The organism is Thermoanaerobacter kivui (assembly GCF_000763575.1).
Lineage (GTDB): Bacteria > Bacillota > Thermoanaerobacteria > Thermoanaerobacterales > Thermoanaerobacteraceae > Thermoanaerobacter > Thermoanaerobacter kivui.
On record NZ_CP009170.1, the window covers coordinates 1,425,172 to 1,540,514 of the forward strand.

At 34.8% G+C, this 115,343-nt stretch carries 117 protein-coding genes, 7 tRNA genes, 5 pseudogenes and 5 other annotated features (2 of these 134 only partly in view); of the genes and pseudogenes, 4 read left to right on the top strand and 125 right to left on the bottom strand.

Annotated elements, in window-relative coordinates; all coding sequences use genetic code 11:
- From trpC to TKV_RS07570, 70 genes and pseudogenes are all read right to left on the bottom strand, one after another.
- Window positions 1–57 carry the start of an indole-3-glycerol phosphate synthase TrpC gene (gene trpC, locus TKV_RS07240; RefSeq protein WP_049685376.1) on the bottom strand. 726 nt of this gene lie to the left of the window's left edge, so only the first 57 of its 783 coding nucleotides appear in the window; it begins with the start codon at window positions 55–57; its stop codon lies beyond the left edge, outside the window.
- A complete protein-coding gene (gene trpD, locus TKV_RS07245) occupies window positions 57–1,073 on the bottom strand; it encodes an anthranilate phosphoribosyltransferase (RefSeq protein ID WP_049685377.1) in 1,017 nt (338 codons plus the stop codon). Before trpD ends, trpC begins: the two co-directional genes overlap by 1 nt.
- Window positions 1,054–1,641 (bottom strand): anthranilate synthase component II, encoded by a 588-nt coding sequence (locus TKV_RS07250; RefSeq protein WP_003867685.1) that lies wholly within the window; start codon window positions 1,639–1,641, stop codon window positions 1,054–1,056. Before TKV_RS07250 ends, trpD begins: the two co-directional genes overlap by 20 nt.
- Window positions 1,641–3,068 carry an anthranilate synthase component I gene (gene trpE, locus TKV_RS07255; protein ID WP_049685378.1) on the bottom strand — a complete coding sequence of 476 codons (1,428 nt, stop codon included), beginning with the start codon at window positions 3,066–3,068 and terminating at the stop codon, window positions 1,641–1,643. The genes TKV_RS07250 and trpE overlap by 1 nt, the downstream gene beginning before the upstream one ends.
- Before the next feature lie 37 nt (window positions 3,069–3,105).
- Window positions 3,106–3,404: a binding site (T-box leader), on the bottom strand.
- Between the two features lie 111 nt (window positions 3,405–3,515).
- Window positions 3,516–3,635: pseudogene (locus tag TKV_RS13965) on the bottom strand (thiamine-binding protein); the annotation flags it as partial.
- A 39-nt stretch (window positions 3,636–3,674) separates the two neighbouring features.
- A complete protein-coding gene (locus tag TKV_RS07265) occupies window positions 3,675–4,370 on the bottom strand; it encodes a 5'-methylthioadenosine/adenosylhomocysteine nucleosidase (protein WP_049685379.1) in 696 nt (231 codons plus the stop codon).
- Window positions 4,371–4,419: 49 nt separating this feature from the next.
- Window positions 4,420–7,218 (bottom strand): isoleucine--tRNA ligase, encoded by a 2,799-nt coding sequence (gene ileS, locus TKV_RS07270; protein ID WP_049685380.1) that lies wholly within the window; start codon window positions 7,216–7,218, stop codon window positions 4,420–4,422.
- A 59-nt stretch (window positions 7,219–7,277) separates the two neighbouring features.
- Window positions 7,278–7,501: a binding site (T-box leader), on the bottom strand.
- Window positions 7,502–7,558: 57 nt separating this feature from the next.
- Window positions 7,559–7,804, bottom strand: a complete 246-nt coding sequence (locus TKV_RS07275) for a TM1266 family iron-only hydrogenase system putative regulator (protein WP_029689229.1) — start codon at window positions 7,802–7,804, stop codon at window positions 7,559–7,561.
- The gene (locus TKV_RS07280; protein WP_029689228.1) at window positions 7,794–8,279 is read right to left on the bottom strand and encodes a DivIVA domain-containing protein; all 486 of its coding nucleotides are present in this window, start codon (window positions 8,277–8,279) and stop codon (window positions 7,794–7,796) included. Before TKV_RS07280 ends, TKV_RS07275 begins: the two co-directional genes overlap by 11 nt.
- Window positions 8,280–8,307: 28 nt before the next feature.
- Window positions 8,308–9,054: a YlmH family RNA-binding protein gene (locus tag TKV_RS07285; protein ID WP_049685381.1), complete on the bottom strand. Its 747-nt coding sequence runs from the start codon at window positions 9,052–9,054 to the stop codon at window positions 8,308–8,310.
- A 1-nt stretch (window position 9,055) separates the two neighbouring features.
- A complete protein-coding gene (locus tag TKV_RS07290; protein WP_084574214.1) occupies window positions 9,056–9,355 on the bottom strand; it encodes a YggT family protein in 300 nt (99 codons plus the stop codon).
- A 23-nt stretch (window positions 9,356–9,378) separates the two neighbouring features.
- Complete coding sequence (locus tag TKV_RS07295) at window positions 9,379–9,789, bottom strand: cell division protein SepF (protein WP_049685383.1); 411 nt, start codon at window positions 9,787–9,789, stop codon at window positions 9,379–9,381.
- Window positions 9,790–9,792: 3 nt separating this feature from the next.
- The gene (locus TKV_RS07300; protein ID WP_173402351.1) at window positions 9,793–10,497 is read right to left on the bottom strand and encodes a YggS family pyridoxal phosphate-dependent enzyme; all 705 of its coding nucleotides are present in this window, start codon (window positions 10,495–10,497) and stop codon (window positions 9,793–9,795) included.
- A 6-nt stretch (window positions 10,498–10,503) separates the two neighbouring features.
- A complete protein-coding gene (locus TKV_RS07305) occupies window positions 10,504–11,691 on the bottom strand; it encodes an HlyD family efflux transporter periplasmic adaptor subunit (protein WP_049686245.1) in 1,188 nt (395 codons plus the stop codon).
- Between the two features lie 187 nt (window positions 11,692–11,878).
- Window positions 11,879–12,106 carry a beta-eliminating lyase-related protein gene (locus TKV_RS12430; protein ID WP_322785820.1) on the bottom strand — a complete coding sequence of 76 codons (228 nt, stop codon included), beginning with the start codon at window positions 12,104–12,106 and terminating at the stop codon, window positions 11,879–11,881.
- A gap of 120 nt (window positions 12,107–12,226) precedes the next feature.
- Window positions 12,227–12,604: a RidA family protein gene (locus TKV_RS07310; RefSeq protein ID WP_049685385.1), complete on the bottom strand. Its 378-nt coding sequence runs from the start codon at window positions 12,602–12,604 to the stop codon at window positions 12,227–12,229.
- Window positions 12,605–12,926: 322 nt separating this feature from the next.
- On the bottom strand, window positions 12,927–14,390 hold the full coding sequence (locus TKV_RS07315; RefSeq protein WP_049685386.1) for a pneumococcal-type histidine triad protein: 1,464 nt from the start codon (window positions 14,388–14,390) through the stop codon (window positions 12,927–12,929).
- Window positions 14,391–14,717: 327 nt separating this feature from the next.
- Window positions 14,718–15,938: a vWA domain-containing protein gene (locus tag TKV_RS07320; protein ID WP_049685387.1), complete on the bottom strand. Its 1,221-nt coding sequence runs from the start codon at window positions 15,936–15,938 to the stop codon at window positions 14,718–14,720.
- Window positions 15,939–16,253: 315 nt separating this feature from the next.
- A complete protein-coding gene (locus TKV_RS07325) occupies window positions 16,254–17,345 on the bottom strand; it encodes an AAA family ATPase (protein WP_029689223.1) in 1,092 nt (363 codons plus the stop codon).
- A gap of 108 nt (window positions 17,346–17,453) precedes the next feature.
- Window positions 17,454–18,290 (bottom strand): carboxylating nicotinate-nucleotide diphosphorylase, encoded by an 837-nt coding sequence (nadC, locus tag TKV_RS07330; protein ID WP_029689222.1) that lies wholly within the window; start codon window positions 18,288–18,290, stop codon window positions 17,454–17,456.
- The gene (nadB, locus tag TKV_RS07335; RefSeq protein ID WP_236617213.1) at window positions 18,283–19,917 is read right to left on the bottom strand and encodes an L-aspartate oxidase; all 1,635 of its coding nucleotides are present in this window, start codon (window positions 19,915–19,917) and stop codon (window positions 18,283–18,285) included. The genes nadC and nadB overlap by 8 nt, the downstream gene beginning before the upstream one ends.
- Before the next feature lie 4 nt (window positions 19,918–19,921).
- Window positions 19,922–20,827, bottom strand: coding sequence for a quinolinate synthase NadA (gene nadA, locus TKV_RS07340; protein WP_322785800.1), 906 nt, complete (start codon window positions 20,825–20,827; stop codon window positions 19,922–19,924).
- A 100-nt stretch (window positions 20,828–20,927) separates the two neighbouring features.
- Complete coding sequence (ruvX, locus tag TKV_RS12435; protein WP_322785801.1) at window positions 20,928–21,080, bottom strand: Holliday junction resolvase RuvX; 153 nt, start codon at window positions 21,078–21,080, stop codon at window positions 20,928–20,930.
- Window positions 21,081–21,161: 81 nt separating this feature from the next.
- Window positions 21,162–22,784 (bottom strand): acyl-CoA dehydratase activase, encoded by a 1,623-nt coding sequence (locus tag TKV_RS07345; RefSeq protein ID WP_049685388.1) that lies wholly within the window; start codon window positions 22,782–22,784, stop codon window positions 21,162–21,164.
- 22 nt (window positions 22,785–22,806) lie between these two features.
- The gene (locus tag TKV_RS07350) at window positions 22,807–24,057 is read right to left on the bottom strand and encodes a 2-hydroxyacyl-CoA dehydratase subunit D (protein WP_049685389.1); all 1,251 of its coding nucleotides are present in this window, start codon (window positions 24,055–24,057) and stop codon (window positions 22,807–22,809) included.
- 80 nt (window positions 24,058–24,137) lie between these two features.
- Complete coding sequence (locus TKV_RS13830; RefSeq protein ID WP_268870079.1) at window positions 24,138–24,263, bottom strand: hypothetical protein; 126 nt, start codon at window positions 24,261–24,263, stop codon at window positions 24,138–24,140.
- A gap of 234 nt (window positions 24,264–24,497) precedes the next feature.
- Window positions 24,498–24,573, bottom strand: a tRNA-Pro gene (locus tag TKV_RS07355).
- Window positions 24,574–24,624: 51 nt separating this feature from the next.
- On the bottom strand, window positions 24,625–26,103 hold the full coding sequence (gene spoIVA, locus TKV_RS07360) for a stage IV sporulation protein A (RefSeq protein ID WP_049685390.1): 1,479 nt from the start codon (window positions 26,101–26,103) through the stop codon (window positions 24,625–24,627).
- 122 nt (window positions 26,104–26,225) lie between these two features.
- Window positions 26,226–27,218 carry an NAD(P)H-dependent glycerol-3-phosphate dehydrogenase gene (locus tag TKV_RS07365; protein WP_049685391.1) on the bottom strand — a complete coding sequence of 331 codons (993 nt, stop codon included), beginning with the start codon at window positions 27,216–27,218 and terminating at the stop codon, window positions 26,226–26,228.
- 15 nt (window positions 27,219–27,233) lie between these two features.
- Window positions 27,234–27,830 (bottom strand): glycerol-3-phosphate 1-O-acyltransferase PlsY, encoded by a 597-nt coding sequence (gene plsY, locus TKV_RS07370; RefSeq protein WP_049685392.1) that lies wholly within the window; start codon window positions 27,828–27,830, stop codon window positions 27,234–27,236.
- Between the two features lie 19 nt (window positions 27,831–27,849).
- Window positions 27,850–29,169, bottom strand: coding sequence for a ribosome biogenesis GTPase Der (der, locus tag TKV_RS07375; RefSeq protein ID WP_049686247.1), 1,320 nt, complete (start codon window positions 29,167–29,169; stop codon window positions 27,850–27,852).
- 4 nt (window positions 29,170–29,173) lie between these two features.
- Window positions 29,174–30,481: a DUF512 domain-containing protein gene (locus TKV_RS07380; RefSeq protein WP_049685393.1), complete on the bottom strand. Its 1,308-nt coding sequence runs from the start codon at window positions 30,479–30,481 to the stop codon at window positions 29,174–29,176.
- Between the two features lie 58 nt (window positions 30,482–30,539).
- Complete coding sequence (locus TKV_RS07385; protein ID WP_049685394.1) at window positions 30,540–31,004, bottom strand: DUF3189 family protein; 465 nt, start codon at window positions 31,002–31,004, stop codon at window positions 30,540–30,542.
- Between the two features lie 11 nt (window positions 31,005–31,015).
- Window positions 31,016–31,447, bottom strand: coding sequence for a DUF3189 family protein (locus tag TKV_RS07390; protein WP_049685395.1), 432 nt, complete (start codon window positions 31,445–31,447; stop codon window positions 31,016–31,018).
- Window positions 31,448–31,456: 9 nt separating this feature from the next.
- Window positions 31,457–31,660: a capping complex subunit for YIEGIA gene (locus TKV_RS07395; protein WP_049685396.1), complete on the bottom strand. Its 204-nt coding sequence runs from the start codon at window positions 31,658–31,660 to the stop codon at window positions 31,457–31,459.
- A 9-nt stretch (window positions 31,661–31,669) separates the two neighbouring features.
- Window positions 31,670–32,575: a YIEGIA family protein gene (locus TKV_RS07400; RefSeq protein WP_049685397.1), complete on the bottom strand. Its 906-nt coding sequence runs from the start codon at window positions 32,573–32,575 to the stop codon at window positions 31,670–31,672.
- Window positions 32,572–33,717, bottom strand: coding sequence for a stage II sporulation protein P (gene spoIIP, locus TKV_RS07405; protein WP_049685398.1), 1,146 nt, complete (start codon window positions 33,715–33,717; stop codon window positions 32,572–32,574). Before spoIIP ends, TKV_RS07400 begins: the two co-directional genes overlap by 4 nt.
- Window positions 33,695–34,399: a DUF1614 domain-containing protein gene (locus TKV_RS07410; protein WP_049685399.1), complete on the bottom strand. Its 705-nt coding sequence runs from the start codon at window positions 34,397–34,399 to the stop codon at window positions 33,695–33,697. The genes spoIIP and TKV_RS07410 overlap by 23 nt, the downstream gene beginning before the upstream one ends.
- Window positions 34,400–34,505: 106 nt before the next feature.
- Window positions 34,506–35,159 carry a phosphate signaling complex protein PhoU gene (gene phoU, locus TKV_RS07415; protein WP_049685400.1) on the bottom strand — a complete coding sequence of 218 codons (654 nt, stop codon included), beginning with the start codon at window positions 35,157–35,159 and terminating at the stop codon, window positions 34,506–34,508.
- Between the two features lie 13 nt (window positions 35,160–35,172).
- On the bottom strand, window positions 35,173–35,922 hold the full coding sequence (pstB, locus tag TKV_RS07420; protein ID WP_049685401.1) for a phosphate ABC transporter ATP-binding protein PstB: 750 nt from the start codon (window positions 35,920–35,922) through the stop codon (window positions 35,173–35,175).
- A 41-nt stretch (window positions 35,923–35,963) separates the two neighbouring features.
- Complete coding sequence (gene pstA / locus TKV_RS07425) at window positions 35,964–36,851, bottom strand: phosphate ABC transporter permease PstA (RefSeq protein ID WP_049685402.1); 888 nt, start codon at window positions 36,849–36,851, stop codon at window positions 35,964–35,966.
- The gene (pstC, locus tag TKV_RS07430) at window positions 36,848–37,747 is read right to left on the bottom strand and encodes a phosphate ABC transporter permease subunit PstC (protein WP_049685403.1); all 900 of its coding nucleotides are present in this window, start codon (window positions 37,745–37,747) and stop codon (window positions 36,848–36,850) included. The genes pstA and pstC overlap by 4 nt, the downstream gene beginning before the upstream one ends.
- A gap of 212 nt (window positions 37,748–37,959) precedes the next feature.
- Window positions 37,960–39,657, bottom strand: a complete 1,698-nt coding sequence (locus TKV_RS07435) for an IS1634 family transposase (RefSeq protein WP_049685404.1) — start codon at window positions 39,655–39,657, stop codon at window positions 37,960–37,962.
- A gap of 305 nt (window positions 39,658–39,962) precedes the next feature.
- Window positions 39,963–40,844, bottom strand: a complete 882-nt coding sequence (locus tag TKV_RS07440) for a phosphate ABC transporter substrate-binding protein (RefSeq protein WP_049685405.1) — start codon at window positions 40,842–40,844, stop codon at window positions 39,963–39,965.
- 86 nt (window positions 40,845–40,930) lie between these two features.
- Window positions 40,931–42,301 (bottom strand): two-component system histidine kinase PnpS, encoded by a 1,371-nt coding sequence (gene pnpS, locus TKV_RS07445; protein WP_049685406.1) that lies wholly within the window; start codon window positions 42,299–42,301, stop codon window positions 40,931–40,933.
- 12 nt (window positions 42,302–42,313) lie between these two features.
- On the bottom strand, window positions 42,314–43,006 hold the full coding sequence (locus TKV_RS07450; RefSeq protein WP_049685407.1) for a response regulator transcription factor: 693 nt from the start codon (window positions 43,004–43,006) through the stop codon (window positions 42,314–42,316).
- 52 nt (window positions 43,007–43,058) lie between these two features.
- On the bottom strand, window positions 43,059–43,535 hold the full coding sequence (gene nrdR / locus TKV_RS07455) for a transcriptional regulator NrdR (RefSeq protein ID WP_049685408.1): 477 nt from the start codon (window positions 43,533–43,535) through the stop codon (window positions 43,059–43,061).
- Window positions 43,536–43,602: 67 nt separating this feature from the next.
- Window positions 43,603–43,848 (bottom strand): YlmC/YmxH family sporulation protein, encoded by a 246-nt coding sequence (locus tag TKV_RS07460; RefSeq protein WP_049685409.1) that lies wholly within the window; start codon window positions 43,846–43,848, stop codon window positions 43,603–43,605.
- 68 nt (window positions 43,849–43,916) lie between these two features.
- Window positions 43,917–44,687 carry an RNA polymerase sporulation sigma factor SigG gene (gene sigG, locus TKV_RS07465; protein ID WP_049685410.1) on the bottom strand — a complete coding sequence of 257 codons (771 nt, stop codon included), beginning with the start codon at window positions 44,685–44,687 and terminating at the stop codon, window positions 43,917–43,919.
- An 82-nt stretch (window positions 44,688–44,769) separates the two neighbouring features.
- Complete coding sequence (gene sigE, locus TKV_RS07470; RefSeq protein ID WP_049685411.1) at window positions 44,770–45,495, bottom strand: RNA polymerase sporulation sigma factor SigE; 726 nt, start codon at window positions 45,493–45,495, stop codon at window positions 44,770–44,772.
- Window positions 45,496–45,508: 13 nt separating this feature from the next.
- Window positions 45,509–46,345, bottom strand: a complete 837-nt coding sequence (spoIIGA, locus tag TKV_RS07475; protein WP_049685412.1) for a sigma-E processing peptidase SpoIIGA — start codon at window positions 46,343–46,345, stop codon at window positions 45,509–45,511.
- 174 nt (window positions 46,346–46,519) lie between these two features.
- Entirely contained in the window at window positions 46,520–47,593 is a 1,074-nt protein-coding gene (gene ftsZ / locus TKV_RS07480) for a cell division protein FtsZ (protein WP_049685413.1), read from the bottom strand.
- A gap of 15 nt (window positions 47,594–47,608) precedes the next feature.
- A complete protein-coding gene (gene ftsA / locus TKV_RS07485; protein ID WP_049685414.1) occupies window positions 47,609–48,835 on the bottom strand; it encodes a cell division protein FtsA in 1,227 nt (408 codons plus the stop codon).
- A 25-nt stretch (window positions 48,836–48,860) separates the two neighbouring features.
- A complete protein-coding gene (locus tag TKV_RS07490; protein ID WP_049685415.1) occupies window positions 48,861–49,205 on the bottom strand; it encodes a small basic family protein in 345 nt (114 codons plus the stop codon).
- Window positions 49,205–49,927 (bottom strand): DUF881 domain-containing protein, encoded by a 723-nt coding sequence (locus tag TKV_RS07495; RefSeq protein WP_049685416.1) that lies wholly within the window; start codon window positions 49,925–49,927, stop codon window positions 49,205–49,207. Before TKV_RS07495 ends, TKV_RS07490 begins: the two co-directional genes overlap by 1 nt.
- A 16-nt stretch (window positions 49,928–49,943) precedes the next feature.
- Window positions 49,944–50,663, bottom strand: a complete 720-nt coding sequence (locus TKV_RS07500) for a cell division protein FtsQ/DivIB (protein ID WP_049685417.1) — start codon at window positions 50,661–50,663, stop codon at window positions 49,944–49,946.
- Between the two features lie 57 nt (window positions 50,664–50,720).
- Window positions 50,721–51,974 carry a UDP-N-acetylglucosamine 1-carboxyvinyltransferase gene (gene murA, locus TKV_RS07505; RefSeq protein ID WP_049685418.1) on the bottom strand — a complete coding sequence of 418 codons (1,254 nt, stop codon included), beginning with the start codon at window positions 51,972–51,974 and terminating at the stop codon, window positions 50,721–50,723.
- 73 nt (window positions 51,975–52,047) lie between these two features.
- Window positions 52,048–53,142 carry an undecaprenyldiphospho-muramoylpentapeptide beta-N-acetylglucosaminyltransferase gene (murG, locus tag TKV_RS07510; protein WP_049685419.1) on the bottom strand — a complete coding sequence of 365 codons (1,095 nt, stop codon included), beginning with the start codon at window positions 53,140–53,142 and terminating at the stop codon, window positions 52,048–52,050.
- A 6-nt stretch (window positions 53,143–53,148) separates the two neighbouring features.
- Window positions 53,149–54,255 carry a stage V sporulation protein E gene (gene spoVE / locus TKV_RS07515; RefSeq protein ID WP_049685420.1) on the bottom strand — a complete coding sequence of 369 codons (1,107 nt, stop codon included), beginning with the start codon at window positions 54,253–54,255 and terminating at the stop codon, window positions 53,149–53,151.
- A gap of 4 nt (window positions 54,256–54,259) precedes the next feature.
- Window positions 54,260–55,624 carry a UDP-N-acetylmuramoyl-L-alanine--D-glutamate ligase gene (gene murD, locus TKV_RS07520; protein ID WP_049685421.1) on the bottom strand — a complete coding sequence of 455 codons (1,365 nt, stop codon included), beginning with the start codon at window positions 55,622–55,624 and terminating at the stop codon, window positions 54,260–54,262.
- A gap of 11 nt (window positions 55,625–55,635) precedes the next feature.
- Window positions 55,636–56,586, bottom strand: coding sequence for a phospho-N-acetylmuramoyl-pentapeptide-transferase (gene mraY, locus TKV_RS07525; RefSeq protein WP_049685422.1), 951 nt, complete (start codon window positions 56,584–56,586; stop codon window positions 55,636–55,638).
- A 1-nt stretch (window position 56,587) separates the two neighbouring features.
- Entirely contained in the window at window positions 56,588–57,973 is a 1,386-nt protein-coding gene (locus tag TKV_RS07530) for a UDP-N-acetylmuramoyl-tripeptide--D-alanyl-D-alanine ligase (protein WP_049685423.1), read from the bottom strand.
- Entirely contained in the window at window positions 57,970–59,421 is a 1,452-nt protein-coding gene (locus TKV_RS07535) for a UDP-N-acetylmuramoyl-L-alanyl-D-glutamate--2,6-diaminopimelate ligase (protein WP_049685424.1), read from the bottom strand. Before TKV_RS07535 ends, TKV_RS07530 begins: the two co-directional genes overlap by 4 nt.
- A gap of 70 nt (window positions 59,422–59,491) precedes the next feature.
- The gene (locus TKV_RS07540) at window positions 59,492–61,567 is read right to left on the bottom strand and encodes a stage V sporulation protein D (protein ID WP_084574219.1); all 2,076 of its coding nucleotides are present in this window, start codon (window positions 61,565–61,567) and stop codon (window positions 59,492–59,494) included.
- Window positions 61,568–61,578: 11 nt separating this feature from the next.
- Entirely contained in the window at window positions 61,579–62,022 is a 444-nt protein-coding gene (gene ftsL / locus TKV_RS07545) for a cell division protein FtsL (RefSeq protein WP_049685426.1), read from the bottom strand.
- Between the two features lie 28 nt (window positions 62,023–62,050).
- Window positions 62,051–62,977 carry a 16S rRNA (cytosine(1402)-N(4))-methyltransferase RsmH gene (rsmH, locus tag TKV_RS07550; RefSeq protein ID WP_049685427.1) on the bottom strand — a complete coding sequence of 309 codons (927 nt, stop codon included), beginning with the start codon at window positions 62,975–62,977 and terminating at the stop codon, window positions 62,051–62,053.
- A gap of 9 nt (window positions 62,978–62,986) precedes the next feature.
- Window positions 62,987–63,418, bottom strand: a complete 432-nt coding sequence (mraZ, locus tag TKV_RS07555; RefSeq protein ID WP_049685428.1) for a division/cell wall cluster transcriptional repressor MraZ — start codon at window positions 63,416–63,418, stop codon at window positions 62,987–62,989.
- A 134-nt stretch (window positions 63,419–63,552) separates the two neighbouring features.
- Window positions 63,553–64,836: an EF-P 5-aminopentanol modification-associated protein YfmH gene (yfmH, locus tag TKV_RS07560; protein WP_049685429.1), complete on the bottom strand. Its 1,284-nt coding sequence runs from the start codon at window positions 64,834–64,836 to the stop codon at window positions 63,553–63,555.
- 2 nt (window positions 64,837–64,838) lie between these two features.
- Window positions 64,839–66,104 carry an EF-P 5-aminopentanol modification-associated protein YfmF gene (gene yfmF / locus TKV_RS07565; protein WP_049685430.1) on the bottom strand — a complete coding sequence of 422 codons (1,266 nt, stop codon included), beginning with the start codon at window positions 66,102–66,104 and terminating at the stop codon, window positions 64,839–64,841.
- A gap of 104 nt (window positions 66,105–66,208) precedes the next feature.
- A complete protein-coding gene (locus TKV_RS07570) occupies window positions 66,209–66,763 on the bottom strand; it encodes a YhcN/YlaJ family sporulation lipoprotein (protein WP_049685431.1) in 555 nt (184 codons plus the stop codon).
- 142 nt (window positions 66,764–66,905) lie between these two features.
- On the opposite strand from TKV_RS07570, the gene ychF reads away from it, so the two are divergent.
- The gene (ychF, locus tag TKV_RS07575; RefSeq protein ID WP_049685432.1) at window positions 66,906–67,997 is read left to right on the top strand and encodes a redox-regulated ATPase YchF; all 1,092 of its coding nucleotides are present in this window, start codon (window positions 66,906–66,908) and stop codon (window positions 67,995–67,997) included.
- Window positions 67,998–68,112: 115 nt separating this feature from the next.
- On the opposite strand, the gene TKV_RS13545 is transcribed toward ychF, so the two are convergent.
- The 15 genes and pseudogenes from TKV_RS13545 to lpdA all read right to left on the bottom strand — a co-directional run bounded on the left by TKV_RS13545 (window position 68,113) and on the right by lpdA (window position 77,955).
- Window positions 68,113–68,301, bottom strand: coding sequence for a hypothetical protein (locus TKV_RS13545; protein ID WP_236617215.1), 189 nt, complete (start codon window positions 68,299–68,301; stop codon window positions 68,113–68,115).
- A 48-nt stretch (window positions 68,302–68,349) separates the two neighbouring features.
- Window positions 68,350–68,421, bottom strand: coding sequence for an SHOCT-like domain-containing protein (locus TKV_RS14160; RefSeq protein ID WP_394214494.1), 72 nt, complete (start codon window positions 68,419–68,421; stop codon window positions 68,350–68,352).
- A 49-nt stretch (window positions 68,422–68,470) separates the two neighbouring features.
- The gene (locus tag TKV_RS07585) at window positions 68,471–68,830 is read right to left on the bottom strand and encodes a DUF2089 domain-containing protein (protein WP_049685433.1); all 360 of its coding nucleotides are present in this window, start codon (window positions 68,828–68,830) and stop codon (window positions 68,471–68,473) included.
- 221 nt (window positions 68,831–69,051) lie between these two features.
- A complete protein-coding gene (gene thiI, locus TKV_RS07590; RefSeq protein ID WP_049685434.1) occupies window positions 69,052–70,194 on the bottom strand; it encodes a tRNA uracil 4-sulfurtransferase ThiI in 1,143 nt (380 codons plus the stop codon).
- A 3-nt stretch (window positions 70,195–70,197) separates the two neighbouring features.
- On the bottom strand, window positions 70,198–71,349 hold the full coding sequence (locus TKV_RS07595) for a cysteine desulfurase family protein (protein WP_049685435.1): 1,152 nt from the start codon (window positions 71,347–71,349) through the stop codon (window positions 70,198–70,200).
- A 113-nt stretch (window positions 71,350–71,462) separates the two neighbouring features.
- Window positions 71,463–71,729 (bottom strand): metal-sensitive transcriptional regulator, encoded by a 267-nt coding sequence (locus TKV_RS07600; RefSeq protein ID WP_029688530.1) that lies wholly within the window; start codon window positions 71,727–71,729, stop codon window positions 71,463–71,465.
- A gap of 111 nt (window positions 71,730–71,840) precedes the next feature.
- A complete protein-coding gene (locus TKV_RS07605; RefSeq protein ID WP_049685436.1) occupies window positions 71,841–72,512 on the bottom strand; it encodes a hypothetical protein in 672 nt (223 codons plus the stop codon).
- Window positions 72,513–72,672: 160 nt separating this feature from the next.
- Window positions 72,673–73,050, bottom strand: a complete 378-nt coding sequence (locus TKV_RS07610; RefSeq protein ID WP_029688528.1) for a class II SORL domain-containing protein — start codon at window positions 73,048–73,050, stop codon at window positions 72,673–72,675.
- Window positions 73,051–73,135: 85 nt separating this feature from the next.
- Window positions 73,136–73,438: a ferritin family protein gene (locus TKV_RS07615; protein WP_049685437.1), complete on the bottom strand. Its 303-nt coding sequence runs from the start codon at window positions 73,436–73,438 to the stop codon at window positions 73,136–73,138.
- Window positions 73,439–73,600: 162 nt separating this feature from the next.
- Window positions 73,601–73,726: a 2-oxo acid dehydrogenase subunit E2 gene (locus tag TKV_RS14165; protein ID WP_148307283.1), complete on the bottom strand. Its 126-nt coding sequence runs from the start codon at window positions 73,724–73,726 to the stop codon at window positions 73,601–73,603.
- Complete coding sequence (gene cobT / locus TKV_RS07620) at window positions 73,687–74,751, bottom strand: nicotinate-nucleotide--dimethylbenzimidazole phosphoribosyltransferase (RefSeq protein ID WP_049685438.1); 1,065 nt, start codon at window positions 74,749–74,751, stop codon at window positions 73,687–73,689. The genes TKV_RS14165 and cobT overlap by 40 nt, the downstream gene beginning before the upstream one ends.
- A gap of 117 nt (window positions 74,752–74,868) precedes the next feature.
- Window positions 74,869–75,171 (bottom strand): ferritin family protein, encoded by a 303-nt coding sequence (locus TKV_RS07625; protein WP_049685439.1) that lies wholly within the window; start codon window positions 75,169–75,171, stop codon window positions 74,869–74,871.
- Between the two features lie 97 nt (window positions 75,172–75,268).
- Window positions 75,269–76,117 (bottom strand): lipoyl synthase, encoded by an 849-nt coding sequence (gene lipA / locus TKV_RS07630; RefSeq protein ID WP_049685440.1) that lies wholly within the window; start codon window positions 76,115–76,117, stop codon window positions 75,269–75,271.
- Window positions 76,104–76,584 (bottom strand): annotated as a pseudogene (gene lipB, locus TKV_RS07635) (lipoyl(octanoyl) transferase LipB). Before lipB ends, lipA begins: the two are co-directional and overlap by 14 nt.
- A gap of 18 nt (window positions 76,585–76,602) precedes the next feature.
- Window positions 76,603–77,955 carry a dihydrolipoyl dehydrogenase gene (gene lpdA / locus TKV_RS07640; RefSeq protein ID WP_049685441.1) on the bottom strand — a complete coding sequence of 451 codons (1,353 nt, stop codon included), beginning with the start codon at window positions 77,953–77,955 and terminating at the stop codon, window positions 76,603–76,605.
- A 183-nt stretch (window positions 77,956–78,138) separates the two neighbouring features.
- Here lpdA and TKV_RS07645 point away from each other — a divergent pair, with 183 nt between their 5' ends.
- Window positions 78,139–79,524, top strand: a complete 1,386-nt coding sequence (locus tag TKV_RS07645) for a hypothetical protein (RefSeq protein WP_049685442.1) — start codon at window positions 78,139–78,141, stop codon at window positions 79,522–79,524.
- Here the strand turns inward: TKV_RS07645 and TKV_RS07650 are convergent.
- Window positions 79,521–79,778, bottom strand: a complete 258-nt coding sequence (locus tag TKV_RS07650) for a DUF3343 domain-containing protein (protein WP_049686248.1) — start codon at window positions 79,776–79,778, stop codon at window positions 79,521–79,523. The genes TKV_RS07645 and TKV_RS07650 overlap by 4 nt on opposite strands.
- Before the next feature lie 129 nt (window positions 79,779–79,907).
- On the opposite strand from TKV_RS07650, the gene TKV_RS07655 reads away from it, so the two are divergent.
- Window positions 79,908–80,609, top strand: a complete 702-nt coding sequence (locus TKV_RS07655) for a CAP domain-containing protein (protein WP_049685443.1) — start codon at window positions 79,908–79,910, stop codon at window positions 80,607–80,609.
- Window positions 80,610–80,637: 28 nt separating this feature from the next.
- Here the strand turns inward: TKV_RS07655 and TKV_RS07660 are convergent, their stop codons facing one another.
- The 25 genes and pseudogenes from TKV_RS07660 to TKV_RS07780 all read right to left on the bottom strand — a co-directional run bounded on the left by TKV_RS07660 (window position 80,638) and on the right by TKV_RS07780 (window position 107,048).
- Entirely contained in the window at window positions 80,638–82,041 is a 1,404-nt protein-coding gene (locus TKV_RS07660) for an aminopeptidase (protein ID WP_049685444.1), read from the bottom strand.
- 270 nt (window positions 82,042–82,311) lie between these two features.
- Window positions 82,312–82,938: a response regulator gene (locus tag TKV_RS07665; RefSeq protein WP_049685445.1), complete on the bottom strand. Its 627-nt coding sequence runs from the start codon at window positions 82,936–82,938 to the stop codon at window positions 82,312–82,314.
- Window positions 82,916–84,082: a sensor histidine kinase gene (locus TKV_RS07670; protein ID WP_049685446.1), complete on the bottom strand. Its 1,167-nt coding sequence runs from the start codon at window positions 84,080–84,082 to the stop codon at window positions 82,916–82,918. The genes TKV_RS07665 and TKV_RS07670 overlap by 23 nt, the downstream gene beginning before the upstream one ends.
- 140 nt (window positions 84,083–84,222) lie before the next feature.
- Window positions 84,223–84,298: transfer RNA gene (locus TKV_RS07675), tRNA-Ala, on the bottom strand.
- 49 nt (window positions 84,299–84,347) lie between these two features.
- A complete protein-coding gene (gene yunB, locus TKV_RS07680) occupies window positions 84,348–85,043 on the bottom strand; it encodes a sporulation protein YunB (RefSeq protein ID WP_049685447.1) in 696 nt (231 codons plus the stop codon).
- A 44-nt stretch (window positions 85,044–85,087) separates the two neighbouring features.
- Window positions 85,088–85,522, bottom strand: a complete 435-nt coding sequence (locus tag TKV_RS07685; protein WP_049685448.1) for a DUF523 domain-containing protein — start codon at window positions 85,520–85,522, stop codon at window positions 85,088–85,090.
- Between the two features lie 9 nt (window positions 85,523–85,531).
- On the bottom strand, window positions 85,532–87,904 hold the full coding sequence (locus TKV_RS07690) for an endonuclease MutS2 (protein WP_049685449.1): 2,373 nt from the start codon (window positions 87,902–87,904) through the stop codon (window positions 85,532–85,534).
- Window positions 87,904–90,264: a DUF3656 domain-containing U32 family peptidase gene (locus tag TKV_RS07695; RefSeq protein ID WP_049685450.1), complete on the bottom strand. Its 2,361-nt coding sequence runs from the start codon at window positions 90,262–90,264 to the stop codon at window positions 87,904–87,906. The genes TKV_RS07690 and TKV_RS07695 overlap by 1 nt, the downstream gene beginning before the upstream one ends.
- A gap of 11 nt (window positions 90,265–90,275) precedes the next feature.
- The gene (locus TKV_RS07700) at window positions 90,276–90,650 is read right to left on the bottom strand and encodes a cell division protein ZapA (RefSeq protein ID WP_049685451.1); all 375 of its coding nucleotides are present in this window, start codon (window positions 90,648–90,650) and stop codon (window positions 90,276–90,278) included.
- 198 nt (window positions 90,651–90,848) lie between these two features.
- A pseudogene (locus TKV_RS07705) lies at window positions 90,849–92,284 on the bottom strand (IS200/IS605 family accessory protein TnpB-related protein).
- Window positions 92,265–92,663, bottom strand: a pseudogene (locus TKV_RS12440) (MerR family DNA-binding transcriptional regulator). Before TKV_RS12440 ends, TKV_RS07705 begins: the two co-directional pseudogenes overlap by 20 nt.
- 98 nt (window positions 92,664–92,761) lie before the next feature.
- Complete coding sequence (gene pheT, locus TKV_RS07715; RefSeq protein ID WP_049685452.1) at window positions 92,762–95,146, bottom strand: phenylalanine--tRNA ligase subunit beta; 2,385 nt, start codon at window positions 95,144–95,146, stop codon at window positions 92,762–92,764.
- A gap of 12 nt (window positions 95,147–95,158) precedes the next feature.
- Window positions 95,159–96,178: a phenylalanine--tRNA ligase subunit alpha gene (gene pheS, locus TKV_RS07720; RefSeq protein WP_049685453.1), complete on the bottom strand. Its 1,020-nt coding sequence runs from the start codon at window positions 96,176–96,178 to the stop codon at window positions 95,159–95,161.
- Between the two features lie 52 nt (window positions 96,179–96,230).
- Window positions 96,231–96,446 (bottom strand) — a binding site (T-box leader).
- A 32-nt stretch (window positions 96,447–96,478) separates the two neighbouring features.
- Entirely contained in the window at window positions 96,479–97,243 is a 765-nt protein-coding gene (locus TKV_RS07725) for a TrmH family RNA methyltransferase (protein ID WP_049685454.1), read from the bottom strand.
- Window positions 97,244–97,305: 62 nt separating this feature from the next.
- Window positions 97,306–97,665, bottom strand: a complete 360-nt coding sequence (gene rplT, locus TKV_RS07730) for a 50S ribosomal protein L20 (RefSeq protein WP_049685455.1) — start codon at window positions 97,663–97,665, stop codon at window positions 97,306–97,308.
- A gap of 20 nt (window positions 97,666–97,685) precedes the next feature.
- Window positions 97,686–97,883: a 50S ribosomal protein L35 gene (gene rpmI / locus TKV_RS07735; RefSeq protein WP_049685456.1), complete on the bottom strand. Its 198-nt coding sequence runs from the start codon at window positions 97,881–97,883 to the stop codon at window positions 97,686–97,688.
- Window positions 97,884–97,910: 27 nt separating this feature from the next.
- Window positions 97,911–98,462 (bottom strand): translation initiation factor IF-3, encoded by a 552-nt coding sequence (gene infC, locus TKV_RS07740; RefSeq protein ID WP_084574221.1) that lies wholly within the window; start codon window positions 98,460–98,462, stop codon window positions 97,911–97,913.
- Window positions 98,443–98,563: a sequence feature (ribosomal protein L20 leader region), on the bottom strand. Its footprint overlaps the gene before it by 20 nt.
- Window positions 98,564–98,656: 93 nt before the next feature.
- Window positions 98,657–99,709 (bottom strand): chorismate synthase, encoded by a 1,053-nt coding sequence (locus TKV_RS07745; RefSeq protein WP_049685458.1) that lies wholly within the window; start codon window positions 99,707–99,709, stop codon window positions 98,657–98,659.
- On the bottom strand, window positions 99,706–100,962 hold the full coding sequence (locus TKV_RS07750) for an MFS transporter (RefSeq protein ID WP_049685459.1): 1,257 nt from the start codon (window positions 100,960–100,962) through the stop codon (window positions 99,706–99,708). Before TKV_RS07750 ends, TKV_RS07745 begins: the two co-directional genes overlap by 4 nt.
- A gap of 96 nt (window positions 100,963–101,058) precedes the next feature.
- Window positions 101,059–102,963 carry a threonine--tRNA ligase gene (thrS, locus tag TKV_RS07755; RefSeq protein ID WP_049685460.1) on the bottom strand — a complete coding sequence of 635 codons (1,905 nt, stop codon included), beginning with the start codon at window positions 102,961–102,963 and terminating at the stop codon, window positions 101,059–101,061.
- A 56-nt stretch (window positions 102,964–103,019) separates the two neighbouring features.
- Window positions 103,020–103,211, bottom strand: a binding site (T-box leader).
- Window positions 103,212–103,262: 51 nt separating this feature from the next.
- The gene (locus TKV_RS07760; protein WP_049685461.1) at window positions 103,263–103,862 is read right to left on the bottom strand and encodes a DUF445 domain-containing protein; all 600 of its coding nucleotides are present in this window, start codon (window positions 103,860–103,862) and stop codon (window positions 103,263–103,265) included.
- Window positions 103,863–103,944: 82 nt separating this feature from the next.
- Window positions 103,945–104,823, bottom strand: a complete 879-nt coding sequence (gene ytxC, locus TKV_RS07765; protein WP_049685462.1) for a putative sporulation protein YtxC — start codon at window positions 104,821–104,823, stop codon at window positions 103,945–103,947.
- 56 nt (window positions 104,824–104,879) lie between these two features.
- On the bottom strand, window positions 104,880–105,614 hold the full coding sequence (locus TKV_RS07770) for a DUF6873 family GME fold protein (protein ID WP_049686249.1): 735 nt from the start codon (window positions 105,612–105,614) through the stop codon (window positions 104,880–104,882).
- 43 nt (window positions 105,615–105,657) lie between these two features.
- Complete coding sequence (locus tag TKV_RS07775) at window positions 105,658–106,590, bottom strand: GGDEF domain-containing response regulator (RefSeq protein WP_084574337.1); 933 nt, start codon at window positions 106,588–106,590, stop codon at window positions 105,658–105,660.
- 122 nt (window positions 106,591–106,712) lie between these two features.
- On the bottom strand, window positions 106,713–107,048 hold the full coding sequence (locus tag TKV_RS07780) for a thioredoxin family protein (RefSeq protein ID WP_049685464.1): 336 nt from the start codon (window positions 107,046–107,048) through the stop codon (window positions 106,713–106,715).
- A gap of 171 nt (window positions 107,049–107,219) precedes the next feature.
- Between TKV_RS07780 and TKV_RS07785 the strand changes: the two genes are divergently transcribed.
- Window positions 107,220–108,401, top strand: a complete 1,182-nt coding sequence (locus TKV_RS07785) for an ISL3 family transposase (protein ID WP_049685465.1) — start codon at window positions 107,220–107,222, stop codon at window positions 108,399–108,401.
- Between the two features lie 265 nt (window positions 108,402–108,666).
- On the opposite strand, the gene TKV_RS07790 is transcribed toward TKV_RS07785, so the two are convergent.
- From TKV_RS07790 to TKV_RS07855, 14 genes and pseudogenes are all read right to left on the bottom strand, one after another.
- Window positions 108,667–108,741, bottom strand: a tRNA-Cys gene (locus TKV_RS07790).
- A 4-nt stretch (window positions 108,742–108,745) separates the two neighbouring features.
- Window positions 108,746–108,821 (bottom strand) — tRNA-Gly (locus TKV_RS07795).
- A 4-nt stretch (window positions 108,822–108,825) separates the two neighbouring features.
- Window positions 108,826–108,901 (bottom strand) — tRNA-Phe (locus TKV_RS07800).
- Window positions 108,902–108,906: 5 nt separating this feature from the next.
- A tRNA-Asp gene (locus TKV_RS07805) sits at window positions 108,907–108,983 on the bottom strand.
- A 1-nt stretch (window position 108,984) separates the two neighbouring features.
- Window positions 108,985–109,060: transfer RNA gene (locus TKV_RS07810), tRNA-Val, on the bottom strand.
- A gap of 125 nt (window positions 109,061–109,185) precedes the next feature.
- Window positions 109,186–110,070, bottom strand: coding sequence for an Hsp33 family molecular chaperone HslO (hslO, locus tag TKV_RS07815; RefSeq protein WP_006569986.1), 885 nt, complete (start codon window positions 110,068–110,070; stop codon window positions 109,186–109,188).
- A gap of 60 nt (window positions 110,071–110,130) precedes the next feature.
- Window positions 110,131–110,334: a cold-shock protein gene (locus TKV_RS07820; protein ID WP_003867228.1), complete on the bottom strand. Its 204-nt coding sequence runs from the start codon at window positions 110,332–110,334 to the stop codon at window positions 110,131–110,133.
- A 74-nt stretch (window positions 110,335–110,408) separates the two neighbouring features.
- Complete coding sequence (locus TKV_RS07825) at window positions 110,409–111,155, bottom strand: NAD-dependent protein deacylase (RefSeq protein WP_004401923.1); 747 nt, start codon at window positions 111,153–111,155, stop codon at window positions 110,409–110,411.
- A gap of 25 nt (window positions 111,156–111,180) precedes the next feature.
- Entirely contained in the window at window positions 111,181–111,351 is a 171-nt protein-coding gene (locus TKV_RS07830) for a small, acid-soluble spore protein, alpha/beta type (protein ID WP_003870178.1), read from the bottom strand.
- Window positions 111,352–111,354: 3 nt separating this feature from the next.
- A complete protein-coding gene (locus tag TKV_RS07835; protein WP_049685466.1) occupies window positions 111,355–112,836 on the bottom strand; it encodes a hypothetical protein in 1,482 nt (493 codons plus the stop codon).
- 98 nt (window positions 112,837–112,934) lie between these two features.
- Window positions 112,935–113,156, bottom strand: a complete 222-nt coding sequence (locus TKV_RS07840) for a NifU family protein (protein WP_049685467.1) — start codon at window positions 113,154–113,156, stop codon at window positions 112,935–112,937.
- Between the two features lie 53 nt (window positions 113,157–113,209).
- Window positions 113,210–113,675: pseudogene (locus tag TKV_RS13970) on the bottom strand (GAF domain-containing protein).
- 84 nt (window positions 113,676–113,759) lie between these two features.
- Window positions 113,760–114,332: a Uma2 family endonuclease gene (locus tag TKV_RS07850; RefSeq protein WP_049685468.1), complete on the bottom strand. Its 573-nt coding sequence runs from the start codon at window positions 114,330–114,332 to the stop codon at window positions 113,760–113,762.
- A gap of 301 nt (window positions 114,333–114,633) precedes the next feature.
- Window positions 114,634–115,343 carry the 3' portion of a prolipoprotein diacylglyceryl transferase gene (locus tag TKV_RS07855; RefSeq protein ID WP_049685469.1) on the bottom strand. Its footprint extends 64 nt past the window's final position, so 710 of the gene's 774 nt are visible here — the last part of the coding sequence; its start codon lies beyond the right edge, outside the window; it ends in the stop codon at window positions 114,634–114,636.

Here is a 115,343-nt window from a genome sequence, read left to right on the forward strand (position 1 = left end):
TCTTTTTTTCTCTTCCACCTCCTTTTTTTTGTGTCTCACAATCTCATCTAATACCATCAATTAAGCCTCCTTTGGTACTCCAAAATCTCTGTAAGCTTATCAAAAGCTAAACCCGTATCTATTAGATAATTTGCGACTTTTATTCCCTCTTTTAAATCTTCCACAACTTTTCCTATATATAAGGCCGCTGCTGCGTTTAAAACGACTATATCTCTTTTAGGCCCTTTTTCACCTTTTAAGATGTTTAAGATTATTTGAGCATTCTCTTTTGCATCTTTGCCTTCTAAATCTTCAAGTTTTGCATAAGGGATACCGTAATCCTCTGGGTCTATCACATAATCAATGACTTTGCCTTCTTTTACTTCACTGACAAAAGTAGGAGAAGTAGTAGTTATTTCATCAAGGCCATCAAAGCCGTGGACCACCATAGCCTTTTCAGTTCCCAATCTTAAAAGTACTTCAGCGAGAGGATGAGTCAATTCTTTATCGTAAACTCCTAATACCTGTCCTTTTACAAATGCGGGATTTGTCAATGGTCCTAAAACATTAAATACCGTTCTTGTGCCTAACTCTTTTCTTATGCCTGCTACGTTTTTCATTGCGACGTGATATTTGGGCGCAAACAAAAATCCCATACCCTTTTCTTCAATTAATCTTTTTGTTTTTTCTGGCACCATTTCAATGTCAAATCCCAATTCCATCAAAACATCTGCACTTCCGCTTTTGCTGGAAACAGCTCTGTTGCCGTGTTTTGCAACTTTTACTCCTGCAGCAGAGGCAATTATCGCCACTGCCGTTGAAATATTGAATGTCTTCCCACCATCGCCACCTGTACCACAAGTATCTATTACATAATCCGAAGCAAGTTCTAATTTTATGGCGTTATCTCTCATTGCCTTTGCAAAACCTGTTATTTCTTCTACACTTTCCCCTTTTAATCGGAGTCCTATTAATATACCCCCTATTAAAGAAGGAGTTGCATTACCACTCATAATTTCATTCATAACAGCATAAGCTTCTCTCTCTTCAAGGTTCTCTTTTGAAACAATTTTTTTAATAGCTTCTTGTAACATGGTATCCCACCTCCAAAAAATTTCTCAAAATTTCTTTACCCTGCTCTGTCAAGATAGACTCTGGATGAAACTGTAAACCATATACAGGGTATTTATTATGCCTTACTCCCATAATCACTCCTTCCTCTGTATAGGCTGTAATTTCTAAATTTCTTGGAAGAGTTTGTCTATCTATAACAAGAGAGTGATATCTCATTGCCTCTATAGGATTCTTAATATCTTTAAATATTTTTTCACCTTCGTGAAATACGAGAGAAGTTTTGCCATGCATTATCTTATCTGCTTTTACAATTTTTGCACCATATGCATATCCAATCGCTTGATGGCCAAGACATATTCCTAATATTGGAATTTTATGCCCTAGATTTTTAATGACATCAACACATATACCAGCATTTTCAGGTCTTCCTGGTCCAGGGGATAATATAATTTTCTCAGGATTCAGTTTTTCAATCTCTTCAATATCCATTTCATCATTTCTTATTACAAATATTTCTTTGTTCATTTCTCCCACATATTGATAAAGATTATAGGTAAAGGAATCGTAATTATCTATAATCAGAATCATCAAAGAACCTCCTTAAGAGCCATTGCCTTATTTAAAGTTTCACAGTATTCCATCTCAGGAATTGAATCATATACAATGCCTGCTCCCGCTTGAACGTAAGCATAACCTTCTTTGAAGAGAATAGTCCTTATTGCTATGCACATGTCCATATTGCCATTGTAGGAAAAATATCCAACAGCTCCTGCGTAAAAAGACCTTCTCACATTTTCAAGTTCGTCTATTATTTCCATCGCCCTTATTTTTGGTGCCCCAGAAACTGTACCTGCAGGAAGACAAGCTATAAGAGCATCAAAAGCCGTAAGTCCTCTTTTTAGCTTTCCTGAAACAGTCGATACAATGTGCATTACATGAGAGTAAAAATCTACTTCCATAAAACGCTCTATTTTTACACTTCCAAATTCACTAACTTTTCCTATGTCGTTTCTTCCAAGGTCAACTAACATCACATGCTCTGCCCTTTCCTTTTCATCTTTTAAAAGTTCCTCTTTAAGTCTTAAATCCTCTTCTTCATCTTTTCCTCTTCGTCTTGTACCCGCTATCGGATTTGTGGTTACTTTACCTTTAAAAACACTTACAAGGCTTTCAGGTGAAGAACCAAGAAGCTGAAAATCACCAAAATCGATGTAAAAAAGATATGGAGATGGATTTTTTGACCTTAATCTTCTGTATATCTCGAAAGGGTGGGAACTTACTGCTGCTTTTAACCTTTGAGACAACACTACTTGGAATATGTCTCCTTTTTCGATGTATTCTTTTGCTTTTTCAACAATTTTACAAAACTCTTCTTTTGTAAAATTGTAATAAACTTCTTGATTTTGTTGTGGTGGAAGGTCATGGAATTGCGGAGTGGCTAATTTTATTTCTTGATAAAGTGTATTAATCTTTTGTAAAACTTTCTCATATTCCACATCTTCATTGGGATATACGTTATAAACAATGTAAATTCTGTGTTTAAAATGGTCATAGCAGACGAAGCTTTTGTAAAACATAAAGTAAGCTTCCGGTATATTTATTTCATCAGGGTTTTTATCCGGCAGTCTTTCATAAAGCCTTATCGTATCGTAAGATACATAACCCACAGCACCTCCAACAAAAGGAATATCAAGTCCTAGAGAATTGTATTTGGCTTTCATAACTTTTCTTATTTCCTCAAGTACTAGCCCTTCCTTAGCTTCTTCTTTCTCGCCTATAATTTTTATTCTTTTGCCATAACTTAAAATTGATAAATATGGGTCTTTTCCTATAAATGAATATCTCCCCCAGTTAATACCTCCATTTGCACTTTCCAGTAAAAATTTGTTTTTGCCTTCAAGACTATAAAAAATGTTTATTGGCGTCAATTCATCTCCGTTTATTTCTGCATAGACTGGGAAAACATATCCTCTTTTTTTGTGTTCGCAAAAATCTTCTTTAGAAATGTTTACCACTGTACCACCTCCTGAAAATTAAAAAAGTCACTCCGCCCATTGGGGCGAAGTGACTCGCGGTGCCACCCAATTTGTCCTGTATTACTAAAAAAAGCATTTCACCAAAAGGGCGAAATGCTCGCTTGTGCCACCTTTTTCACACAGGACCACTCTTTCGGGTACGGAGATTTCTCGATACCCTGTCTTTTTAACGGTAGACCACCGGATACTGCTACTTAAAAGTTCGCATCTCACCTCGCGGGCCCATTCAATATCAGCTACAGTACTCGGCTTTCACCCTCCCGAGCTCGCTTTGACTAAACGCTGATATCTACTCTTCCCGGTCATTGGTTTTCACACCTATTTAAGTTGTGTTATTTTAATTCTATAACGCATTAAATTATTTGTCAATATATCTTTATGCATTTCAAAATTAATTATACGTATTTTTTTTCTTGAATTGTAACAAAGTTCTCCTTCCATGGTAGTTTCCATTGGACCTACCACATATTTTACACCTGTACTCTTTATATATTCTATGACTTTATCTACAATTGGATATATGTCTTCTTCTGAAACTACTGGCAATACTTAGAGGCTTACATTTGATAAAGGCATTCTATCACCTCATAAAAGCTTTATCATCTCTTTAACAATCTTGCTAGAAATATTAGCAGCATGTTCTACAAATGCACTAAAATCAACAGAAGCTTCATCGTTAGCGTTATCCGAAATACTCCTTATTATGACAAAAGGTATATTATTTAAATACGCTACATGGCCAATAGCTGCTCCTTCCATTTCCACTGCATAGGCATTAAACATTTCTCCCAATCTTTTTGCTTCCTCTTTTGAGGAAACAAATTTGTCTCCTGAAATGATTCTCCCTACGTATACATCGCTCTCTGCAATATTTTCTGCCGTTTTTTTGGCTAATTCTACTAATTTTCCGTCGGCTCTAAAAATACTTTCCTCCATCCTCGGTATAATTCCCAATTCATAGCCAAAAGCCGTTACATCAATATCATATTCCATAGCATCTGAAGATATAACTATGTCTCCCACCTTTACGCCCGGTTTTATTCCACCAGCTACACCAGTATTTATGAGTATATCTATATTAAAATTAGAAATCAAAATTTGAGCTGCCATGGCTGCATTTACCTTGCCAATCCCGGATTGCACTACAACAATATCGCTACCATTTAAACTGCCTATATAAAAATCTAATTTGCCTTTTGTCACAATTTCCTTTAAAGACATTTCATTTTTTAAAATATTGACTTCTTCCTCCATAGCACCTATTAGTCCAATCTTTTTCACATCACAACCCCCTAATGTTTTAATTTAAAAAGGGGAAAAAATCCCCTTTTTAAACTTGTGTTTGCTGCTCGATATGAGAAGCACATCTTGCACAAATAGTGGGATGCTCCTTTATAGTTCCTACTGTTTCACTGTACATCCAACAACGCTCACACTTTTCTCCTGGCGCATGAGTCACTACAATTTTTAAGTCATAATCTTCGCTAGCATAAGAATTTTGCGGAGCCAATTCTCCAGGTTGATGGAGGACAACCTTTGAGACTATGAACACATAATCAAGGTCATTAAATCCTTTGAAGAAATCGTAAAGCTCTTTGGAAGGATATATGTCTACCTGCGCCTCTAGAGAATGACCTATTTTTTTGTCATTTCTTGCTATCTCAAGAGCTTTTGAAATGTCTTTTCTTACATCAAAGAGTTTTTCCCATTTCTCTATGATGTATGGATTATTATACTTTTCTTGTACTTTAGGCCAATCAGCTAACTGTATACTTTCAACATTGTTTTTGCTGTCATGTTTCATGTATGACCATATTTCTTCAGAAGTAAAAGTAAGCACCGGTGCTATCAATCTTACAAGAGTGTCTAAAATGATATACAGTGTCGTCTGAGCAGCCCTTCTCTCTTTAGAAGAAGCAGGATAAGTATACAACCTGTCTTTCAAGATGTCAAGGTAGAAGCTGCTCATATCTACAACACAGAAGGTGTGAACTTCATGGAGAAAATCATAGTACCTGTACTCATCAAAAGACTCCGTAAGGTCTTTTACCAGCCTGTCAAGCCTGTACAAAGCCCATTTATCTATTTCAAGCAATTCTTCGTATGGCAACATATCCTTGTCAGGGTCAAAATCGTAAAGATTGCTTAACAAAAACTTGCTGGTATTGCGTATTTTTCTGTAAGCTTCTGTCATCTGTTTTAAAATCTCTTGCGAAATTCTCATATCAGAAGTAAAGTCTGCAGAAACAGTCCACAGTCTCAAAATATCTGCCCCGTATTCTTTTATCACATCTGCCGGATCAATGCCATTTCCTAAGGATTTTGACATTTTTCTTCCTTCACCATCTACCACAAACCCATGCGTCAACACGTTTTTATAAGGTGCTTTGCCACGGGTTGCCACAGATGTCAAAAGAGAAGATTGGAACCAACCTCTGTGCTGGTCTGAACCTTCAAGGTAAAGCTCTGCTGGCCATTTTAAGTCCGGATGAGTCTCTAACACAGCTGCATGGCTGGAGCCTGAATCAAACCACACATCCATTATGTCTGTCTCTTTCCTAAACTTTGTAGAACCACATTCACAGACAGTTCCTTTTGGCAATATCTCCTCAGCTGACATTTCAAACCAAGCATCTGAACCTCTTTGCCTAAAAATTTCTTTAACTGCATTTATTGTATCGTCATTTATCAATTCTTTCCCGCACTTTTCACAGTAAAATATAGGAATTGGAACACCCCATACCCTTTGCCTTGAGATACACCAGTCGCGTCTATCTCTTACCATATTGGTTATACGTTCTTCTCCCCATGCAGGATACCACTTGACCTCTTTAATTGCTTTTAAAGCCTCTTGTCTAAAACCTTCAACTGACGCAAACCACTGTTCTGTTGCCCTGAATATTATAGGACTTTTACACCTCCAGCAGTGAGGGTATGAGTGAGTTATATGTTTTGAAGCAAGAAGTGCATTAACCTTTTTTAAGTCTTCCTTTATGACCTTATTAGCATCTTCATAATACAGACCAGCATAGCCCGGCGCTTTATCTGTAAAATACCCTTTATCATCTATTGGGTTTAAAGCCTCAAGGCCATATTCCTGCCCTACCAAAAAGTCCTCTTCACCATGACCCGGCGCAGTGTGAACACATCCAGTACCTGCTTCTAAAGTTACATGCTCTCCTAAGATTATTAAAGAATCTCTGTCATATAAAGGATGGGTAGCCTTCATGCCCTCCAAATCTTTTCCTTTAAATACAGCAATTATTTCATAATCTGAAAGGTTAGCTTCTTTCTTTACAGTATCTAACATATTTTTTGCCATTATATATACTTCGTCTCCAAACTTTGCAAGCGCATAATCAAACACTGGATTTAAAGCAATTGCAAGGTTAGCCGGAATAGTCCATGTAGTAGTTGTCCATATTACAAAATACACATTATTAAGATTCTCAACAATTCCCTTGAATTTCCCCAAATCATCTCTAACTCTAAATTTTACATAAATAGAATCAGAGGTTTCATCAAAGTATTCAATTTCCGCCTCTGCTAAAGCAGTCTCACAGCTGGGGCACCAATATACAGGCTTTAATCCTTTGTAAATATAGCCTTTTTTAGCCATTTCTCCAAATACTTCTATCTGCTTAGCTTCATATTCAGGATTCAACGTAAGATACGGATTATCCCAATCTCCCCTTACTCCTAATCTCTTAAATTGAGCCTTCTGTTTTTCAATTTGAGAATACGCGAAGTCTTTGCACACTTTTCTAAATTCAATAGGACTTACCTCATGCCTTTTTATGCCTAAAGTCTTTATAGCTTGTTGCTCAATGGGAAGGCCGTGTGTGTCCCATCCTGGCACGTAAGGAGCATCATAACCCCGCATTGTTTTGTACTTTACTATAATGTCTTTTAATACTTTATTCATAGCAGTTCCAAGGTGTATATCGCCATTGGCATATGGAGGACCATCGTGTAAAATGTACTTTTCTTTACCTTTATTTTTTTCCAAAGTTTTATGATAAATATCCATTTCTTCCCATTTTTTTAATATCTCTGGCTCTCTTGTTGGTAAATTCGCCTTCATAGGAAAATCCGTTCTCGGCAAATTAAGTGTCTTATTATAATCCATCGTCCACTACCTCCTCACATTTTTTAGAATCTAAAGTTACTTAAAAAAGAAAACTTCCCGTCAGGGACGAGAAGTTCGCGGTACCACCCTATTTATTAAGACAACGAGTGCCACTCACTGTCTTAATCACTCATTTTAGATAACGGGAAACCCGGCACAGCTTACTGCAATTTCAGCCTGCAGCTCAGAGGTGATTTTCAGTAGAAACGAACTTATTGGCTCGCACCTACCGCCAACTCTCTGGAAGTTGCTTCTACTTACTCGTCCTCATCATAGCTTTTAACAATATTTTTTACACAATTATATAATACCACAAGTTTTTCGTCAATAGTATACATATCTATGCAGTCAGAGCAGATTTCACTTTTACCCCATGAAGACTTCCAAGTTTACCAGTAAGAGCCCCTATTTCATCCGTTGTACCATCAACTATTAAAGCGATAACCGATACTCCCCTATCTTTATAGGGTATACCCATTCTTCCTACAATAATGTGGCCGTACTCACTCAATATGTGATTTACCCTATCCGCCACATTTTCTCTATTTTGAATCAATATTCCAACAACCCCTAATCTATTCTGCATCCTTCTCCTCTTCCTCATCTGGAATCAATTCTTTCTCATCTATGGAAAGGATCGCTTCTAATTGTGCTTCTAACAGAGCTTTAAACTTAGCTTTAAAAACATTGAGCTGTTTGCGATACCTTTCTAATTCCATTCTTATCCTTACAACTTCTTGGTTTGCTTTTTCCAATATTTTTTCTGCATTTTGTTGAGCATTTTGTATTATAAGCTGTGCTTCTTTTTCTGCATTTCTCTTTAACTCTTCGGCAGTATTTTGAGCGACAATTAGAGTATTATTTAAAGTAGTTTCCATGTTGATATAACTTTGGAGCTTTTCATTCATTATGTTAATTCTATCTTTTAACTCTGCATTCTCTTTGTATAATAACTCATAATCTTCCATAATTTTATCCAAAAACTCATCAACTTCTTCTTCATTATAACCCCTAAAAGACCGCCTAAATTCTTTGTTGTGTATATCCATAGGTGTCAGCATATAAAATTACCTCCTATCTTTTGTAAAACTACATAAACCTCAAAATATGTACAGAAAAACGCCCTTTCTTCGTCACACCTTTTACTTCTTCCAATTTAATCCTTCCAAAACCCCTCAAAGAAACAACATCCCCTTCCTTAACTTCTGAAGAAGGGTCTTCTATGTATTCCCAATTTATTTGAGCCATACCAGATTTTATAAATTCAGAAGCTTTGGTACGCGATATTCCAAAACCTACAGCCACAACACTATCAACTCGCAGTGATGCCACTGTAGAAAAAACATCTTTGCATTTTATTTCAGGCTCCATAACATCTTTTAATTCAATTGAAGTAACATTCACTTTTTCTTTCCCAATTTTTAAAAGACTCATAAGCACATAGGCTTGTACATCTCTGTGCAGCAATACATCACATTTGTCTTCTTTTACAATTATGTCTCCAATCTTTTGTCTTTTTATCCCCAACCCTAACAGTGAACCTAATACGTCCCTATGAGACAGTTTAGACAAGTTTCCGACAGCTCTTATAGCACAAATAGGAGTCTCCTCAGGTTTTAAGAAATCCGGATAAATAATTGCTATTTTTCTTTCTGCAGAAGGATAACCTCCCTCAAAATAGTATTGGATTCCTTGATATTGTTCCTTTAATGTTGCCTTTTCAAAGAGCTTTTGTTCAGATAAACTCAAAAAATCCGTATATCGCACCTGTTTATTTTTTAAAACACTTTTGACTATGTCTTTAAACCTTGCTATGTCAAATCCTTTATCCATCATATCAATACCTCATAAGCATTAAAACTAATTTAAAAACTAAGGGACGTACTAAATACTGAATAAGCAAAATTGCCAGCACAGGTGAAAAATCTATCATTAAATTTCTCCCAATGGGAGACTTAAACTGCAAAGCCCTAAAAGGCTCCAATATGGGATCTGTCACAGCTATCACAAAACGAGAAAGTGGATTTGACATATTTTCCATTCTGAGCAAAGACAGTATAACCCTTATCAATATAAGCCAATTAATCACTTCAAAAAAGTAATTTAATGCTGTCAAAATTGCAAAATTTACAGGCAAAATTATTTCCTCCTTATCTCTACTTAATTTAGGTTATATAAAGAATTTACTTCATCTTTTATGTCACCAGTAATGTCAAAATTCTCTGGAGCTACTAAAAATACATATCCAGCCACTTTTTTTATTTCACCATTCAGAGCATAAGCCGCTCCACTTAAAAAGTCAACTACTCTTTGAGCCTCACTTTTATCCATCTTTTGTAAATCAACAATCACTGGTTTTTTGTTTTTTAATTCATTGCATATATTCATGACTTGTTCAAACTTTTCAGGTTTTAAAATCAAAACTTTTACTTGTGGCTGTGTGTGAATATTTACAATTTTAGGTTTTCTGTCATAAGGAACAACAGTTTGAGGAGAATATTCGGCTTCTTCTTCCTCGGTGTCATCAATCCCAAAGAAACTCATTAATTTATCAATTACCTTTGAAGACATCAATTATCCCTCCATGTTATATAGTCTTGCGCCAAAAATAGAAGTGCCAATGCGGACGATATTCGCCCCTTCTTCTACTGCTACACAATAATCGTTTGACATACCCATTGATAAAAATTGCGCTTCTACATTGTGTTGTTTGATTTCTTTTAACCTGTCAAACAACTCTTTCATCTTTTTGAAATAAGGTCTCACTTCTTCCGAAGGAAGGTAAGGAGCTATAGTCATAAGACCTTTAATCTTAATATTATCATATTTTTCTATTTCTTTAATAAAATTATTCATTTCTTCGGGAGGAATTCCGTATTTACTCTCCTCTCCCCCTATATTTATTTCCACTAAGCAATCCATTATGAGACCTTTTTGTTTAGCTCTTTTGTTTATTTCTTCTGCTAGTTTAACTCTGTCTAAAGAATGTATTAATTTAACTTTATCAATAACATATTTCACTTTATTAGTTTGCAAATGCCCAATAAAGTGGAAATTGACCTCGTCTTTTAAATGGGGATACTTCTCATTCAACTCTTGAACCTTGTTCTCACCTATGTCTGTTATGCCACAGGCAATAGCCTCTTTTATAGTCTCCACTCCAAAAGTCTTGGTAGCCGCTACAATCAATATCTCGTTAGGATTTCGATTTACTTTTAATGCATGCTCTCTTATATTTTCTTTTATTTTTTTTATATTTTCACATATGCTCGTAGTTATCCCCCCTTATTTACTTAAGTAGTCTTCGCCATTGGTAGCTATTTCGTCATACAATCTCAATCCAGATATTTTATCTACGCTTTCAACAATAGCATATTTATCATCTGCAGCTTTTACCACAACTTCTTTGAAAACAGGGTATTTGTTATTTTTTATTACAAAAACGCCTGTTTTACCTTCTTTTTTGACAATGGCAGAGAGAGGTACTTTAAGCCCTCTGTAATCATTAAGTATAATTTTCACCCTTACTTTTGTCTCCTTATAAAAGTCTTGATAAGAGTCTATCATATCTATTATCCCTATATATAATTTATCGTCACCTTTGTATGTTTTTATAACCTTTCCTCGCAATTCATAGTCATAATTCTCAATTAAAATTTTTACATTGCTATTTTCTTTCAGCAGCTTTTCTTCCCTTTCGTTTAAAATCACTGCTAAATGCCATTCCAAATTACCTATCACTTTTATAAAAGGATAGTCTTTCTTTATTTCTGTCTCTACCTCTTTAGGTTGTGAATCTACATTTTTCAGTTTTCTTACATTTAAATTGAACATATTTTTTTCATTAAAAATATGTTCAAAACCATCGAAATAATAACTTACAATTCCCGCTTCAGGTGAATTGATGGTAATCATATTTTTTTCTACATACTTTTCTAAATAGTCCTTTTGCTCTTTTAAGTTTTCAATTTTTTGAAGTACCAATGGTCCTTTACTCAAGATTTGCTCTTTTTTAGCTTTTAATGCTTCAATTCTTTTTTTAATTTTATCTGCCCCAGAGTTATTTTCTTTTAACATATTTTGGCAATTTTCTTCTTCCTTTTTTATCATGTCATCTAATTTTTGAATATCTGAATAGAAAGGTATATTAGTATCCTGAGTTTTTAATTCCTTTGTCACATCTTCCAACTCCTGTAGTTTCTTTTCATCAAAATCGGCAGAATAAATTTGTGCTATAGGAGTGCCTTTAGCAACCCTTACTCCACTTGACACAAGTTTTTTTATTTTCCCATCAAAAGGAGAATTTATTACCATTTCATTTCTTATAATATACCCTTGAGTATTGAACTCCTCTACCAGATTTCCATATGTTACTACTGTAACTTTATCTTTGTTTGCAAAAGTCGTTACCGCTAATTTACTTATGTAAACTATCGCCAATAGTATCACTATAATTTTAACTATTCGTTTCACATCACTCACCTATGAATATATTCTATGTAAATCCCGATTTTCCTCCTACAAATTTATGTATATATTCATTTTATCACAGTTTTCAATATTTTAATAGATAAAACAAAGGAGATGGTATCTTACCACCCCCTTATTTTTATTCTACCGGTTCCCACCTCGCAGTAAAATGCCTTAATATTAGTGGTTCTTAAGTAAACCTAAAGCCTTTTATTTTATCTCTTCTTGCATAAACTCTTTTTACAGCCTCTACTATAACATCCATATGGCTGTTAGTGTAAACTCTCCTTGGAATTGTAAGGCGCACAAAATCTAATTTAGGAAGTCTTTCTTTTTTGGTAACAGGGTCACGACCAGCAAGCAAGGCACCTACTTCTACAGCTCTAATCCCTGCTTCTATGTAAAGTTCTACGCAAATCGCATGGGAAGGAAATTGCTCTTTTCTCTTTCAGCAAGGCCACCGTATGTAACAAACCCTTCCATTTTTTACTTCCTCAGCTTGTAATCGTTTAATTGTCTTTTAAAAAAAGAAAAAAATTTATTTATGAGCAATAACTTCTATTTCTATAAGAGCACCCTTAGGAAGACTTTTTACTTCAACTAAGGAACGGGCAGGTGGATTGTCTTTAAAATACCTTCCATAAATTTCATTAATTTTTGCAAAATTTCCCATGTTAGTGACAAATAGAGTAGCTTTTATGACATTACTGAGATCCATCCCCGCAGCTTTTAAAATCGCTTTTATGTTTTCTAAAACCCTTTCCGTCTGCGCTTCAATACCTCCTTCTACAAATTCTCCTGTAGCAGGATCAATTGCTATTTGCCCTGACGTGTACAAAAAGCCGTCTACCATTATAGCTTGAGAATATGGCCCAATAGCTTTTGGAGCAGCATCGGTGTTTATTATGGTTTTCATTTATCCCATCCTTTCAGTAAAAGTGTTATACAATATTTTAAAAATCAGGTACGTAAATATTATATCATTAATATTTGCGGCTTTTCAATATTTTTTAATAATCATAATTTTTTTGCACTCTTTTGTTCTCAAAAATTTTAATACTAAACCCACTGAAAAATAACGTAATATTGAAATAAAAAGAGAAAAATCTCATTTTCCTTGTGTTTTTTAATGTTTTAGACGGAAAATTGCAGACAAATTTGATTATTTAATCCTAAGATTGTTTCTGAAAGATTAGGACATACATATTCCACGGTAATTCACCTTCTTTTTTATATTTTTATTTTTTGTCTTTATTTCCATTTATTAGTATTTCAATAATTTTTTCGTTTCGTATTTCTTCTACTGACACTCCATCATTATTAGTCAGTTCCAAGATCTCTTTGTCTCCTTCAACATCAAATATATATCCTCTACTTGCTTGTATGTGAGCTACACTTTGCCCATTTTTGTCTTTTAACATTAATATTTCTCTTTCTTTCACAGGATCAAAATAATATCCGACTGATACTTGCTCATGTGCTACTGTCCAGGCATCATTATTTGTTAACATGAATATTTCTTTGTAGTGATTTGGTACAATTTCTTTAATTTTGATTCTTCTCTTTCTTATAAGCATGTGTGCTATCGTGTCTCCTGTTTTTGTATTCGCAGTGTGTTTTAATACGTTTACTATTTCTTCTTCTTTTAACTCTCTTAATTCTTCCGTTCTCATGTTCCTTATCTGCTGCCATGCAACTGTTTCACCTGTGGAATCACTGATTTTCAAAATATCTTTATCGCGTACCAAATCGAAAAAGTATCCCTGCAGTACCTGCTCGTGTGCTACTGTGTATCCATCATTATTTGCCAATATTAAAATTTCTTTATCCCTTACTGGGTCAAATTTGTATCCATTTTTTGCTTGGAAATGGGCAACTGTTAATCCACTTTTGTTTGCTTGCATTAATACTTTTTTGTCGCGAACAGGATCAAATGCGTATTTCCCCCGTAATACTTGTATATGGGCTGTTGTCCAACCGTTGTTATCTGCCAACATGAGTATTTCTTTGTCTTTAACAGGATCAAATATATAACCATAAAAAGCTTGGACATGTGCTACTGTCCAGTTGTTTTTATCTTTCAATGTGAGTATCTCTTTGTCATTGACAGGATCAAATATATAGCCTTTTCGTGCCTGTATATGAGCTACGGTTCTTCCATATTTATCAGCAAGTTTTAATATATCTTTGTCTTTTTTAGGGCTAAAAAAATATCCTTCTTCTGCTTGCTGATGGGCTACTGCCCAGCCATCATAAGTGGACAGCATTAATATTCCTTTGTCTCTTAGGGTGTCAAAAATGTATCCCCTCTTCGCCTGTTCATGAGCTACTCTCCAACCTTCCTTATCTGCCAGCATTAATATTCCTTTATCGCAAACAGGATCAAAAAAGTGACCCTTTTTTGCTTGTATATGTGCTACCGTTTGCCTTTTTTTATCTGTTATCATTAATATTTCTTTGTCACGTATCGGGTCAAATCTATATCCGCATGACGCCTGCACATGTGCCACAGTTTCTCCGTTGATGCTCTTTAACATTAATATGTCTTTATCACGAACAGGATCAAATCGGTATCCGTTTTTTGCCTGCTCATGGGCTATTGTCCAGCCTCTTTCATTTTTTAGATTTAATATTTTTTTCTCTTTTTGCGGATCGAAGCGATATCCGTCACTTAATAATTTATAAGCCTCTTGGTATTTCACTGTATTCACCTCTTTTTCCCTCTTTACTATTATTTTTAATCTGTAGAGTTTAAAATGTCAATTTTTTTTGCTGGTTTTTTAATTTTACGGTCAAACCCAAATTTTTCTATAAAAATCCCTTGAACTAGAATCAGATGTTTTTATCACCACTACTAGACATGTTTCATCAATATTGGTTAGTATAATAGAGTTACATTCATTGTATAAAGTTTCTAATAATGATATTGTGCTCTAATCTAAAAAGCAAAGACAGATATCCAGAAAATACCCACCCCAACTCTTGACAACGAACCTATAAAAAAATAAGAGCAGTATCCAAAAAAGATACTACTCTTTTATCACAACCTTTTTGGCCCACCTTGGTACTTCTACATCTTCGTTGTTTATAAGCCCAATTATTATTTTCATCTTTGGTGGTGGATTATCAGGCCATGATGTATAGCCATCTGTTAAAACCACACAGATATTTGGACGTGGTTTTAACTTTGCTGCTGCTTCAATTCCTTTTTCCATATTTGTCCCACCTCCACCCTTTAAATTAATTTGTTTTATGTTTGTTATTTTGTCGACAACATGTACGTTGTAGTCGCAGGCAATGTATTTTATTCCTTCTCTTAATCCCATAGATTTTAATATACCGTCAATTTCTGCAAGTGCCTGCGACAACATGTTGTCTGACATACTGCCTGACGTGTCGACAACAACTGCAACACTTGGTGTAGGCTGTCTTAGGAAAGGCAGGACAACATTTTGTATTGTACTTTGTCTCCTTGATGGACGACTGTATGAATAATCCACCATGCCTGATATTGTTGCAGCTGCATTCCTTACAACAGAAGCAAGTTCTTTTCTCCAATTAATTTTGGGTTTTAATTTTTCTTCTGCCCAGCGTGTTAGATGTGCTGGAACAGCGCCTATATCTTTTGATGCTTCTGCTTTTATTGCAGTTGCTACTTCTTTTCTAATAATTTCTTGCTCTGCACTTGAAATACCCGGGGTTTCTTTATCTGTATCTGGGAGTTCCCACGGTTCGGGCTGTCCTGTTGCAATTGAACCGCACCTCCCTGCTGCAGGCTGTGGTATGTTTCCCTCTTTTTGATCATTGGCAGTAGGGGAATTCCAAGCTGAGGATGTGTTTTGTTTTTCCATAATTTTTTCTGCGTATTCTTCGGCAAGGAGTTTTGGGGGCAGCCCTAACTTTTCAGGAGTTATCGTTTCTTCTGGAAGTTTTATTTTTTCTGCTAAGATGTCGTCGTTTATTTCTGCATCGGCTGCAATGTTTGCAATGTCTGGCGGAAAGTTTACAAGTCTGTTTGCATGATCCCTCAGCATGTGGAGAGTTTGGTGATACAAAATACCCATGATCTCTTCTATGCTCCATATATTTTCTACTGCAGGATCATAATATAACCGCCATCTTCTGTCTACTGCCATCGTTCCTAGCCCTGGCTTTTCAACAGTCTGCAGAGCCCACAGAGCTGAGGCAAGGTACGGCCTTTCTTGAATAAGCCTGAACCTTGCAGCCTGCATTTTTGGAGGTAACAGCATAAAAACCCTCTCCTTTTGTAAAAAGAGGAATTCAAAATTATAAAAAAATTACTGAATTCCCCTTAATTTCACTTTAAAAAGTTTTAAAACAGCAAAAATATTTCTGCTGTTTCTCTCGTCTTTCATTTATTAAATTTCTTAAACAAGTAATTTTAAAATAATTAACATGCTTTATGCTTTCTGCATGTTCCAAAAAAACATTTTAAGGATTTTACAGACTACCTCTTTATAGAAAAGAGAAATTATGTCGGCAATCTTTTTAATTATATTCTTATTATACCATGTTTTTTAAAAAACAATAAAAAAGAGAGCATGTCAGATCAGTCCTGCAGTTTTTAGGAGCGTGACGAATTCCTGTATCTGCTTCGTTGGCAGCGGGAAGTCTTTCTGTCTTGCAGTGATGAGGATCCTGATCGCCCCTGCTGCTATGTCCCGTCCTCCCTGCTTGGCTGCCTCTCCTAATATCTCCCAAGCTGCAAGCCATCTTTCTTTTGTCGGCTTTTCTACAACAGCCTGGGCTACACCAGCCAATACTGCATAGGCCTTATCGCCGCGAGTCGGAAGCTTAAAGCTCGCGGGATTTTTTAAAAGGTCTTCTGGGTTGGGCAGATCTAAATCCTTTACCCAAGCTAGAAATTCTATCGCTGTTCCTTCCCCTATACAGCCTGCAGTAAGGATGATTTTTACATCTTCATCTGCTCCAGCAGCATCACTTGCTGTCATCAAGTAGGCGGTCATTTCCCATGAACGTCGTGACGCCCATGCACGGCCAGCATAGCTCTCCTCCTTTGGTAGCTGATGAAGCAGCTGTGGGCGAGCATGTATGAATGCTGCAATAAGGTTCTTTGTCTTTGCTAACCCCTTCTTCCAATCTTTTGGAAGAAGGGGTATATTTTCTTTTTCTTTCTTAAAGTCTATTACGAAGTCTTCTACCCACTCACTAGCGTTGGGTTTCCAATCTATGTGACAGAACCTGTTAGCCAGCGCTGGTGTCAAGTCCCATCCGTATGCTGCCTGCTGAGGTGGATTAGCAGCTGCCACTACTGCTATGCCGTCAGGCAGTTTCAAATCGCCCACTACTCTATCTAGGACGACTCTTAACAAAGCTGCCTGAACAGCCGGCGGAGCAGTGGAAATCTCGTCTAGAAATAAAAGTCCTTCTCCTGCCTCCGCCAACCTTTTTGCCCATGCAGGCGGCGCCATTTTTGCTTCCCCGTTGACTATGATGGGAAGCCCTGAGAAGTCGCTCGGTTCCCGTATAGAGGCTATTACTGTTTCCACTGGGATGCCGAGCTGTTCTCCCAGCGAAATAATAAAAGATGTTTTGCCTGTTCCAGGATCTCCCCATAAAATAACAGGCACTTTTGCCTGTACTGCCAATGCCACTGCAATTTTTTCCTTACCCATTTAAAATTCCTCCTTTCTAAACTTGAATTCGGCAGGTAAGATATCGAAAGTTGCAATCATCCAATGGACAACATACCTTTTTAAGCATCTCTTCCCCCCCCCACAATTTTAATCAACAAAATCAAGGCTTATATCAAGACTTTCAACCGAATGAGTAATTGCTCCAACAGAAATTATATCCACACCTGTTTTTGCAATCTCTTCAATATTCTCAAGAGTAACATTTCCAGAGGCTTCAATCAAAACCCTGCCTTCCGCCAGTAAAACAGCTTCTTTCAATTGATCAATAGTAAAGTGGTCAAGCATGATAATATCTGCTCCTGCCTCTAACGCTTCCTTGAACTCATCAATGTTTCTTACTTCAACCTCAACTTTCATAGTATGTGGAATGCTCTTTTTTGCGCTTGCAATAGCCTCTTTTATACTTCCAACAGCTTTTATATGATTATCCTTTATCAATACTGCATCAGATAAAGAATACCTATGATTCTTACCACCACCTATAAATACCGCATATTTATCAAGCATTCGTAAAAGTGGCATTGTCTTTCTTGTTTCTGTCACAACCGCTTTATAGTTCTTTATTTTCTCTGCATATTTGTTTGTCATTGTAGCAATTCCACTCATCCTTTGAATAAGATTTAAAGCCAATCTCTCTCCTTTTAGAATTGCTCTAGAATTTCCTTGAATCTTGGCAATAATCTCTCCCTTTTTTATCCTATCTCCATCTTTTTTCAACTTCTCAAATCTTATATTCTCATCCAACAAAAAAAATACTCTCTTTGCTACATCTATTCCACATAAAATCCCATCTTCTTTAACCTTTAAAATGGCATCTGAAACGCTTTCGTCAGGTATTAGCAAATCGGTTGTTATATCTCCATATGGCATGTCCTCTAAAAGTGCCTCTTTTATCAATCTATCAATGGCAATAAAGTTAAGCATTTACATCAATTACCTCCCAACCATTTAAGCAAAATGTAAGATGCTTTTTCCAATTAGTATCATCCTGTTGTGGAAAGTCGTATCTATAATGAGAACCTCTGCTTTCTTCTCTCGTCAATGCTGCTTGAACAATTGGGTACGCTACTGTGAGCATATTATAAAACTCTATCTCTTTTAAAGTTTGGAGTTTTTTATTTTTTAGATAGTCTAACTTAATTATTAAAAAATCCAAAAGGTTTCTTAAACCATCTTTTTCCCTAACTATTCCTGCTTGAGAACTCATCTTTTCTCTTAGCAGCTCAGTTTCGGAAATTATATCTAAGTTGACATTTTCATACTCTTCTTTGTGACTAATAATAGAAGTAATTTTTAGACTTCCCACTTGATGATTATTAATAAACTGTGCAATTCTTCGACCAAAGACCAAACCCTCTAAAAGTGAGTTAGATGCTAGTCTATTTGCGCCATGGACCATTGTCCCTGCAGCTTCACCGCATACAAACAGGTTCTCAACTGTGGTCCTTCCATTTTCGTCTGATAACACACCACCCATACTATAATGCTGAGCAGGAGCTACTGGTATTCTTTCTTTGGTTATATCCAATCCTAACTTGATACAATTACTGTATATGTTAGGAAACCTTCTTTTTATAAACTCCTTGTCAAGATGAGTGACATCTAAAAAAACATTTTCAGCATTTGTCTTTTGCATTTCAAAATAAATAGATCTTGCAACAACATCTCGCGGAGCTAGTTCGGCTAAAGGATGGTAGTTTGACATAAATCTCTCGCCTTTGATATTGTATAGTATCCCACCTTCTCCTCTGACCGCCTCTGAGATTAAAAAGCTCTTGTTCATTGGATGAAATAAAACAGTGGGATGGAACTGCACAAACTCCATATCAACAACTTTTGCACCACATCTTATAGCTACAGCACAACCATCACCAGTGGTTACCTCAGGATTTGTAGTGTATTTATATAAATACCCATATCCACCAGATGCTAATACTATATATTTTGCAAATAGAATTAAATTCTTTTCCTTTTGCGAGAGCAAAACACCTACGGCAGTATTGTCAATTGTTATTATATCTACTAAAAATGTATTTTCAAAAACTGTAACATTTTCATATGTCTTTAATTTCAAGCCCAAATGCTCTGAGATAATTCTTCCTGTTGCATCGCCGCTTGCATGAATTATTCTTTTTCTGCTATGAGCTCCTTCTTGACCTAAAACAATTTCGCCTTCATCATCCAAATCAAAAGGAATCCTCATATTTAACAAGATCTCTATATTAAGTAGAGCTTCATCTACTAATATTCTTACCATTTTGGAGCTGCACAAGCCAGCCCCTGCCTTGATAGTGTCCATATAATGGATATCTGGACTATCATCGCTGCTAATGGGTGCTGCAATACCACCCTGAGCAAGGGTGGTATTGCTAATCTGAATTGTTTCTTTAGTAACCATGGCAACCTTTAGCCTTCTGTCAAGGTTGACAGCAGTATATAGCCCCGCCACCCCAGTTCCTATAATCACAACATCAAATGTGGCTATATCATCTTTTTTTATATCAAAATCCCAAACATATCTTTTTATATCTATCAATTCAATCATCTCCATAAACTTAACCAATTTGAAGCATCTTTCTTAATGCTCTTTGAGCACCCTCTAAAACATTCTCATCCACATTTATCTCATATCTTTCATACAGCAAAGCCTCTCTTAGAGAGGTTAATGTTATCTTTTTCATGTTCGGACAAACCATTCCCGGATGAAGGAGATAAAATTCCTTTTCAGGGTTTAGCTTTTTCAGACTATATAAAACCCCCGTTTCTGTACCTATGATGAATTCCTTTGCAGATGAAGATGTTGCAAAATCAATTATCTGTTTAGTACTGCCAACAAAGTCAGCAAGCTCAACAACCTCTTCTCTACATTCAGGATGAACCAAAAGCAGTGCATCTGGGTAAGCAGACTTTGCCTTTAAGACATCCTCCTTTTTGATTTTATAGTGTGTAATGCAAAAGCCTTCCCACAAAATTATATCCTTCTCAGGAACATTTTTCTTTACGAATAACCCCAAATTTTTATCTGGCAAAAAAATGATCTTGTTATTTGGAATATTCCTCACTACCTTAATGGCATTTGAGGAAGTGCATATAACATCCGATTTTGCTTTAACAGAAGCAGGAGAATTAATATAACACACTATTGAATAATCAGGATACTTTTCTTTTAATCTGTCCACATCATCAGCTGTAATCATGTCAGCTAGGGGACATCCTGCATCGATCTCGGGTAGCAAAACCTTTTTTTGTGGTGATAATATCTTTGCACTTTCGGCCATAAAATGGACCCCACAAAATACTATAACATTTTCCTCTCTTTCAGCACAAACTTTGCTAAGGTAAAACGAATCACCCACAAAATCAGCAATCTCCTGCACATCATCAATTTGGTAATTATGCGCTACTATTATTGCATTTTTTTGTTTTTTTAAATTGAATATCACTTCTTTTAAGGTATTCATATCCAATTAAATCACTACCTTTAATCTAAAATTTTATTTTTAATATAACACTTATTTATAATAAATTCAATATTCCAAACCAACCTAAGCTACTTTTGATTTATATCATATAATCCAAATACCCCTGCAAAATATAGGTGGCTACTAACTTATCAACCACCTTTCTTTTAGCTCGCCAGGTAAGCTTATCATCTAAAATACGCTCAACAGCCTTGGTTGAAAATCTCTCATCCCATTTCACAACCTCAAGCATCGACGTTTTCATCGCACCAAAGTACGTTGGGCCAGAGGAATGGTATACGGCCTTGACATGACCGACGAAATGCTTATACCCTCATTTGCCCTCAAGTGAAATTAGTGCTGCTCCAAGTGCTCCAATAATCTGTGGTTCAAATGGAATTATAAGTTTTTCGCCGAGCCTGCTTTCGATGGCGTAAACTACTCCCTGATTTTTGGCAACGCCCCCTGTCATCATGTATTTTCCCTTTCTCCCTATTCTGTCGACCAGGGAAACTGCTTTTGAAGCAACGGCTTTATTGAGGGCATGTATTATATCCCTTTGATCTTTATTTTGCGCAATAAGAGATATTACTTCTGATTCTGCAAATACAGTGCACATACTGGTAATCGTGATATTCTCTTTTACTTCCTTATGGACTTTTGCCATTTCTTCTATTGAAATGCCTAACGTTCTCGCCATTACTTCAAGAAACCGGCCTGTCCCTGCTGAACATTTGTCATTCATTACAAAATCAATGACATTGCCGCTGTCATCTAACCTTATCACTTTGCTATCCTGTCCGCCTATATCTATAACAGTTCTAACAGTATTGTCTATAAAAAATGCGCCTTTGCCGTGACAGGTAATTTCAGTTACAATTCTATCTGCAAAGGGAATGCTTACTCTTCCATACCCTGTTGCTACTATTGATGTAATATCCTTTTCTTGAAGTCCTGCATTATTTAAAGCAATTTCAAAAGCTTTAAAAGCACTTTCTAGAGCTTTAGGACCTGTTGGAATAATAGAATATGATATTATGTTTTTGTTTTCGTCGATTATAACTACATTTGTAGAAGTAGAGCCACTATCCACTCCTACAAAATATCCCTTCTTGGCTCTCTGTTTTTCCATCTTTTTGATACCGGTTGATTCCAAAAAGGCATCTATTCTTGTTAAAATCTGTCCGCTATTTGAATCGTTATAGTCAGTTTCAATTTTTAAAAGTGGGAGGTCTGCTTTGCTTTTGAGTTCAGCATACTCATAGGAATAAAAATCACAGAACTTTATGGTATTGTATATTATCCCCTTCAATTCTTTATTGATTAACTTGCTTCGATCTTCTGCCATTCTCATACAGGGTGTTAAATTGAGAAGCGATTCCGCATAGCTTTTTAATAAATTATCTTTTGCTTCAATATTGAATACTCTTTCTTCAGCTGTGCAGGTAAAATTTATTACGTTTGCTGTACAAGAATTTATGATTTTTTCTATAACATCATCTTTAAGCCTCGCACCTAATATAGCAATACTTTCAGCAGATTGTTTTTCTTTATTAAAAGACTTGCTTTCTAGAATTTTTAGCAAATTCTCTTCAGCAAAATTCTTGTTTTTAAAGGCCTGATACGCTTCCATAAATTCAATTATTTCATTGTAAAAAAGATCTATTGCGAGAGGATCTTTTTTTCTGGGCAGGTCCAGAAGATGGATAAATTTTACTTTATCTTTTAATACATCATAAAGCCTTTTTATACTATCACAACACGCAGTTAATATAACCTCTTCAATATTATTTTCAATTATATTTTCCAAAACCCCTTTTGCAAAACTGCACATATTTGAATGAATCAGTGCTTCAGCACGCTCGTGAGACTTATATCCTGAATCAAGTCTTACCGGTTCTTCTCCAAAGGCTTCGATTATTTCTACAGGCGTGTATTTGCAAATGTACCCTATCAATTTTTCACCTCCAGAAAGATTGCTAAAGCATTTCAAGAAAGGCTTCGAGCCTCGTCCTATTCTGTCCCTCTTGATTATTTCTTTTGTCTACACAATCCCCATCTAAATAAAGAAATGGAATACCCAATTCTGAAGCAAGATTTTTAATTATAAACGTTCCACCCATGGACTGCTTACAACCCAAATGACAAAACTGTATAATGCCGTCCGGTTTTATTTTTTCTATCAGTTCTTTGATTCTTGCAACTTTTCTATTTATTTCACCATTAAAAGAGTTTAAGATAAGCTTTTCAGCGATTCCCTTGAAAGGGTCGTTTTCATCAATTTCATCAAGAAAATCATAATTTAAGTCACTACCAGCAATGTGAAATTTATCGCTGAAGTTAAAGTAATCTTTAAAATTTTTCTCAAATATAGGAAGAAGATGTATAAAAAATATACTTTTTCCATTTTTTTCAGGAGCTCTTTTTATATCCTCAACTAGCATTTCATAAAAATGTAATATTTCCTTGCTTCCAATGAATACATGGGATGCAAAAAGCATATACATTTCAAAGGTCATAGTAGGTAAAGATCTTTTTTCTCCCGCATAATTTAAATACTCTCTCATAAGTGCTCTTGTTTTATTTTCCGTTTTTACAACTTCCCTCAATTTATCAGTATCAAGCTTTCTGTTAAAGACTTCCTCAAGCTTTTCCGCCACTTCTAAAAGTTGTTTTTTTACATACACTACAGCGTCTTTAGAATATTTATAAGGAATATCAATAATGTACAGTGGAACCCCGTGCTTTTTTGAAAGATACTTGAAAGTAGGTATATTCGCATCACAGATCATGGAAGTAGTCATCATAAATTTAGGTTTTTTGAGAATATTAAGCTCACTGGCTCCTATAAAAGTTTTATGGTAACTGCATAAAGTATTTGACATGCCTCTCGATTCGGCAGTATCAATAAGATAATCTTCGATAAAAAAGCCTGACATGAAAGAAGAATATGCTTCAATAAATAAGGGTTTTATGTCCATAGCAATCAAAAATTCAGAGGGTGCAAAGAGGTTTACCCAAGCAGAATTTTGAGGATTTGCTAAAGAATCTTTTATGCTTTTTATAGAGTATTTATTTAGGTAATGAAGAGATCTGGGAATCCTTTTGTCTTTGAAAAAGCTCACATAATAGTAAGCAGAGGTAAGACCAAAATTTATTAGCTTATTTACTTTTTCCGGTCTATCCATATTATCTTTTATAATATTGGTATAAATCTTTACTGTATCCATTTTATCACTACCCCGTAAACTCCCCTTCCTTACAGAAGTGGTTTTTTCAATCGATATTTATTTCTCATCTCCTAGATAATTTATTTTGCCATTTCTCTAAGCATTCTTTCTTCCTCATTTTCAGACTCAGGTAAAGTAACATTATGCGGCGCTGGTCTTCCATTTTCATCTACATGAATAAAAGTAGCAAAACCTAAGATGCGCAATGCCTATTTTATTCATAATTTTGCCCTCCTTTAAATTAAATTCTATTCATTTAGCAAAAGAATGTAAAATCCCTTAATTCAATATTACCACAGTTTCTAAGATTTTGCATATGTTACGTTTACTAATTAATGTTTTCACTGAAAAGTTTTTAAATCCTTGTATAAAAAATCTTTAAAATAAAAATCGCCTACCTCCTTTTCATTTAGAGGTAAGCGGTACTATGCTGTAAATACTGGTCTGAGTGGGGGGACTTGAACCCCCGGCCTCCAGAACCCCATTCTGGCGCGCTACCAGCTGCGCCACACCCAGAAACTTTGTTCAGTTTTTATTATAAACGAGATAAAGGAAAAAATCAATAGCTTAAATGATTATGAAGATTATTCCGCCTCCCCTGTCATTTACTACTCTTTCTAATGTATCTCTTAGTTTATGGCTCAAGTTTTCGGGAATAGCACCAATTTTGTTCTGCATCCCCTCTTTTACAAGGTCACTTAAAGTCTTTCCAAAAATATTTGACTGCCAAATTTTTTCTGGGTCGTTCTCAAACTGTTCTGTCAGATATTTTACAAAATCTTCACTTTGCTTTTCTGTCCCTACAACTGGCGATACTTCTGCTGTAATATCAGTTCTAAATATGTGATATGAAGGAGCAGAAGCCTTAAGCCTTACCGCAAATCGCCCACCTTGCCTTACTATTTCAGGTTTGTCAAATTTCATGTCATCAAGGCTTGCAGGCACTACTCCAACACCTGTTTTTTCAGCTTGTAAAAAGGCTTCTTTAACTCTATCATACTGCCTTTTGGCATAGGCCAGCTCTTTCATCATTGTCATTAATTCTTTATCCCCATGAATTTCAAGTCCGCTTTCATCACTCAATATCTTGAAAAATAAACCTTCCTGCGTTTTTATTTCAATATTTGCACACCCTTCGCCTGGAGTTATATTTTTTACAAACACTTCAGAAAAGTTTTCATTTACCTTAAGACCACCAACTAATTTAGGTATATGCCTTAATCTAAACAAATCTTTTATGTTTTCTTTTACAGTCTCCATTATGCTTTGTTTAAGCCAATGGGTTTTATCAAGAGCATCTACCCATTTAGGCAAATCAATTGCAATCTCCCGTATGGGAAATTCAAACAAAACTTTTTCTAAAATAGAATAAATATCCGGCATTTCCATTTGGAGGATATTCAATACAACTACAGGCACATCGTATCTCTTTTCAAGCTCTTTTGCTAAATTAATTGTCTCTGGATTTTGTGGATGAGTTGTATTTAGTACTATAATAAAAGGTTTATTTAGTTCTTTTAACTCTTTTACTACCCTTTCTTCAGCTTCTACATAATTTTCTCTAGGTATTTCAGTTATGCTTCCATCAGTAGTAATTACTAGTCCTATTGTAGAATGGTCACTTATCACCTTTTTTGTTCCTATTTCCGCCGCTTCTTCAAAAGGTATTTCATAATCATACCAAGGAGTAGAAACCATGCGCGGTTTATCGCCCTCCATATAACCCAGTGCACCTTTTACCATATATCCTACACAATCTACTAATCTTACTTTAAACCTCGTGTTTTCATTAATTGTTATTTCTACCGCCTTTTCAGGAACAAATTTAGGCTCAGTAGTCATTATGGTTTTGCCTGCTGCACTTTGTGGCAATTCATCTTTTATTCTCTCTTTTTGGGGAGCATTTTCTATGTATGGCAGTACTAATATATCCATAAATCGCTTAATAAAAGTCGATTTACCTGTTCTCACCGGGCCTACTACTCCTATGTAGATATCCCCTTGTGTTCTTTCTGCAATATTTTTATAGATATCGTAGTTTTCCAACCCATTTCCCTCCTTTTTATATACCCATATCCTTTTCTTCTCACTCATATATATATGCTTTAACAGTACATTTATATGTAAAAAATATTGAAATATGATAAAAACTCCGGAAATCCCGGAGATTAAATGTCTTCCATCTCATGTTTTTTGTTTCTCGTCATCAGACTGTAAACTGCATCAAGAGCATTTTTTCCTTCAAAAAGTATAGAGTATATTTCTTTAGTTATTGGCATTTCTATTTTATGAATTTGAGAAAGTTTATAGGCGGATTTTGTAGTATTAACTCCTTCTACTACCATTCCTATTTCTTTTAACGCATCTTCAAGACTTTTACCTTTTCCTATAAGTATCCCTGCTCTTCTATTTCGTGAAAACATACTGGTACAAGTGACAATAAGATCGCCAACCCCCGATAACCCCAAAAACGTCAATGGGTCAGAACCTAACGCAACACCCAAACGAGTGATTTCCGCAAGACCCCTTGTCATAAGAGCAGCTTTAGTATTGTCGCCAAATCCAAGGCCATCTGAAATTCCAGCTCCAAGAGCTATTATATTCTTTAAAGCTCCTCCTAATTCTACTCCTACCACGTCTTTGTTTATATACAATCTAAAGTTTTCATCCATAAAGGCATCTTGCACTACCTCGCAAGCTTTGACATTATCAGAAGCTAAAACACAAGCTGTAGGAATTTGCCTGACTACTTCCTCAGCATGACTAGGACCTGACAAAATAACTACATCATTTGAAAGATATTCTTTTATGACTTCAGACATTCTTTTTAAAGTGGAAGTCTCTATTCCCTTTGCAAGATTTACCACAATAGAGTTTTTATCAATTACCTCTTTTAATTTTTTCGATATCTCTCTCACAGCATGAGAAGGTACTGCGATTACTACAATCGATGAATTTTCTGCAGCTTCTTCCAAATCTGTTGTAATGTAAATTTCTTGAGGAATATCAACATCAAGATATTTTTTATTATGACGAGTAGACACAATTTCCTCAAACTGATTTTTATCTCTCATCCACAATGTAATTTGATGCCCAAGTCGGTTTAAGTGTATCGCTATAGCTGTTCCCCAACTTCCCGCACCTAATACTGATATTTTCATGACCACATTCCTTTCTCATTTTATTTCCGTCTTTTGTCCAAGCTTGGATTCTGTTCCAGTCAGCAAACGTTTTATATTGGAACGGTGTTGGAAAATTGCTAAAGATGCCAGAATAAGCGAAAATATAAATATTTGTGTTGAATCCCAAAAGATTGCATTTAAAAGCACAAAAGTAACCGTCCCTGTTATGGACCCTAAAGATACGTATTTTGTCAAAACAACTACTGTAACCCCAATTGCTAAGGCTATGAGCCCTAAAATAGGGCTTACAGTCATTATAACTCCAATGCTTGTAGCAATTCCTTTTCCACCTTTAAATTTTAAAAACACAGGCCAGTTATGACCGCATACCACTGCTATTCCTGCAATCATAGCACCAGTATTACCTATTAAATACTTACCGATTAATACGGCTATTACTCCTTTTAACACATCCAATGCAAAAACAGGAGCTGCAGCTTTATATCCTAATACTCTCAAAACATTAGTAGCTCCTGCATTTCCACTTCCATAATTGCGAATGTCTATATTTCGCGTGTATTTTGTAAAAATATATGCATTGTTTATACAACCAATCAAATAAGCAATGATGGCCGTTAAAACAGCGTACATATTTCCCCCCCTTTCTCTTTTAATTTTCTCCTCTTTTTCTAGTAGAAATCACAACAGGTACCCCTTCAAAGCCAAAATTTTGTCTTAATGTATTCTCAATAAATCTTAAATAGGAAAAATGCATCTGCTCTGGTTCATTGACAAATACTACAAAAGAAGGTGGCTTAATTCCTACTTGTGAAGTATAATATATTTTTAATGGTTTGCCCTTATCAGCAGGTGGCGGAAACATAAGCATAGCTTCATTTAGCACATTATTTAAAAGACCAGTAGTAATTCTTTTATTATATTCCTCCCACACTTTATCTACAGTCTCTAAAACTCTGTGTACTCTTTGCCCTGTTTTTGCTGAAATAAATAGTATAGGAGCAAAAGATATAAAAGATAGTTTTTCTCTTACCATCTTAGTATACTCATTAACAGTATTATTATCTTTTTTTATTGCATCCCATTTATTAACAACTATGATGATTCCTTTTCCATTCTCAAACGCATATCCTGCTATTTTAGTGTCCTGTTCTGTTGGACCTTCTGTAGCATCTATCATCAAAAGGCATATATCAGACCTTTCAATTGCAGCTAAAGCTCTTAGTACACTGTACCTTTCTATAGATTCGCTAATTCTACTTTTTCTACGTATCCCTGCTGTATCAATAAGAACATAGTTCTTCCCATCTTTTGAAAAAGGAGTATCTATTGCATCCCGTGTAGTGCCAGGTATGTTACTGACTATTACCCTTTCTTCTCCTAATATTTTGTTAACTAGTGAGGATTTCCCCACATTAGGTTTGCCAATAACAGCAATTTTAATTGTCTCTTCAGTGTATTCTAACTCTTCCTGTGGCAATTTTTTTACTACTTCATCTAAAAGTTCTCCAATTCCCAACCCATTTGAAGCTGAAATAGGAATGGGATTCCCTAATCCAAGCCTAAAAAAGTCATAATAAGTATAGGGAAGTTCTTTAAAATTGTCCACTTTGTTGCATACTAAAATCACTTCTTTTTTTGTCCTTCTTAAAATATTTGCTATTTCTTCATCTTCTGGCATTAAACCTTCTTTTGCATCAACTAAAAATAATATTACGTCAGAAGTATCAATTGCTGCTTCTACTTGTAAACGGACTTTTGAAAAGAGAATATCTTCAGCATTTGGGTCTAAACCTCCTGTGTCTACTAATATAAATTTTTTGTCCAGCCATTCTGCATTACCGTATATTCTATCCCTTGTAACTCCTGGTTTGTCTTCAACAATAGAAATTCTCTTTCCCATAATCTTATTAAAAAGAGTAGATTTACCCACATTTGGCCTACCTACAATACTCACCATTGCACCTGCCATACTATCACCTTCCACTCTGTATCTTTTGTAAAAATTCTTTTCCATCCACTGGTGAAACCATAATTTGTGCACCAAGTTCCTTTTCTACTTCCTCAACTGTCGTGTCATCAAGAAAAACATTTGAACTTTCTCTTAACATGACATCAGGAATAATCAGTCTTTCTCCATTTACTTTGCCTTTCAACTGATTTATTATATCTCTTCCAACTATAAGACCTGCCACCGTAATATTGTGGCCAAAAAAATCATTATATATTTTTTTGACTTTTATATTAAATCCTATTTCTCGTAATTCTCTTGCTAAATCTTCCATAAAATTATAAGCCGCTACCCCTGTCAAAACAATGTATTTAGTTTTGTTTATATCTTTAACTTTTAATCTTTTTAAGCTTTTTTTAAATTGATGCTTAAACAATGCCATAAGTCCTACACCATTTTCTATTTGAGGAAATCCTTCATAATGAGAATAACCTGGTATAGGAATATTGGACATCACATAAAATTCATCTGACAAAAAAACAAAAGAAGAACTTAATTCTTTTTTTAATTTCTTTTGCCAAAAAGATACTTGTTCAACTACTTTTACTGCTTTTTCTTTATCAAAAAGCTCAAGTTTATATAGATTTTGCCTGTGGTCTGTAAGGCCAACAGGAACAACAGCTACAGATTTTACTCCGGGATATAATTTCGCCAAGTCTTTTATAGTTTTGTCAAGAATTTCTCCATCATTTATTCCCGGACATAGTACAATCTGACAATGTATCTCAATACCGTTGTTTACAAGCCTTGTTAATTTATTGACTATCCCTTTTCCATTTGGATTATTCAGTATCTTTACTCTTATATCGTCGTCTGTTGCATGAACTGAAATGTACAAAGGAGAAAGTTTATATTTTATAACTCTATCTATATCCTCTTCTGTCATATTGGTCATTGTGATAAAATTTCCCTGCAAAAAGGAAAGTCTATAATCGTCATCTTTAAATAAAAGAGACTTGCGAACGCCTTTTGGCAACTGGTCAATAAAACAAAAGATACATTTATTTCTACAATGTTTAGGTTTGTCAATTATATCTTCTTCAAAGATTATCCCTAAATCTTCATCGTAATCTTTTTCTATTTCAAAAAGATACATCTCTCCCGTGGGCTTTTCAATCTCCAATTTTATAAGCTCATTCGCCATTTCAAACCGGTAATCTATTATATCAATTATTTTTTTGCCGTTTAATGTAACAAGACTATCTCCTTTTTGTATACCTAAATCCCAAGCTATGCTTCCTTTTATGACATCCTTTATCATTATTTTATGCATATCTTTCCTCCTAATTTAACTCCCCTCTTTTCAATTATGAATTAATCCTATTAATACGTCAAGACCTTATTTGAAACTTTGTTTTAACATCAGTTACTAATTTTACGAAATTGTTATATTTTTTCAATATGCCATAGACTGTTATAGGTCTACCTAAAAAGATAATTCCTAAGCGCCTTGACGTAATACCTCCAATCTTTGTAGTAAGTCCTATGGTAGGAAGTGCATCTACCACCAATATGTCCTTTTTTGAAATTCCATATAAAGACAAAAAACTGTAAATGGCTTTTGTCACTATTTTTCTGCCATTTCTTGCTCCTACAATATACACTTCATTCCCAAATTCATCTTTCCCCATATAAAAAAGAGTGCCAATTTCATTGTTGGAAGTTTTATCATAATGAGGAAGAGATATTATCTCTTCATAAGTAGGCACTCTGTCAGTAGGAAGCAATCCCACGTGTATAGAAGCAGCAACAACAGATGAATGAGCACTACCGTAACACATGTACACTATAACCACAACATGCCACCTCATAGTATTTTTTTATAGCGTTCTACAAAACCCCTCACGTCATTATACCTTAACAAATAATAACTATACAAAAAATTGTCTACTATTTTTCTTAAACTTGGATTTTTTCTCAATGTCATGAGCAATTTAAAAAATTTTAAGTCATAATGAGATGTATCTATAAAAATTACATCATCTTCTATCTTGAAAATTTCCATTAGACCATACAATGTCCTTTTAATGTTTTCACTGAAACCTTTCATTCCTATTACAAAAACTTCATTTTGATTGTCATCAGCACCCATAAATCTTATCTCGCCGTAATCAATCTCTAACAAATAAGGTATTTTAAAAAATTCCTCTTTTTCAATTTTATGTTTGTCGTTTAAGTGGATATAGGCGCAAATAGGGGAAAAATAGCAACCGTAATAACTGTAGTATATCACTTTCATAAACACCACCTAATATTGTTTGACTAAAATAAAGACCCCATTTTCAAGGTCATGGGCAGCTGCTTTAAAGATTCTGCTTAAATACATAGAAATTCTCTGTTGTTCTTCTTCGTTTTCTACATAAATAATAGGAGCAGTACCACTTGAAACATTATCTTTGGCGTTTTTCAATGCCACTATAGCTATTATATATCCTGTTAAATGTATTTCCATTTTATCACCTCAGCCAATAGTTTTTCTCGCTGCTCTGGATTTAGAAGGATATTTTCTTACTGTTTCAATGGCAGGTACGTTTTTTATAATCTCCACAAAAGCATCTATATCAGGATTCATAGCTACCATCACGACTATGACATCTCCATTTTTGTTGTTATTCATTGTAAGAGGTGCCAATTCAGGTGTGTCAATGTTCATTTTAAGCCCTAATTGGTTGGCAGCTTCATGGAGAATAGCCTGCCTTATCCCCAAATTATTTATAGAAATCAAGCTGTCCAGTCCCTTAGGTCTTATTACCACCGCCATCCCAAATTTTTCTATAATTTCTCTTCCTTCTTTTAAGCCAATATCTGCAAGCACAACATCTTCTACACATAAAAGAGGTCCTTTAAAAACAATTTTAGAAGGTATAACCTCAGCTATATCTCTTATATATGCCGTCTTCATCACATAGCGGGACAAATAAATAGCTATACCTCCTATAATCACCCCTATGATTACGCTTTTGGAAAGGTAAACAACCAAAGAAGTAAAAGCAGCAACAGCCATAGCGATGTAATTTCTCGCTTCAAAAATTTTTGCTATGTTCTCTATATAAGCAGCACCTCTTGGAACCAGCTCAGTTGCTTCCATTTTTTCAAGGCTGGCCCTTTCTATTTCTCTCACTCCTTTAAATTGCTGTGCTGCCAAAGCCAAAAAAGTGACAGCTGTATACTGCTTTTCAATTAAAGCGGGTACTGAAAAAGCTCCTAAGGCAGCAGAAATCAATCCCAGCGTAAGGTGAGTCATATACCCTTGCGGATAAGTGGGGTATTGTCTGTAATCTACCCGCAGATAAATAAGGCGAGCAATTGTCCCCAAAACAATTCCGCAAACTACAATATTTATATACAATGAATGATTTATGCTCATGGCCTATCTCCTTTTTTTCTTTTAAATTTACCTAAATAACTAGCAAATTCTTTTCGAGTAGCTTTTGAAAACTTGTGGTACATCTCTCTCCCCCCTGTGCTTAAAAACATAAATCCAACAGCAGATACCACTACAACTCCAACTAAAATCCATATGGCTGTTGTTGCGGCTCTGTTTTGACCAGGCAACGGCTTTTGAGTTTTTGTCACTGCTCCCACTTGTTTTTGTTCATCAGAACCATAAAGTGCCTTAGTCAATATATCCGCTATCAGAGATGCAGAGACCTCAGCTCTCTCTCTTGTATGAGAATAAGTGCCAAATTCCAATAGCAAAGAGTTGGGAGTCAAATCTTGATTAAAATCTCCTTTGCCAAAAAATACATCTTTAATTATGTTGGGATATGTCTTGTCCGCCATTGCTTTTATTCTGTAAGCAAGCTGTTGATTTGCTTTTAGATTAGGATTTGTGCGCCCTAAAACGATTCTCACACCTGTCGCGTTTTTTCCTGCAATCTTCCTTATATACTCTTCCAATGGAACAGCATCTCTATGAACGTCTAAAAGCAAATCCGGTTTAAAATCTTTTAAAAGTTTTACTGCTCCTGACCTTGAACGGGCGTACGCCATCGCATCATGAGGTAAATAAAGGGTTCTATCTATTTTCACTTTCACCCCTTTTGCTTCTAAAGCCTTCTGTAAAGCAACATCAACCTTGTATATCCCTCCGTGACCGTTTATGCTGGCAGCACCATCTGAAGGAAGATAGGATTCATCACTATGAGTGGAATATATAGCTATTCTCTTCTCTCCTGTGTTTTCTGCAACTGCCATAGCTTGAGAAATTTCTTCTATGTCTACTTCAGGAAGTTTTTCTGTCCTTAAGTATTTCGCATAAGCAATTTTCTCTGTCTTATCTACTTTTGTTATTTCATAAAGCTTGTTATCACTGGACAAATACCTGTCTCCTTTATACACATCTATTGCAGTTCTAAATAGCATTTTATCGGATTTTTCTTCATATACAGTGTAATATCCATGCTCTTGTGAAGTTTTTTTCTCTGCATAAGCATTAAAAGTTATACCTAACAGAAAAATAGCAATTAACCCAAATATAATAATTTTAATCCTTTTTGTCTCTTTCATTTTTCTCACCCTCTTTTCTCTCCTCTGGATTTATAAGACTGCTGGTCATACCTGTTTTTGGTTCAAGGTGTTTTTTGGAAGTTCCTCCTTGTATTTTTTCTCTCGTCTCTCCTATCACTTCAGACAAAAATACTGCTATTATCATTGATATGACAACAGAATCAAAAAAACCTGCTCCTCCTATAGGCACTGCTCCTTTTGTCCCTGTCCAATAATTTGAAATTGCCTGCATTATATTAGCTAATATTATCCCCATCACACCTGCAATAAAAGCACTTCTCCTGGACCTTGAAAATAGATACGCTATTAACCCGCCTACAATACCGTAAATATAATTTGGTTCAATAACCATTGCCTCTGGTTCAGCAGGAAGTATCCTTCCTGCAATAAAGACTGCTATTCCTGCTACAATTGCCACCACTACTCCATTTACTTTTTCCCTTGTGCTCTCTGCTTTTATAAAAAGATATACACATACAGCTGTTGGAATAATGGCACCGCCAATATTTACAGAAACCGCTTTTGTTATAGGAATATTGGGTAGCAAAGTGCCAATTATCATACCAATTATTATCAAAAAAGCCCAAGTATCCGTCATTTTCATTCTATCCAAAACTCTATGGGCGAAACCAAACAAAATGAATAATCCAAGTATAGAAAGCAAAATGTAACTTAAAGGCATCAAAATCACTCCTTAACTTATTTTCTTAAAAATATGTTTTACACAAACCAAAAAAAATATACAAAAAGCGCCCACTTCCTTAAAAGTGAGCGCTTTTTGTATATTTTTAATTTAAATCTATATGCTCTCCAGTATCCAAGTAAATTACCCATTCGCATATATTAGTAGCATGGTCAGCAATTCTTTCTAGATATCGCGCTACAAACAAAAATTGTGTTGCCTGGTCGATGTTTCTTGGATCTTCCATCATATAAGTTAAGAGTTCTCTGAAGATTTGCTTATAAAGAGCATCGACTATATCATCCTTTTCACCGATTGTCTTTGCAAGGTCTAAGTCCTGTCTAACATATGAATCCAGTGACATTTTTACCATTTCCCTCACAATATCAGCCATTCTGGGAATATCTATCAAAGGCTTTATATATTTTTGGTGAGCAATCCTCAAAGTAGTTTTTGCTATATCCACTGCATGGTCTGCCATTCTTTCCAAGTCTGTAACAATTTTAAGGCCCGTCAAAACTATTCTCAAATCCCTTGCAATCGGCTGCTGTGTCACCATGATTTTGGCACACTTATTGTCAATTTCTACTTCCATTTTGTCTATTCTGTCGTCGTCATCTATAACTTTTTGAGCCAACTCTGTATCATGGTTCACTAAAGAAGCAATGGCATTAGCTATCGCTTCTTCTACAAGACTTCCCATTTTCAATACGTCATAATGAAGTTCCTCTAATTCCTTTTCAAAATGGGTACGATTCACATTTCCACCTCCTTTAACCGAATCTTCCAGTAATGTAATCCTCCGTCCTTTTATCTTTGGGATTGTAGAATACCCTGTCTGTAGGACCACTCTCTATCAATTCTCCGTTTAAGAAAAACGCTGTGTAGTCTGACACTCTTCCCGCTTGCTGCATGTTATGAGTAACTATTATTATTGTATATTTATTCTTCAACTCATCAATTAATTCTTCTATCTTCATAGTAGATATGGGGTCTAATGCAGAGGTAGGCTCGTCCATCAAAATGACTTCTGGCTCTATCGCTAATGTCCTAGCTATGCAAAGCCTTTGTTGCTGACCACCGGATAAGCCAAGAGCTGATTTGTGTAACCTGTCCTTTACCTCATCCCATAAAGCAGCAGCCACCAAACTCATTTCAACAATTTCATTCAGTTTTTTCTTGTCTTTAATGCCGTGAATTCTCGGACCATACGCTACATTGTCATAAACAGTCATAGGAAAAGGATTAGGCTTTTGGAAAACCATTCCCACTTTTTTTCTAAGTTCGATAACATCCACTTCTTTGTATATGTCTTGTCCATCGAGCAAAACTGTTCCCTTTATTTTAACTCCTTCTATAAGGTCGTTCATCCTGTTTAGAGTGCGAATAAAGGTGGATTTACCACAGCCAGAAGGACCTATGAGAGCCAAAACGCTATTTTCTTCTACATCCAAATTTATTTTTTTAAGGGCTTGAACTTCGCCATAAAACAAGTCCAAATCTCTGACCTGTATTTTTTTCATTTACCAGCTATTCCCCTTTCTCTTAAGCATATTATACCATTTTATTTTTCTCCTGTCATTCTTTTATATAAAATACTTCCTAACCATCGCGCAAGAATGTTAAAAATCAGTACCATCAACAGCAAAACTGCAGCAGCTCCGTCTGCAATTTGCCGCGTATCAGGTGCCAAACCTTCGCTATTTATTTTCCATATATATACAGCCAATGTTTCCGCAGGTCTAAAAATGTTCAAAGGCGAAGTAGGACTCGAAGGATTTAAGTTTGAAAAAATCAAAGCAGGGCTGCTCATACCAGCAGTATATAGGAGTGCAGCAGCTTCTCCAAAAATTCTTCCCGCCGTCAAAATTATTCCTGTTATAATACCTGGCATAGCAGTAGGTATTACGACCTTAACAATTGTCTGCCATTTTGTAGAACCCAAAGCGTAACTTGCCTCCCTTAAACTGTTTGGCACACTTCTTATAGAATCTTCACTAACTCTTGTCATAACGGGAAGATTCAAAACCGTAAGAGCAAGAGCCCCTGCGATAAGAGAATATCCCCAGCCAGTCATATTTACAAATACCAAAAGCCCAAAGAGTCCCACCACAATTGAGGGCATAGAAGATAAAGTTTCTGTAGACAATCTTATGACCTCTGTCAATAGTCCCGGTCTTGCATATTCTGCCATATAAATTCCTGCACCTATGCCAATAGGCACAGAAATTATAAGAGTTACTACTAATAACTCTAATGAATTAAATAATTGTGGTCCTATACCGCCACCTGCCTCCATGAATTTAGGCGGTGATGTTAAAAAATTTATATTAAGTTGTGTTCTTCCCTGGTATAATATATAGCCTATCAGCGAAATTAAAAACAAAATTAAAACAACTGCTACAGCGTAAAAATATATAGTAGCAATTTTATCGTACAATTTCGACTTCATTTATACATCCCCCTCCTGCCCACTAATTTGATTATGATGATAAAGGTAAAGGATATTAAAAGAAGCAGTAATGCCAAAGACCAGAGGGCATCGTTCCACACAGAACCCATCACTGTATTTGCCATGTCCATTGTAATTATAGAAGTTATTGTGCTCATGGGTTCTAAAAAGGATTTAGGGATTACTGGCCTATTACCTATGACCATCTGCACTGCTAATGCTTCACCAAATGCCCTTGCTAACCCCAACACAACAGCAGTTAATATGCCTGGCTTTGCGGCAGGAAGGATTACATTTTTAATTGTCTGCCACCTTGTAGCACCAAGAGCATAACTGGCTTCTCTTATCTCAACAGGTAGTGACCTTATAGCATCAGCGCTGACACTTGTAATGGTGGGAAGAGTCATAATAGTGAGAACTAATATACCTGCCAACAAACTAAACCCCAAGCCTCCAAAATGTTTGCTTATAAAAGGAACCAATACTGTAAGGCCAACCCAACCGTATACAACAGAGGGAATGCCTACAAAAATTTCAATAGCAGGTTGTAATATCTTTTGACCTAATTTTTTTGCAATTTCCACCATGAATATCGCAGAAGAGATACCGAGAGGTGCACTTATCATAATAGCAAAAACAGAAACGAGAATAGAGCCTAATATAAATTGCAGCGAACCGACAGCAGGAACATCTCTATCAGGCCTCCATGTGGTAGAAAACAAAAATTCCTTTACAGAAATACCATCTTTTATGAATGTAGAAAGCCCTTTAGATGTTACAAAGTAAAAGAGAGAAATAGTGATAATTATTAAAAGCAAAGCGGATATAAAAACGATAAATCTCCCCAACGCATCCGCCACTTTTCGTTTTTTTTCATAAGTTTTATCTATTGTCATTCTATATCCCCCATTTAAATAAATATAATGGCGCTCATATTATCATAACAGTTTAAAAAAAAACATTCATTAAATTTATGTTAAATGAATGTTAAATCTATGTTAAATTTACACTCCGTATAAAAAAGAACTCTTGACTTTGTCAGTTTGAAACCCAAAAGGCTTGGGAATACAGGTATTGACAAAAAATGGGCGTGAAATTTGTCACTACATTACTTTCTCATGCTAATTAATTCCATGCCTTCCTCATATGTAATGAAATTTTTTGGTGCTTTTATTTTCATCACCTTCAATATGTTTTCAGCTTCCTCCTCTATCTTTTGTTTGATTAAATATTTCTTCCCATTTATCTCTATCTCCACAAAATTCATTGAACCTATCGCTTCTTTTATTCTATCACTGCTTAATTCTTTCCCCTTAGACCTCAAGCTGTATTCTAAAGTTCTTTCCAGTAAAAATGCTAAATAGCACACAACAAAATGCCCTCTTATCCTTTTCTCCGTCCAGTGAAATATTGGTCTTACATTAAGACAACTTTTCATTACTCTGAAAGACTGCTCTATCTTCCATAAATCATGATATGCATTCAAAACTTCTGTCACACTCATTTCTTTCTTGCTGGTCTGAATTGCATAAAAACCGTCAAATTTCTCATCCCTCTTTATTGCTTCTTCATCCAGTACATATTCTTCTGATTCGGAAATGCGTCTTAAATATTTCCTTCCGCCTCTCTTTTCTGCTGCCCTTACATTGCCGGGCCTTTCTAAAAGTTCTTTTGCTTTTTCTACTAGCCTTTGCCTCTCTTCTTTATCTTTTCTGGCCCTCTTGCTTGAATAGGTTATTATTAGATTCTCAGGTATCTTGAATATTTCCCCTTCTCCCGTTTTGATAATATTCTCTCTTTCTATGACCTTGAATCTAAACTCTTCCCCAAATATTTCTCTGTCAAATCTCCACTTTTTCTCCTCAAGAACTTGATATCCCTCTTCATCAAATACTCTATCTAAAATCTCTTTACTCATGTTTTTCAGTCTGCTTGCCACAATGTAGTCGTATCCCGCTTCTTTTATCAGCTTTAAATTAAGTTTACTGTTAAGGCCTTTGTCTGCAACTATTATTACTTGGTCTATGCAGAATTTCTCTTTCAGTTTCCTCAAAATTTCTATCATGGTCTTGCTGTCAACAGTGTCTCCTGGAAACAATTCATATCCAACTGGTCTTCCTTCTTTATCTACAAGCATCCCCATTACCACTTGTACCTCATTTACCTTGTTATCCTTGCTAAATCCAAAATCCCTTAAGTTATCTTGCTTAATGCTTTCAAAGTAAAATGTTGTCACATCATAAAAAACAACATCAACTACCATGTTAAATAAATCTCTATTCTTGTGATAAAGGTATAGCTCCAAATCCTCTTTTATCTGGGCTAGAATATCTAATCCCCTGTACAGCTGATTTAAATCAATATCTTCTTCAAATCCAAAGTATCTGTTTTTGCGGTAATACGTCTGAAGTTTGCTTACTGGTTGAATTAATCTTTGTACTGTCATCAAAAACGTCACTTCATCAATGTCAAACTTTATGCTGGAATTTTGAGAAATATACTGTTTGAGGAATTTATCTATTTCAAGCTTTTCCCAAAGTTTTCTATACACAATATATCCCCAGTTTTTAATAATCCCTTCTGAAACATCTTCTGGAAAAAGCTTGATGGAACCTGTTTCTTCACTGGAACTTAAAAATATTTTTTGCAATTTATCTACAAGATTAATGAAAGAAGGGTCATTTTTGAGTTCATCAATTCTACCGAGATTAAGCAAGACTTTTTGCTTTATTTTACCATTTTCGCGATAATTATGGACAATTTTGGCATACTCATAGCCACCAGCTTTAGTTATTTTGAGAAACATATGGCATCACCTTTATGTTAGTTTATTACATTATACTACAAAAAGTGAATATGGTCAAGTATTATGGCAATAATTAGGAGTAAAATTGTCCCTACAGTTTTGAAAAATTTTTTAACCCTAAAAACAAAAAACCCTTGAAAATCAAGGGTCTGATATTTTTTACCAGCCTAAAAATGGCCTCCAACTGACAAAGTCGAGAAAAAAAACATTCATTAAATTTATGTTAAATGAATGTTAAATCTATGTTAAATTTACACTCCGTATAAAAAAGAACTGACGCATGTGCCAGTTCTTTTTTATACCCTTTATTTTGTTTTCATCTCAGTAATTGGGACAAATCCTAATTTTGTAAGAGGTCCTTTTTGTACTTCATCTGAAATCATATAATCTAAGAAGGCTTTAACTGCTCCAGTAGGTTCTCCTTTTGTGTACATGTGTTCATATGACCAAATTGGGTACTTGCCGTCTATTATGTTTTGAGCTGTCGGCTCTACTCCTTCGTATTTCAATACTTTTATCGTATCATCCAAGTAGGAGAAAGCGAGATAGCTTATAGCACCTTTTGTATCTGCTACTGCTTTTTTAACTGTTCCAGATGAGTCCTCTGTCAATGCAACACCTTGTGCTTCTTCCTGTCCTTTTAATACAACTTTTTTGAATGTAGCGCGAGTTCCTGAACTTGCAGGTCTGTTAATAATTACTATCTTCATGTCAGGTCCGCCGACTTCTTTCCAGTTAGTTATTTTGCCTGTAAAGATATCTACCAATTGCTGTTGAGTTAAGCTGTCAACTGTAACGTCTTTGTTCACAACTACCGCAAAACCTACAACTGCAACTTTATGATCTACTAAAGACTTTGCATCTATACCTGATTTTTCTTCAGCAAAAATATCTGAATTTCCAATATCAATTGCACCCTGAGCTACCTGTGTCAACCCTGTACCGCTGCCACCGCCTTGAACAGTTATTGATACATTAGGATGTTTTTCCATAAACATTTTAGCAGCTTGTTCAACTAAGGGCTGCAATGCCGTAGAACCAGCAATTGTTATGTTACCCGAAAGATTGTCAGAAGTACTGTCAGAAGTATTTTCACTGTTTGATTTTGAACCACAAGCAGCAGCTGTAAAAAGGCTTACAATGAGTAAAGTCACGATTGCAATTTTAGTAAATCTCTTATTTAACATTACACTAAAGCACCTCCAAAGCTTTTCAAAAATTTTTGTACAAGTACATTGTAACAGTTCATTGTAAAGTCAATATTAAGTTATTGTTAAGTCTTTGTTAAATCAGATTTATTTAATTTTATGATAAATTTCGTCCCTTTCCCTACTTCGCTTTCTACAAAAATTTCTCCTTTCATAGATTCGACAATGTGTTTAACTATAGCAAGGCCTAAGCCAGTACCTCCTAATTTTCTTGAACGGCTTTTATCAACACGATAAAACCTTTCAAAAAGACGCGGAATATTTTCTTTTGCGATTCCTATACCACTGTCTTCTACTGTGATAATTATTTTATCATTGGTCTCAGAAGTTGATACCTTGACAAATCCTCCTTCAGGAGTGTACTTTATGCCATTGTCTATAAGGTTAATAATCATTTGATGGAATCTATCTTTGCTTGTATTTATTACTAAACCTTCACAATTTAAATCTTTCATTAAAGTTATATTTTTAGTTTTTGCGACCTTGTCCATTATATACAGTATGTCTTCAATCTCTTTATCCAATTTAATATCTTCTATTGGAAAACCTTCTTTGACATTTTCTATTTCTGAAAGTGTTAGTATATCGTTTATAAGCCTCGTAAGTCTCTCTGATTCGAAGTCAATTATGTCTAAGAACTTGTCTCTCGTCTGAGGGTTGTCTATAGCCCCACTTCTCAGTGTTTCAATAAATCCCCTAATGGAAGTAAGAGGAGTTCTTAGTTCATGAGACACATTTGCAACAAATTCGCTTCTTATCTTTTCTAACCTTCTCATTTCTGTTATATCGTCTATTATCAACACAAAACCTAAATTTTGATGGGAAATCGGATGAACAATAGGACTTGTATATATTTTGAGGTGCTTATTAAAGATATTTAATTCCAAACTTTTGGAAGGGGAATTTTTATTCTTTATCATGTCCTCAAAGAAGTCATGCAGTTTACTGTTTCTAATGACTTCTAATATATGCTTTCCAATTAGTTTCTTTTCTTTTATATTTAAAATTTTTTTAGCAGCGTCATTTATAAGCAATATCTTTTCATTGTTGTCAAAAGCTATAACCCCATTTACTATGCTCTTTAAAATGGCTTCCAATTTTGCATTTCTGTCGTTTAACTCTTCTATAGTTTCTCTTAGTTTATAAGACATAGTATTTATTGCAATGGAAAGCTGTTTTATTTCATCAATAGAATTGTTTTCAAGTTTATGACTGTATATCCCATTAGCAATATCTTTAGTAACTTCAGTGATTTCTTTAATAGGTTCTATTATGCTTTTGATAAATTTATAGCCAAAAATATTTGTTATGAAAAGCCCTAGTAAAATTGCAAAAATAAATCGCCCGTAAGGTACATAACCCAAAAAAAATATTCCCGGAACAAAAATACCTAACAAGCTTATCAAAAAATATCGATAATAGGACTTTTTTAACATTACGCTTCACCTTTATCCTTTTAATTTATAACCAATACCCCTTACAGTTTCAATGTACACAGGTGACTTGTCATCATCTTCTATCTTTTTCCTTAAATGCCTTATATGAACGTCAACAGTCCTGGTTTCTCCTGCATATTCATATCCCCATACCTTGTCCAAAAGATAATCTCTCGTCAACACTTTGCCCATGTTTTGAGATAAAAGCTTTAAAAGTTCAAACTCTTTTAAAGTAAGCTCTAAAACTTTTCCCTTTTTATAAACCACATGCTTACCTGTATCTATGACTATATCTCCAAATTTTATTATCTCTTCTTTTTCTTCTTCTGTTTGCTGTGATCGCCGAAGAACAGCTTTAATTCGCGCCAGCAACTCTCTTACACTAAAAGGCTTTGTTATATAGTCGTCTGCTCCCAGTTCTAACCCCAATACTTTATCAAACTCTTCACTTTTTGCCGTCAACATTATTATAGGAATGTTTTTGGTATCTTCACTGCGCTTTAAAATTTTACATATCTCTAAACCATCAACATCTGGCAGCATTAAATCTAATATCACCAAATCAGGCCTTACCTCAAAACACTTTTCCAATCCTTCTTTTCCATTTTCAGAAGTGACTACATTATATCCTGCCGCCTCAAGATTATACCTTAAAAGTTCCAGTATGTGGACCTCGTCTTCTATAACCAATACAGTTTGTGCCATTTTGACACCTCCAGAATATAAAGCTTGTTCGACTTTTTGTCAAAAAATTATTTTAGGATTGTTCTTTTTTGGCTTCATTCTCTTTAAGAAGTTTTTTTAATTCGTCCATAAAAGTATTTATGTCTTTAAATTGCCTGTACACTGAAGCAAACCTGACGTAGGCCACTTCATCAACATTTTTAAGTTTTTCCATTACCATTTCTCCTATTTCAGCAGTAGTTATTTCTCTTTCCATTGAATTTATTATCTTTCTGTCTATTTCATCTGTTATCTCTTCCAAAAGTTTTATTGGAACTGGCCTCTTTTCACAGGCTTTTATCATACCTTTTAGTATTTTATCCCTATCATAAACTTCGCGACTATTATCTTTTTTTATAACAAGTATTGGTAATTGTTCCACTTTTTCATAAGTCGTAAAACGCTTGCCGCATTTTAAACACTCTCTTCTGCGCCTTATGGATGTATTGTCATCTGTAGGACGAGAATCTATGACTTTAGAATCAGGGTACCCACAATAAGGGCATTTCATTTTATTACCTCCAAAGATTCTTAATTGTTTAATAAAATTATAATAAACTTATTTTTAATAGTCAAACTTAAGTCTTTACGTCTTTTAAATCTACTAATATGACATCAGTACCTATTTTTTTAATAGAATCCCATGACAAATATAATTCTACATCTTTGCTGAAAATTCTAAAAAATTTGCTTTCTTTTGGAAGTACAATTCCTTCTACTCTTCCTTCTTCAAGGTTAACCTCTATGTCAATGATATTGCCCAATTTTTCACCTGTATTTATGTCTATCACGTCTTTATCTCTCAATTCAGAAGCCTTAACCACTTTAACTTCCCCCTCTATGACTTTTCTTTAAATTATATGAAAAAATCTAGCTTATCATTCCTGATAAGCTAGATGTACTTTCTCACGTGATTTAAAGCCGCTTTTTCTAATCTTGAAACCTGTGCTTGAGATATTCCTATCTCTTTTGCTACCTCCATTTGGGTTTTACCCTCAAAAAATCTCAGTGTCAATATCAATTTCTCCCTTTCGTTAAGTTTTTGTATCGCCTCCTTTAAAGCAATTTTTTCTAACCAAACTTCGTCAATATTCTTGTCATCGCTCACTTGATCCATCACATAAATAGCATCTCCACCATCATGATATATAGGTTCAAACAAAGAAACCGGTTCCTGAATAGCATCGAGAGCCATCACTACTTCTTCTCTCGGAATATTGAGCTCTTTTGCTATTTCAGTAACTGTAGGTTCTTTGGAATTTTCTGAAACTAATTTATCCCTCACTTGCAATGCTTTGTAAGCTATATCTCTTAAAGACCTACTCACTCTTATAGGATTGTTATCTCTTAAGTACCTTCGTATTTCACCAATTATCATGGGAACAGCATAAGTTGAAAATTTCACGTTTTGATTTAAATCAAAATTGTCTATTGCTTTTATAAGCCCTATACATCCCACCTGGAACAAATCATCTACATACTCTCCACGATTATTAAACCGTTGAATGACACTTAAAACCAGCCTCAAATTGCCATTTATAAACTCTTCTCTCGCTTTTTTATCGCCTTTTTTCATTCTCATCAATAGTTCTTTTTGTTTAGATGGTTTTAAAACAGGTAATTTTGCAGTATTTACACCGCATATTTCAACTTTATTATTCATAATTCCTGCCTCCAGATGTTTAGCTTATTAACAGTATTACCGGCAGGACAAAAAAATATACAACAAAGCATTTCTTTTGGTTTTAAACTAACTTATTAATTTCTTTTTTTAATCTTTTTAAAATCTTTTTTTCCAATCTAGAAATATAAGACTGAGAAATACCCAACATGTCTGCCACTTCCTTTTGAGTTTTTTCTGAACCTCCTTCTAATCCAAATCTCAAACCTATTATCTTTTTTTCTCTGTCAGGCAGTCTTTTTAAAGCTGAATCCAACAATTGTTTATCTACTTCGTCTTCTATGTATTTATATACCGCTTCGTTATCTGTACCTAAAATATCAGAAAGTAAAAGCTCATTCCCATCCCAGTCTACATTTAAAGGCTCATCAAAAGAAACTTCTAATTTTGTCTTGCTGTTTCTCCTCAAATACATCAAAATTTCATTTTCTATACACCTTGAAGCATAAGTTGCCAGCTTTATCTTTTTGTTAGGATTAAAAGTATTAATCGCTTTGATAAGTCCGATAGTGCCAATAGATATCAAATCTTCTATACCTACTCCTGTATTTTCAAACTTCTTTGCAATATATACCACCAATCTTAAATTTCTCTCAATTAACATCGTCTTAGCATCGTTATCCCCTTTTTCCATTTTAGAGATCAAATACGATTCCTCATCGCTGGTAAGAGGGGGTGGTAACGCTTCACTGCCTCCGATGTAGAATATGACTTCTGACAAATCAAAAAATCTTAATATTTTCTCCCAAAAAATTAACATTTCCATTTTTATTTTGGTTCTAAGTTTCACTGCCATCCCTCCATCAACTCAAAATTTCAGGTGCAATCAAAGCTGCATAATCTCCATATTTGTTGAGTTTGCTTTGGTATACTCCTATAATTACATCCCTTATCTCTTTTTTTTCTTCTTCTATCACCAATTTATCAGGCCTAAATCCTACCATCATTCCTTTGTTTTGGCCAACTGACATAAAAGGAATCAATCTTAATCTATTAATCCACTTTTCTTCTTGAAACATTTCAGAGACTTTATCAAAATCTCCTATATCATCCTCAGATAAATTTCCTAATGTTTTAGGAAGTAAATCTTTTATTGCTCTAAATTCAACAACTACCACAGGCAACTTAGTCAATGGGTCATACAGCCTATTTCCTGTGTCAAGTAGTGCTTTAATCTGCGCATGATTTTCTAATACCTCTATTCTGATGTTGTAAATCAATTTGTCATTCCTCGATTTCCTGACTATATACTCCCAATTAGTGTAAAGCAGCAAAATCGCCATTAAAAATCCCATCACTATGACATTTAAATCAAATTTCACCATATATAAAAGAGCAAAGATTGCTCCTCCTATTAAGAAAGATATCATGTAAAATACAGCTAAAACTCTTAAAAATTCTTTTAATGTTTTTGGATTAAATGCCATATATATTATTAAGAAGGATAAAACAATTTTAGCTGTAACTGAATAAATGATTTTATAGGGCAACAAAAAAAATAGCACGACGTATGAAGCGCCTACTGATGCCCCTAAAAAAAGTTTTATGTAATTAGTTGGTCTTTTAGAAAATTTTTTAGTCAAAATGAGGATGACGTAGTTAATTATTAAGTTTTCAAAGAAAATAACATCTAAGTACATTTGGACCATCCCCGGGGACATATTTCATCCTTATACAATGTATATTCACCAACAATTATTTTATTCATATTATAAAACAAAGATGACAAATTTATTGTAATATTTTGGAATAAAAATAAGTTTATTTTTGTAGAATTGTGATAAAAAAATTCTGCAAAGAAACCTTTGCAGAATTCACCGTCTTCCTCTTCTCAAAAATGTAGGTATATCCAAGTCATCAGTATCTATTGTGTTTTCTAATTTTACATCTCCAGGCATTACTTCTTTTTTCTTTTCTTGTTCTTTTGCTTTGTCTCGGCCTTCAAAACCAGTAGCTATGACAGTAATTCTTATTTGGTCTTCTAAAGTTTCATCTATAACTGCACCAAAGATTATATTTGCATCAGGGTCAGCCGTTTCGTATATGAAATTAGCTGCTTCATTGACTTCAAAAATAGTTAAATTCGGTCCTCCTGCTATGTTAAGCAGTATTCCTCTTGAACCTTGTATTGAAGTTTCTAAGAGAGGACTTTGTATCGCCTGTTTCGCTGCCTCGGTAGCCTTGTTTTCTCCTGATGCTATTCCTATTCCCATGTGAGCAAGGCCTGTATTCATCATAATGGTTTTTACGTCAGCAAAGTCAACGTTCACAAGCCCAGGAACTGCTATAAGGTCAGATATTCCCTGTACACCCTGCCTTAAAACATCGTCTGCCAATTTAAAAGCATCTATCATAGAAGTCTTCTTTTCTACAACTTGAAGCAATCTGTCATTTGGAATAGTGATAAGAGCATCCACATGTTTTTTAAGTTCTTCAATGCCCATTTCCGCATGAGCCATGCGCTTTCTTCCTTCAAAAGTGAAAGGCTTTGTCACAACTCCCACTGTTAAAATCCCTAACTCTTTAGCTATTTCTGCTACAATTGGTGCAGCACCTGTACCAGTACCTCCACCCATACCGGAAGTGATAAATATCATATCGGCTCCTTTTATAACTCTTTCTATCTCTTCTCTGGATTCTTCTGCGGCTTTTTTGCCAATTTCAGGATTAGCACCTGCTCCTAATCCTTTTGTCAATTTTTCACCGATTTGTATTTTGGTTTCAGCTTTAGATAAGTAAAGCGCTTGCTTATCAGTATTAATCACTATAAATTCAACACCTTTAAGACCAGCTTCTATCATTCGATTTACAGCATTACCGCCTCCACCGCCAACTCCTATAACTTTTATGACGGCAAATTGTTCCATATCAGTTTCAATACCTATCACAAAAAACCCTCCTCTTTACGCCCAAAAATCGCTGAATAACTCCTTTATTTTATCTACTAGTTTAGAACTCTTTTTTTCTTTTTTATCACTACTTTGAACATTATACATAAATCTTTTGTTTTTGTAAACATATTTTACCACTCCAACCCCTGCTGAGTAAATAGGAGTTGAAACACCAATATTTTGTGGAGAACCAATTCGGACATTTCTGTTAAATATCCTTTGCGCTAATTCTATATTGCCTTTCAAAAAAGAGATACCTCCACCAGTTATAACCACATTTGTAACTATATCTTCTAAAACTTTTACCTCTTCTAACCTATCATATACAAGCATTAAAAGTTCAGAAACCCTTGCCTCTATTATATCAGCTATTTCATTAACATTGGTGGTAACATTACCTCTACCTGCTAAATTAGTAATTTTTATAGGTTCCAACTTCTCCTCTGGAACTTTTTCTAAGGTGCCGTATCTTTTCTTAATGTTTTCGGCTTCTTCGAATGAAATCTTTAACCCAATTGACAAATCATTAGTTATATGCCCGCCCCCCACCGCTATCATAGATGAATAAATGAGGTTTCCATACTTAAAAACAGAAATGTCCGTTACTCCTGCACCCACATCTATTAAAGCAGCCCCCAACTCCTTTTCATCTCTCAAAAGAACTGCTTCCGATGTAGCCAAAGGTCCTACAATTATACCCTCTACTTCCAAGCCAGCTTTTTTGACGCATTTTTCTATATTTTGAATGGCTGTTACACTTCCTGTAACTACAGCAGCATTTACCTCCAGTCTTATCCCCGCCATTCCAACAGGGTCCTTTATTTCCCCATATCCGTCTACTATGTATTCTAAAGGTATGACGTCTATGATTTCTTTATCTGAAGGGATAGCGATAATTTTAGCAGCTTGTAGGACCCTTTCTACATCTTGCTTGGAAATTTCTTTATCTTCTCGAGATACAGCAACAACTCCATTATTTTTGTATATAGTTGTCAATCCCCCATATATTTTTAAATAAACAGAAGAAACCTTTTGGTTCGCCATTCTCTCTGCTTGCTCTACAGATTTTTTTATGGAATATGCTGTTTCATCTATATCTACAATAACTCCTTTTTTTACCCCTTTACAGGGATAATACCCAATACCAATAATATGCAGTTCCCCGTTTTTATCCCCTTCTCCGATGATTGTACACACTTTAGATGTACCAATGTCTAATCCAACTATTAAATCGCCCATTACCAAATCCTCCTTCAGGAGACTGCTATCTTTTTCTCATCTTCTCTATCACATATCTCCTTATATATGCAAAATTGACAAACAGCCTGCTTCCAAAAACAAATATTGCAGCAAGATATATAGGAACTCCTAATACATCACCAATGTAAGCAAGGCCTCCTGCCAATATGGCATTCCCAAAAAAGCCAGTTATAAAAATAAGGTTGTCAAATTTTTGTTCAAGACTTGCTCTTATGCCACCGAAAACTGAGTCTAAGGCTGCAAGAATGGCAACAGATAAATATGAAACGTAAACTGCGGGAATATTAATCGGCAAGATGAAGCCAATAGCCAGTCCCAACAATAAGCTAACTATTATAATCAATACCATTATTTGTTCTCTCCTTCAACCACAGGTTTTGCATAACGGAATTTTATCACGCCGTCATATTTTTTAATTATGATTTTATCAGATTTTTTAATATTTACCTCTATGCCCCAAGTAGATAGAGTCTCCACTACTCCACCTTTTAACTTAAGAGCTGCTTCCAAAGTATCTGGGTCTCCAATAGCCTTAAAAACATATGGAGCCGCAAATCTTACTGAATTGACATTAACAGTAGGTCCTACACATCTTATCTCTGAAGTAGCGATAAGCCTCTGATCATTTAATGATATTGCTTCTGCGCCAGCAGCTCTCAATTCATTGGCAACTTTTAATAAATCCTCATCATGAACCAAAAACAAATTAGGGTCTTGCCCTGGAGGGACAGCCTGTTTGCTGTCATTTATAGTGACAATTACTCCAGGTCCTTGAAGGTCAGTAAGGCCTGCCAACGCCTTATACTTTTCCACATCATTTTTTAAAGCTTGTGTCACTACACTAGTTTTAGAGGAAGCCTCTTCATAACTATTTATTTTAGCTTCTAATTCATTAATCTGCTTCAAAAGAGCTTCTTTTTCCAACTGAACCTCTTTTAACTGTGCTGCCAGTTCCTCAGCTCTTTGCACAGTAACTGCTCCACTCTTTTTTACTATTCTAAATTGAGTAGAAAGCATGATTCCTAAAACAATGCAAACAAATGCTACTGATATATAAACACTTTTTTTCATAAGTACCTCCCGTCCTCTATGGCAAAAAAACCGGATTATTATCTCCTGTAACCTGGATTGTGCCTTTATGATAACCTTTATTAGTTAGATCCTTTAATATTAATTCGACAAATTTAAAAGAATACTTAATGTCATAAGGATTATTAAAAGATACATTTATGCCGCTTTTCGTTGTAAGCACAATATGATTTTCATTAATATAAGTTATTTGCGCACAAAAATTAGTATTTTCTATGAGTCCTAAAAGTTCCCCTAAATAATTTTTTTCAAATACATCACTCAATCTTTTCCCTATTTCATACTTATCCACTTTTATCCCTACAAGAAGCGGAAGCGAAGGATTGTACACATCCTTTTTAACAACAACCCCTTCCTTGTCAATCATTAAATAATTTACCTTATCTTGTACTTGGGCTACTATGCGCCTTTCTTTCACCCTTATCTCAACAGTGCGAGGATATTTTATCTCTACTTTGCTTTCTTTTATATAAGGACTATTAAGTAAATTTTTTTCTATTCTACCGGGATTTACTTTAAAAATATTCATGCCATAATTTATGCCTGCTAACTCTTTAATATCATTATAAGACAAAATTTGATTGCCCACAACTTTTATAGTATCTATTTTAAAATAACTTGATTTAAACATAAATATGTAAACAAATACTACTAATGCTATAATAAAGACTAACACAAAAAATTTTTTCTTTTTTTTCACAGCATTATTACTTGCCATAAAACCATCCCCTGCTTGTACCATTTTATTCTATGTGTAAAACAGCATAAAGCTGTTTTACACAATTCTTACTATATCCCCTCCCACACTCATCAATGCGGCTTCTAAAGCTTCATATCCTCTATCTATATGCTCAGCCTCTTCTACAATAGTAGTACCTTGTGCTCCAAGTCCAGCAATGACTAACGCCGCACCCCCTCTTAAGTCTCTTGCTACCACTTTGGCTCCCATCAATTTTTCAGTTCCACGTATTACTGCTACTCTCCCATCTACTTTTATGCCTGCTCCCATTCTTATCAGTTCTTCTGTATATTTAAATCTATTGTCAAATATCGTCTCTGTCACAATAGACGTTCCATTGGCGATGGAAAGTACAGCAACCATTTGGGGCTGCAAATCTGTGGGAAAGCCAGGGTATGGCAATGTCACAATCATGTCAACAGCTTTTGGTCGCTTATTGCACACAATTTTTATATAATCATTCCCTGTAAATATCTCGCACCCTGTTTCTCTCAACTTAGAAAGCAAAGGCTCCAAATGTTCTTTTAATGCATTTGTAACCGTCAGCTCTCCTTGTGTCATCGCAGCTGCACAAAGGTAAGTACCTGCCACAATCCTATCGGGAATTATGGTATACTCTGTGTCATGTAGCTTTTTAACTCCCTCAATGACTATAGTATTGGTACCAGCACCAGATATTTTTGCTCCCATGGAGTTTAAAAAATTTTGTAAATCTTCTATTTCAGGCTCTTTTGCCGCATTTCTTATGATTGTAACCCCTTCTGCTTTAACAGCTGCCAACATTATATTTTCAGTTGCACCTACGCTGGGGAGGTCTAAATGTATTTCACTTCCTTTCACTTTTGCTCCTTCACAGCGAATATAGCCATAAGATTCTTCTATTTTAACCCCCAATTTCCTTAAACCCTTAAGGTGCAAATCTATGGGCCTGTGGCCTATATCACAACCACCGGGAAAGCTCATTAAAGCACTTCTATTTCTTGATATAAGTGCTCCCATCAAAAATATGGAGGACCTCATAGTTCTCATTAAATTATCTGGTATTTCACTGTCTTTTACATCTTTCGCATCTATTATTATGTCATTCCCTTTAAAAGTAATCTTACATCCCAAATGCTCTAAAATTTCTATCATAGAATAAACATCTTTTAATCTGGGGCAATCGTGTAAAACACAAGTACCTTCATTTAAAATTGATGCTGCAAGGATGGGTAAAACGGAATTTTTAGCACCACTTACTCTCAACTCGCCATACAGCCTATTCCCTCCATTAATTTTGAATTTCCCCATCTTATCACCCCTAAAATTTATACAGGTTACACCATATACTATGCATAAATAAGATGGGGTGTTACATAAAGTATTATGTTATGCTTTTTATGAGCTTGTATATTTTCTCCGCAGCATCAATTTTAGAGATTTTTTTCGCATTTTCTTTCATACCCAAAAGTACAGAAGAATTGTTTAAAAGGTAGTTTATTTTGTCATACAGCCCTTGGGCTGTTAAGTCTTTTTCCAATATGACATAGGCAGCACCTGCTCTTTCCAGCACTCTTGCATTGTATTCTTGGTGATTGTTTGCAACATAAGGAGAAGGCACTAAAATAGAAGCAACTCCTTTCGCAGTAATTTCAGCCAAAGTTATGGCACCAGCCCTACACACCATAATGTCTGCAGCCGCATATACATCCTCCATATTATGGCAGTAGGGAATTATCTTCACAGATTCTTCCAAGTTTAAGTTATCATTTTTAATCTTTTCTAACACTTTCTCATATTGATTAGTGCCAGTAATCATCAAAACCTGAAGGTTTTTGTTTTTCATTTTTATAAGTTTTACCATGATAAAATTAATCTTTTCTGCTCCTCTGCTTCCACCTACTGAAACTACCAGTGGTTTATCAGGCGAAAAACCTAACCTCTTCATCCCTTCTAACCTATCTGTCTCAAAAAGCTCTTTTCTTATGGGGTTTCCTGTAACAACCACTTTTTCTTTGTTTTTAAAATATTTTACTGACTCTTCAAAGCTTACCGCCACTACTTTAACAAACCTTGACAATATTTTATTGGTAAGCCCTGGAAAAGCGTTCTGCTCGTGTATTAAGGTAGTTATCCCTCTTAGCGCTGCCATCATTAAGACCGGTCCACAGACATAGCCTCCAGTTCCAATCACTACATCAGGCTTAAACTCTTTTAAAATTTTATTCGCCTCTTTTAACCCAATAATAGCCTTGTGTACAGTTTTCAAAGTATCTAACGACAATTTTCTTTTAAATCCTTGAGCAGTAATTGTCTTTAATTCAAAACCTTCCCTTGGCACTAATTCATTTTCTAAACCTTTTTTTGTGCCTACAAACAAAATTTGTGCATCTTTTTCATTTTTTAGGATTTCTTTAGCAATTGCTATGGCAGGATAAATATGTCCTCCTGTGCCGCCACCTGCAAACAAATATTTCAACTGTCATCAGCTCCTATCCAAATTCGCATATCGAGAAATATTCAAAAGTATCCCAACCCCTGCCATCATAATAACTGTCGAAGTACCGCCATAACTTATAAAGGGGAGTGATACACCTGTTGCAGGCATTGAAGAAGTCACAACTGCCACGTTAATGAGAGTTTGAACTCCTATAAGGCTAGTGATACCAGTCGCAACCAGGCACCCAAACATGTCAGGAGCTTTTGCAGCAACTCTTAGCCCTCTCAAGATTAAATATAAAAACAGCAAAAGAATGGTAACTGTACCTATTAAACCTAACTCTTCACCTATTATTGAAAAAATAAAGTCATTTTGTGGCATAGGTAAATACATAAATTTCTGTCTGCTTCTACCAAGTCCTACACCAAATAAACCGCCAGAACCTAAAGCATAAAGGGACTGCACGATTTGATAGCCAGATTTTTGAATGTCTTGCCAAGGATTCAAAAAAGTAAATACCCTTTCTCTGATGTATTCAAACGATGAAAAAACTACAGCAGCTGCAACAACCCCCAACCCAAACAAAGTTATCATAAAAGAGATTCTCGCACCGGCAACAAAAAGAATTATGACAGCTATTATAAATATTGTGCCAGCTGTACTGAAATTGGGCTGTAACATTATAAGGACGAAAAACAATCCTGCCAGTCCTAAGACTGGTACAACGCCCTTTTTAAAACTCTTTGCATATTCAGGATGTTTATCAAAGTACTTAGCCAAATATATAATCAAAGCGTATTTTGCTAATTCAGAAGGTTGAAGGGTAAAGTTTCCAATTCCTATCCAACGAGTCGCATTGTACCTCTCCACACCAATACCTGGAATCAAGACTGCAATGAGCAATGCTATTGATATTGCAAGAAAAGGTCCTGCTAACTTCTTTAAAATGACATAATCCAAATTCATCATAAAAGACATAGCGAAAAAGCCCAGTATTACCCACATCAATTGCCTTTTTAAAAAGTAAAAAGAATCATTGTAAGTATAATAAGCACTGGCAGAACTGGCACTAAAAACCATTATAACCCCTATGGAAACAAGTATTAAGACTGTCAACAGTATACTATAATCAACAGGGTATCTTTTTTTCATTCTTTTACCTCCTCAACTCTGCCACTGCCTTTTTAAAAACCTTACCTCTTTCTTCAAAGTTTTTAAACATATCCCAACTAGCACAAGCGGGTGACAAAAGTACGCTATCCCCTCTCATAGCATTTTCATAAGCTTTTTTAACAGCCTCCTCCAAAGTATTTGCAAAGATAATATTGGATTCGAGATAAGAATGCTTAACCGCCGTATCTCTGATTTTTTTCGCAGTTTGCCCTATCAGTATTAGTTTTTTGACCTTTTCACCAAAAGCTTTTACAAATTCATCAAATTCACTGCCTTTGTCGTAACCGCCAGCAATCAATATTATAGGCGTTTTTAATGCCTGTATCGCTTTAATAGAAGCATCTGGATTAGTCCCCTTTGAATCATTGTAAAACTTTATCCCCTCTATTTCATCTACAAACTCAATGCGGTGTTCTACCCCTTTAAAAGTTTTTAAAGTGTGCGCAATAGTATTTGCATCAATTCCTGCAATGTAAGCCATTGAAGAAGCTGCCAAAGCATTCTCTAAATTGTGCTCCCCTGGAATATAGATATCTTCTACATCAATAATCTTTTCAAGAGAGCCTTCAAAGCTTATGTAAATACTGCCATCTTTTACATAAGCACCTTCTTCTAAAATTTTCTTTTTGCTAAAAGGAAAGACTTTGCATTTTGCCTTTTTCGCCAAACTTAACACAACTTCATCATCGTAATTTAACACAGTATATTCATTTTCACCTTGATTTTCAAAGATTCTCCCTTTTACATCTCTGTAGTTTTCAAAAGTCTTGTGCCTGTTTAAATGGTCTGGAGTTATGTTGATTATGCAACTTATTTTAGGTCTAAATTCTTTTACAGTCTCTAATTGAAAACTGCTGATTTCCGCAACTATTGCATCTTTCTCTGTAGCCGTTGTGGTAACGTAAATAAGAGGATAACCTATATTTCCTGCAACATACACATTTTTTCCAGCATTTTTAAAGATTTCTCCCAGCAAAGAAGTAGTGGTAGTTTTGCCATTAGTACCCGTTATGGCGTAAATCGGTCCTTTAGAAAATCTATACGCAAATTCTACTTCCCCTAATACCTCAATTCCTAAGGTTTGTGCCTCTTTCACCAACTCAGAATCAACAGGCACACCAGGGCTTATGACGACCAAATCCACTCCCTTTAATGTGTCCCTTTTAAACTTTCCAAACTTAAACTCAATGGGCAAACTCTCTATTTCTGCTATATTATCTTTAAGAAAAGCATAGTCCTTTTCATCATAAGCAATCACATGGGCTTTTAAATCTATCAATACTTTGCATAAAGCAATTCCACTAAGTCCCAATCCTGCCACAAAAACCTTTTTGTTTCTAACTTCCATATATTACACTCCTAACTTAAGCTATAAAATGACAAAAATAAGGCAATTAAAGTGACAAGCCAAAAAGTGTACACAACCCTTTCTTCTTGCCAACCTGACAGTTCAAAATGATGGTGCAAAGGACTCATTTTAAAAACCCTTTTGCCAAAAAATCTAAAAGATATAACCTGAATTATCACAGAAAGCGCTTCAGCCACATATATAATACCTAAAAGCGGTAAAATTAAAGGAAGTTTAGTCAAGACCGCAATAGTGCTGACAGCACCACCGATAGCTAAGGAACCAGTATCTCCCATAAAAACTTCCGCCGGATGTCTGTTGTACCTTAAAAAACCTAACAATGCTCCTGTAAAAGCGGCGCTGAAAGCACCATAAGTAATATTGTTTAAAAAAAGAGAAACAAGAGTAAAAAAAGCCATTACAATAGAAGAAACTCCTGCTGCCAATCCATCCAGACCATCTGTCAGATTTACACTGTTTACAGTCCCAACTATTATAAAAACCATAAGAGGAATATAATAAATCCCAAGGTCTATGTTTGTCTTTAAAAAAGGAATTATTACGTCACTGCCAACATATTGTTTTGCAAAATAAGAAATTACAATTGCCAGCAAAAACTGCCCAATCAGTTTTTCTCTCGCTCTTAAGCCCAATGGCCTTTTTAAATGCACTTTTAAAAAGTCATCTGCAAAGCCTATGAGCCCATAACCCAAAATTGCCAAAAGCAAAATTCCCATGTACTTATTCCAGGGAGAAAATATTAATGTGGTAATAGTAGCTGCCGCTACAAACATTATTCCTCCCATGGTGGGAGTTCCGGATTTTTTTAAATGAGTTTTGGGTCCATCTTCCCTTACGCTTTGTCCAAACTTTAACTTCCTAAGATATGGAATAAAAATAGGCCCTGCTGCTAAAGTCAAAGCAAAAGTGACAATCGTAGCCAACATTATCTTTTGCATCATTTCACTTTACCCTCTCCTGCAAATGGTGTACAATTTGTTCCATTTTCATGCCTCGTGATCCTTTTACCAAAATTAAATCCCCTTCTTTAATAATGCTATCTAAAACTTTATTTGCTTCTTCATTGTTTTTGCATATAAAGATATTACTGCTGTTCATTCCACAGATTTTTGCTTCTTCTGCGATGTATTTTGCAAAATTCCCTGATGTTACTAACACATCGATACCGCATTCTAACACAAACTTTCCTATATCCTTATGAGCCTCTTTAGAATATTCTCCTAATTCCAACATATCTCCTAAAACTGCAACTTTTCTTTTGGAATCTAAATCCCTCAAAACAGTTAGTGCAGCCTTCATAGAATCAGGATTTGCATTGTAGGCATCGTCAATAATCTTAATTTTGCCACCATCTATTATATTAAGCCTCATTTTTTCAGGCTTAAATTCTCTTAAAGCATCAGCCATATCCTCCACACTTACTCCAAATTCTAAGCCGACACAGATAGCAGCAAGGGAATTATACACATTGTGCATCCCCGGAATAGAAAGCTCTACTCTTTTTTCTAACTCTCTAACTTTTAAAACGTACCTAACGCCTCTTTCATCTTTTTCTATGTTATAAGCTTTAACATCGCCATTTGTTATTCCATATTTATAATATTTTCCTCGATAAGTTTGAGGAAGTCTTACAAGCATGTCATCATCAGCGTTTAGTACAATCACGTTATTTTCGCCAAAGTCCTCAATTAGCTCCGCTTTGGCTTTTAATATGTTTTCTCTTGAACCTAATTTTTCAATGTGTGCTACTCCTATATTAGTAAAAACAGCTACTTGTGGTTTTGCAATTTCTTTTAACCTTTTTATTTCGCCAATGCCACTCATTCCCATTTCCACTACTGCTATTTGGTGATAACTTTCCAGCCTAAAAATAGTGAGGGGCAATCCTATTTCATTGTTGAAGTTTCCCCCTGTCTTGAGAACTGCATACTTTTTAGATAACACTTCAGCAATCATATCCTTGGTGGTGGTCTTGCCACTGCTCCCTGTTACTGCAATAAACGGTATATCAAACTTTTTTCTATAATAAGCCGCTATTTCATGAAAAGCAGTCAAAGTATCTTTTACATAAATAACTGCTACAGTAGTATCTTTCAAAAGCTCGACATTTCTTAAATCAGCAGTAATCACAGCAACAGCGCCACTAGATACCGCATCTTTCACAAAATCTTCTCCATCAAACCTTTCTCCTTTTAAAGGTACAAATAACTCTCCTTTTGTTATTTTTCTAGAATCTGTCGAAATCCCTGTAATTTTAACATTTGTATTTCCATTTACCAATTTACCTTCTACTGCATTTATAAGTTCTTTAACTAAAAGTTCCATCATTTACTACCGCCTTCAGATAAAATTTCCTTGACTATTTCTCTTTCATCAAAGGGAATTACTTTGTCTTTTATAACTTGATAAGTTTCATGTCCTTTGCCTGCAAGTATTACCACATCATCTTTTTTAGCTATAGACAAAGCATAACGTATTGCCTCTTTTCTATCTTCTATTATTGTATAGGGACAATTTGTCTTTTTTATACCCTCTTCTATTTGTAAAATTATCTCCATCGGGTTTTCTGAGCGGGGATTGTCAGAAGTGAGTATGCAAAAATCGGCATATCGACCAGCCACTTCTCCCATCAAAGGCCTCTTCAACTTATCCCTGTCTCCTCCACAGCCAAATAAAAGTATCTTTCTCCCTGTTTTATATTCATTAAGTGCCTCCATTATGTTCTTTATCCCATCTGGTGTGTGAGCATAATCTATGATTACGTGAAAATCTCTGCCAGTCTCTACAAGTTCGAATCTTCCTTTTACTGTCACTTTACTCAATGCCTCTTTTATGATGGGAAGAGTAATTCCAAGAAAATCAGCAACTGTAATTGCTGCTAAAGCATTGTACACACTAAACAAACCGGGAATTTTCAAAAGCATCTCCTCTTTTTTATCTTCAATCTGCACTTTGAATTTAACACCGTTCAAACTATTTTGTATGTCTTTTGCCATCACATAAGCAAAGTCTTTTATGCCATAAGTCAAAACCTTCGCTTTAGAGCTTTCAATCATCATAGAAGAATACTTGTCATCTATATTTATCACAGAAGCCTGTTTTGCCATTTTAAAGAGCTTACTCTTTGTCTTTGCATATTCTTCCATATTTTTATGGAAATCTAAATGGTCTTGAGACAAGTTAGTAAAAACAGCTATATCAAATTCACACTCATCTACTCTGTTTAAAGCTAAAGAATGAGATGATACCTCCATAACCACATACTTAGCACCTTTGTTTACCATTACGCTGAAAAGCTCTTGTAAATCCAAAGATTCTGGTGTAGTATGGACAGAAGGTATCACTTCATCCCCAATCATGTTTTGTATAGTACCTACCAATCCCACTTTGTTATTTTGACTTTCCAAAATCGACTTTAACATATAAGTAACAGAGGTTTTTCCGTTTGTACCTGTTATACCGATGAGGATAAGTTTACTGGTGGGATTTTTGTAAAAATTAGCGGCTATTTTAGCCATTGCAGCTTTTGCATCTTCTACTAAAACAGTAGTCACGCCAGGGTATTCTTTTACTTCTCTATCTGCTACCACAGCAATAGCTCCATTTTTTATGGCATCTTCAATGTAAAGAGCGCCATCCGTATTAAACCCCTTTATGGCAATAAACAAGTATTTGCTTTTTGCCTTTCTCGAATCATAGCAGACACCGTTTATGTCAATATTGGGATTTCCTTTTATCTCACATTTAACCCCTTTTAAAATTTCTGTAAGTTTCATGTTAGGCCTCCTCGCAAAAATATATACCACTAATAGTATAGCACAATTATAAATTTTGCATAGAGTATGTTTAATTTTCCTTTGGCCTAAACTCCACTTCAATAGTTTCTCCTTTTTTTACCACAGTACCTTCTAAAGGAACTTGTCGTACCGCAAATCCGTTGCCTTTTATCTTTATTTTAAGTCCTAATGAATTCAATAATTCCGCTGCTTCTTTTACGCTTTTACCTGTCAAGTCAGGAACAATGACATTTTCTTCCCCATAGTCATTTAAATACAAAATGACTGTTGTATTTTCTTCAACTATCGCACCCGGTTTAGGCATTTGGTCAAAAACGGTATTCCCTCTGCCTTCCACAATAAATCTAAGTTTATTAGAAATCAGCACATTTTGTGCTTCATAAAGTTTCATATTCCTCACATTAGGCACTTCTACCAAAGGAGCCTTTTCTATTCCTCTTGGCTTAACCTCCAAATATCTTAAAGTATCCTCTAAAATGCTTTTTACTACAGGAGCCGCTAACTGACTACCAAAGTGGGATTCTGGATTGTTTGGCTCATCTATTACCACCAATGCTATGACTTTTGGGTCATCAGCTGGTGCAAAGCCCAAAAAAGAGGCTACATATTTGCCAGGCATGTATTTTTCAGTTGTACCAGTTTTTCCTGCTACATCAAAACCTTCTATATAACCTGTTCTACCTGTTCCTTCTGAAACAACGCTTTTTAATATCTCTCTCATGGTAGCAGAAGTTTTCTCTGAAATTACCTGCCTTACCACTTTTGGTTTAAATTCTTTTATTACATTTCCGCTTGAATCTACAATTGATTTGACAATGAGAGGTTGCATCAATTTTCCACCGTTGGCTATAGCAGATACAGCCGTAATCATCTGCAAAGGAGTCACCGCAATACCTTGACCAAAAGAGTTAGTTGCAAGCTCTACAGGACCTATATTGCTCTCTGGCATCACAAGACCGGGAGCTTCTCCCGGAAGAAGTATCCCTGTTTTTTGTCCAAATCCAAATGCGTGTATGTATTTATAAAGCTTTTCTACTCCCAACCTTTGACTTAAAGTCACAAAAACCACGTTACAAGAATTTTGTACTCCTTGAACAAAGGTCTCACTTCCGTGGGTAGCCCAGCAATTTATCCTATGCCCTGCCACCATTATGTAACCTGGGTCATAAAACTGTTCATCCAGCCTTACTACTCCTTCCTCCAACGCTGCAGAAGCAGTGATTGTTTTAAATACAGAACCTGGTTCATAGGAATCTGATATGGCTTTATTTCTCCATAATTTAAACCATTCTTCCTCTTGCCCTGCAAAAGGGTCATTTGGGTCATAATTAGGTCTATTAGCTAAGGCAAGTATTTCCCCCGTATTAGGGTCCATAACAATAGCTACTACCCCTTTAGAAGGCTTTGATTGAACCATCGCTTGGTTAAGAGCTTTTTCAGTAAAATGCTGAATCGTCTCATCAATTGTAAGAACTACGTTATACCCTTGCATCGGTTCACAATACTCTTCTTCTCCAATATTCATTTTTCTTCCTATCGCGTCAATTGGCGTTGAAATTCTTCCCGGAATACCTCTTAAGAAATTGTCAAAGACCAATTCAATGCCGTCTAAGCCTTGATTATCAATTCCAGTAAATCCTAATACGTGACAAGCTAAATTTCTGTCTGGATAATATCTCTTCATATCTTCAGAAACAATTATTCCTTCTATGTTCAATTTCCTTATCTCATTCGCTTTGTCATCATCAACTTTTTTAGCAATCAGCACTTCTTGCATATTTTTGTTTGAAATCTTTTTTACTACCTCATCTTTGTCCAAATTTAATATTCTTGACAACGCTTCAGCTACCATTTCTTTTTGAGATTCTTTTATCTCTTTAGAAATAACACTTATTTTATTTGCACTTACATTTTCTGCAAGCACTTTTCCATTTCTATCAAATATGATTCCCCTTTTAGGAGTCACTGATACGTCTAAAGTCCATTGAGGAAGTGCCATTTTCTGATACTCTTCACTTTTGACAATTTGTATCCAAAAAAGCCGAACTGCAAGCCCAAATATCGCTACTGAAGATAAAAAAAGCAAAAAAAGGATTCTTCTTTTTACAGATATGTTCGGATATATTTATATCCCTCCTATCTGTTTAAAACCCCCAATATCCTCATGAAAAAGTTACTCCTTTCAACATTTTTATCTTCAGGTTTTTGATTTTTAGCGACAGTATCTATTTTCCCAACATTTACATACACAACTTGGCTTTCATCCGGCTGTTGCATTCCCAATTTATCTTTCGCGATTTTTTCAATTCTAACAGGATCGCTCATAGCAGCAATTTTGGCTTTTAACTGTTGATTCAAATTTTCAGTATATCGTATATTTTCCTCCATTTTATCAAGTGCAATTGACTTCTGATAAATTACCGCATATCTAAAAAGTATCATAACACTTAAAGAACCTACAAAAAGTATTAATGCCAAATTCTTTAACTTTTTCTTCTTTTTAGATTTTTTGACTTGTCCCGTTTTCTCTGAGGTATACGGGGGATATTCATAATTATAATCTCTTTGTGCTACTATCAATTTATTCTACCTCCACTCCTTTTAGAACTTACAGTTTTTCCGCCACTCTAAGTTTTGCACTGCGGGATCGCGGGTTTACCTCCAGCTCTTCTTTGGAAGACATAACTGGTTTTTTAGTTATTATCTTTATAAGAGGCTTCTTGCCACAGGTACACGGCATTTTAGGCGGGCAAATACATGGCTTTTCTAATCTTTTAAAAGTGTTCTTTACTATTCTGTCTTCCAAAGAATGGAATGTTATTATTGCGATACGACCTTTCCCCCTTAATACCTCCACCATATCTTCAATTGCTTTATCAAGGTCTTTAAGTTCTTCGTTAACCTCTATTCTTATCGCCTGAAAAGTTCTTTTTGCAGGATGAGGCCCTTCTCTTCTGGCAGATGCCGGAATCGCATTTTTTATAATCTCTACCAGCTGAAATGTAGTCTTTATCTCGGATTTTTTTCTCGCCTCCACGATGAATTTCGCTATTCGCGATGCCCATTTTTCTTCACCGTATTCTTTTATCACTCTTTCTAATTCTTCCTCTGAATACTTGTTTACAACATCATAAGCAGAAAAAGGCGATTCTTTATCCATTCTCATATCCAGCGGCGCATCCTTCATGTATGAAAATCCTCGTTGAGTTTCATCCAACTGGTAAGAAGACACTCCAAGGTCAAGAAGTATTCCATCCACTTTGTCAATTTTTAAATTCTTAAGTATTTCCTTTATATTTTTGAAATTGTCGTTTACGTAATAGACATTTTTGTAGTCTTTAAGTCTCTCTTTTGCTGCATTTATAGCGTCTATATCTCTGTCTATTGCAATTAGTCTGCCTGCTTTAAGTCTTTTTAAAATTTCCTCGGAGTGACCTCCCCCACCCAATGTTCCATCAACATAAATCCCATCCGCTTTTATGTTTAAATATTCAATTGATTCCTTTAACAAAACGCTTTTGTGTACGTACTCCATCTCTCACACCTATATGTTTAAATCATCAAGATGCTCTGCAATTTCTTCAAAAGAAACATCCATATTGTTGGAATATTCTTCCCAGACCTCTCTGCTCCATATTTCAACCCTCGTAGAAACGCCTATAAATATGACGTCTTTTTCTATTTTTGCGTGGCTTCTCAAATTTGCTGGTATAAGTATTCTTCCCTGTTTGTCAATTTCGCATTCCACAGCTCCTGCAAGGAAAAATCTTGTAAAAGCCCTTGCGTCTTTCTTTGTAAGTGGTAGAGTTTTAAGCTTGGCCTCAATATTCTTCCACTCTTCCAACGAGTAAACAAACAAGCAATTGTCCAGCCCTTTTGTCAATACAAACCTATCCCCCAGTTCTTCTCTAAACTTGGCAGGTATTATAACTCTTCCTTTTGCATCAATCGTGTGTTCATACTGGCCCATCAACATGTAAAACACCAAACTTTCCTTTCACATTCTACCACTTACCACCACATTACACCACTTAATATGTTATTCTATATAAATTCAAAAAATCCTGCTAAATTTTAATAAAAAAAATAAAAAAAATAAAAAATCAGGCATTACGCCTGACCCTTAATTGGATTTATCACAGAAAGCACGCTATTTTGTTCTTGCAAATGAATTTCAAACCTCTTAACAACATCTTCAAAAGTTAGACTGTAAAGCACATCTATATAATCTAATAAATTTATTTCCTTCATGTAAAGATTAATAAAGCTATAGGCGATACTGTCTACTGAATTAAAAGTCCTTAAAAATTTCCCCACATATTTTTTCTTAATGCGCTCAAAATCTTCTTTTATTAAAAATTGAGGATTTTTTATAGCCTCTAAAATCATATCCCTTACTTTATATGGGTCTTTGGATTGTCCTCCTACTATTGAATAGCCGTAATCTATTTCACCACCGTAGTCAAAACTAAAGGTACTGTCAATAAGCCCTTCATTGTACAGTTTCTCATACAAGTCAGAGCTTCTTCCTAACACCATTTCAAGACATATCTGGGTTTCTAAACTCTTTTTTAAGAGATTTTTGCTGCCGAAGCCTACATCAGTGTCTTTAAAACCCAAATTAAAAAGCGGAATTGAAACCTGCATATCTTGAACTACTTGATTTTTGTAAACGCTCAAAGGTTCATCTGGATATATCCTTTTTATCTCCCCTAGTTTTTTCTTTTGGCTTACATTTTCTTTAATAACATCAATCGTCTTATCGACATCTATATCCCCTACCGCAAATAACACCATGTTTTCAGGATGATAAAAAGTATTGTAACATTTGTATAAAATTTCCTTGTTTATTTTTGATATAGACTCAATAGTACCTGCTATGTCTTTTCGCACTGGATGCACATGGTAAAGAGCTTCAAGGGCGTTAAAATAAACTCTCCAATTGGGGTCATCTTGGTACATCCTTATTTCTTGCGCTATTATTCCCTTCTCTTTCTCAACATTTTCATCTGTAAAATAAGGATTTTGTACAAATTTCACTAAAAGCTTTAAATTATCATAAAAATTTTCTGTACTGGCAAATAAATAAGCCGTTGTAGTAAAATTAGTATAAGCATTTGCTGAAGCCCCTAATTTTGAAAACTGTTCAAAAACGCTTCCCTCTTCCTCCTCAAACATTTTATGCTCTAAAAAATGGGCAACACCATCCGGCACTTCAGTAACATCTTTTTCTCCAGGAACTACAAATTTACTGTCGTTAGAACCAAAATGAGTAGCAAATATGGCAAACTGCTTGGTATAACCTCTTTTAGGCATTATATAGACTTTTAAACCGTTCTCCAATTCTTCTAAAAATATTTTTTCATCTATCGTCTTATTGTACAATTGCCGCATTATTAGCCCTCCCTCTTATTCGTCATAAAGTATACTGTATCAAGCTTTACCTTTTTTGCAACTTCTACAACATCCTCTTTTGTAACGGCTTCTACTTTTTTAATAAACTCATCTATATCCACATCACTACCTGCTATTTTTTGCGATAAATAATAATCCGATTTAGAAGTTGCATTATCTTTCATAGCATTCATTGAAGTTTTTAAAGCTTTTACAGTAGATTCTAATTCATAATCTGTTACATTGCCTTTTTCAATGTCTTTAAGCTGCTGATTTATTATGTCAAGAGCTTTGTTGTAATTTTCTATTTCGATACCACAACTTACCACCATCAATCCTTTAAACCTTTCCAAACGGGAATAAGCATAATAGGCAAGGCTTGCTTTTTCTCTAACATTCATAAAGAGCTTTGAAAAAGGTCCTCCTCCAAGAACCCCACTGTATATAAGCAATGAATAATACTCTTCACTGTTAGGCAGTACATTAGTCCTAAAACCAAGAGTAAGTTTGCCTTGCGTGACATCCAGTTTGTCTGTAACGTATTTTACTTCTTTCACTTCTTTATATATATTTGCCACTGGAATTTGTAATATTTGGCCTCTTTTAATTTCAAAATACTTCCTAAAAACATTTTCTACATAGTTAGGTTCAACATTTCCTACAACGTATATATCGATTGGCAATGTATCAATACAATTTTGATAATACTGATACAATTTCTTTTCATCAATAAAGTCCAAGTCCTCTGTACTTCCCAATTCAAAAATAGCAAAAGGTTCCCCTTTGCACATTTCCTCAAAACAGCGATCCACCGCATATTTTGTTTTATCATTAATTCTCGAATTTATTAAATTTTTATGAATTTCCTTTTCTTGTAATACATAGTCTTTATTAAAAGCATTGTCCTCAACAAGGGGGTTAAAAATCAAATCTTTTAAAAATCTAACACCCTCTTCTAATATGTTTTCATTTATGTAATCCTCTTGAGGCATTTCTAACCTGTACTGCTGAAGGTGTCTTTCCCCTTTTTTGTAAACAGAGACAGCCATGGTGGTGCCGTATAGGTTTTCCAAGTATTTAACCATCTCTTTATAAGTTTTAATATTTAAAGTACCTCTTTTTAACACAGAAGGTATCAAAGCATATTTGGTCGTATCACTTCCCAGCTGATTATGTACATATAGATTAATCGTTACAGTCTTAAATTTATCAGTTGTATCTATGTATAAATTTATTCCATCCCCAATCTGTTTTCCAATTAAACCCATACATTTCACTCCTTCTAAAATAATCCAATTATCTTTTTATTATATGATAATTGTAACACAAAGTCAATAATACATAAACCCGGGGAAAAACCCCCAGGTTTTTGCTACATACCAGGTGTAATTCGTTTTATAATTTCTGATATTTGTTTTGCAAATTCAGAAACTGGTCTTCCCGCAGAAATTCCTCTGGCAATGTTGTCTATTCTTTTGTACAAGTCTGGGTCGGCAGTTATATAAACTCTTTTTATAGCCTTATCAGTATCTTTAACAGTCTTTTCCACTTTCTTTTTTATATCTGTCTCATGTGCTCCTTGCACCCTTGCCTTCATATCTATACCTACAAGGGCATTACTACCTGATACTACCACAGTCGCCTTATTTACCTCTGGAATTTTAGCAACATTTGAAGCTATTTTAGCTGCCCTCGCACTTTCTGGAGTAGGCTTTCTCACAGGGGTTGGAGCCGGCACTGTTGGTGTTCTAGGTACAGGTGTTGTATACCCTGGAGCTGTTTTAGAAGGTGCAGGAGTCGTCCTTGTAGGCGCCGGGGTATAACGTGCAGGAGTAGGCTTTTTAGTCGCAGTTTTGCATCCTGCCATTGACGTCATTATCATTATCCCAATGAGAATTATTGTTATAATATTTTTTATTTTTTTCAAAGCTATGCACCTCCTCAAAATATATTTTTGCACTTTTATTAAAAAGTATTATGCTAAATTATGGAATTTTTATGAAAAACATTTGAAAAAATTTTGTGAGTAATATATAATGCATATGTAAAACTATTGGAGGGAAGATGAAATGGAAATAGGAATTGTTGGACTACCTAACGTCGGTAAAAGCACTTTGTTTAACGCAATTACAAAAGCAGGTGCAGAATGTGCAAATTACCCCTTTTGCACTATTGATCCAAATGTCGGAATTGTATCTGTGCCTGATGAAAGGTTAGATTTTTTAGCTAAAATTGAAAATCCGCAAAAAGTCATACCTGCAACAATCAAATTTGTAGACATAGCAGGTTTAGTAAAAGGCGCCAGTAAAGGTGAGGGTTTAGGAAATAAATTTCTTTCTCATATTAGGGAAGTTGATGCTATATTAAACGTGGTAAGATGCTTTGAAGATAGCAACATTGTCCATGTAGAAGGAAGTATTGATCCTATAAGAGATGTTGAAATAATAACTTTAGAGCTTATACTTGCTGACATGGAAGTTATTGAAAGGCGTCTTCAAAAAACATCAAAACTTGCGCGAAATGATAAAAAAGCAGCCTTTGAAGTGGAAGTACTTGAAAAAATAAAAAAAGGATTAGATGAAGGGAAACCTGTAAGGGCTCTTCAATTTACCGAAGAAGAAAAAAGTTTTGTAAGTCAACTTATGTTGCTTACCTATAAACCTGTTATGTATGTAGCAAATATATCAGAAGAAGACTTAATTTCAGGTGAAGAAAATCAATATGTAAAGCAACTAAAAGAATATGCTGAAAATGAGAATTCCCAAGTTTTAGTTATAAGTGCAAAAATTGAAGAAGAATTAGCTTCTTTAAGTGATGAAGAAAGAAATGAACTTTTGAGAGAATACGGCCTTGCCGAACCTGGCCTTAACAACATAATAAGGCATGGTTACTCTCTCCTTGGACTTATAACCTTTTTCACCGCTGGACCAAAAGAAGTCCACGCTTGGACAATAAAAAAAGGCACAAAAGCACCTCAAGCAGCAGGAAAAATTCATTCAGACTTTGAAAAAGGGTTTATAAGGGCAGAAGTAATTTCTTATAAGGATTTAGTAAAGGCTGGCTCTCAGACTGCAGCAAGAGAGATGGGGCTCATGAGGCTGGAAGGAAAAGATTACGTAATGCAAGACGGAGATGTAGTAGTTTTTAGGTTTAACGTATAAAAAGCGCTTTATGCGCTTTCAGACTGTAGATAAAATCATATTTAAAAAATCATATTTAATAAGTCTCTGCTTTTATGCGCAAGGTGCAGGTTCACCAGATTCTTCATCATAAACATCAACTATTTTTCCCTCTGCCCCCCGTTTTTATTGCTTCTAAAATTTCTTCTGTATTTACTTCTGCATTTATAAGCTCTGAAGGAATAAATTTCATACCAAGCTTCAAGCCAAACTTAACAGGGTTATAAGGTATTGCTATATTTACTTTTAATTTATTAGTAGCAGTGTCATGAACTTTTACTCTCATCCACTTGTAATTTCCTCTTTGGCCTACTTTTTCTCCTATTTGTGCCTCTTATCTTTTCTCATCAATAGCCTTTAGTAGTTCTGCAGCTTCTTCTGCTGTTATTTTCCCTTTCTCTAACATCTTTAAAATCAATTATCTTTCTTCACTCATAAAACTGCCCCCTAAACAATTACTCTTTAAGAAGCTTCAAAGCTTCTTGCACAGTTATCCCGCCCTTTTCCAACCTCTTAAGTACTTCTTTTTTGTCTACTTTAGGCGTTTCTTCAACTTTATATCCCAATGCTGCAATCAAATTGTCCAACTTGTTTCTAATTGTCGGGTATGAAAGTCCTAATTCCTTCTCCATTTCCCTTATATTACCCCTTGTCCTTATAAAAAGCTCCATAAAATCCCTTTGCTCTTTCGATAAATAGCAAAATTTACAAAGTTCAAATTTCCCTTCAATTGCCGTACCACATTGAGGGCATTCGAGTTTTGTCACTGCAAGTTTTTCACCGCAAACAGGACACCTTCCTAAAATTTCATTCACAAACATCGCCTCTTTTAAAACCCGAGTTTTTTATGACATAAATATAAGCTAAAGTTTCTATTAAACGATGTCACATTTCCCCTTTTCCCTTGTAATTCCATTATAACATACATTTCAAAAACGTCAATATCTGTTTTAAATTTTTTTATTTTTGTTTTAATAAATTTTAATTTATTTTAGATTCCATTATACAAAAAAGTCAAGCAATAAACGCTTGATTTTTAAACATCTATAATCTCCATTTCAATGTTATCTATATACTTTTGATAGTCCATTTTTTCCTCTGCTTCAACAACTTTTTCTAATGTGGGTTTTGTCGCCGGATGTTTTGGCACAAATATAGTGCAACAATCCTCATAAGGTCTTATAGAGATTTCAAAAGTACCGATTTTTTGTGCTAATTCTATAATTTCAGTCTTGTCCATTCCAATCAGTGGTCTAAAAACAGGCATAGAAACTGAAGCGTTTGTGACATACAAACTTTCAATTGTCTGGCTTGCAACTTGTCCCAAACTTTCACCTGTTATAAGCGCCATAGAACCTGTGTTTTTGGCTATTTTCTCAGCAATTTTCATCATCATTCTTCTCATTATTATAGTAGTAAACTTAGCAGGACATTTCTCATAAATTTCCAGTTGTAAATCAGTAAAATACACCACATGCAATTTTATGCTTTGGCCATATTGAGAAAGCACTTTGCACAAATCCACCACTTTGTCTTTAGCCCTTTCAGATGTATATGGTGGACTGTGAAAATATACAGCATTTATCTCTACTCCTCTTTTCATCATCATCCACGCAGCTACAGGGCTGTCAATGCCCCCTGACAAAAGCACAGTAGCTTTGCCATTAGTGCCAAGCGGAAGTCCTTTTGCTCCTTCGATTACTCCTGCATAGACAAAAGCCATCTCCCTTATTTCTACATTTAAAAGCACATCAGGGTTATGAACATCCACCTTAAGGCCTTTTACATTCTTTAAAACCGCAGCTCCGACTCTACGGCTTACTTCCATGCTGTCATAGGGAAAAGATTTATTTGACCTTTTTGTCTCTACTTTAAACGTCTTTCCTTGGTATTCCCTCATCAGTTCTATAGCAGCTTCATATATTTCCTCCAAGTTTAAACCAATCTTTTTTGCCCTTGTTATGCCTACAATGCCAAAAATTTTTTTTAGCCTTTCTATTACCTCTTCAATATCCCCATCGCATTCTACGTATATTCTGCCATGGGTTTTTTCAACTTTAACCTCTTTAAAGTCTTTAAGAGCGCTTTTTATATTTTTCACAAGTTTGTTTTCAAAAAAGGACCTGTTATCACCTTTTAATGCCAGTTCTCCGTATTTAATCAACAATACATCCTGCATATTTTACCTCCGTTTATATTTTCTAAGAAAATTTACTTTTTCTTTTAAAACTGATATTGTATAGTCAATCTCTTCTTCTGTATTAAAAATTCCAAAAGAAAATCTTATAGCACTTTCAATGAGGTCCTCTTTAAGACCTATTGCTTTTAGAACGTGGCTTTGTCCTTTCTTTTTGGAAGAACAAGCTGAACCTGTAGAAACGTATATACCTTTTTCCTCAAGAGCATGTAAAAGTACTTCCCCTCTTACGCCAGCAAAAGAAATATTAAGTATATGCGGCGCTCCACCTTCAATATCTGGACCGTTTAAATGGATATCTTTTATTTCAGAAACTATACCTTGGTATAACTTTCTTTTCAAGTTCATTAATTTATTTATATTATCGTTAAAGTTTTCTTTAGCCAATTTGCTTGCTATGCCAAACCCCACAATTCCAGGCAAATTTTCTGTCCCAGACCTTAAATTCTTTTCTTGCCCTCCTCCAAAAATTATCGGCCTTATTCTAACTGATTTATCTACATAAAGTGCTCCTACTCCTTTAGGACCGTGTATTTTATGGCTGCTTAAAGACACCATCTTTATTTTTTGCTTTTTAACATCTATATTTATTTTTCCTGCTGCTTGTATAGCATCTACGTGAAAAACTATGTCCTTTTCGTCTGCAATGTCTGCTATTTCATCTATTGGCTCTATAGTGCCTATTTCATTATTTACAGCCATTATCGATATGAATATAGTCTTGTCAGTTATCGCCCCTTTAAAATCTTCTAAATCTATTTTTCCTGTTTTATCCACATCAAGATATGTCACATCAAATCCGTTTTCTTCAAGGTGCTTTAGCACATTAAGCACAGAAGGATGTTCAATTTTTGAAGATATTATGTGATTGCCCTTCTTCCTTAAGCTTTCAGCAACCCCTATTAAAGCAAGGTTGTTTGACTCTGTACCGCCCGATGTAAAAATTATCCCCTCATTATCGCCGTTTATTAACTTAGAAACATTTTCTCTCGCTTCACTCATTAACTTTTCAGCTTCATAGCCTTTCATATGCAAAGAAGAGGGATTGCCATATTGCTTGTCTAAAACCTCCACTATCTTTTCAATTACTTCGCTTCTAACTCTGGTAGTTGCGCTATTGTCAAGATATACTTCCATGGACATCATCCCTTTTAGTTAGATTTTTTGTAGTTGATAACAACCATTTTAAGTGTTGTCCATCACTCCGACAAATCTGTCCTTTACAAACTTTTAACCATTAACAACGTATTTTATTTGACAAATTTGATTAGCAAATTGATAATCCTTTGCACATCTTCATAGGTAGCCTTTCCATCCTCACTTGCTAATATACATTCTTTAGCGTGTTCTTGAATAATTGACATGCCTACTTTTTCTAATGAGGCTTTAACTGCTGCAATTTGCAGCAATATATCCTGACACTCTTTTGATTCTTCTACCATTTTTTCTATACCAGCAATATGGCCCTTTATTGTCTTTAATCTCATCAAAATATCATTTCTCAAGCTTTCGCTCACTTACAACACACCTTTCACTAATTAAATTTTTCTTTCCTCTATATATTAACTTTGCCACAAAAACAATAAAGAGTCAATCATTATGTAAAAAAGCCAGCCACACGCTGGCTTTTAATAAGGATTTTGGTACATTTGTGGCGGCATAAATGATGGGAAAGGTCTTTTGTTAAACTCATCGCATACATTAGTTGGAAATTCTTCGCAAGTTGCAGGAGTCGGGCAAAATCCGTAAGAAGGAACTAATAGCTGCACATCTACCGCAGATTTTATCACAATCCATACTCCTATTATCACATCTACAGTTGTAGTAGCACCTACATTAACTTTGCCATATAAGCACTCTGCCAACGCCTCATACTTCATTATTGCTACATCAGGCTCTGGCACGTAAAGGACAATGTCTTTTGTAAATGTGGTAATATTTCCTGGTAATGTCTGCGTAGTCCCATCAGGAAAATTAATGACAATATCATAAGTCACCTGAAAAGTCGCTTCTACTCTTGCAAATCCTGGTCTATCAGGAAGCGGAGTTATCACAAAACCCGGAGGCGTCAGCAAAGATACTGTTATATTTTCACATCCTCCAAAAGAAGGAGTTAAAGTTAGATTTGTTGGTACAAACGTAATAGGAGGTATATTATCAAGGCATAGTCTCTGCGAACAAGCATCATATATCTTAGTCACTTCAATGCAAGCTATCTCTGTAGGTTCAGGAAGTTGCCCTGGCTGTACAGGGCCTGGCACTATTTCTTGCTGTCCCACCATCTTTTTAGAAAAAGCCATATTATTTCCCCCTTCATGGCTTACACCATTTCTGAAACTTCTCTTTTCTACCTACAATATACGCAACCAATGTAAATTTTGTTACAATAAATGCAACAAAAAGCTCTCTCAGCAAGTCCGCATGAGAGAGTTTTTTTTCTTATGAAAGCCGCTAAATTTTCTATTCTTCTACTACAACTTCCTTGCTATTTTCCCATAACCCATGTATATTACAATAACTTGCCGTATAAATTGTTCCTGATTTTCCAGCTTTAAACTTAACAATTATGTAAGGCTCAGTAAAAACACCGTACTCTCCGTGGGCTGTAAAATTGTAATTGCCTATTTCAACAGGAAATTTATCTCCTTCACCATGGAAACAAATTTTAATCCACGCAATGTGATGCTCTAAAGTATTGGGATGTGGAATTTCCTCTCCCACGTTAACTTTTAATTCAATTACTTCACCCTTTTTAACTTTTTCAGGAAGGTGGATTACAGGTACGTGTTTTTCGCCTTTCCAATCTCCACTTTGATACAATGAACCAAAACTTTTCATAAATATCCTCCTCAAAACTCAAAATTTCATTTGTCCAATTTGCACTCATACTTCTAAATATCTAAAGCAACTAATTCTTCTTTCTTCATTTAATCTCCTCAATTATCTCCTCTACTTCTTTTGCCCCTTTTTCGTAAAATTTTTCCTCATCAGGAGCTAATTCTTTCAAAAGCCTCAAAAACTCTCCAGCATGTACTCTTTCTTCATCTGCTATTTCCTTTAAAACTGCAATTGCCAGTTTATTGTCTATTGATTCCGCAAGCTGTGTATAAAACTGAACTGCCTCATACTCTGCCGCCACCATAAAGCGTATAGCCCTTACCAATTCTTCATGAGTAAGTTTACGCTTTTCACTAAGCCCCGAAAAAGGCGTTCCAAATTCAGGCATAATTTACCATCTCCTCTTATTATATACTAAATCCTAACAATATTATATCATAAATTTAGGTAATATCAAAAAATTTTAAAAAATCAAATCAACTGTGGTTAAATTAGTCATTTATTTCTCTGTTAAATAAACCAAGCCAATGTGAAAATTAAACTTCATTTTTCAACATTGGCTTGGTGATTTTAAATAAGCAACGATACCGGATTCTCTAATATTCTCTAAAAATTTAGCAGCAGTAGCCTCATCTATTAATCGATGGTCAAAGGAGCTGTTGTTACACCAGCTGATTCAAAAGTAGCCATTTCACTCTGAACATGGGTCGCTGCATCTATAATGTGAAAAGCTAGTGCAGCACCGGTGCCTTCTCCAAGGCGCATTTTCATATGCAATATAGGACTAAGTCCCAGTGTTTCCAGCATGAGTTTATGACCGGGTTCTTCAGATACATGGGATGCAATCATGTAATTAATAGCTTTAGGCTCAATTTTGCCTGCTATCATGGCTGCAGCTGTTGAGATAAAACCGTCGATAACCACGGGAATTTTGTGGGCGGCGCTACCCAATATTACTCCGGTCAATCCTGCTATTTCCAATCCACCCACTTTTGATAACACATCTATAGGATCTCCTGGATCAGGATTGTTTATTTCAATAGCTCTATTTATGACCATCGCTTTTCTGGCTAAGCCGTTGTCATTTAAGCCAGTACCTCTGCCCACGGCTTTTTCTATAGGGCATCCTGTAAATACCTTAAGTATGGCGCTGCTAGGCGTAGTGTTTCCTATGCCCATGTCTCCTGTAGCTAAGATTGTGGCGCCTTTAGCGATTTGTTCTTCTGCTACTTCTATGCCTGCTTCAACAGCTCTTATAGCTTCACTGCGGCTCATTGCTGGACCTTTAGTCATATTATTGGTACCGTGTCTGACTTTTTTTATTATGAGATCAGGGTGCTTTACATCAACAGCGATACCTATATCACAGCATACGATTTTAGCACCTGCATGGCGAGAAAGCACATTTATAGCTGCGCCTCCTGCCAGAAAATTCAATACCATCTGGTATGTTACTTCCTGGGGAAATGCACTTACACCTTCTTCTACAACACCGTGATCTCCTGCCATAATAATGACGACTTTTTCCCCTAATTTAGGCATGGGATTGCCTGTAATACCTGCTAATTGTTTTACGATATCTTCCAGTATGCCTAAGCTTCCTTGCGGCTTTGTGAGTATATCCAGATGCTGCTGGGCCTTTTTTATGGCTTCTTTATTTAAATCTGTAATTCTTGATATAGTTTCATTTAATTTTGACATAATACAACACCACCTATATCAATAATTTTGCAATTAACTCAGTTAGGATTTTAAAATTTTATTTGTCCAATTTGCACTCATACTTCTAAATATCTAAAGCAACTAATTCTTCTTTCTTCATTTAATCTCCTCAATTATCTCCTCTACTTCTTTTGCCCCTTCTTCGTAAAATTTTTCCTCATCAGGAGCTAATTCTTTCAAAAGCCTCAAAAACTCTCCGGCATGCACTTTTTCCTCATCTGCTATGTCCATTAAAACTGCTTTTGCTAATTCATTATCAGTAGCTTCTGCCAACTGAGTATAAAGTTGAACTGCCTCATACTCTGCCGCCACCATAAAGCGTATAGCCCTTACCAATTCTTCATGAGTAAGTTTACGCTTTTCACTAAGCCCCGAAAAAGGCGTTCCAAATTCAGGCATAATTTACCATCCCCTCTTATTATATACTAAATCCTAACAATATTATATCATAAATTTAGGTAATATCAAAAAATTTTAAAAAATCAAATCAAATTCATTAAGCCTTTGTCACCTTCAACCCCTCATCAGCATGATAAGAACTTCTGACTAAGGGACCAGAAGCTACGTATTTAAAACCTAATTCATATCCTATCTCTTCATATCTCTTAAATTGCTGTGGAGTAACATATTCTGCTACTTCTATATGTTTTGCTGAAGGTCTCAAATACTGTCCTATAGTCATCATGTCACAATCAACACTTCTTAAGTCTTTCATAACTTGTATAACCTCTTCTTCTGTTTCCCCAAGCCCCACCATAATTCCTGACTTAGTAAGAATATAAGTGTCTAATTCATTTGACTTTTTTAAAAGGTTTAAAGACCTTAAATAATCTGCTTTTGGCCTTACATTGGGATAAAGTCTCGGTACTGTTTCTACATTGTGATTTATTATATCTGGCTTGGCTTCTACTACTTGAGCAATAGACTCTTCTTTACCCATAAAATCAGATACAAGTACTTCAACTGTAACTCCTGGCAATTTTTTAAGTTCATAGATTGTCTTTGCAAAATGTGATGCTCCACCATCCGGTAAATCATCTCTTGTAACACAAGTAACCACTACATGCTTTAATCCTAACTTTTGAGCAGCCTCAGCAATTCTTCGAGGCTCATTCTCATCAAGAGGTTGAGGATGTCCTTTTTCTACCGCACAAAACCTACAGTTTCGCGTACATATATTTCCCATAATCATAAAAGTAGCTGTCTTTCTCGCAAAGCATTCCCCCATGTTGGGACAGTTGGCACTTTGACAAACTGTGTTTAAAGACATACTTTTTAAAAAAGCTTCCATCCTGTTTAAATCTTCGTTCAATAGCCTCACTTTGAGCCATTCAGGCTTTTGCATTATCAATCACCGCCAATCTATCTAAAGTTATCTCACTAAAGTGTATACCTAATACTTCGCTAAATTTATCAACCATTTTTTTCTTTTACTTTTTCTATGTCTTCATTTATTCCAAGTTTTTGCATAGAAGTAACTCCAAACTCAGTAATGCCGCAGGCATTTATTAAGCCAAAATATGAAAGGTCAGTATTTACATTAAAGGCTATTCCATGCCAAGTAATCCAGCGCCTAACAGCGATACCTATGGCACATATCTTTTCATCTCCTACCCATACTCCGGTGTATTTAGGCTTCCTTCCCGCTTTTATACCATACTCCTCCAAGAGTTTTATAATTGTCTCTTCTAATTTATAAACAAGAATCCCGTCCGTCTCGTCCTTTTTAACTCTTTCAAAGGCTTTAAGCTGTATCTCTTTTCCCTCCATATAAGGTACAATTCCCAGTTTTAACACTTCTCCTTTTCTCAAGTGAATCTCTCCTTTAACTTATCCTTTGTTTATAGGCATTCCTAATGCGTCTTCTGCTGCCTCTTTTATGCTTTCTGAAAGCGTAGGATGAGCGTGAATTGCATCTGCCAACTCTTCTAATGTAAATTCTTCTTTTATAGCAAGTACACCTTCATGGATTATCTCTGTAGCGCCAGCACCTATTATTTCCATCCCCACTACTCTATTGTATTTTGCCTCTGCGATTATTTTAACAAATCCATCGTTTTGTCCCATAGTCATAGCTCGTCCTAAAGCCGTATAAGGGAAAGTGCCTATTTTTACATCTCCAAATTTTTCTCTTGCTTGAACCTCATTCAAACCTACCCACGCTATTTCAGGACTTGTATAGAGGCAATTAGGCACTGCACTTAAATCCGCTTCCTTTTCTTCTCCTGCTATATTGTGAGCAGCTACAATACCTTGATAAGAAGCCACGTGAGCCAGTTGCATACCTCCTGTAACATCTCCAATTGCATATATATTTTTTATGCTTGTCCTCATGTGGGAGTCGACTTTTATGCCCTTTTTATCCATATCAAGATTTAAAGCTTCAATTCCATTTACATTGGCAACTCTTCCTACAGCGACTAAAACAGTATCACATTCCACTACCTGAGTATTCCCTTCTGTGGTATAAACTACCTTTAAACCTTCTTCTATCTTTTCTACTTTACTGTTTAAATGTAGTTCAATTTTTTTATGCCTCAAAATTTTTTCCATCGTATCTGCTATGTCTCTATCTAACATAGGCAAAAGTTGAGGAAGCATTTCAATGATGATAACTTTACTTCCTAAAGCAGAATAAATATTTGCAAATTCCAATCCTATAATTCCCGCCCCTATGATGACAATTTTTTCAGGAATTCTTTCAAGTTCTAACGCTTTATCACTTGTAATAACACCTTCTAAGTTAATCCCTTCAATAGGAGGTAAAAACACCTTTGAACCTGTTGCAATTATAAAATTTTCTGCTGTGTATCTTTTATCAACTTCTATAGTATTTTCATCAACAAACCTACCTCTCCCTTTTATAACATCTATATGGTGTAAGTTCATTAAATAGCCTACTCCACCGACAAGTCTTTTTACTACTCTTTCTTTTTTCTGACGAAGTTTTGCAATATCCAATGTATACTGGGCCATTATTCCAAAGTCTTTAGCATCTTTTATGGCATTTATAAGCTCAGCCGCATGAGAATAGACTTTCGTCGGTATACAACCTCGATTTAAACAAGTTCCCCCTAATGAATCTTCTTCTACAACAGCGACTTTTTTCCCTAATTCGCTGAGTCTAATAGCAGCAGTATAACCTCCTGGTCCTCCGCCTAAAACTATAACATCGTAATCCATTTTCAATCCTCCTTTTCCTTTTAAGCCATTTTGTACCCAAATTTTTATCTCACTTTTTTTTTATTATTTCTACACCTTATGCGAAAAATCCTGCTTTTTTTTCTGCATAATCATTGTCAATAACATGTCAATTCTATTCAACAATTGTTATGCATATATTTTTACCGAAAGGAGTGAAATTTCATGGACAAGGTCCTTATTAAAAAAAAAGATGACCTTTTACAGTATCTTTACCTCAAAGATAAAAAAATAATATTGTGTTTTGCAAAAAGTGGCGACATAACCGAAGAAGTAATTGCCGATGACTGTTTCACTGATTTCGACGCCTGTTACGATGAAGATGGAAACAAAAATGTAATATATTACAATCAAGAAAATGAAATAATTTTTTTGACGCAAAAAAGCAGCGAATGGACAAAAAAGGTTTTATATGCTTATAAAGATAAAAAAACGCATATTAGCAATTTTAACCTTTTGATAAAAGAAAAAATACTGCACATATTTTTTGCAATTCACAATTCCAATAATCCTCACGAAGTTTACTTAATACATCAAAAATGGGACAAAAGCTGGAGTGGAAGCAACATAGCCTTAATAAAAAACATTTCCTTCACTCCATTTTATAATCTATTTTTGGATGAGGAGGGAAATATTCATTTAATCTACATCACCAAAGAAAAAAATAAACACCAGCTGTACTATGCTTGTTATATAAAAGACAGGTGGTCCCAAAAATCTCTTATAGCAGAAGCAGAAAGCATCTTTTTCCCAGACGTAATTGTAGATTCAGAGAAAAATGTACACATCCTGTGGGTAGAAGAAGATATAATACAAGAGATAAAATACAAAAAAAAGACCCCTGGAAGCTGGCCTAAAGGCAGTTGGAGCAGTTCATTAACACTGGCTTACTCCAACAACATCAAAAGCTGTTACTTTACTGTTTTGGAAAACAATTTATGGTGCACATACATACAAAATAACGTTTTTTTCACTGCTATGTCCTCTGACAATGGCACTAGCTGGAGTAAACCTTTTAAAATTCCTCCTTTTCCTTCTGATTACACTTTGTTCAAATTAAAAAACATAAAAGATAACCTCAAAAGCAACTATTCTTTTATAAACAGTGAAGGCGATTTTATCCCTTCCTTGCAATACAAGTTAACCAGAAAAAATGGAGAAAAAGATTCATATTTTACTTTTTATATTAAGGAAGTTCAAGAATACTTAAATATACTCATAAAAAAGATAGAAAACATCAAGGAAGAAAAAAGATTGTTAGAAGAGGAGCTCACCAGAAAAAATTCTGAACTTACAATAAAAAACAGAAATATAACTGAATTGCAAGAATTAGTGAAGCAAATAAGCGAAGAAAAAGCAAAAATCGCCCTTAAAGCGGACAATTATAACACAATGGTAAACAGCTTGTTATTGGAAAACGAAAATCTCAAAAAGCAAATAAAAGACCTTCAAAATAAAATAATACTTCTAAGTAACAAAATTGAAATGCTACAAAATACCAGCACCATTGAAAAAATAAAAAACATATTTAAAAAGCCGGATCAATCTTAAAGAATATTTATCACTTCGTAACCAGAATAAGTTTTTTCTACTTCGTATATTCCTTTATAGGGAATATTTATTCTTTGCAGGATATCTTTTATGACTTTAGTGTATTCTATACCAAACTTTAAAGAATGACTACAACTGTTGGTTATGCTCCTTGGAGTAGGCACAAATTCCACAGGAATGCTATTCTTTTTTAAAATTTTTTCTGTCATCAAGCCGTGTTGATAGGAGTAAAAGACAATCAATCCATATTTCACATTATACCACCTCAAAATCAATATATTCAAAAGTAAAGCAAGTTGATACATATTCCTCTCTCTCCACAAATTACTTAAAGGAATTTTAAAAGAAACATAGAATATATGATTTTGAGGTGGTAATACAAAATGAAAGCAAAATCATTTATAACAATATTGGTAGCAGTAACCGCAATTTTGACAGCGAGTACTGCTAATGCTTCTATCTTTTATTCTTACGAGTATTTTGCAAAAAACATAGTAACTTTTAAAATACCAGCTTATAATTACCAAATTTATAATTATCAAGCAAATAATTTTATAACTTTAAACTATCCAAAATATTACTCTTACGACAACCTAAAAATTCAAAAAAATTTAACTCCTTTTAAAACAACAAATTATAATACCACTGATGTAAATAATGCAGAAAATTTAAAACCGCAGCAAACAACTAATAATTCATTAACAAAAGAAGAAAATACCTTAATAGAATTGATAAACAAAGAAAGAACCAGTCGCAATTTAAAAGCTCTTGAAGTAGACGAGAATCTTTGTAAAGTTGCTAAATTAAAAGCCGAAGACATGAAAGAAAACAATTATTTTTCTCACAATTCGCCCATTTATGCTTCTCCTTTTGACATGATGAAAAAGTTCGGAATAAAGTATTATGCTGCAGGAGAAAATATAGCTTTAAACTCAGATGTTATAAAAGCTCACTATTCTTTAATGAATTCAGACGGGCACAGAGCAAACATTTTGAACCCTTATTATAATAAAATTGGGATAGGAGTAGTAAAAAACAAAGAGGGTAATGGAGTAATAGTCGTTGAACTGTTTATAAAGGAATAAAAAATCCGGGGATTCCCTCCCTGGATTTTTATTCCTTTTCCATAAACACTTTGTAAGCTTTGTAAGCCATATACACATCTACTTTAGAAGACAATTCATAAGGTGCGTGCATGCTTAAAAGAGCAACACCGCAGTCCAAAACTTCCATACCGTAATTTGCTACAAACTGTGCTACAGTTCCGCCGCCCCCCATGTCAACTTTGCCAAGCTCACCAGACTGCCATACCACTCCATTTTCATTAAAAAGCTTTCTTATCTTACCAACAAATTCAGCATTGGCATCGTTAGAACCGCCTTTGCCTCTTGAACCTGTATATTTAGTAATGCAAACACCTTTTCCTAAATAAGCAGAATTTTGTTTTTCGCTAACTTCTGGATAAGTAGGATCAAATGCAGCATTGACATCAGCTGATAAAAGTTCAGAATTAGCCAGCACTCTTCTCAACTTAATATCAGTGCTTCCTTCATATTTTTCCAATATCTCAGCAATAGAATTTTCAAAAAATCTTGATTGCAAACCAGTATTGCCCATACTGCCTATTTCTTCTTTATCTGCAAATATAGCTACAACCGTCTTTTCTGGAACGTCAAGCTCAAGGATAGCTCGTAAAGTTGTATATGCACAAACTCTATCATCTTGACCGTAAGCTCCAATCATGCTTCTGTCAAAGCCTATATCGCGAGGTTTATAAGCAGGAACCAGTTCCAGTTCTGCACTTAAAAAATCTTCTTCTACTATGCCGTATTTTTCATTTAAATACTTTAAAATATTGGGTTTGACACTCACTTCTTCAGAAAGGGGAATGCTCCCTATTACAGCGTTTAACGCCTCTCCTGTTATGGCCTCTCCCACTTTTTTCTCCAGCTGGTCTTTTCCAAGGTGAGGCAGCAAATCTGTTATGTAGAGAACCGGATCATTTTCATCTTCCCCTACTACGATGTTTATTTTTTCTCCATTTGCTTTTACAATTACTCCGTGAAGTGCTAAAGGAATAGTTACCCATTGATATTTTTTGATTCCCCCATAATAATGGGTTTTAAATAAAGCTAATCCGCCTTCTTCGTACATGGGATTGGGCTTCAAATCAATTCTAGGAGAATCTATGTGGGCTGCCACAGCTTTTATACCTTTTTGCATTGATTCTTTGCCGATAACAGCCAAAACTACTGACTTGCCTTTGTTGTTGTAATACACCTTGCTGCCTGGTTTTAAATTGGTGACTTGCTCAATATTGATGAACCCTTTTTTCTCAGCCATTTCTATTATTTTGTCAGTAGTTTCTCTTTCGGTCTTACATTCCGCCATAAAAGCCTTGTATTCTTCCGCAAATTGATAAACTTTTTCCTTTTCTTCCTCTGAAAGTTTTGTCCAAGCATCTACGTTTTTGTAGCCCAAGCGCTTCTCGATTTCTTTCAAATCTTTTTCTTCCATAAAATTACCCCCCCGTTTTTTTGTCAATAACACCGAAAACTGCACCTTGTGAATACATTTTCAGTGTTATTCAATATTTATTTTCTCAATTATACCTAAAATATATGATATGCTTTTTTTGTATAAAAGTCAAATTTAACGACGTTAAAATCAATTTTGTAAAATTATCAGTTTGTTGCCAAACCTTTTTGATATGTAATAAGATACTTCCGCAATGCACTTTACGCATAAAAGCGGAGACTTTTTAAATGTGACTTTGTTTATAGTCTGTCAATTTTGTAAAATTGTTCCATTTTTTAGCATATATATGGCCGCTTTAGTCCTATCTTTTACATCCAATTTTTTGAAAATATTGTAAACGTGATTTTTTACTGTTTTTTCGCTCAAAAATAATTTTTGGGCAATTTCTTTATTGCTATAGCCTTTTGAAATGAGCGTAAGAATTTCTATCTCTCTTGCCGTTAGTTCTTTCTTCAAATTTTCGTGGTCTACATTATCTATTTCTTCCATTAAAGAAGGATGAATGTAAACTCCTCCATTGTAGATGATTCTTATTGCTTTTATGAGGTCGTCATATTCAGCATCTTTCAATATGTACCCTTCTACTCCCAGTTTAAGCGCTTCCACCAAATATTCCCTATCGTTATATATCGTCAAAAACAAAATCTTTGTTTGATGTTTTTCTTCTTTCAGCATTTTAGCTGCCTTTATACCATTGATTATTGGCATATTTACATCCATAAGAACCAAATCTGGTTTCAACTCTTTTGTAAGCTTATACGCCTCTTCCCCATTAGAAGCTTGCGAGATGACCTTTATGTCTTTTTCCATTTCAATAAGCTGAACTAACCCTTTTCGTATTAAGGCATGGTCATCAGCCACCAATAACTTGATCATCTTCAACACCCCTTATAGGTATAGAAATGTAAATTTGAGTTCCTTTATTTTTAAAGCTGCTTATCTCAAATTTACCGTTTAAAATCTCTACTCTTTCCTTCATCCCCATCAATCCATATCCCTGTTCCACATTTTCCTTATCAAATCCAATGCCATCATCTTTAATGATTATACTTATAAAGCGCATTCCAAACTCAAATTTTATAGAAGCATGCTCAGCCTTGGAGTGCTTTTTAATATTTGTCAAAGCTTCCTGAACTACTCTAAAACAAGTTATTTCTATTTCAGGACTGAGCCTCTTGTAATCCGACAAAACAGTAAAATCTACAAAAATTCCTGTTTCTTCTGAAAAGTTTTTTATGTACCGTGAAAGTGCAGGAATAAGCCCTAAATCATCAAGAGCAGAAGGTCTTAAATCATAAATTATTTTTCTGACTTCTTTTAAAGACTGCTGAACAATGTCTTTTAAATTTTTAAGCTCAATTTTTGCCTGTTCAATATCTTTAGCTATCAATTTCTCGCAAAGCTCAGATTTTAATAACACATTTGCCATCGCTTGAGCGGGACCATCGTGAATTTCTCTTGCGATCCTTTTGCGTTCTTCTTCTTGCGCTTCAATAATTTTTATGCTCAAGGTTTGTTTATCTTTAAGTTGTTCAAGTTGAGTATTCATCTCTTTTAAATCGCTGTTCAAGTATGTGAGAGCTATGCTAATTTGTGATGCAAGTTTTTCCGCTTTCTCAACAATAGTCTTATTGTCAACAAGCTTTCTTTCCAGTTCGTTTCTCTTTTCTATTAACTCTTTTTCTTCTCGCCTTTTCAAGGCTAACTCTATTTGAGCTTCTTTTGCTTCCTCATAGGCCTCTTTTATCGCCTGTTCAGAGAGGTGCCCAAATTGTTTGCTTACAAAAGCCAGTTTTAATCTGCTCTTTTTTTCTTTTCTTTCGCACAGCTCCACTTCTTTTATGACATTTATCACTTGAATTTTTAATTCCTCCAGTTGTGCCTCCAACTTCCTTACTTCTTCTTTTGCCTTTTCCAAAATATCGAAAATTTGCTCTTTGCTACTTTCTATTACTTCAATAGTTTTTTCGACTATGTTATCCAGCCTTTTTTTGTAAGTAAATTCTGCGTTGGTATTCATCACAATTCACCTCTTTGAGCACCATCTCTTTAATAATTCGATAAAAAATGAAAAATTCCTGCATTTTAAAGAAAAAATTGCTATTCTAAAGAAAAAAAGAAAAAAATACCCTTACGGGTACTTTATGCTTTCTAATAAAATGGTGGAGATGAGGAGATTCGAACTCCTGACCCCCTGCTTGCAAGGCAGGTGCTCTCCCAACTGAGCTACACCCCCACTTATCACACGCTTTTTATTATATCACATTATGATAAAATTTCAATAGTTATTTTTGTATATTTATTTTTGAACCTGATTCTGAAGGCACTGGTACAGTATACTTATCTCCATTTACGTCCACATAACTATTTGGCACATCTCCTACTATTATGCTTTCGGCTATAGGCATGTGAAGAGTAACGGTTATTTTATCTGATGCGAGAGGTGCAATTATCCTTATAGTAGTCTGTATGTCTAAATATATCCTATGTCTCGTCTGATTTATGCCAGCTGGTTCAAATTGTGAACTAAAATCCACATCCACCGCTCCTACTGGCAAAAGCCCTACTTTTATCTTAGGTCCTGCATTAGCAAACAAATCTGTAGAAAAAACTGAACCTAAAGGAATTTTGGCGTACAAAGGGCCCAAATTATTGAGATTTTCTTTTACTTCTTTAGTAACCTTTGAAGCTAAAAGGTTCATCTCTATGGTATTCGCCTGTAGCATAGATATTTTTCCATTATTGTCTGTTCTTACATAAATTAAGTCCTTGTATTCTATTCCTTTTAGCACTTTCTCATTTATGGCATTATTTATGGTATTTACTGCTGTTTCTCTGGCTAAAGTATCACTCACCGCTATAATTGCCGGTTTTAACCTATATTCTGTAAAATAGTAGAAAATTAATAATACAATAGCTGCATAAAGTAAATATATGTAAAACGAATTAGTCCGCCTTGAGCCCCACTTTTTCCTTCTCAATAAAAACACCTCCCCTACATTTTATGTTAGAGGAAGTGTTTTGGTTACTCATTTTTTATCATTTTATAAAAGTCATGTTCTGTCATCACAGAAATCCCATGTTTCCTCAACACTCTTGTGGTTATCCCATCTCCTTCAATCAAATTTCCAGAAAAAGTTCCATCATAAATTTTGCCACAACCACAAGAAGGACTTTTGGCTTTAAAAATAGCTTGTGTTATACCGTACATTTTAGCTATTTTTAAGGTTTCGTAGGCTCCTCTGTAAAAATTCTCTGTTACTTCCTTGCCTTCAATGTCAAATACTTTGTCCCCTCTTATTTCGGAAGGCAATCGAGGAGTTGGAAGCCCCCCTAACTGCTCTGGACATACCAAGATAGCCTTGCCTTCTCCCACCAATTTTTTTATCTCTTCTTTTAAGTTGTTTCCTCCATCGTATTTGCAATTTATGCCTGCAAGACACGCACTGACAAGGTACATAATCATCCCCTACTTTTCACTCAATTCCACTATTGTAACTCCGTCGCCACCTTCACCGTATTTGCCTAATCTAAAAGACTTGACATATTTGTTTCCCCGCAAAAATTGAAATATTCCAGCCCTTAATGTCCCTGTACCTCTTCCATGAATTATTGTAACTTGCTTGAGTCCCGCTAAATAAGCATCATCTATGTATTTCTCAACTTCTATTAAGGCATCATCTAAATTTTTCCCTCTCAAATCTATTGAAGTACTTACAGTCTGAGACTTTTCGTTTATAAACCTGCTGTAACCTTTTTTAGCTTCCTCTTCTTGCGAGTCCTCCACAATTCTCAAATTGCTTATATGAACATTCATCTTCAAAATTCCTGCTTGCACTTCTACATTTCCGGATTTATCGGGAGGAGACAATACTATCCCATTCTGGTCAAGAGGTACTATATACACAGTTTGCCCTTCCTTTACTCTGTCAGGAATCTTACTGTAAGTAATCTCTTTGGGGGTGGAAATCTCACGCTCTAATTCCTCCATATTTTTCTTTATTTTTTCTCTCACAGTTTGTATAATTCTGTCTTTGCTTTCCGCTTTTTCTGCTTCTTTTATTTTATCAATTATTTCATCAGCAGTAGCTTTGGCATCTTGTATTATTTTTCGTGCTTTTTCTTTTGCATTGTTTATTATTTTATCTTTCTCTGCTTGTAATTTTTTCTTCTCCTTTTCCAACTCTTCTTTTAAAGCCTCTATATCTCTTTTTAAAACTGCTATTTCGTGGTTTGCTCTCTCTAACTCTTTTCTTTTGGTCTCAAGGTCTGTTATTATATCCTCAAATTTTAAAGCTTCTCCTGATATATATCTTCTGGCATTCTCTATAATTTCTTCTGTAAGCCCTAGCCTTTTAGATATTTCAAAGGCGTTACTTTTACCCGGAAGCCCTATCAAAAGCCTGTAGGTGGGTTTTAACGTTTCAACGTCAAATTCAACACTGGCGTTTTCCACTCCTTCAGTCTTTAATGCGTACTGCTTTAGCTCGCTGTAATGGGTAGTAGCTATGGTCTTTGCGCCAATTTTATGCAGCGTATCAAGAATGCTCATAGCTAAAGCCGCACCTTCGACAGGGTCAGTCCCTGCCCCCAACTCATCCATCAGCACGAGACAATTTTTGTTAACTTTTTTGAGAATACTTACAATGTTTGTCATGTGAGAAGAAAAAGTGCTTAAGCTTTGCTCAATACTTTGCTCATCCCCTATATCTACAAAAACCTCCTCAAAGACAGATACCTGCGATTTTTCTTCTGCAGGAATATTAAGCCCTGCCATAGTCATGAGAGTCAAAAGCCCCACTGTTTTTAAAGTGACAGTTTTGCCGCCAGTGTTTGGTCCAGTTATAACAAGTGTATTAAACTGGTCCCCAATGTGTATGTCTATTGGCACTACTGTATCCGGACTTATGAGAGGATGCCTTGCTTTTTTTAAATTTATATATCCCATTGTGTTTATTTCTGGCCTTGTGGCATTTAACTTCAAAGAATACTTGGCTTTCGCAAAAATAAAATCTAACTCAGCAAGTACTTCTATGTCATTATACAAAGTTTTAGCATTTTCCTTAACATCTTGTGATAATTCTTGAAGTATCCGCTGTATTTCTTGTTGTTCTTTTATCTCCAACTGCCTCAGCTCGTTGTTTAAATCGACTACTTGCATAGGTTCAATAAAAAGAGTAGCTCCACTGGAAGATTGGTCATGGACAATTCCTTTAAAAACACCCCGGTATTCATGTTTTACCGGTACAACGTATCTACCCTGTCTTATCGTTATTATAGGCTCTTGAAGCTCTTTTTGTCGGCTGGATATTATTGAATTTAAAGTAGCTTTTATTTTTTCGTTTATGTTCAATTTTTGCCTTCTTAGACTTTTAAGCAAAGGCGATGCATCATCTGCAATTTCCTCCTCTGAAATAATAATACTGTCAATTTTCTTTTCTAATTCTTTAACAGGTATCAATTTTCTGTTGTAGTCTTTCAATCTTAAAAATCTCTCACTATCATCAAGATTTTTAAAATATCCTTTTATACGACTTACTAAACTTAAGACTCTCTTTATCTTTAAAAGCTCTTTGTTGTAAAGTATAGAATCAAGCTCAGCTTTTTTCATAAAGTCCGTCACATCATCAAATTCAAAAGAAATGCCACCATAAGAAGACATAAAAGATACGGCTTCATTTAAAATATCAAGGTCTTTATTTATATCTTCCGCATCTTTTTTTATTTGGATATTTATCGCTTTTTGTTTACCTAACTCTGAATCGCAATAATCTTTAATGAGATTGACTATTTTGTCAAATTCAAGACTTTTTGCAGTTTTATTGTTAATCGCCCTCACCATCACAAAACTCCTCTGTAAAAATGTCCTTTAGTATATTTCCCATGTGGAATTTGAATATTCTCGCCTTCTAACGCTTTTATGTGTAATTTTAAAACCTCTTTTATCTCTTCATCTTCTTCTATTGTATCATTAATTCTCAAAAATGAAAGGCCTGCCTCTTTAAGCTGATTTAAATATTGAACCATGAAGAGCACATCTGAATTGAGTATTTGTATTCTGCAAAAACCGTCATTTTTAAGAGGCATAAGCCTCCCTTTTCTATCTTTGAGAAAATAGTAACCTTCCTCACACCTTTTTTTATCGCACCCTATTGTATTTCTTATAGGGCAGTATTCCATTGTCATGAGAGGAAGCCTTCCATATACCACAGCTTCAAATTTAACATCACTTCTTTTTATAATGTCTTTCATCTGTTCCAATGTAAGCTCATAAGACAAAGTCACAGCATAAGGTTTAAAATATTCCACACTTAGACTGTTAAAGATATTCATTGGATAGTCAATAAACAGTTCAAAATCGTAGTCTTTTGCAATGTGGTAAAGTCCTAGATTAGAAATTAAAACCTTCTTTACATTCAAATATTTAAGAAGGTCCAATTGCATTTTAACATCATTTATTTCCTCTCTCAGTATAGAAGGAAAAGCAGGTATAACAGTTGTATCGAAATTCTGCGCCCATTCCAAAGCCTTTTTAAAAAGGCTTATGTCAAATTTGTAATTGAAATACACGTATTTTATACCTAAATCGCATGCTATTTTTAAATGGTTTATTTTGTCAGTATAAAAAGTCAAAGTCACATCCTTTGTATTTTTGCTTTTGAATTCCGGCAACTCAAAAGGAGTCCTTTTAGTTTCTCTTTTACAAGACTCAATCTTTAACTTTTCTAACGTTTCAATCGCTTTTCTTCGCGTTTCTTTTATATTTTTAACTGACATGTAAAGGCCGTCCTCTACTTCTACATGTATTTTATCAACATAAAAAGGTGTATCATTTATTTGGCTGAGTTTATCAATCAAAAATTTTCTGTCAATAGAAGTTTTTAGAGCCGGTTGTGCTCTCTCTTCACTGCAAGTTTCTACTTGATGCATCCCTTCTTTAACTTTTAAATACAAAGGTTGCGATTTTTTTAATACAGCGTAAACTTCTATAGGAAGTTTTTTAGGTGCTAAGTTTTTTAACTCATTATTCAGCAGTACATCATAAGTTTTATTTAATATATCTCCTTTTTGAACAAAAAATTTTAAAGGTATTTCGATTATATCACCAGCGTAAGCCCTATCTACAGTTTTGCCATTCTTTATTATTACATCTACTTTTTGGCCGTTTTCTCCTTTTATATCAGAAATGCCGTCTCCTTTTGCAATATCCCTAATAAGTTGCAATTTTGCATCCTTTGGTTTTGTTTCAATTACCTTTGCTACAGCAACACCTGTATTTTTGGGAGTGATATAACTCATTTTTGAAGGCTTGTCTTCAAAAAGATATCCCGTTGAAAAACCTCTGTTGAAAATCCTTGACATCTCTTCTATTGCCTTATTGTAGTCAAAATGATCTCCTTTATAAAAACTGTCAATGGCATTTCTGTAAGCTCTCACGACTGATGCGACATACTCAGCGTTTTTCATCCTGCCCTCTATCTTAAAAGAAGAAACACCAGCTTCAACAAGTTGGGGCAAGTATTCTAGTGTACACAAGTCCACCATGCTCAAAAGATGTAAATCCTTTTTTAAAACTTTTCCTTCTTTGTTCACAAGAGAATATTTTAAACGGCAAGGTTGGGCACATTTACCCCTGTTGCCACTTCTTCCGCCTATTAAGCTACTCATAAAACATTGTCCAGAATAACTGACGCAAAGAGCTCCGTGGACAAATACTTCTATTTCAAGAGGAGAATAATTATAAGCTATATGTTTTATCTCTTTTAAAGTAAGCTCTCTTGACAAAATTACACGCGAAATGCCTTGCTCAGCTAATTCTTGGACTCCTTCCAAATTGTGAACTGTCATCTGCGTGCTGGCATGAACTTTTAAATCGGGATAATATTCTTTTAAAAGCTTTAACACTCCTATATCTTGGACAATAACTGCATCAACACCTATTGCATACAAAAAATCCAGATAGTCTACAAGCTCTTTAAACTCTTCATTTAATATAAGGGTATTAACCGTAACATATACTTTGACATCCCTTAAGTGGCAAAACTCCACAGCAGCTTTTAAGGATTTATTGTCAAAATTTACAGCATATGCCCTTGCTCCAAAGTTTTTGCCACCTAAATATACCGCATCACATCCTTCATTTACTGCACTTACTAACGCTTCAAAGTTCCCTGCTGGAGCTAATAACTCAACTTTTTTCATCAAATCACCTTTTATTCCTCTTTATCAAATGTTTCTATAAATTGGCGAAACTCCTCTTGAGTATTTAAAAGTTCTTCTTTGGTTTTTGAAAGTTCATCTTCTAACTGCATTATGTATTGATTTTTTTCATTAATCTCCGCCTTTAATGATAACATTTCTTTTTTGATAGCATTATTCTCCTCTTTTGCTATAAAAAGTTCATCTGCAATATTTAAAGCAGCCAATATCAGCAAATGCTGCTGTGACAACTTTTTATAGCTTTCAGATAACTCTTTAATTACATTATCTACATAATTAGCAAGCTTTATGACATGCTCTTCAGGATAATCAGATTTCAATATGTATTCATTTCCATTTATAGTTACAGTAACTTTATTGAGTTCCACAAAAACATCCCCTTAACTCATTTGTTATTTTATTTACTTCTACATTTAATCAAAATTTCCTGGTTACCAAAACTGTGCAAAACTGTGCAGTTTGGGCAGCTGGGGTATTTGTAGTCCACCCTTCAGACTTTCCCAGCCCCAGCAGGCGGTTTTTGGGAAAGCCATAGCCCCTGCCCCAAGAAGCAGGGACTCGCGCCTTTATGGGTCTCCCCACTTGCCCTGAATTAACAGCTTTTTTAGGGCAGAGAAGTCTCTTGGCACCTTCTCAGGGGAGAGTGGAGTTACCACCGCTACCTTGAGAACTTGCCAGAAATCATGGGCACTAAAACTTGTTCCATCCAGAGGTTTTAGTACCCTTCCTGGCTCACTCTCAAGGCTTTGTAGAAATTCTATTGCTTTATTTATCTCTTTTAAGTGTTTTTTCTTCAACTGCTTGTTCCTGACTGTTTTCTTTACATGCTTTTTTAATTCTTCTAATTCATCTATAGTTAGTGCGTTAAGAAACTTTATATAATTGTCTGGTATCTTTTCTTCTCTGCCTAATCCTCTTCTTGCTATTACATAAGCTGCTGCTATGTCTTTTGTTATCATATACTGCGGCGCATATTTTAACATGCCTATTATTGAGGTGTAAGAAGGATTGACTTCTATTACTTCTATCCCTTCCTTTTTTGCTAAAATTTTTATCTTTTTTAAAAGGGATTTGTAGCTAAAGTTATGTCTTATTCTCCTTGACTTTTTGCCTGAAAAGTCTCCTTTTTCTCCTTTGTTTTTTATGTCTAATTTTTCAATTACTATTGCTTTTCTTTTTTCTTTTGCTATCTTTACTATCTCATGAGCATACTGCCATCTGAAATACTCTCTTTTATCTGAATTGCCGCTTGCAAGTTCCGGCATTGGTATACTGCCATAGCTTATTAGATTTCCTTTTTCATCTACTTCTGCCCATGATATGTTGTCCGGATATGCGTTCACATCTATTCCTATGATTCCTTTTTCTTTTGTTATTTTTATTTCTGGATATTCTTCTTCAATGGCAAAATAGGCGCATATGCTGCCATTTTTGAGTTTTAGTTCTACAGAGTATGGTATGTTTGATTGGGCAATTTCCTGCAGGAGTTCTTTTCTTTTTTTATTCTTTTTGTAGCCTGCTTCTATTTGGCGTATACATATTTTCTTTCCCCTACATTTATCCTTAAGAAAGTGCCGTTTTTTCTTACTTCTATTCTTGTGTTGAGATTTCCTTTTTTGCTTTTATCCCCTCTTGAATAGAGATTTCCTTTTCTTTTCTCCTGCCACCTAATTTTTAATTTTTTATATGCTTTACCATTTAAATGATGTTTTTGAAGTTTTCTAAACAGTTTTTTCCCGCCAAAAATGACTTTTCTTGGACTTTTACCTAGTTCTTTCGCAGATTCCAGTGTACTCCTTGCTTTCATTATTGCATCATCTACATATCTTGAGTTTAAATTGAATACCTGGGGTAACTTTCTTTTTAAATCTGCTCTTTTTTCTCCTTCTAAAAGTCTGTTATATGCAAATCTCATGCAGGATGACCATCTTCTCATTAAGTCTAATACTATTTGTTTGGCTTGTTGATTTAGAAAAATAAGTTTAGCCTGTATCACTATCATGTTTTTTGCCCCTTTGCCCGTAAATTCTTGCTGCGAAAGATGTTACTATTGCTATTAAGTCTTCTGCTAGCTCTTTATTTCATTTACCCCACTTGCTATCTCATGTATGACTTCATACTGCCATCCTTTGGAATTAGCGTATTCTTCAAGCCTTCTAATTTGATTCTTAAGATATTCTTCTTGTTTCTTTGTGGACACTCACTTTAGGTTTTGGTTTTTCTTCCAGCATGCCTAATAACTCCTCTATATCTTCTTTTTTATACCTTCTGATGCCTTTTGGAGTTCTCACAGGTGTTATTAATCCTTCCTTTTCCCAGTTTATAAGTGTTCTTCGACTAATTGAGTACATTTCCTTTACTTTTTGCATGCTTAGTAACATTTATTATCACCCAATTAAAATTATACCACTTTGCATGACTATCTTCAACTGTTACCTACCTCCTTAAATTAAGATAAAAAAGACCATAAAGGCCTTTTTTATCTTAATTGCGCTCCGAGTTTTTTAGAAAGCGCTTCTACGATGTTATTGTGGATTACATTCACTTCTTCATCTGTCAAAGTTCTATCATAGGACCTGTACCAAATAGAAAATGCTACACTCTTTTTCCCTTGTGGAATATTAGCACCTTTGTACACATCAAACAATTCAACCTTATCTATAAGCTCTCCTCCTGTTTCAACTATAACTTTTTCTACATCTTTTACAAAAACTTCTTCATCTACCAAAACGGCAATGTCTCTTTCTACTGCTGGATACTTAGGAAGGGGTTTATATTTCTTTTCTGCATTGGCATGTTTTATCACTTTGTCGAGATTTATTTCCCCGCCATAAACTCTAACAGGTATATCATAATTTTCTAAAACATCAGGGTGAATTTCACCGATTGTTCCTAATTCCTCATCACCTAAAAGAATTTTCGCAGACCTACCCGGATGATATACAGGATTTTCTGCTCTAACGTATTCCACCCCTTTTATGTTCATAGCCTTAAGTAGCGTTTCTACTATTCCTTTTAAGGAATAAAAATCTACATCCTCTCCGTACATACCTATTACGACGGTTTTTATTTCTTCTGGAAGCTCTTTTAAAGGCAATTCTTTTGGAATAAACACTTTAGACATTTCAAAAACTCTAAAATCCTGTACTTTTCTGCTGTAATTAGTATAAGCCACATTTAGCATAAAAGGTATCAGAGTAGTCCTCATAAGGCTTTGGTCTTCTCCCAAAGGATTTATAATTTTAACTGCTTTTCTCAATGGACTGTCTAAAGGCACATTGATTTTATCTAAGTCTTTGCTTCCCATAAAAGACATCGTAACTATTTCATTCAATCCGCAAGCCAACAGCACTTCTTTTATTTTTTCCTCTAATTCCTGTTCTTTTGACATTGCCCCCAATGTCGTTTGAGCGTTTTTTATTAAGCTATCTTGTATGTTGTTGTATCCAAATAACCTCGCTATTTCTTCTGCAATGTCTGCCTCCATTGTCACATCTCTACGAAAATGCGGAACTGTTATCTCAAGGTCATCGCCTTTTTGCACAACTTTAAACTCCAAAGACTCTAATATTTCAATCATTTGAGATACCGGAATATCAGTGCCTAAAAATTTATTGATTCTGTCAGGCTTGACATTTACAACAATCTTCTCAATTGGCTTAGGATACTCATCAATAAGCCCTTTTAACACTGTACCACCGCAGTATTTTTCCATAAGCTGCGCTGCTCTTTCACAAGCCAAAACAGTGATTTCAGGGTCCAACCCTTTTTCAAACCTGGAAGATGCTTCACTTCTCAGTCCTAATTTTTTAGAAGTATAGCGTATATTGCTTCCTTTAAAATTAGCACTTTCTATCAAAATGTTTACGGTAGTGTCAGTTATCTCTGTGTTTTCCCCACCCATTACACCGGCAAGACCTATAGCTTTTTTCTCATCAGCAATAACCAACATTGAGCTGTCTAAAGTTCTCTCTTTTCCATCTAATGTAACTAATTTTTCTCCTTCTTTTGCCCTTCTCACAATTATATGCTTGTTTTCAACTTTGTCCAAGTCAAAAGCGTGTAAGGGCTGACCTAATTCCAACATCACATAGTTTGTAACATCCACCACGTTATTTATAGGTCTTATTCCAGCTTTTAAAAGACGCATCTGCATCCACATAGGAGAAGGACCTATCTTCACATTCTTAACGACCCTTGCCACATATCTAAAGCATAAATCCGTAGCCTCAATAGTCACTTTTGCAGGATTTTGTTCTTCGCTTTCTTTAACCTCTACAACAGGCATTTTTAGCCTCTTTCTAAAAGTAGCTGCTGTCTCTCTGGCTATTCCCACCATTGACAAGCAATCAGCTCTGTTGGGAGTTATTTCAAATTCTAACACATCATCCTTCAACTGAATAGCTTCATTTATGTCCGTCCCCAAAGGAAAAGGTGGCAATATAAAAATTCCGTTTCTTTGATATTCTGGCAATAAACTCTCATCAAGTCCCAACTCTTCAGCAGAACACATCATGCCATTGGATTCTATTCCTCTTAATTTGCCTCTTTTTATCTTAACTCCTCCAGGAAGAGTTGCGCCATGAAGTGCTACCGGTATGTAGTCTCCTTCTTTTATGTTTTGCGCTCCTGTAACAATTTGTAATTTATTACTTCCTATGTCAACAATGCCTACCAATAATTTATCAGCATTAGGGTGTTTCTCTAAAGATACGATTTGGCCTATAACGACGTTTGAGATTTCTTTGCCGTAACTTATAATTGTCTCTACTTTTGACCCTGACATAGTAAGGCCTTCAGCAATAGTTTTTGCATCTTCATCTATATCCACAAATTCTTTTAACCATGAAAGCGATACTAACATACTACCACCCCTTTAAAACTGTTGTATAAATCTTAAATCATTTTCAAAAAGAAGTCTCAAATCATCTATTCCGTATTTAAGCATGGTAATTCTGTCTATCCCTAATCCAAAGGCAAATCCACTGTATTTTTCAGGGTCAATTCCCGACATCCTTAAAACATTGGGATGAACCATTCCAGCACCTAAAATTTCAATCCATCCTGTATAACCGCAAACTCTGCAGCCTTTTCCACCACAAGCAAAACAGCTGACATCCATTTCGGCACTGGGCTCAGTAAAAGGAAAATAATGTGGTCTAAATTTGGTATTGGTATCTTCTCCGAAAAACTTCTTTGCAAATATATTTAAAACCCCTTTTAAATCTCCCATAGTTATTCCTTCATCAACTACAAGCCCTTCCATCTGATGAAATACTGGAGAATGCGTAGCATCTATTTCGTCTGACCTATAAACTCTTCCAGGAGATATAACTCTTATTGGAGGCTTATTTTTCTCCATAGTCCTTACTTGTACCGGGGATGTTTGAGTCCTCAAAAGTATATCAGAAGTCACATAAAAGGTATCCTGTAAGTCTCTAGCTGGATGGTCCTCTGGAGTATTTAATGCCTCAAAGTTGTAATAAGTAAACTCTATTTCTGGCCCTTCTGCAATAGAAAAGCCTAATCCTAAAAATATCTTTTTAATTTCATCCAATACTTGTGTCATGGGATGTTTGTGACCGTACTCATAAGGTTTACCCGGCATAGTTATGTCTATGTACTCACTTTTTATCCTCTTTTCTTTTTCTAATTGGGCAATTTTATTTTTTGTTTCTGTGAGTAAACCCTCAATTTTCTCTCTAACTTCATTGGCAATTTGACCAATTACAGGTCTTTCTTCAGGCTTTAAACTTCCCATTCCCCTTAAAATTTGCGTCAATTCGCCCTTTTTACCTAAGTATTTAACTCTTAAGTTTTCAATTTGCTGTAAACTATCGGCTGACAGAATTTCTTTTTGTGCATCTTCATAAAGCTTGCGCAACAATTCTTCCATCTTTAAACCAACCCCTCTTTTGGTATATTAGTTAAAATAAAAAATCCTCCGTCAATAGGACGAAGAATCCGCGGTACCACCTAAATTAGCATTTTATAAAAAATGCTCACTCATTTAGATAACGGTATTACCGGCAATGCCTACTATTAGTTCAGCACGCTGCTCCGGAGAGAACTTTCCATTATCTACCTAACGATAACACTCTCAGTCTATGGTGTTATCTCCCTGTGATTTTCGATAATGTACTTTACTCCTTCATAGCATTTTACAATATTATTATTTTTCAAAAATTATATCATCTTATTCTTGTTTTATCAACCTTTGCCTTTGAGATTCGTATAAAAAGATAGCAGCAGCGATTGAAACATTTAAAGATTCTGCCTCCCCTGTCATAGGTATTTTCACAAAGTCGTCTACTAAATCTTCAATACTCACTCCTTTTGATTCATTCCCCAAGACAAACGCCACTTTGTCGTCAATGTTGCACTGGTGAACCAATTTTTTTGCTCTTAAATGAGTGGCAAAGACTTTTATACCCTTTGCTTTAAGCTTTAATACAACTTCTTTTGATGTAGGTATAACAGGAATGTGAAAAATAGAACCCATAGTAGCCCTTAAAACTTTTGGGTTAAACACGTCTACTGAATTGTTTATAGTAAAAACAGCGGTAGCACCAAAAGCGTCAGCTGACCTTATAATCGTCCCCAAATTCCCTGGGTCTTGTACATTATCTGCTATTACATAAATACCATTTTCTTTTATATAAATATTTTCATCATATTCAGGAATTTTTATAACCGCCATTATCATCTGAGGAGTCACAGTGTCGCTTATCTTTTTAAAGACAGAATCAGTCGTATGTACTATCTTATCCTTTTTAAAGGGTATATCTTCTTTAAAGCTTTCTGACATTACTATGTACTCTATCTCAAAATTGCTATTTAAAGCTTCTAAAACATTTGTGGTACCCTCTACAAAAAACAAACCTTCCTCGTAACGCTCTTTTTTGTCTTTAAGCTTTTTGATTTTTTTTATTAGTTCATTGTTTTCACTTTTTATAAACATCGTTATCACTGCTTTAAAAGTACTTCAAAAGGGTAAGTAAAGCAAAAGGCCATAAATCGGCCTTATGCATTTAACTGTTGTTTAGCTATGTTTACTAATTCTTCAAAAGCTTTTGCGTCGTTTATTGCCATTTCAGACAACATTTTTCTATTAATTTCTATTCCCGCCTTCTTGAGACCATTTATAAACCTGCTGTAAGAAATCCCATTAGCTCTTGCAGCTGCATTTATCCTCGTTATCCAAAGCTTTCTAAAATCTCTCTTTCTTAACTTTCTGCCTATATAAGCGTACTTCAATGATTTCATTACAGCTTGATTAGCAACTCTGAACAACTTGCTCTTTGCGCCGTAATAACCTTTTGCAAGTTTTAATATTTTTTTGCGTCTTCTTCTGGTTACTTTACCAAATTTTACTCTTGCCATTTTAAAAACCTCCTAATCCGTTATGCATAGGGTAATAGACGTTTGATATTTTTTGCGTCTGCACCTACAAAATAAGTAGCTTTTCTCAATCTTCTTTTTCTCTTTGCATTTTTCTTTGTCAAAAGATGGCTTTTATAAGCTCTTGCTCTTTTAACTTTACCAGATTTTAATACTTTAAATCTTTTTGCTGCTCCTCTATGAGTCTTCATTTTAGGCATAATTTAATCCTCCTTATGGCAACATTGTTAATTTTTAGGTGTTAATACCATCATTAAATTTCGCCCCTCCATGTCAGGAGCTTTTTCTACAACACCATATTCACTAATCTGCTGAGCAAATCTATTTAAAACTTCTTCAGCTATTCCCGTATGAGTTGCTTCTCTTCCTCTAAATCTTATGGTAACTTTTACTTTGTTTCCTTCTTTTAAAAATTTAATAGCACTTTTTAATTTTACAGCAAAGTCATGGTCTTCAATAGTCGGAGACATCCTTATTTCTTTTACATTTATCACTTTTTGCTTTTTCTTTGCCTCTTTTTCCCTTTTGCTAAGCTCATATCTGTACTTACCAAAATCCATCAATTTACACACAGGCGGATTGGCTTGCGGGGCAATCTTAACCAAATCAAGATGTCGCTCTTGTGCAATTTTGTAAGCTTCCTTGGCAGACATAATACCTATTTGCTTTCCATCCTGATCGATTAACCTTACTTCCTTGTCCCTTATTTCCTCATTGACCTGCAGCTCTTTGTTAATAAATACGCACCTCCTAAAATTTGTGAAAAAATAAAAGCGGATACAAACGTACCCGCTTCACTCCCTTATAAAAAATAAGTCCATTTTATGAAACCTTTGCACCGGCGGTGAAAGGTGAGAAGCGGGCGCTTCTACTTATTCGCTTTTTTAGTTTATCATTATTTTATTTTTTTGTCAATAATTATTTTAGATTGCCTTTGCTAATCTTTTAGTCAAATAACCTCCATTTTGGAGATTTAAAAATTTTTTACATATACTAAATATGCATCATAATTTTTCTTTAGTTCCTCAATTGAATCACCGCCAAATTTTTTAAGGCATTCATCAGCAATCACCCAAGCACAAACTGCTTCTAAAACACAGGCAGCAGCTTCAACAGCAGTCACATCTGAACGCTCATAAGCAGCTTTTACTTCCTCTTTAGTATTTATGTCAATAGAAGTAAGGGGTTTTAAAAGAGTAGGAATTGGCTTCATAGCAGCTCTTATAACTATAGGATTTCCATTTGAAATTCCACCTTCAATTCCTCCTGCATTGTTGGTCTTCCTATAAAATCCTCTTTCTTCGTCATAATATATTTCATCATGGACTAAAGAGCCAGGTTTTCTTGCTGCTTCAAAACCCAAGCCTATTTCTACAGCCTTAATCGCCTGTACACTCATGACATGATAAGCTAAAAGCGCATCTAATTTTCTGTCCCATTGCACATGACTTCCCAAACCAATTGGCACACCCTCTATTACTATTTCTATTATACCTCCTAAGGTATCTCCTTTTGATTTAGCTGCTTCAATAATCTTTGGCCACTCTTCTTCAACTGTTATTCCACCTATTTCTAAAACTTTACTCTTTATGAATATATTTAATTCTTTAAGAAGCAATTTTGCTACACTTCCTACTGCCACTCTCGCAGCTGTCTCTCTCGCACTTGAACGTTCCAAAATATTTCTCAAATCTCTCTGATTGTACTTTATTGCTCCTGCAAGGTCTGCATGACCAGGGCGTGGTCTTGTTATAGGCGGAATTTCTTTATCTTTCCAATTTGTATAATCTCTATTTATAATCTCCAATGTAAGAGGTGCTCCGATAGTCTTGCCATGTCTTACTCCACTCAAGATGTGTACTTCATCTTTTTCAATAGCCATTCTTCCCCCTCTTCCATAACCCCCTTGCCTTCTTTTAAGCTCATTATTTATAAATTCTACGTCAATAAAGAGATTTGATGGAAGGCCTTCAATAATAGCAATTAAAGCTTCCCCATGGGATTCCCCTGCAGTAATATATCTCATACTTTTCCTCCTTGCTTTGCTTCAATTTCTTTAATCTCATCTTCATAATTAGCTACTAAAAAGTACAAAATACTCACTACTATTCTTGCAATACCTGTTAAAATCATAAAAGCTACATAACCCATTTGTGTATAAAGCCACATTCCAAACATAGGAGCAATAAAAGCGGAAATTTGAGTAATTAGTGTAAACACGGCGATGTAACTCATTTTTTCTGAAGTAGGAGGTAAAAGCTCTAACAGCCAATTTAAGAGCAACATGTTATAACCTCCTACAGCTATACCCCCTAAAAAATCAAAAATAGCGCCAACATAAAGGTTTTTAGCTGTAGCCCACATGAGGGGAATAAATCCTAGAAGCAATGCACTTAATGCAACAGCAAATCCGTTTCCCCTTTTGTTGGACAGGTCAGCCCATTTGTAAAAAGCTAAAATAGAACCAATAGAGGAAACAATAGTAAATATACTCATCCATGCATTGTTAGCATGCAAAAAATTTACCTTATATATGGTAAAAATGGGCCAAGCCATCATCCATGCAAAATAATATATAAAAGAAGTTACATTAAAATATATGAATTTCTTAGACTCAAACATGTTTCTAAAAGCTTCATAAAAACTTCCGGACTTGGCTTCATCCAAATCCCTTTCTACTACATGAAACCTTGAAAAATAATAAGATTCTATTAATCCGAAAATAAATGCAACAGTAAATACTACTTGATAATTAATAGGGAAAACTATTTTATCAAGCAACCATCCTGTTACCAAAACTGTAATTGTTGCCACAATTGTCGTCCAAAAATTTCTATCAGCGAAAACTTTACTTCTATATTCTGGAGGAATTAATTCACTCATAAAAGACTGCCAACACATACCAACTGCCATAGAAGGTAAATTCATTACTCCCACCAACACGACTACCACCCACGGTTGGAGCTCTTTATTAAAAAACGGAGCAAGAGCAAGCAAAAAATAAAAAGTTCGTGCAATATACAGTACTGTATAAGCAAATTTATGAACATCCTTTAAGCTATTAATCAAATAAGTTACAGGAATTACTCCAATTACCACCATAAGCGCAGGAAGAGAGTTTAAAAGAGACACCTGAAAGTCGTCGGCTCCCAATTTTATGGCATATATTCCAATAAAAGGGTTAACCATATTAAAGCCTATAGCCCATGCAAGGCCATTTATCATATTCATTTTTATGTTATATCTCAAATGCTTGTAAACTTCTAGCTTCTTTTTCATACCTCTCCCTCAAAATTAATATTTTAATTTTAGATTACCACGTTTTTTAAATTCTTTCAATAAATCAAAATGCCCCTTTAAAGGAGCATTTTGATTTTATAAAGCTTTTGTGGCGATTTCTTTAAGAATTTTTTCTATAAACTCATTTAAGGAAATATCGCCTAGATCCCCTTCTTTTCTTGACCTTAAAGATACTGTCCCTTGTTCTACTTCTTTATCCCCTACAATCAGCATATAAGGAATCTTTTGAAGTTGTGCCTCTCGTATTTTGTATCCTATTTTTTCATTTCTGTCGTCTAATTCAGCTCTTATGTCATTTTCCAACAGACGCCCGTATACATTTTGGGCATAAGCATAGTGTTTATCAGATATAGGCAAAACTCTAACTTGTACTGGCGCCAGCCAAGTTGGGAAAGCCCCTGCAAAATGTTCAGTAAGAATTCCAATAAATCTTTCTATACTTCCGTAAATTACCCTGTGCAACATTATAGGTCTGTGTTTTTCTCCATCTGGGCCTATATACTCCAGTTCAAACCTTTCAGGCATCTGGAAATCTAATTGGATAGTTCCACATTGCCATGTACGACCTATGCTGTCTTTTAAATGAAAATCTATTTTGGGCCCGTAAAATGCACCATCCCCCTCATTAACTTTATATGGTAAATTCACACGATTTAAAGCAGAAATCAAAGCATTTGTAGCCAATTCCCAGTCTTCATCAGACCCCATAGAATTTTCAGGACGTGTAGACAATTCAACAAAATACTCAAAGCCAAAAATTTTATAGAAATAATCCACTAAATTTATAACCCCTAAAATTTCATCTTCAACCTGCTCAGGAGTCATAAACAAGTGAGCATCATCCTGAGTAAAACTTCTTACTCTCATAAGCCCATGCAAAACTCCTGAGAGTTCATGTCTATGCACTAAACCCAATTCACAAAGTCTCAAAGGCAAATCCCTGTAACTGTGCATTGTAGACTTGTAAACAAGCATTGCTCCAGGGCAATTCATAGGCTTTATTGCATAAGTCTCTCCGTCTATTTCAGTGAAATACATATTCTCTTTATAGTGGTCCCAGTGTCCTGACCTACGCCATAATTCTTCATTCAAAATTATAGGAGTTTTTATTTCCTGATAACCATGCTTTATATGTTCTTTTCGCCAAAAATCTTCTAAAATGTTTCTTATAATCATTCCCTTAGGATGGAAAAAAGGAAAACCTGGTCCTTCAGGGTGGATACTAAACAAATCTAACTCTTTCCCTAATTTTCTATGGTCTCTCTTTTTAGCTTCCTCTAACATATGTAAATATTGATCTAACATGCTTTTTTTAGGAAAACTTATTCCATATATTCTTTGAAGCATTTTATTTTTTTCGTCGCCTTTCCAGTAGGCTCCAGCAACTGACAACAATTTAACAGTTTTTACCATGCCTGTTGACATAAGATGGGGCCCAGCACAAAGGTCAGTAAATTCTCCTTGCTTGTAAAAAGAAATTTCCTCTCCTTCTGGTATTTCTTCTATAAGCTCCACTTTATAAGGTTCATATTTTTCTTTCATCAATTCTATCGCTTCATCTTTAGGAAGGACAAACCTTTCCAACTTATAATCTTCTTTTATAATTCTATTCATTTCCTGTTCTATAGCTTCAAAGTCTTCTGTGGTAAAAGGCCTTTCTGTATCAAAGTCATAATAAAAACCATTGTCTATAGCCGGACCAATTGCCAATTTCACATCTTTAAAAAGCCTTTTTACAGCCTGCGCTAAAATGTGAGAAGAAGTATGCCAATAAATCTTTTTTCCATCCTCATCGTCAAAAGTCAAAATTTCAAGTTTTCCATCTTCTTCAATTTTGGTAGTAAGCTCCACCACTTTTCCGTTAAATTTTCCACCTACCGCTTCCTTTGCAAGCCTTTCGCTTATGCTCTTGGCTATTTCGTAAACTGTCATGCCACTTTCAAATTCCTTCTGTGTGCCATCTTTAAGTGTTATAAGCATGCAACACCCTCCTTTGTAATTTTTTTATTTTCTTAAATAAAAAACCTCTTACCCCGTAAAGAGGCAGAGGTCATCTGCGGTTCCACTCTTTTTTATACTCTGGTATTATATCGGAATAACCGATCGGATTTATCATCCGCAGCTCCGGGGTGGTCTTCGATATTCAGAACATTTGAATGATCTCAGCCTACGTCATTCAATCTCTGTGATGTTCTTTAAATATCTACTTTCCCCCTCATTGCCTTAATATTCAATTTTTTAATCATTATATCCTGCAAAAATGCTTTTGTCAATAGAATTCATAAAAATTGTATTAGGAGAGCCTGCAATATTCCAATTATAAATCCTAAAACTCCTCCCAAAAGCTCTATCATAAAAAGTTCGCTATGAGCAATCTTTATCACCACTTCTTCCAATTTTTCTAACTCAAAACCCCTTATCCTCTCTTCTACAATTTGAGATATGCTGAAGTTTTTGGACATGCTTTCCGCTAACTCATAAGAAGAATGGTTTAAAAAAACGTCAACTTCTTTATTGATAATATCACTGATATAAGCTGATATTATTCCTTTTACACCTTTAGGAAGAAAAGAAGGCAGTTTCCCTTCTGTAACTTCTTTAGCTTTTAATTTGAAATTAGATAATAACAATTGCTTGTTTTCGTCTGTCAAAAGCTTATCCCATAAATCATTAAAAGATAGTAGTTCTTTCTCCACAATTTCTCCCACTGATTTAGCAATTTCATACTTTCTTTTAGGAATAAGACCTTGTACCTCGATTCCTAAAATTTTTATTGGTTTTAAAGGTTTAAACAGCATTTTCACTGCCACAAAATTCGTAAACCACCCAATTGCCGCACCAACTGAAGCCAAAAACAACATCCTCACTAAAAATTGCATCACACCACCTCAAGCTTTAAAAAGTAACAAATATAATAATATCAAATTTTAATAAATTTTAAAACCCAGCTGCAAAGCTGGGTTATTTTTCACACTTAATATTTGAACACAGTTCACAACCATAACAAATTTCTACTCTGTCATAAAAAACTTTTTTAATTGTCTCTATAATTTCCTTGTTTTTTATATTGTTAATGGAATGGAAAAATATTTTTTTGGGAGCAATTGTTATGATAGTACTCATAAGCATGTCTTCGTCGCTTATGGTTCCATCTTTAAACTCAAGAGATATCTCATTTATAAAATCGCTATTTACAAGCTCATGGTTTTCATTGTAAAGTTTGAATTTCCCATTTTTATCAACAACGATGTTTAACACATCCATTTTTGAATCTTGCAACTCCACAAAGTATTTCAGCAAGCCAATAAACTCATTGTACTCCCTCTGCATTAAAAATTCATCCACAGCTTTGTCAGTGATTTCACTGAGCTCCCCAATAAAATCTCTAAGCCTAAAATTGACAAAGCCTTCTATATCTATATAATCATTTTCCTTTAAAAAATCTCTCACAAGAACAAAAATTTGTTCTCTTTTTATTAATTTAAAAGTTTCCCTGTTCACATCGTCTTCAATAATGTTATAAGCAATTTTCTCTATCTGTTCCTTTTCACTTTCTGTAAAATAATAGTAATATTTGTTGATTAACTTTCTTATAATTCTTTTGTCAATTTGATTTACAATTATATCAGAAATAGCCTCAGCTATATAGTTTCTAATCTTTGCAATATTATTAAAGGTTGGCTTATCCTCGATTTTTAAATTATAATATGTTACAGGGCCGCAAACACTTGAATTCACAGCAACCTTTATACCTTTTTCACTCAGGCTTTTTAAACCGTGTTTCAAATTTTCCCCATCTAATTTTAAAGCATTGGAAACTCCTATGGAAATTAATTGCAATTTCTTCTCACTCCCTTCGTTAATAGTATGTGTCTATTTTATCTTTTCTACCGACTTTAAATCAGTGGGATGATGGAACCAATGTCTTTTATTTGATTAAAAGTCAAATAAACAATTTCTACTCCTTTTTTATTCAAAAATTCAATAATTTTTTTATAATTTTTATGAGACTTAAACGACCCAGTCACAGCCAATTTCTTATTTGCTATGAGTCCCATTGCTCCACCAACAAATCCGTATTTAAAACCTTCTAAAATAATTTCTCCCGGTTCAATCAAAAGAACTTCTATTCCATTTTTCACTGCAACTTCAAAAATACCTTTGTCTGAGGTTATAAAGCTGTTATCATCTATGATAGCCATATTGCACTTTGTGTAACCCTGCTTTACATTTAAAAATTTAATTCCCTTCTGTTCTAATGATTCCCTTAAAATAGGGTCTGTATATTTCAAGTTGTGAAAAGCTATATTTCCCAATCTTGCTACATTATATGCGATGTTATAGGGATAGTTGCGTTTCAAATAAGTTTGTCCTAATCTTACATTTAAACCTATTTGTTTTAATTTTTGTATAAAGCTATTGGATACATTTGGAGCTATAATAACTTCACCATCTCCTAAAGGATGTATGAGGATATCGGGGTGAAAAGAAATTGCATCATATAAATCATTACATTTTTCTGTATATATTACACCTATACTTAATTTAGTTAGACTATTACCTATTTCTTTTTCTCTCCCATCAATAACAACGTACTTTACCTCATCTACAGGAACAAAAGGATTTATCACCATTTTCACCTCTTATAAAAATTAGGCATACATATTGTATGCCCTAACTCTTTCTTCTATCTTTTAGGTAGCAGCTTCCGTCCATAATCTTTAATTTCTTTTTCAATTCAGCAGCTACTGCACTTATTTCCAAATCATTTTTAAAATCTCTAAATTCATTTGTGACAATAGCAATAGAAATTGAAACCAGTGGAAACATCATCTTTTCTCCAGTCCTACTAATTGTCTCTATGTAACCCCGTTTTCTATCTTCATCGTCATATAAATACTTTATTTCCTCATCAAAGCGAGAAATTATATACTTACACATCTCTTCAGCTTTATCAGGAGTAGTAATTATCACAAAATCATCTCCACCTATGTGTCCCAAAAAATCTCTTTCATTTCCAATCAGATTTACAGCATCTGATAAAATTTTGGCTGTAAGTTTTATTACATTATCTCCTCTTAGAAAACCATAGTAATCATTATAAGACTTAAAATTGTCCAAATCAATATACAAAATGGCATAAGGCTTGTTTTCTTTAATTCGCCTTTTTATTTCTTCTTTAATGTCAATATTTCCTCTAAGACCAGTAAGAGGGTTGGCCATTCTGTTGTGTTCTATTCGCTGAAACAAATTATTGACTTTAAACAGAAGTTCTTTGTCATTAAAAGGTTTCACTAAATAATCATCTGCACCCAATTCCAACCCCTTAATTTTTTCTTCAAAATTGTCCTGTGAAGTCAAAAGTATTATAGGAAGCATCAAATTTTCTTCTTCTTTCCTCAAAATTCTTAAAAGGTCAAAGCCATTCATGCCTGGCATAACTATATCTAATATTACCATATCAGGTAATTTATTCCTGTATATTTGCAAAGCCTCTTCTCCATCTTTAGCCTCTAGCACCCCATACCCAGCATTTTCTAAAATATCTTTCAAGATTTTCCTTGTAAGTTTATTATCATCGACAATAAGAATGTTTCTCCCCTTCACAATGCTTCCCCCACAAAAAAACATTTAATAACCCCATACTATTATATAAAAATTTTGGCAAAAAAACTACTACTTTAGTAAATTAAATTTAAATAAAAAATGAAAAAATTTCACATAAAATTTTATGCAGTTTCTTCAAAGAAAAGAGAGTAATATTTTGAAATTTTTTCTTCTAATGTGTCCATACTTATAAAACGAGCCTCTCTTATTGCCTCTTTTCCATCCACATAAACTATTACAGTAGGAACAGTAAAAACAGAAAACTTACCAGAAGCCAGCGGAATCTCATCAATAGGAATGTGAAAACTTTTTATTTTTGGATAGTTTACTAGCATTTCTTCAAGTTTAGGAAGTAATGATGTACATATTCCGCAATCTTGTGTAGAAGAATAAAGAAATACCATATCATTTTCCTTTATAATTTGTTCTATATTTTCTATGTCGTTAATTTTATCCACAATTTCCCTCCTATCCAAAAGACTACAAACGATTAGATTTTAAAATTAAGATTCTATAATAAATGTTGGGGTGGATAAAAAACATCTTACAAAAAAAGAGAGCACTTATTCTGAATGCCTGCTATAATAGAAGTGGAAAAAACAATCTAACAAAAGGAGGCATCAGAATAAGTGCAAGGTAATTATATCACAAATTTCTTAAAATCTGAAGAGATAATTTGGGAAGGTGTTATAGAACATGACGACAAAATAGAACTGCATATTAAGATGAAGCAGAAACCACATATTTGTCCAAGATGCGGAGAAATAACATCTAAGATTCATGATTATAGAGTACAAAGGATAAAAGATGTACCGCTATTCGGAAAGCCAACAGTGATAGTACTAAAAAAGAGGAGATATGTTTGTCGCTGCTGTGGCAAGAAGTTCTATGAACATATAGACTTTCTGCCACGCTATCATAGAATGACCAACAGATTATCTATTTACATACTACAACAACTAAAAAAACAACAAAGCATGAAAGATATATCTGAAGTTACAGGGGTATCAATTACGACTGTGATGAGACTTTTAGACAGAGTAGGAGTAGAACCTGATTATAAAACATTACCGGAAATTATCAGTATAGACGAATTCAAGGGGAACTCTGGAGGCAGGAAATATCACTGTATTATTGTAGACCCAAAAGAGAGAAAAATATTAGATATTTTAAAAGACAGAAAACAAGAGAATCTGAGTGAATATTTCAAAAGATTTAAAGAGAGGAATAAAGTAAAGTGGGTTATTATAGACATGTGGAGGCCTTTTTCAGATACAGTAAAAACATATTTCAAAGGAGCTAAAATAGCAATAGACAAATTTCATTTTACAAGGTACATATATTGGGCAATAGAAAATGTAAGAAAAAGAATACAAAAAGAATTGCCAGACAATAAAAGAAAATATTTCAAAAAAAGCCGCAAGCTACTTCTTGCAAAATATGATACTTTAACAACAGAACAAAAAGAAGAATTGGAAGTAATGTTCTGGTACAGTGACGACTTAAGGATAGCATACCTTTTAAAAGAAGAATTTAATGATAAAGTATTAAAATGCAAGAATTCAAAGGATGCAAAAATAGAATTAAAAAGATGGATACAGTTAGCTAAAGAAAGCAAAATTGATGAATTTAAAAGATGTGTGCAAGTATTTAACCGTTGGTTTGAAGAAATAACAAATGCCTTTGATATCCCTTACACTAATTCTGTAACAGAAGGTTACAATAATAAAATTAAAGTACTAAAAAGGCTTGCATATGGCTACAGAAATTTTTATCGCTTCAGGAAAAGGATATTATATTGCAATGCTTGATGCAATACTATTTTTAGTGATAAAGGATATTCAAGGATATTATAGAGCTTTGATGAAAAAACATAAATAAATATCCACCCATACTTCTAGCTATATCTCTTATCATAACTAACATAATTTAACAAATATTTTTTGTAAAAATTTATAGGTGAGCATTCAGAAAAAAATACCCACCCCAACTATTGACAAAGAACCAAAATTTAAAAAATATAAGCCCCTTCTAGGGCTTTTTCATAACCTGATTCACTAAAGTTTCATATTTTTATGGAGGCGACACCCGGATTCGAACCGGGGAATAAAGGTTTTGCAGACCTCTGCCTTACCACTTGGCTATGTCGCCATATTGGAGCGGACAACGAGACTCGAACTCGCGACCCTCACCTTGGCAAGGTGATGCTCTACCAACTGAGCTATGTCCGCATAATGGTGCCTCGAAGTGGAATCGAACCACTGACACAGGGATTTTCAGTCCCTTGCTCTACCAACTGAGCTATCGAGGCATAACTGGCGACCCAAAAGGGACTTGAACCCTCGACCTCCAGCGTGACAGGCTGGCGCTCTAACCAACTGAGCTATTGGGCCGTGGTGGTCGCAATAGGACTCGAACCTATGACCCCCTGCTTGTAAGGCAGGTGCTCTCCCAGCTGAGCTATACGACCATTCTACTGCCGTGCAAGTAATAGTATACATAAAAAACTGCTATTAGTCAACACTATTTTGAGGATTTTTTCGCCTTTATGTCTAATTAAAAATAAAAAATATCGATGATTCTCTTAAATTTGCTTTATTCCTCTGCAATTCTCAGCAATTCTTTAAGCCTACTTTCCTCTATCAAATACTTTTTACCACAAAAATGGCATACAGCTTCAACAGATTGTCCTTCTGAAATAAGTTTTTCTATCTCCTCTTTTCCAAGAGCAATTATAGCAGTTTCAAATCTTTCTTGTGAACAATCACATTCATATTTTAAATCTACTCTTTCTAAAATATTAAGTCCCATCTCCCCTAATATATGGTTCAATATATCTTCTGGTAGATATCCATTCCTTAACAATTCTGTAACTGAAGAAATATTCCTGAGTACTTCCTCTAGCTTTGCTACAACTTCTTCTTCAACATTAGGCAATAACTGTATAATAAAGCCTCCAGAAGCTAAAACATTTCCTTCTTTTCCCACTAACACTCCTACCCCAACAGCAGAAGGTACCTGCTCAGAGGCATAAAAATAATAGGCTATATCTTCCCCGATTTCCCCAGTTTGAAGCTCTACAGTTCCAATGTAAGGTTCCTTTAAACCTATATCTTTTATAACAGTCACATATCCATTTTTACCAACAGCTTTGCCTACATCTAATTTTCCTTTTTCAGACAGTGGTAAATCCACTGTAGGATTTCCTACATACCCTTTGACAATTCCCGGGTAATTTGACACTGCAACAATATTCCCTATAGGCCCATCACCTTTTATAACTAAAGTGACCTTGTCTTTTTCACCCTTCATCATAACTCGCATCATAGCGACAGCTGTCAAAGCTCTTCCTAAAGCTGCACAAGTGGTAGGTGTGAGATTGTGAATTTCTTTAGCCTTCTGGGCAGTTTGTGTTGAAAAAGCTGCAATAGCTAATATTTTATTATTATAAGCTGTAGCTCTTACAATGTAATCACTCATAGTAAATACCTCCTATATCAAAAAACCCTAACATATTTAATGTTAGGGTTTAATTTCACGTCAGTTTACCTTTCTTACCTTAGAAGCTTGTGGTCCTTTTGCAGCTTCAACTACCTCGAACTCAACTTTTTGTCCTTCCTCCAATGTCTTAAAGCCATCACCTTCAATTGCTGAGTAATGGACAAATACGTCTGTGCCATCCTCCCTTTCAATAAAGCCATAGCCTTTCTCGGCATTAAACCATTTTACTTTACCTCTTACCATTTATATCTTCCTCCAAACTTGATAAATAATTTACTTCTCTATCATAGCACTTATATATCGAATTGTCAAATTTTTTATTGAAATTTTATAATATCCCATATATTTCTAAGCGCATAGCTTGCTTTTTCCCTTATAACTACATCAGCTTTATAGTCATAAGGAGTCTCTGTCGCATTTATAATTATTAAATGTCTTACTATATCTGGCAAAAAGTTCACTGGCGAAACTGCCAAAGAAGAACCTATGACTATTAACAAATCGCTGGACTTTACTTCTTTTACTGCCAAATCAAAAACATAAGGCATAGGATCTCCAAATAGTACTACATCAGGCCGCAGTAACCCACCACACTCATCGCAGCGAGGAGGAATTTGTTTTTTATTTACTTTTTCCTCTAAAACTTCAAAAGAGACTTTTTTTCCACAATGTAAACAACTTCCTTCTCTCGTATTGCCGTGAACTTCGAATACATTTTTAGAACCCGCTTTTTGATGAAGATTGTCTATATTTTGTGTAATTACTCCAAAAATTATACCTTCTTTCTCCATTTCGCTTAATATGTAATGAGCTTCATTAGGCTCAGCATTTCTCATTGAAGACAAAATCTTGAAACCAACTTTATAAAATTCCTCCGGGAAATTGTACAATACTCCCGTTGACAAAACCTCCATTGGATCTAACTTCTCCCACAGACCCCTTCCTGGGCTTCTAAAATCAGGTATACCACTTTCCGTTGATATACCTGCTCCTGTCAATACAATAGTTTTTCTTGACTGCTTAATGAGGCGAGCAGCCTCTTCAAACAAATTTTTATCCCCCATGGCAATTCACCTCAAATAGAGTATATCACAACTTTTCTTTTTTTCCTACCTCCTGTTGCATTTTCATCTTTTTCTTAACTATTGAACCTATCTTCCCAGTTTCTTGGGCAGATAACTTAGACCATCCAACTTTTTTTACCTTTTCAAGAAGTCCTAATTCTTCAGCCGCTTCAAGTTTCAAAATTTCATTGTCCATTCTCTAATCCTCCTCCCAATTTAAAGAACTGTAATATATCTTTTCCCCTGTGCTGGCATCTATCATAAACTCCAAAGAGTTAGGTATATACACTAATTTACCTTTTTTATTCTTTGTTATAAAATAGTACAGTTTAAAACCACTATCTATAAAAATATTTTGAGTAACTTGTGTATTGATAGTATTGTCTATCTTTGGAAAATCAATATAATCCCAATTAAAAATTATTTTTTTAATTATTCCTTCCTTATTTGTTTCAATGGTTATATAATTATTAGAAATTATCGTATTGTTTGTTTGTCTATAAAAAGTATAAATTTTATTATCTCGATAATTCATAGGATATGCTACCAAAAAATCACAAGACAAATAATTATAAAGATGTTCTTTCACATATGTCTTTGCCTCTTCCATATCAAGTATTCTAAAATTTTTCTCCTTATAATTCCAATAACCAAAACCTAAGTGAATAACACTTTGGTCGTGAGAATCAATTGCTACATTTATATTTAAAATTTTGTCTTTTAAACTTGTAAAATTCCAATCATAGGTCACAGCCGGTTTACCCGTCAAATAAAAATTATTCACATAACCGGATTTGAGCAAAGAAATTTTATCTATTTTTAAATTTTTTGCTATATCTTGAGCAATTGTCTCTGGATTTTTTAACGCAGAGTCTTTAATGTTTAACTTTACAAAATCCAGCTTAGCCATTTCTTCTTTTATATCATTTCCTTTATAATCAGTAAAAATACCACTTTTAGCATCAATGGCATAAAACAGAGGATTTAAAGAGGGAATATACACAAACCGATATTTTTTCCCATCATTATAAAGCATAAGCTGAGGAACAACATATCTTTGATATAAGCTTTTTATCTCATCAACACTTTTAATATTTTTTGTATCTTCGTATTCTACTTCTTCCGAAAGATTTTCAGCAAAAAATTTAACAACTTCTCCTGAATGAGAATCTATGTACACAACTATTTCTCTATTATCCACTATGAGATTGTTTATCACCTTTTTAAATATTAGCTTATAGATATGTGGTTTTTCTAAGCTCTCATCAATATACTCCTCATCTAAAAGGCTTTTTACAAATTGATATTCCTCTCCTGTAATCAAAGATATCAAATTGTGTGCTAAAATTATCGACTCACCCTTTGAATATCTAACTGGCAAATTATTGTAAAAATGTGTAAAAGTATCTACGTAATAGTCTATATAATCTAACTTATTTTTGTCACTATCATATACAATTTTTAAAGTCTTAAAGGGTTTATTTCCTTTAAATTTAAAGCTGTATAACCCGTTTTGCAGATTATGTTCCACCAATTTTAATCCCTTTGTAAAAGGCACTTCCATTGTTATTTTTTGTAATATTTTTTCTTCTGAAGAAGTATTAACTTCTGAATAGACATTTGATAAATTTAGAAATAACATCAAGACAATCAATCCTGCTAAACAAAATTTTTTAACCATACATAGACCTCCTTGAAAATATTCCCATATATACTATTCTATGTATGGTTAAAAAATCCTGCTTATATAGCAAAAAAAATCCGGATAACCCGGATTTTTTAAACTGCTATCACTTCTTTAACTTCAGGAATTTCTTCTTTGAGAGCCCTTTCAATGCCTTCTTTCAGCGTCAAAGTAGCAAAAGGGCATCCTCCACAAGCACCTGTCAGCCTTACTTTTACAATCCCATCATCTGTAACATCAATAAGTTCCACATCTCCTCCGTCTGATTGAAGAGATGGTCTTAGAAGCTCTAATACTTCTTCTACTCTTTCTCTCATAGCTAATCCTCCTTCCTAATATAATTATTATACCACAAAAAATCAATGGAAATCTATTTTTTGAGTTTTCGACCTATAATTTCTGCAACTTTTTCTAAAAATCTTTTATCTTCTTCATCAAAAGCCCTTAAGTCATCACTGTCAATATCTATTTCTCCTATTATTTCGCCATGTACCCATATTGGCACTACAATTTCAGATTTTGTCTCAAAGCTGCAGGCAAGATAATTGTCTTCTTTTGTCACATCATCAACAATTATAGTATTTTTTTTCTGCGACAGCCCTTCCACAAACACCCTGTCCCACTTTTATTCTCACATGTTCTGTAGGTCTACCAATATAAGGTCCTATTACTAACTCTCCATCCTTCATGAAATAAAAACCCGTCCAATTGTAGTAAGGGACATTGTCTGCTAATATTTTAACAACTTCACGATAAAATTCATCCATATCATCAATTTCTCTTGCTTTTTGGTCAATCTTAACTAATAAGTCATCAAAAACTTTTCTTTTTTCCATCCTTTCAGCTCCTCTGTAAAAAATTTGCCAATATAATTTTACCATTAAAATGTGGTAGAATAAAGTAGTTTCAATTTAGATTACTCAATAGTTAAAGATAAGCGCCAAATCAATTATAAGGTCATCAAAGAGGGAAACTTTAATTTTATCTTTATCAGTATATACTTTTACCCCATATCTCTTGTTTTCTTGCAAAACAAATACACTCACAATTTTATCTTCTGGCTCTACAATCCAGTACTCTTTTACACCATGTTTTTCATACAGATTAAATTTTTCTACTCTATCCCTTTTTCTTGTTGACGGTGATACAATCTCTACAATTAAATCAGGAGCCCCTTTGCATCCTTCATTATCAAGTTTTGATTCATCGCAGATAACCACCATATCTGGCTCAACAACAGTTTTTATCTCTTCATTACTTTTTTCATCGCCTTTAGGAAGCCTAACACCAAAAGGTGCCAAATATACTTTGCATGGTCTATTTTTTAGATAATCGTAAAATTGATAAAATATTGCTCCTAATATTTCTTGATGAATTCTTGAAGGAGGTGTCATTAAATAAACTTGTCCATTAATCAATTCTATCCTTTCATTTTCTGGCCACTTTAAATAATCAGCATAAGTGTATATTTTATCCTCCTTTGGTAGAGGCATACTGCCACCCTCCTTTCTTTTTTATCACTTTTCATTACTTATTCACAGAGCAAATTTATTTATTCACCTTTCAGGTAATTCTAAGATGATTCAAAAATCGGAAAATTTCTTGAAGTTTTCTTTGATTTCATTTTATCATACATATTTCCATTTAGACAATAAAAAATAAACAAGAAACAGCCCCTGTAAGGCTTCACTAAAGTTACTAAATTAATCACCTTTACAAATTATAAAGATTAACGAATACCATCTACCTTTTTTCTTAATTTGCCTTAAATAAGAAAACTGCCTCAAAGGCAGTTTAATTGTAAAATTGTTTATTCGGGTCATTTAACACTCTTCTTATCATCCAGTATGCCAATATCAAAATGAAAGGTGTTACCAACTGAGTCAAGGTGAAAAATCCTATTCCCCATTTTTCATTTAAATATACAGGCCATATTAAAGGATTATCCCTTACAGTTTCTTCAATTAACCCTCTCATCAGTTGATAGTAAAATATAAAAGACCAAAATTGGTATCCATCAGGCATATGTTTTTTTTGTATATAAAAATACCTAGTAAGAAGTATCATGCCCATAGCAACTCCTACCAGTTGAGCAGGCCATCTACCAAAAGCAAACTCAGTAGGTCTCCCTAATACTTCTTGATTGAAAATATTGCCAATTCTAACTAATATGTTTCCAATTGCAAGTCCTAAAACAGCAAAATCCTCTAATGGATTTATCCTTACTCCTTTTTTACGGCAATAGTAAAGCCCCGCCAAAAAGCCTCCCAAAACTGCTCCGTGCCATGACAAGCCACCTTCATAAATCTTTAGCACCTGAATAGGATTTTTAATAAACCATTCAGGGTAATTTGCCAAAACAAACATCAACCTTGCTCCAACTACCCCTGAAATTACTACAACCATTAAAAGGTTTAACAAAAAATCCTCATCATAATTTAATTTCATTGCCTGTTTATATAAGTAATATGCACCTATAGCAATGGAAAGTGCCATAAAAATTC

Excerpts from the sequence above, each read along its gene's own strand:
- TKV_RS07350 (WP_049685389.1), bottom strand. The coding sequence starts at position 24,057 with ATGGATACAGTAAAGATTTATACCAATATTATAAAAGATAATATGGAT.
- TKV_RS07645 (WP_049685442.1), top strand. The coding sequence starts at position 78,139 with ATGGACAAGGTCCTTATTAAAAAAAAAGATGACCTTTTACAGTATCTT.
- lpdA (WP_049685441.1), bottom strand. The coding sequence starts at position 77,955 with ATGGATTACGATGTTATAGTTTTAGGCGGAGGACCAGGAGGTTATACT.
- TKV_RS07625 (WP_049685439.1), bottom strand. The coding sequence starts at position 75,171 with ATGCCTGAATTTGGAACGCCTTTTTCGGGGCTTAGTGAAAAGCGTAAA.
- spoVE (WP_049685420.1), bottom strand. The coding sequence starts at position 54,255 with ATGAAAAAAAGATACCCTGTTGATTATAGTATACTGTTGACAGTCTTA.
- TKV_RS07825 (WP_004401923.1), bottom strand. The coding sequence starts at position 111,155 with ATGGGGGATAAAAATTTGTTTGAAGAGGCTGCTCGCCTCATTAAGCAG.
- plsY (WP_049685392.1), bottom strand. The coding sequence starts at position 27,830 with ATGTACGCTGTTTTAACGGCCATCATTGCTTATTTGATTGGTTGTATA.
- TKV_RS07400 (WP_049685397.1), bottom strand. The coding sequence starts at position 32,575 with ATGAGCATAAATCATTCATTGTATATAAATATTGTAGTTTGCGGAATT.
- TKV_RS07390 (WP_049685395.1), bottom strand. The coding sequence starts at position 31,447 with ATGAAAGTGATATACTACAGTTATTACGGTTGCTATTTTTCCCCTATT.
- lipA (WP_049685440.1), bottom strand. The coding sequence starts at position 76,117 with ATGCAAAAGCCTGAATGGCTCAAAGTGAGGCTATTGAACGAAGATTTA.
- TKV_RS07820 (WP_003867228.1), bottom strand. The coding sequence starts at position 110,334 with ATGGTAAGAGGTAAAGTAAAATGGTTTAATGCCGAGAAAGGCTATGGC.
- TKV_RS07850 (WP_049685468.1), bottom strand. The coding sequence starts at position 114,332 with ATGCCTCTACCAAAGGAGGATAAAATATACACTTATGCTGATTATTTA.
- mraZ (WP_049685428.1), bottom strand. The coding sequence starts at position 63,418 with ATGTTGATGGGCCAGTATGAACACACGATTGATGCAAAAGGAAGAGTT.
- murD (WP_049685421.1), bottom strand. The coding sequence starts at position 55,624 with ATGGAAGTTAGAAACAAAAAGGTTTTTGTGGCAGGATTGGGACTTAGT.
- TKV_RS07750 (WP_049685459.1), bottom strand. The coding sequence starts at position 100,962 with ATGAAAAAGAAGCTAGAAGTTTACAAGCATTTGAGATATAACATAAAA.
- TKV_RS07610 (WP_029688528.1), bottom strand. The coding sequence starts at position 73,050 with ATGAAAAGTTTTGGTTCATTGTATCAAAGTGGAGATTGGAAAGGCGAA.
- TKV_RS07615 (WP_049685437.1), bottom strand. The coding sequence starts at position 73,438 with ATGCCTGAATTTGGAACGCCTTTTTCGGGGCTTAGTGAAAAGCGTAAA.
- yfmF (WP_049685430.1), bottom strand. The coding sequence starts at position 66,104 with ATGGGTTTAATTGGAAAACAGATTGGGGATGGAATAAATTTATACATA.
- TKV_RS07670 (WP_049685446.1), bottom strand. The coding sequence starts at position 84,082 with ATGAATACCAACGCAGAATTTACTTACAAAAAAAGGCTGGATAACATA.
- pstA (WP_049685402.1), bottom strand. The coding sequence starts at position 36,851 with ATGAAGTCGAAATTGTACGATAAAATTGCTACTATATATTTTTACGCT.
- yfmH (WP_049685429.1), bottom strand. The coding sequence starts at position 64,836 with ATGCGGCAATTGTACAATAAGACGATAGATGAAAAAATATTTTTAGAA.
- ftsA (WP_049685414.1), bottom strand. The coding sequence starts at position 48,835 with ATGGGCGATTTAATAGTTGGATTAGACATTGGTACATCTAAAGTGTGT.
- TKV_RS07325 (WP_029689223.1), bottom strand. The coding sequence starts at position 17,345 with ATGGGTAAGGAAAAAATTGCAGTGGCATTGGCAGTACAGGCAAAAGTG.
- rplT (WP_049685455.1), bottom strand. The coding sequence starts at position 97,665 with ATGGCAAGAGTAAAATTTGGTAAAGTAACCAGAAGAAGACGCAAAAAA.
- TKV_RS07695 (WP_049685450.1), bottom strand. The coding sequence starts at position 90,264 with ATGAAAAAAGTTGAGTTATTAGCTCCAGCAGGGAACTTTGAAGCGTTA.
- TKV_RS07280 (WP_029689228.1), bottom strand. The coding sequence starts at position 8,279 with ATGCTGACACCTATGGATATACACAACAAAGAATTTAGGCGGTCTTTT.
- pnpS (WP_049685406.1), bottom strand. The coding sequence starts at position 42,301 with ATGTTAAAAAAGTCCTATTATCGATATTTTTTGATAAGCTTGTTAGGT.
- TKV_RS07660 (WP_049685444.1), bottom strand. The coding sequence starts at position 82,041 with ATGGAAGAAAAAGATTTGAAAGAAATCGAGAAGCGCTTGGGCTACAAA.
- pheS (WP_049685453.1), bottom strand. The coding sequence starts at position 96,178 with ATGGAAGAATTGTTGCGCAAGCTTTATGAAGATGCACAAAAAGAAATT.
- TKV_RS07295 (WP_049685383.1), bottom strand. The coding sequence starts at position 9,789 with ATGTCTTCAAAGGTAATTGATAAATTAATGAGTTTCTTTGGGATTGAT.
- TKV_RS07655 (WP_049685443.1), top strand. The coding sequence starts at position 79,908 with ATGAAAGCAAAATCATTTATAACAATATTGGTAGCAGTAACCGCAATT.
- spoIIGA (WP_049685412.1), bottom strand. The coding sequence starts at position 46,345 with ATGTACTTAGATGTTATTTTCTTTGAAAACTTAATAATTAACTACGTC.
- TKV_RS07395 (WP_049685396.1), bottom strand. The coding sequence starts at position 31,660 with ATGGAAATACATTTAACAGGATATATAATAGCTATAGTGGCATTGAAA.
- nadC (WP_029689222.1), bottom strand. The coding sequence starts at position 18,290 with ATGCTTAACTTTATTGCCATTGATAGATTGATAAAAGAGGCACTTTTA.
- TKV_RS07440 (WP_049685405.1), bottom strand. The coding sequence starts at position 40,844 with ATGTTAAATAAGAGATTTACTAAAATTGCAATCGTGACTTTACTCATT.
- TKV_RS07495 (WP_049685416.1), bottom strand. The coding sequence starts at position 49,927 with ATGAAAAAAAGTGTTTATATATCAGTAGCATTTGTTTGCATTGTTTTA.
- TKV_RS07435 (WP_049685404.1), bottom strand. The coding sequence starts at position 39,657 with ATGTTTCTCAAAATAACTAAAGCTGGTGGCTATGAGTATGCCAAAATT.
- TKV_RS07380 (WP_049685393.1), bottom strand. The coding sequence starts at position 30,481 with ATGCATAAAATAATGATAAAGGATGTCATAAAAGGAAGCATAGCTTGG.
- der (WP_049686247.1), bottom strand. The coding sequence starts at position 29,169 with ATGGCAGGTGCAATGGTGAGTATTGTAGGTAGGCCAAATGTGGGTAAA.
- TKV_RS07835 (WP_049685466.1), bottom strand. The coding sequence starts at position 112,836 with ATGGTTAAAAAATTTTGTTTAGCAGGATTGATTGTCTTGATGTTATTT.
- rpmI (WP_049685456.1), bottom strand. The coding sequence starts at position 97,883 with ATGCCTAAAATGAAGACTCATAGAGGAGCAGCAAAAAGATTTAAAGTA.
- pstB (WP_049685401.1), bottom strand. The coding sequence starts at position 35,922 with ATGAAAAAAATACAGGTCAGAGATTTGGACTTGTTTTATGGCGAAGTT.
- TKV_RS07490 (WP_049685415.1), bottom strand. The coding sequence starts at position 49,205 with ATGGTATTGATTATAATAGTTAGCTTATTGTTGGGACTGGCTATTGGC.
- nadB (WP_236617213.1), bottom strand. The coding sequence starts at position 19,917 with ATGGAGATGATTGAATTGATAGATATAAAAAGATATGTTTGGGATTTT.
- sigG (WP_049685410.1), bottom strand. The coding sequence starts at position 44,687 with ATGAATAATAAAGTTGAAATATGCGGTGTAAATACTGCAAAATTACCT.
- murA (WP_049685418.1), bottom strand. The coding sequence starts at position 51,974 with ATGGGGAAATTCAAAATTAATGGAGGGAATAGGCTGTATGGCGAGTTG.
- TKV_RS07320 (WP_049685387.1), bottom strand. The coding sequence starts at position 15,938 with ATGCTGTTACCTCCAAAAATGCAGGCTGCAAGGTTCAGGCTTATTCAA.
- nadA (WP_322785800.1), bottom strand. The coding sequence starts at position 20,827 with ATGAATACCTTAAAAGAAGTGATATTCAATTTAAAAAAACAAAAAAAT.
- cobT (WP_049685438.1), bottom strand. The coding sequence starts at position 74,751 with ATGTCAAAATTAAATGAAACTATATCAAGAATTACAGATTTAAATAAA.
- TKV_RS07595 (WP_049685435.1), bottom strand. The coding sequence starts at position 71,349 with ATGGAAGTATATCTTGACAATAGCGCAACTACCAGAGTTAGAAGCGAA.
- TKV_RS07310 (WP_049685385.1), bottom strand. The coding sequence starts at position 12,604 with ATGAAAACCATAATAAACACCGATGCTGCTCCAAAAGCTATTGGGCCA.
- mraY (WP_049685422.1), bottom strand. The coding sequence starts at position 56,586 with ATGATGCAAAAGATAATGTTGGCTACGATTGTCACTTTTGCTTTGACT.
- TKV_RS07665 (WP_049685445.1), bottom strand. The coding sequence starts at position 82,938 with ATGATCAAGTTATTGGTGGCTGATGACCATGCCTTAATACGAAAAGGG.
- TKV_RS07500 (WP_049685417.1), bottom strand. The coding sequence starts at position 50,663 with ATGGCAAGTAATAATGCTGTGAAAAAAAAGAAAAAATTTTTTGTGTTA.
- TKV_RS07605 (WP_049685436.1), bottom strand. The coding sequence starts at position 72,512 with ATGGCTTTTTCTAAAAAGATGGTGGGACAGCAAGAAATAGTGCCAGGC.
- TKV_RS07830 (WP_003870178.1), bottom strand. The coding sequence starts at position 111,351 with ATGGACAATGAAATTTTGAAACTTGAAGCGGCTGAAGAATTAGGACTT.
- TKV_RS07535 (WP_049685424.1), bottom strand. The coding sequence starts at position 59,421 with ATGAAACTTACAGAAATTTTAAAAGGGGTTAAATGTGAGATAAAAGGA.
- pheT (WP_049685452.1), bottom strand. The coding sequence starts at position 95,146 with ATGTTAGTATCGCTTTCATGGTTAAAAGAATTTGTGGATATAGATGAA.
- TKV_RS07530 (WP_049685423.1), bottom strand. The coding sequence starts at position 57,973 with ATGATGGAACTTTTAGTTAAAGAACTTATAAATGCAGTAGAAGGTAAA.
- thiI (WP_049685434.1), bottom strand. The coding sequence starts at position 70,194 with ATGCAGGATGTATTGTTGATTAAATACGGAGAACTGGCATTAAAAGGT.
- TKV_RS07745 (WP_049685458.1), bottom strand. The coding sequence starts at position 99,709 with ATGAGATATATTACTGCAGGGGAATCCCATGGGGAAGCTTTAATTGCT.
- ychF (WP_049685432.1), top strand. The coding sequence starts at position 66,906 with ATGGAAATAGGAATTGTTGGACTACCTAACGTCGGTAAAAGCACTTTG.
- TKV_RS07275 (WP_029689229.1), bottom strand. The coding sequence starts at position 7,804 with ATGCAGAATAGATTAGGGGTTGTTGGAATATTGATTCAAAATAGAGAA.
- spoIIP (WP_049685398.1), bottom strand. The coding sequence starts at position 33,717 with ATGAAAGAGACAAAAAGGATTAAAATTATTATATTTGGGTTAATTGCT.
- TKV_RS07690 (WP_049685449.1), bottom strand. The coding sequence starts at position 87,904 with ATGGTGAGGGCGATTAACAATAAAACTGCAAAAAGTCTTGAATTTGAC.
- ruvX (WP_322785801.1), bottom strand. The coding sequence starts at position 21,080 with ATGCTTGAGGTTGTGAAATGGGATGAGAGATTTTCAACCAAGGCTGTT.
- rsmH (WP_049685427.1), bottom strand. The coding sequence starts at position 62,977 with ATGGAGTACGTACACAAAAGCGTTTTGTTAAAGGAATCAATTGAATAT.
- TKV_RS07760 (WP_049685461.1), bottom strand. The coding sequence starts at position 103,862 with ATGCAATTTTTAGTGAGGATGTTGTTTTTGGCTTCAGTTGGTGCGGCA.
- nrdR (WP_049685408.1), bottom strand. The coding sequence starts at position 43,535 with ATGAAATGCCCTTATTGTGGGTACCCTGATTCTAAAGTCATAGATTCT.
- TKV_RS07365 (WP_049685391.1), bottom strand. The coding sequence starts at position 27,218 with ATGAAAATATCAGTATTAGGTGCGGGAAGTTGGGGAACAGCTATAGCG.
- TKV_RS07250 (WP_003867685.1), bottom strand. The coding sequence starts at position 1,641 with ATGATTCTGATTATAGATAATTACGATTCCTTTACCTATAATCTTTAT.
- TKV_RS07410 (WP_049685399.1), bottom strand. The coding sequence starts at position 34,399 with ATGCCTTTAAGTTACATTTTGCTTTCTATACTTGGATTATTCATTTTG.
- TKV_RS07685 (WP_049685448.1), bottom strand. The coding sequence starts at position 85,522 with ATGTACCTTGTCAGTGCGTGTCTTGCAGGCATAAATTGCAAATACGAT.
- TKV_RS07840 (WP_049685467.1), bottom strand. The coding sequence starts at position 113,156 with ATGAGAGAAAGAGTAGAAGAAGTATTAGAGCTTCTAAGACCATCTCTT.
- TKV_RS13545 (WP_236617215.1), bottom strand. The coding sequence starts at position 68,301 with ATGAGAGTAAAAGTTCATGACACTGCTACTAATAAATTAAAAGTAAAT.
- TKV_RS07450 (WP_049685407.1), bottom strand. The coding sequence starts at position 43,006 with ATGGCACAAACTGTATTGGTTATAGAAGACGAGGTCCACATACTGGAA.
- hslO (WP_006569986.1), bottom strand. The coding sequence starts at position 110,070 with ATGAGTGATTACATTGTAAGAGCTACAGCTTATAATAATAAAATATTA.
- thrS (WP_049685460.1), bottom strand. The coding sequence starts at position 102,963 with ATGCTTATAACACTTAAAGATGGCACACAGAAGGAATTTGAAAGTGGC.
- pstC (WP_049685403.1), bottom strand. The coding sequence starts at position 37,747 with ATGACAATAGATAAAACTTATGAAAAAAAACGAAAAGTGGCGGATGCG.
- TKV_RS07285 (WP_049685381.1), bottom strand. The coding sequence starts at position 9,054 with ATGATGGATAAAGGATTTGACATAGCAAGGTTTAAAGACATAGTCAAA.
- TKV_RS07725 (WP_049685454.1), bottom strand. The coding sequence starts at position 97,243 with ATGTTTATAAAAAGTGAAAACAATGAACTAATAAAAAAAATCAAAAAG.
- ileS (WP_049685380.1), bottom strand. The coding sequence starts at position 7,218 with ATGGATTATAATAAGACACTTAATTTGCCGAGAACGGATTTTCCTATG.
- trpD (WP_049685377.1), bottom strand. The coding sequence starts at position 1,073 with ATGTTACAAGAAGCTATTAAAAAAATTGTTTCAAAAGAGAACCTTGAA.